Consider the following 114,125-nt stretch of genomic DNA (forward strand, 5'->3'; position numbering starts at 1 on the left):
GGGCGAACTGGAATTGTGGCTGGCCGGTGCCGTGGACGTAGATGATCAAGGCATCCCCACGGGGAACATCACCGTCAAAGCCCGAAATTGGCACCAGATGATCGAGGTCGCTCGCGCGTCCGGCGCGCTTGCCCCCAGCCTTGTGTCCACCGTCACAGGCGCGTTGCAGTTCGTGGCAGGGCTTTCGGGGGACGAAGAAACCTTGGATGTCCCCCTGCGTCTGTCAGGCGGAACGATGTTTCTTGGCCCCATCCCCATTGGTACAGCGCCCGTCATTGTCATCCGCTAACGCCGCGCCTCTGGCTTGCACCCGTTTCTTCTGGCCTTAAATATCCCGGGGGGAATGCGCGAAGCGCAGGGGGGCAGCGCCCCGATCAACGGCAGTACGCCCCACTACGATAACGGGCTGTGTCCAGATGCAGATGATCCTTGTGATATCTGTCGGCATTGGGCCCAAGCACCGTGCCAAACGGCCCGCATGCCGCCTTGTGCATTTTTTTAAGCACCTTGCCCTGCACCGGATCACGCCAGCCTTTCAAAACCGAGATATCGGCCCCACTTTTCAACCGAATGGCTGCGATATCAATTGCGCGTCCCCGACCATGTTCGCTGATCTTCGCACCCGCCTTGCCGTTGCGGGTGCGGCACGCGTAATGGGCGACCACACGCAACGACGAGGGGCCTCCGCCAAGACGCCCTACTGCCGGAACAACGCCCTGGCGCACCCATGTATTCAGCGCCTTCGCCGTGGTGCAGTCCATCAACGCGGGTTGGCTGAGTTTGACACCTGACACCTCGGTAACGCGCACCGGATCGGACACGCCGCAGCCGCGTATCCGGCCCACAATTGCGGAGATGTTCTGGCCCTTGATTTCGTTCACCCCGCAGATCCGGCCTCGACGTCCCGAGGACGCGGGTGTCGGCGTTGCTGCGGCGATCTTTTGCGTAAACCCGCGGGGGCGATCTTTGGGGCGAAGTGACTGACGCACAGCAAGAGCGGTTGGCAGGATTTTCACAACTGATGTCGGAACGGTTTCTGGCACTGCCCTTTGTACCATCGGGCGCGGTTCAGGTCGAAACGACGTATCCGGCGGCGCAGCAACAGCCGCAAGGCCCAGTCCACTTCCCAGCAGACAGCCAATCAGGCCCTTGACGAAACCACCACTCTTGTCAAAAACCCTTGCCATTGCGGCCCCTTCTCTTTTGCACCTGCCCTGCGGCGGATCAATCAATCGTGCTTGCCGGACCGCCCGAAATCCGGCGCGTCCGTATCCTGCCCAGCTTCGATAATACCACGGCGGATCGCGCGGGTTCGAGTAAAATAATCATGAAGCACCTCGCCATCCCCGGTTCGGATGGCGCGTTGCAGGGCGAAAAGCTCTTCGGTGAAGCGGCCAAGAATCTCTAGCGTTGCATCCTTATTGGCTAGGAAAACATCACGCCACATGGTCGGGTCGGATGCCGCAATTCGCGTGAAATCGCGAAACCCAGCTGCGGAATACTTGATGACCTCACTGTCGGTCACACGCGACAAATCATCCGCGACCCCCACCATCGTATAGGCGATCAGGTGCGGCGTGTGGCTGGTCACGGACAAAACCAAGTCGTGATGGTCTGCATCCATGATGTCCACATTTGCCCCCAACCCCTGCCAAAACGCGGAAAGCCGGTCGGTGGCAGCGTGCGCAGCGCCATTGGGGACAAGTATGCACCAGCGATTGTCAAAAAGCTCGGCAAAACCGGCACGGGGGCCGCTGTGTTCGGTGCCTGCAAGCGGGTGTCCGGGAATGAAATGCGTGTGGTCGGGAAGATGCGGAGCGACCGCGTCGATCACCGCCCGTTTGACCGACCCGACATCGGTGACAGTCGCGTCGCGCTGAAGGCAAGGCCCGATTTCGGCGCCGACGGCTTCCATTGCGCCGACGGGCACGGCAAGAACGACAAGGTCAGCACCTTGAACTGCCTCGGCAGCCGTATCGACGACGCGATCACAGAAGCCGATTTCACGCGCGGTGTCTCGGGTGGCAGCCGACCGGGCGGTGCCGACAATCTCACCCGCCAGCCCTGCACGACGCATCGCATGTGCCATGGAAGACGCGATCAGCCCAAGCCCAATCAGCGCAACGCGATTATAAATCACGCTCATTACACGTCCCCTTCTTCACGCCGGTCCTCATCCAGCAGCATCAGCTTGGACCCCGGCGCACCGCCTTTGAAACGCCCGATCATATGCGCCACGCGGCGGCAGGACGCCTCGTCCCCAACCGTGATGCGAAGGCAGTGCGGCAGATCGTATCCCGCAACCATTCGCACGATGATCCCCTGTTCCTGCAGGAACGTATCGCACGCGGCGGCTTCGTCGGAATTGGCGAAGCGGGCCAGAATGAAGTTCGCGCACGAAGTGTCGGACGGCACGCCAAGCTCGGCCAATGCCTCGGCCAGCCATGCGCGCAACCGGGTATTCTCAGACAGACAGCGCGCCACGTGATCACGGTCACGCAGGGCGGCCTCGGCCGCAGCCTGCTGTGCCATCGACAGATTGAAGGGGCCACGGACGCGGTTCAACACGTCAATCACCGCGGCCGCGCCATAGCCCCAACCGATCCGAAGCCCACCCAGTCCATACATCTTAGAAAACGTGCGGGTCATGAACACATTGTCGTATTTTTCGACCAGCCGCGCGCCTCCGTCAAACCCGCCAACATATTCGGCATATGCCCCATCGAGTACCAGCAACACATGGTCCGGCAAAGCGCGCGCCAGCCGCGCCAGCTCAGCCTGGCTGACCATTGTGCCGGTGGGATTGCCCGGGTTGGCAATAAACACAAGGCTGGTTTGGTCGGTGACGGCGCCAAGCACTTCATCCACGTCGACCATCCGTTCACGTTCTGGAACGACGACGGGCGTCGCGCCCGCTGCCAACGCCGAAATCCTGTACATGGAAAATCCGTGCTGGGTATAAATCACCTCGGTCCCCGGACCAGCATAGCACTGACAGAGAAACGTTATGACCTCATCCGAGCCAACACCGCAGATGATACGATCAGGATCAAGCCCATGCAGATCACCGATCGCGGCGCGCAAGCTTGCGTGATCGGTGTTCGGATACCGATGTAAGTCATGTGCCGCCCGTTGAAACGCAACAATGGCATCGGGGCTTGGTCCGAACGGGTTTTCATTCGAGCTAAGTTTGATCACATTCGCCACGCCATTGACGCTGGACGCACCGCCCACATAGGGCTTGATCTGCATGATCCCGGGTTGTGGTTCGATCTTGGTCATAACATAGCCCCCCTCACAGGCTGATTTACAGAGGTCGCCGCCCCCAAGAAAGAGCGAATGCGTCCCGCGTTGAATTGCATCCGATGTTGCGGCTTCGCTGCACCTGCGCCGCCAGGGGGCGCAAAAAAGAAACCCGCCCAAGCTGACCTGGGCGGGTTTGCAAAACTCTGCGATGTCGTAAGACGGGCTTAGTTCTTCGCGTAGAATTCGACGACCAGGTTCGGTTCCATCATCACCGGATACGGCACGTCAGACAGGCTGGGCGTGCGGGTGAAGGTGGCGGTCATTTTCGAATGGTCAACCTCGATATAATCCGGCACATCGCGTTCGGGCAGCTGCACAGCCTCAAGCACAACGGCCAGCTGCTTCGAGCGGTCGCGGACTTCGATGACGTCGCCTTCCTGCACACGGTAGGAGGGGATGTTCACCTTCTTGCCGTTCACCTTGACGTGGCCGTGGTTCACAAACTGGCGGGCGGCAAAGACTGTCGGCACGAACTTGGCGCGATAAACGATGGCGTCCAGACGGCGTTCCAGCAGGCCAATCAGGTTTTCACCGGTGTCGCCTTTGACACGCTCGGCTTCACCATAGACGCGGCGGAATTGTTTCTCGGTCAGGTCGCCATAGTAGCCTTTCAGCTTCTGTTTGGCGCGCAGCTGCAGGCCGAAATCCGACAGTTTACCCTTGCGGCGCTGGCCATGCTGGCCGGGGCCGTATTCGCGGCGGTTGACGGGGGATTTGGGGCGACCCCAAATGTTTTCGCCCATGCGGCGGTCAATTTTGTACTTGGCAGCGGTGCGTTTGGTCACGGCTGTTCTCCTTCAGCAAAGTATCGAAGGGCGTTGTCCTTTGGCCGAAGCCCGACAGGCATCCCCTTGCGGGGGCCACCAACACCAATGAAAACCGGCCCCTTACGGGACCGGATTTGCGGCTTATAGCGCCGTGAGTGATGGTGTCAACGTCTGTCTTGCTTTGCACGCGCCGTTTTCAGCGCATCGCAGCGGTCTGCACACTCGAATGCCCGCGCCGCACCCGTTTGGCATAAACCAGACGCGCAAAGTTCAGTTGCGGAAACATGCGGAATAGTCGGCTGCGCTGTGCGGGATCAACCATCGCCAAGTCGGCATTGGCCGGGTGAAAACTTTCGGTCTGCACGCCGTTGGCCCACACAATCTCATGATTTTCCAGAAGCACGTGGTAGTAGACAGCTTCAGGCAGGGTATAGTCGACCACGACCCGGCGTTCATCTACCAGATCACGGGCCGAGATCAGAACCTCGTCTTCATTGAACATCTCACGTGCCCGCTTGCCGTTCAGCAAGATTTGATGCCGCCCCGAAACAATCAGGTCTGAATCCGGCTGCCCCGACCGGACAGCCCCCGCCCGCAGCCGGATTGGCCGTTTGTCCGGCGCTGCAAAAAGCTGCGTACCTGTGATTCTCTGACACCCAATCCACAACACCTTTTGGGTGCCACTATCACGGGTCAGAATGGTCTCACCTTCGCGCAAATTTTCGACACGGACATCTCCGCTTTGACCGCGTAGGCGCGTGCCGGGGGTCAAACAGACAACCCCTGCGGGTTGTTCGACCAGCATATTCTTGGCGCTTGGCGTCATGCAGGCGCGCACCACCTGAAGGTCTGTATCAGCCGGAGGCACCTCGCCGACAAACATCAAGAGTGTTTGATCCCCGACGCCCTCTATCAAGGTGACGACATAGCCGGCATGACCATCCGTTACCTCGAACCCCATGTTCAATGCCTGACCGTCAACCGAATGGGACCCCAGAGGTTGCGTGGGATTGACCGCCGCCCTGACCATTTGGTGCACACAAAACGCCATCCGCCGGCGTTCGTCCTGTTCCTCGCTTGCTTTCTCAAGCTCGCGCAACTCGCGCGGTCCGTCGACGCGTAACGGGGACCCCGTCCAGCGCCAAATCGAACCAACACCAAGGGACTCCACCGATGCCTTCGGCAATCCGTCCACTTCTGTCTGCGACCAAGAGATGACAAACGTGCCTTCAAAGCCCGTTTCCATGCTCGATAACCTGCCATTTTTCTTTTTTATTACCCAAACGCTAGCATGGGTGATTCGGATTGTTAAGAAAATTGTCACGTTACCGCCCCCCTGCCCGACCTGTGCGCGATCAAAACGCAACACACGGCTTGGCTGCGCACAATTGCAAAGGCGCGCGGCAAGACGTATGGGGTTTATAATACCCCCAACGGAGCGCACGCCATGCCCGTCATCACCGAGATTGAAGACCTGCGCCGCATCTATAAACGGCGGGTTCCAAAGATGTTCTATGACTATGTCGAAAGCGGCAGTTGGTCCCAGCAAACCTTCCGCGAAAACAGCTCGGATTTCGACAAGCTGTATTTTCGTCAACGGGTCGCGGTGGACATGGACAACCGGTCGACAAACACGACCATGATCGGCCAAGATGTGGCAATGCCGGTGGCACTGGCGCCGGTCGGCTTGACCGGGATGCAATGCGCAGATGGCGAGATCAAGGCCGCTCGTGCCGCCGAGAAATTTGGCGTGCCCTTTACCCTATCCACAATGTCGATCTGCTCAATAGAAGATGTGGCCGAGCATACCAGCGCACCCTTTTGGTTTCAGGTTTACACGCTGAAAGACAAGACTTTTATGCAGCGGCTGTTTGACCGCGCGCGCGCTGCTAATTGTTCAGCCATTGTGATCACGGTCGATCTGCAGGTGCTGGGCCAGCGTCATAAGGATATTAAAAACGGCCTGTCCGCCCCGCCCAAGTTGACGGCCAAATCCGTCGCCAACATGATGACCAAGGTGCGATGGGGTATGGAAATGCTGGGCACCAAGCGCCGGTTTTTCGGCAATATCGTTGGACATGCGGAAGGCGTCGATGATCCATCGTCCCTCAGCGAATGGACCGCGCAGGCGTTCGACCCTTCTTTGGATTGGGACCGCATCCGCGAATTCAAAAAAATGTGGGGCGGCCCGATGATCATCAAGGGCATTGTCGAACCGGAAGACGCAATCAAAGCCGCAAACGCTGGCGCCGACGCGATCATCGTATCCAACCACGGGGGGCGCCAATTGGATGGAGCGCTAAGCTCGATCCGCGCGTTGCCGGCGATCATAGACGCCGTCGGCGACCGGGTCGAGGTCCACCTCGACAGCGGTATCCGTTCAGGTCAAGACGCCCTGAAGGCGATCGCAATGGGGGCCAAGGGCACCTATATCGGGCGGGCATTTACCTATGGGCTGGGCGCCATGGGCGAAGACGGCGTGACCAAGTCGCTTGAGATCATCCACAAAGAAATGGATGTATCCATGGCGCTGTGTGGACATACCGACATCAACACTGTCGACCGCTCCATTCTTCATATTCCGACAGGGTTTTCAGGCAACTGGGAAGAGTGACCGCACCAGTCAGAAATAACTCCGCACCAAGGCGCCGGAAATCAACGTCCAGCCATCGGCGACCACAAAAAACGCCAGCTTGAATGGCAGCGAGACGATCGCGGGAGGAACCATCATCATCCCCATCGACATCAGGATCGCCGCAACGACCAAGTCGATGACCAGAAATGGCAGGAAAACCAAGAAACCGATCTGAAAGGCGCGCTCGACCTCGGACAGCAAAAACGAAGGGACAAGCAACGACAACGGAGCCTCGTTGCTTATTATCGTGTCCGTCGTCTGTTCCCGCAACGCCGCCAGATGGCTGAAGGTTTCAGGGTCAACACGAGCCGCCATGAACACACGAAACGGATCAATCGCCGCCATGAACGCAGGTTCTAGGTCCAAGGTGCCCGTAGAGAACGGTTTGCCACCCTGCATCCATGCCTCGACAAAAACCGGTTCCATGATGAAGTAAGTCAAGAACAATGCAAGGCTGATGATCAGCATATTGGGCGGTGACTGCTGCAACCCGATGGCCTGGCGCAAAATCGACAATACGGTCACGATAAACGGAAAACACGTGATCATTATGGCCAGTCCCGGCGCAAGGCTTAGCACCGTAAGAAGTACGAAAACCTGTATCGTGCGGGTGGCAAGCCCACCCTGCTCATCGCCCAGCGACAACGTGATATCCTGCGCGCTGGCCACGCCAGCCGTAGCAATGACAATCATCACGACCAGCGCAAAAGCGACCGCCAAGCTGATCGGTTTCATCTGCACGCCGTGCCTCACAATCCGGTTTTAAGATCGGCAATCTCGGTCAAGCGGACGGCCAAACGACCTTGCGCATCGCCCTCCATCTCTTCCAACTCGCCACGCCCGATTAGTTTGTCGCCAATGTAAAGCTCGACCGGATCTTCTATACGCTTGTCCAGCGGCAAGATCGTATCCTGCGAAAGATCGAGCAGTTCCTGAACCGTAGGCCGTGCGCGTCCAACCGAGATCGTAATCTCGATCGGGACCTGCACGAATGGGTTGTTCGCTTTGGGTGTGTCATGCTCAGTTGGTAGGTCAACCATGGTCGAATGCCTTCTCATTGATGTCATAAAGGGCCGAAACTGCATCCTTGATGCGCGCCAGCGCCGACGTCAGGTCGACGCATCGTTCAGATGTCGCCGAACGCAGGAAAACCTGTCCGTCGGGCAATGTGTCGTCCTCAAAGATCTGAAGCGGCGTGGCGTTCACGCGTGCCATGAGGTGGTTAAGGGCCGGTCGACTGCCCTTCGACACGCGCACCTCAATCGGTGTATCGGCGGCTTGTGCGGCTAGTGGCATAATCTCGTCGTTGATCACATGGCCCAGCGCCTCTTGTATGACCTCCGGCAGCAGCGTGTCGACGATGGCGCGCAGCAGTGGCTCAAGCGAGCCAAGAACATGGCTTCGCGCTTCGTGGAAAGTGAAGCCCAAGTCTTCCAAATTGCGGGCGAATTCGGCTTCGATCCGTTCCTTATCCTCGCCTGCTTCTTTTACGGCGTCATCCCAACCGGCACTATATCCCGCCTCGTACGACGCCAGCCGTATCGCCTCCAGTTCGTCATCGGCGAGCTGGTGCACACCGGACTGCGGTGACGAGGCGTTGACTCGATCAAAATCCTCTAATGCCACGAGTTTGTTCATCGAGTCGCCTCTTCGTCGTCTTCCATCCAACCGCGCAGAATTTCGACAGTATCTGATTGCCGTTCCGCAATCAGATTACGCAACCGTTCGACAGGATCAGGACCGGTGATATCGGTTTGGTCGGGTGATATGACCTCCGCATTTGGTGCGGCGCCCAGCAAGACCGGAAAATCTGTCGGTGCATTCTGGCCAGGCTTCGGCAACCCGGCGGTATCGGTATTCGCGGCAACATCTTCAGAGGGTCCGGGCAGTGCCCCCGCCGCCGCCTCACTTTCGGTAACTCGCGGTGCCGCAAAAATAGGACGCAGCACGAAAAGACCAAGCACAAGGGTGACGATCGCCAAAACCGCCATTTGGACAAGCGACATAACGTCAATCGCCATACCGGAGAGAATCCCGCTTGCGGGGCTGGAACCCAATGCGGGAACGGGTTCAAATTGCAACGATTTGATGGTGATCTGGTCGCCCCGTGCCTCGTTATACCCAACCGCCCCGGCAACCAGCTCGCGCAGGTTTGTCAATTCGTCCTCAGCTCGGGGTGTCCACACCTCGTTGCCCGCGCCGTCTGTCGTTCTAATGCCGTCGATCAAAACAGCGACAGTCAGACGCTTGACAGCGCCCGGGGTCGTCACCACCTCGCGTGTCGTCTCTGACACTTCATAGTTGATACGCTCGCGCGTCTCGGAGGTGTTGGACGACGAATTTCCAGCGCCCCCCGCATCCCCATCCGGAAGATTGGAGGCGACGGTCACACCTGCACTTTCGCTATCTTTTGCAGAATTCGACGTCTCAAGCGTGTCTGTGGAAACAGCCACCCGGGCTTCCGGATCAAATCGGCGTTCGCGAATTGACTCCTGCTCGGTGGCGGTTTCAAGGTTCAGCTCGACCACCGCATTCCCAAAGCCAACGCGCGCCTCCAGCAACCGTTCGACATTCTGTTTCAGCATCATGGCGCGGTCCGACGAAAGGTTATTCAGGTCAGCCTTTTCATCCCCGCTGGCGATCAGCCCGCCCCGGCTGTCAATAATCGATACGCGATCAGGCGACAGGCCGGGGACCGCAGAGGCCACTAGAAATTTCAACGCCGTCGCCTGGGATGACGGCAGGGTGCCGCTGGCCGTCGTGACCGTAACCGAAGCCGCAGGCTGATTGCGAACACGAAATTGCTGGGACGGTGTATTGGCAATGTGCACACGCGCATTTTGGATCAACGGACTTGCGACGATCGTGCGCGCCAATTCGCCTTCTTTCGCACGCCAGTAGGCCGCATCAAACATCTGAGATGTGGTCCCAAATCCGCTGAGACCGTCCAGCAGTTCATATCCTTTCGCGCCATTGGCTGGCAGGCCTTCGCTGGCCAAGGTCATGCGCAGGCTGTCGCGCTGGGCCGTATCAACAAAAATCGACCCGCCGCGTATCTCATATTGCACACCCCGTGCCTCAAGCGCGTTGACGACATCCCCCGCCGCCCCGCTTTCCAAGCCGGCATACAGCAAAATCATTTGCGGCGACGACGCCATGCGGGACAATCCGATTACCGCCACGAACATGGCGATGGTGGATGCCACCACAATCAGACGTTTCCGCATATCCAAACTGGCCCATACCGAGGCGATTTGCTGCACGACGCAACTCCTTTAACCGAGCGGGCTTCTGCCCCCGTCACAAACCGACTCTTCACTGAACGGGCTTAATAATTGGTTAGTGCCCGGCGGTTTATAACGAATCGAACAAATAATTTTGGGGGGCCCATGACTGGGACCGTAGAAAATATGGAAACCGATGCGGATACGCCGAAAAAGAAATCCAAGAAGGGTCTTCTGATTGGTGTGCTTCTTGCGCTTGTCCTTGGTGGGGGTGGTTTTTTCGCCACTTATTCCGGGTTTGTTGGCGCTACTGCCTCGCCCACTGACATCGCAAAACAGGAGGCGCCCGTCGCAGATCTGCCCACCCTCGCCTTCATCGAGCTTGAGCCGTTGGTTATATCGTTGGGATCCACGACCGGCAGCCGTCACCTGCGGTTTCGCGGCTCGCTGGAGATTGTGCCAAGTTACGAGGCCGACGTGACTTACGTACTTCCGCGGGTCATAGACGTGCTTAATTCATATCTTAGGGCGGTTGATCTGACCGTGTTGGAAGATCCGGCGGCCCTAATCAAACTGCGCGCGCAAATGTTGCGGCGCATTCAGCTGGTCACCGGTGAAGGCCGCGTGCGCGACCTGCTGATTCTCGAATTCGTCCTCAATTAATAAGGAGGGATAAGTATGGAAATTCTCGCTGATATCATGTTGGGTTTTGGTGCAATTGGTGCCGCGATCTATTGTTTTGTTCTGTCTAAGCGTCTGCGGCGGTTCAACAATCTTCAAAATGGCATGGGGGGGGCTGTTGCCGTCTTGTCGGCGCAGGTTGATGACATGACCACCACATTGAACAGTGCGCAAGACGCGGCGGCGCAAAGTGCGGACATTCTGACAGATCTGACACGGCGGGCCGAAGCCGCGACCCAGAAACTTGAGCTGATGATGGCCAGTTTACACGATCTGCCAGAACATAACCAAACAACAGTGCCCGAAACGTCAGAGCCGGAGCCAGCACCCACCTACCCCAATAACCAGCGCAACAACAGCGATGAGTCCCCGGTTTTCTTCAGCCATCGTGTATTGGAAGCTGCGGAATGACGCGCCCCAGAAAGAAAAATAAGCTGACAAGCCGTCGCGCAGCCAACAGGCGCGCTCTTCTTGTCCTTGCTTTACTGTTGGGTGCGTCGGGACTGATTAGACTGGGAGGATTGGGTGCTGCGGTCGCCGATGATGTGGACGCGTTGCTTCGCGGCACCTCCGCCAACCAGGAAGAGCTGCCAATCTGCACAACCGAAGCCGATATTGAAGCTGTTTTGACCGCTCTTCGACAACGTGAAGCGTCGGTGGTCAAAAGAGAAGCCGCATTAGAAGCGCGCATGAAAGCTCTTGCAGATGCCGATCAGCAGTTGACTAACAAGATGCAAGCTTTGGTGGCCGCCGAAGATAAGCTTTCCGCTACGATGGCCATCGCAGAGACAGCCGCATCCAATGATCTGGAGCGCCTGACGGTGCTTTACGAAAACATGAAACCGAAGCAGGCAGCTCCACTATTCGAAACAATGGACCCAGAATTTGCCGCCGGGTTCTTGTCGCGCATGAAACCGGCGGCGGCGGCCCAAATCATGGCTGGGCTAGACCCGCAAGTTGCCTACGCCATCAGCGTGATTTTTGCGGGCCGCAATACAGATGTGCCCACAAAATAAGAAAATGGTCGGATTTTATTAACTTGGACCTGCCATTCTAACCGAACCGCAATTGAACATCACAAAGGGGGCCAAAATGATCGGAATCGTCGGCATAGCAATCATCTTTGTGATGGTGTTTGGCGGCTACCTTGCCGCCGGCGGCAAGATGGGGATCATTCTCAAATCCTTACCTTTTGAATTTACCATGATCGGCGGGGCCGCAGCAGGTGCCTTCATTATTTCGAATGATATGACAGCGATCAAGCACACGTTGAAGGATTTGGGTAAGGTTTTTAAGGGGCCGAAATGGCAACCGGACGATTATCGCGATCTTCTATGTCTGCTCTTTTCGTTGATCCGCCAGGCACGACTGAACGCCGTCGCACTGGAGGAACATATCGAGAACCCGGAAGACAGCCTGATATTCGCCCGCTATCCGAAAATTCTGGCCGACAAAGAAGCTGTCGCGCTGATTTGCGACACGCTCCGATCGGCGTCGATGAACTACGATGACCCCCATCAGGTTGAAGAGGTGTTGGAAAAGCGGATGGATGCCAACCTGCACCACGCCCTGCATTCAAGCCATGCGCTTCAGACCGTCGCGGACGGCCTGCCGGCATTGGGAATTGTCGCTGCTGTCCTTGGTGTAATCAAGACGATGGGGTCCATTGATCAGCCACCCGAGATTCTGGGAAAAATGATCGGTGGCGCTTTGGTCGGAACGTTTCTAGGCGTTTTCTTGGCCTATGGATTGGTTGGTCCGTTCTCGGCCAAAGTAAAAACAGTGGTCGAAGACGACGCCCATTTCTATCAACTTATCCGCGAAGTTCTGGTCGCAAACCTATATAACCACTCGGTCAATATCTGTATTGAGGTGGGGCGCCAAAACACGCCGGGTCATCACCGGCCCAGCTTCTCTGATCTTGAGGTTGCTCTAAAAGAAGTCAAGCAGGTCGCCTGATGCGTGTTATTTCTCTACTTCCTTGTTTGTTATTTTTCTGGCCTATGACGCTGGCGGCAGATGACATCAGAATAAGGTCAGGCGAGCATGCTAATTTCTCCCGACTGGTCGTTTATGTCGATCCAGCCAATACGCCTCATTTAACCCGTACGCCTAACGGTTACAGGCTGACCTTGCCCAACACTGCCAACAGTTTTGACACGTCCACGGTGTTCAAATTCATCCCCCGCACCAGGATTAGCGCGCTGACCTCACCAGCCAGCGGCATTTTGGACATTTTCGTACCTTGCAATTGCGGCGCCAAGACGGAACTGCTGTCCGGCGGGCGGTTCGTGATCGACATAACGGATACACCACCGTCCGACGACAAGGCCGAAACAGAAAATCCCCCTACGGCCGCTGGGACCGACCAGACGATCAGTGCGCGCGTCGCCCGACGCGGTTTGCCCATCGCGATAAAAACACCGAATGACAAAGCACGTCCTGTGGTTCTCGAGACCGGAGACAGCCACGAAGCCAAGACCACTACTTCAGCCTTAAAAACACATCCGCTGAAAGAAGGCGACCTGCTGCAAGAACTCGCACGGGCAGCCTCCCAGGGACTGTTAACAGCGCCGTCCATTCCGGCTTCATCCGAACGAAATCCTGGGCCGGAGAAATTGTTGACTGATGATGAAGACTTGCCGCGAGGACCAGATCCAACTGTATCGGCGGATGCGCATATACGCGTCCAAACGGCGATTGATCGCGACACTGGTCGTTCGCCTGATCAACCTGCGATCACAAAGACCGGAGAAAGCTGCCTATCCGGCGAATCTTTCGCAGTCGCGAACTGGGGAACTGAGGGTACGAAGACATTGGACTTCGCGGCCTATCAGGCAAACCTGATCGGTGAGTTTGATAAACTACAGCCCCAAGCCCTCACGGATCTTGTGCGTCATCTGATTTATTTGACCTTTGGGGCCGAGGCCAGATCCTATCTCAAACTACATGGCAAAGGGTTGAACGATTTCGAAAACATGATGTTAATGGCAGAGATTCTTGAGACAGGATCATCTATAAATTCCCACCGGATGACTGCGCAACTGACATGCGATGGACCGGTGGCGCTCTGGGCCGTGCTTGCCCATCCCCGCCTGCCCAGAGGCATCCCTATCAACACCAGCAGTGTAATTTCAGAGTTTTCTTTGTTGCCACGTCACTTAAGGCAGCATCTTGGACCCTTAGTTATGCGAAAGCTCTTGACCATCGGGGATACGGAAACCGCAATCGAAATCAATGAGATCACACAACGAGGCGTGAAAATTACCGACACCGATCATACGTTGTCCGAAGCAAAGCTTTCAATCGCGACCGGCGAAACAGAAATGGGTCACCGAGCACTAACAGATATAGTGGATGCGGACGATGAAAACGCTGTCGAGGCGATGTTAACATTAATCGATAATCTGATCGAAACCGAGGCGGGCATTCCTCAGCGAACAATTGAACTCCTAGCCTCACTCGCGCACGAATACCAAATGTCGCCGGAAGGTCGCAAGCTGGCCATTGCCGAAACAAGATCCCTGATCTATGCAGCCCGCTTCAAAGACGCACAAAAAAAGCTCGACCAATTATTAGGCTTCCCGAATGCCGCTGACAAAAGCCACCTTACGATTCTGAATGAATTGGGCGAGCAGTTGACCGAAGCGGCATCTGATGGCGTTTTTCTGCGGCACATCATCGGTCAAGACCGGTGGAACATTGCCAGCGAGGAAACCAGAACCACCGTTGCTAACCGGCTGCTGGAACTGGGCTTTTCGAGCGCAGCGAAAGATCTTCTTGTTCAGAACAGCGCCCCACCGGGCAGACGGGCGCGCATCCTGATCGCCAAAGGGGCGCTTGCCGACGGTGATGCCAAAGTCGCACTTGGATATCTTGCCGGGCAGACCAGCCCGGAAGCGCGGGACCTCCGCGATGCAGCAATGATCGCAACAGGACAACTTGCACCAGAAATCGAGACATCCGTTAATGCGGTGCCTGACGAAGACGTAACCTCCGGGTCGGTGACACCGCTTGCGAGCTATCATGCGCTGATCGAACAGAGCCGCGCCACCCGATCGCAAGTTGATCAAGCATTGCAAGCTGTTCCGGCGAGGTAGATCACCATCAAAGTTACGGATTATTAAGCATGCATACGTAAATTGGCAGGAACATAGATGCAAGAATTGCGACTCAATGCACAGTTTACAGAAGCACCAAGATCTCGGACTGACCACCCACGTCCAAATGCGACTTGGATCATGGCTGATACCGCCATTCTCTAGAACGATAGCTGCGGCATCATGGCTTTTGATTTCAGCGAGGATCAGAGCAGCACTTTCTCGACCAACGCAAGAACAGCTTTGTGACCATGTGGCCGAAGTTGCATCGGCCCAAACCGACGTACCTCTGTCGGTCGTGAAAGCTATCTCACTAATCGAAACCGCCCGCAAAGAACAAGGTCAACTGCGCGCGTGGCCATGGACGGTGAGTATGCAGGGCGAGAGTGTTTGGTTTACCTCACCACAAGACGCAAAAACCTATGCCCATCGTCATTTCAAAGTCGGTGTGCGCAGTTTCGATGTTGGCTGCTTCGAATTCAGTTACAAATGGCATCATCAACACTTTTCTTCTATCGACGAAATGTTGGCCCCCAAACAGAACGCGCTATACGCTGCGCGTTTCTTATCAAAGCTGTTTCGGGAATTCGGCGACTGGATGTTGGCCGCGGGCGTATTCCATTCGCAAACGCCAGCGTTGGCCAAGGAATACAAACAACATTTTTTCAGAAATGACGCCCGCGTATTGGCGCAAGGCCCCGCGTCGGCGAACGATCCGTCCCCGACAAGCAGTCAATCACCGACAGCTGGGTTAAGATACCAACCGCCAACCCCAGCGCGCGGAAATACCTACCAATTACTTCGGGATAGCGACGCGGGCACGCCACTTGGATCACTTGTGCCGCAGAACGCAAACGCCGCATGGCGCGGCATCATTTTCGTGTCGCGGAAGAGGTTTTGGTAATGCCCTCCATCAAAGACATCTTCCAGCCGACCATCCTGCTGGCGCTTGCACTGATGGCGATCATCGTCATGATGATTTTACCTATGCCCGCTTGGGTCTTGGATGTTGGACTGGCCGCCTCATTTGCGCTGGCGATCCTAATGTTCACCGTGACATTATTCATCGAACGCCCGTTGGATTTTTCAGCTTTTCCGACAGTCTTGCTGGCATCTCTCATGTTGCGTTTGTCGTTGAATGTATCATCAACGAAACTGATCATCGGGCAAGGACACACCGGCACATCCGCCGCTGGCAGCGTGATCGAAGGGTTCGCCAGCTTTGTTATGGGCGGTAGCATCCTGCTGGGCTTGGTCGTTTTCTGTGTTCTTTTGATCGTGAACTTCATCGTGATTACGAAAGGCGCCGCTCGGATGGCAGAAGTCGGCGCGAGGTTTGCGTTGGACGGCATGCCCGGCAAACAACTTGCTATCGACAGCGATATGTCTGCCGGGGCGATTGACCATACCGAAGCCAAAGCCCGCCGCGAGAAGGAGCAAGCTGAGACAACATTCTTCGGCTCCCTCGATGGCGCCTCCAAATTTGTAAAGGGCGATGCGATCGCCGGGCTTTTGATCACTTTTCTGAACCTGGTCATGGGGTTGGTGATCGGCGTGGTAATCCATGACATGGAAATTTCGCGCGCCTTCCAAACCTACGCAATCTTAACCGTCGGTGATGGCTTGGTGACGCAGATTCCCGCGGTTGTAATCTCTATTGCTTCCGCGCTTTTGCTTGCGCGCGGCGGCACGTCGGGTTCGACCGATCTCGCGCTGTTTTCACAGTTGGGCAAATATCCCTCAGCGCTGGCGACAGTGGCTGTATTGATGGCGTTGTTCGGGCTTGTGCCGGGTCTGCCTTTCGTACCCTTTATGGTGGGGGCGCTTGCATTGGCGGCTGCAGCTTGGAAAGGCCAAAAGATCCAGAAAACAAAGGCGAAGGATGAAGCCGTCGACCTGGTTGACACAGATTTCGCGCCGCAGAAAGAAAGCCTTGGAGACATTTTGGATCTGGACGATATTCATGTCGAGTTTGCGCCTGATCTTGTTTCGATGGTGCTGGACCCTGCTACAGGCCTGGACGCCCGGATTTCAAGCATTCGCAACCACATCGCCGGGTCGTTTGGGTTGATTCTTCCCGAAATCCGACTAACCGACAACAGCACCCTGCCGCCCGGCACGTATGCCATCAAGATTCAAGGCGTCGAACAGGCGCGCAACGTTTTGCATCCCGATCATGCGTTGGTCATCCTGTCTGGTGACGATGGCGACGTACCTGCGGGCGAAGATGTGAAAGAGCCCGTGTACGGTGCTCCAGCCCGCTGGATCAGCGACGATACTCACGAAGCGGCCGCGTTGTCAGGCTGCGCGGTCGTCGCCCCGACCGAGGTACTTGCGACACATCTGCTTGAGGTGATGAAACGCAACTTTTCACGGCTTTTGGGGTTCAAAGCGCTGCGACGTCTGCTGGATGAATTCGTCAACCTGTCTGACACGCCGCGCGCCGAAGCAAATCATCGTTTGTTAGACGAACTCATCCCCGAGAAAGTACCGCTGGACCTGCTGCATGCCGTATTGCGTCTGCTTTTGGAGGAGCGTGTCTCGATCCGCAATCTACCTCTGATCATCGAAAGCATTGCTGAAGCCCGACCGACGTTTTCCTCGCCCGACGCGATTTGTGAGTATGTGCGCCAACGGCTCGGCTTCCAACTGGTCGCAGAATTGAAGCGCGAAGACGGGACCGTTCCATTGGTTCAACTTGCACCGGAGTGGGAAGCGATGTTCCAGTCGCACCAACTGGAAGGCGACCGTGGCAGCGATATTGCCTTGCCGCCAGAGGACTTCAACAAACTGGCAAATGCGGTCGCCGACCGTGTCGCGCGCGCCGGCGAGAACGGTATATATCCGGCTGTCGTGACCTCTTCTCGGCGGCGACGCTTTCTTAAAACAGTTTTGTCGGCGAAGGGCATCGCCAACCCTGTTCTATCTTTCGAGGAAATCGGGACCGAGGCCAAACCATCCTTGGTCGGCATGATCCCCGCATGACCGACGAACTGGCGCAAATTTTGAGCTTCGCCCAGCAATTGCTGCAGTACGGCGCCATCATCTTTCTGCGCGTGGGCGCCGCAATGGCTGTTCTGCCCGCTTTTGGGGAAAAGTCTGTTCCCGCGCGGGTCCGCCTGTTTCTGGGGTTGGCTTTTACTGTCATCGTTGCGCCAAGCGTCACGCCCGATATTGCAATCGGTACGATGTTGCCAGATCTGGGCCTGCTTTATATCTCGGAGCCTTTGATTGGTTTGGGCTTCGGAATCGCCATCCGTCTTATGATCATGGCGCTGCAAGTCGCGGGAAGCATTGCTGCCCAGTCGACATCGCTGGCACAGTTGATGGGTGGCGCGAACGCCGATCCGCAACCCGCGATCGGGCATGTTCTGGTTGTGGCGGGGCTGGCGTTGGCGGCTATGATGGGCTTGCACGTCAAACTGGCCGAAGCGTTGATTCTGACCTATCGCGTGTTTCCCATTGGCGCATTTCCTGAAACACAGGCGTTTTCCGATTGGGGCATCCGGCAGATTGCGGAAGCGTTTTCGCTGGCTTTCACGCTGGCTGCACCCTTCGTCATCGTGTCGCTTCTTTATAACGTTGCCCTTGGCGTTATCAACCGAGCGATGCCTCAACTGATGGTCGCTTTTGTCGGCGCCCCTGCAATTACTGCGGGTGGCTTGATCCTGTTACTTCTGACGGCCCCGCTTCTTCTGCCGGTCTGGCAAGCCGCACTTGAGGCGGTGTTGGCCAATCCGTTCGGAGGCTGGTGATGTCCGACTCCGAAGACGATGACAGCAAACAACACGAACCGACCCAGAAGAAACTGGATGACGCTCGAAAACGGGGCGAGGTGCCACGCTCGGCCGATCTGAACACGGCAATGTCATATATGACCTTCCTGCTGATCGCCGCGTCGTTGGGGGCGGCAAGCTTGAAGGGCATAGGTGCGTTTCTTGCGGGGATCCTTGCCCGATCAGACCAGATTGCCGAGGCTGTCTTTCAGGGCGGCGCCCCATTTTCGGGCACACTTCTAATGGGTATCGGCACGCACATGGCACCGTGGCTTCTGACACCCGCTGTGGCTGTTTTAATCCTGACCATCGCGACCCGTAGCTTCGTCGTCGCGCCCGAAAAATTGCAGCCGAAACTCAGCCGACTGTCGTTGATTTCAAACGCAAAAAACAAGTTTGGCCGCTCTGGCTTGTTCGAGTTTCTGAAAAGCTTTGTTAAACTGACGATCTATGCGCTTGTGCTTGGTCTGTTCATCTGGGTCAACCTGCCCGAGATGCTGGCAACGCTGTCGCTGAGCGCGGGCATGACGACCGTGGTCCTTCTTGAATTGTGCCTCAAGTTCCTCACGCTGGTCTTGTTGGTCGCGCTAATCATCGGCGGCATAGATTATTTCTGGCAATATAACGAGCATCTGCGAAAGAACCGCATGTCACACAAAGACCTCATGGACGAAATGAAGCAGAACGAGGGCGACCCTCATATGAAGTCTATGCGCCGACAGAAAGGGTATGATATTGCGATGAACCAAATGCTGGCCGATGTACCCGATGCGGATGTGATCGTAGTAAACCCCACGCATTATGCAATCGCATTGAAATGGTCGCGCCTGCCGGGCGAAGCGCCCGTCTGCATCGGCAAGGGGGTAGACGAAATCGCCACGCGCATCCGCGAAGTCGCCAGCGAGAACGGCGTGCCGATCCACAGTGATCCACCGACAGCACGCGCGCTTCATGCAACGGTCGAGATCGGCCAAGAAATCCCGCCCGATCAGTATCAGGCCGTTGCGGCCGCAATCCGCTTCGCCGAAAAAATGCGCAGTCGCGCGCACGGTGCGTTTGGAGGTGCGGGATGAGCAATCAACTCTCGGATTTAAGTGATTTGGCGAAGATGCGACACGACGTGGCCATGAGTGATCTTGCGCGCCACAACCGCGATATTCAAGAACTTGAAAGCCGCATCGCAGACCTGCGCGCGCGGCTTTACACCATCCCCGATACGGGATTCGACGATGGTTTGGCGCTGTCGCTGATCAGCGGACATTACGACACATGGCAACGTTGGGCCGAACAGAAGCTGGCAAAGCTGAACATCCAGCTTGCCCGTGCCCGCGCGGAAAAAGAGGCCATCACCACCGAAGCCCGCCTTGCCTTCGGACGAAAATCCGCAACAGACGCGCTGCTTGACAGGGAAAAGTTGGCGAAGCACCGGGCGGCGATCAAGCGGTCTGAGCTTGCGTTGTCAAACAACGATCCACGCAAGAAATCTCTTTTCATTTGACGGCACCCGGTCTATAGCCACGGCTTCAACCGCGGGACTTACACCCTTGGAGGAATCCCGCTTCAACAAACTGGAGAATTTCCATGGCAAAACAGATTCCTGATCTTGAAGCCACGGTACGGACGGGGACAGGCAAGGGGGCCGCTCGTCAAGCTCGCCGCGAAGGCTTGGTACCGGGTATCGTATATGGCGGCGGTGTAGAGTCGCTGCCAATCAACATTCCCTTCAACGAACTGCTGAAAAAGCTGAAAGCCGGTCGTTTCCTGTCGACCCTTTGGAACCTGAAGGTCGATGGCGAAGATGACGTGCGCGTCATCTGCCGTAACGTCCAACGTGACGTCGTCAAGGATCTTCCGACCCACCTTGACCTGATGCGCCTGCACCGCAACACCCGGATCAGCCTTTTCATCAATGTCGACTTCACCAACGAAGAAGAAGCGCCCGGCCTGAAAGGCGGCGGTGTTCTGACCGTTGTGCGCCCAGAAGTCGAACTGAACGTGACGGCCGGCGACATCCCCGAAGAGATCGTCGTTGACCTGACAGGTCGCGAGATTGGTGATGTGATCCACATTTCGGACGTTGATCTTCCGAAAGGCGCGAAAACCACTGTTGACCGTGATTTCGTGATTGCAAACATCTCGGCACCCAGCTCGCTGCGCTCAGCTGATGACGAAGAGGGCGGCGAAGGCGAAGAAGTCGCACCAGATGAAGTCGAAGCAACTGAAATGAAGTCTGAAGAATAAGTCGGCTCATCCCGACGAAGACAAAGCGGGCCCTGCGGGGCCCGCTTTTTTATGTCTGGGTGTCCGGGTCATCAGGCAACCGTTGAAACACCACCAGATTGCCGCGCGACCCCCAAGGCATATAGGCAAAGTCAGCCGCCGACATTCCGTCGAAAATATCCCGGATCGCGGACGGTGGATAGATTTGAGGATGAATTTCCATGATCACCATCTTCACCATGTCGGGCCAATTCTGTCTGGCCAGGTCTTTCTCGGCACCCTCAACATCCATGATGACCAGATCGGGCTGAAAAGCATCCAATACGTCCCGCAGTTTATGTGCAGGCACCGACGTCCTGCGCGCGGCACCCTTTCTTTCCCCATCCGCCAAGGCAGATGACCAAAAGGCCGGCTTGATATCGAACTCCACACTATCGCCAACGAAATCATCCGGTACCACAGCGCCATGCAGCAAGCGAACCTCTTCCGCACCATTCAAGGCGAGGTTCGTGCCAATGGTCTGCACCATTTCAGCATTGGCCTCTATCGTGGCGACATTGCCCGGCGTCACAATGCGCGCGGCCTGAAGCGCGATATAACCCGCGCCGCCACCCAGTTCGAGCACGCGATCCCCTACCTTAAGATGCCGCTTCAGCCCGTTGACCTCTTTCCATTCATAAACTTCATCGCGAAGCTGTTGGTCCAGCTTGTCGGTCAGGCAGTGACCAGGGATTTGAAGCTTGATTCCATCTATCGAATATCGCGGCAATGGGATCTCCGGTCATGATGCGCAGGGTGATTGCAACCTGTGTGGACGATCAGTAATTTGGTCTTGCCGCAGCATGTCCGGGGCAGGGGCAACATGTCCAGCACGAAAGGTCAGGGAATGAAAATGTTTGTGGGGTTGGGAAATCCCGGTCCGAAATACGCGGGCAACCGCCACAATATCGGGTTCATGGCGCTGGACCGTATTATGGATGAGCACGGATTCGCTCCGTGGCGCGGCAAGTTTCAGGGCGCCATATGCGAGGGACGTCTGGGCGGCGACAAGGTTATCTTGCTAAAGCCCGAGACCTTCATGAACCTCTCCGGCCAATCCGTCGGCGAGGCGATGCGGTTCTACAAACTGACGCCTGACGACATCATCGTTTTTCACGACGAATTGGACCTCGCGCCCGGAAAGGTGCGGGTGAAAAAAGGCGGCGGCCACGCGGGCCATAACGGATTGCGTTCGCTTCACGCCCATATCGGACCGGACTATACCCGCGTGCGAATGGGGATCGGGCATCCCGGCCACAAGGACGCCGTTGCGCCCTATGTGTTGCGCGATTTTGCCAAAGCCGATCAGGATTGGCTGGACGATGTGTTGCGTGGCTGCGCCGACGGCGCCATCGATCTGGCCGAAGGCGACAACGGCAAGTTCATGAACGCCATAGGGCGCCGCGTGAACCCGCCAAGGTCGTCGAACAGCACGCCGAAAGCTGACATACCGGATCAGACCACCGCTGCCCCAAAAAACAAGACGACCACCCAAGACACCCGCAGCCCCCTGCAGAAACTCATGGATAAGTTTTCATAGGTTCCTGCCCAACTCGGTTGACGCATGGTCGCGTGAATTTTCATGGACGACGGATGATTTGACCGGCAACTTAGAGAAAAAAAGGGGGGGGATATGCGGAAATTCATGAAACGTGTGGCGCAAGTGATCGTGGTGCTTGCTGTTGTGGGCACCATTATCGCGGTTTGGAACCGTGAAAAGATCGGTCGGCTGCTTGCAGTGAACTCTTTGTTCACTGAAGAAAAGATTGTGGACAATTTCTCGCACATGGATCGCGCTTTCCTCATTAAGCCAATGACACGAAAAACGGGCGAAGTGTCGCCGCTTGCCGAGGGGCCATCCATTGCATTGCCGCCTGGGGCCGAGGATTGGATCAAGGACCGTTCGGTTACTGCACTTGTCGTTCTGAAGGATGGCCAACTGCGGCACGAAAGCTATCACCGTGGCACAGAGCCAGAAGACCGGCGCATCAGTTGGTCGGTTGCCAAAAGCTTCTTGTCGGCGCTCATGGGAATTGCGCTTGACCAAGGCGCGATTGCGTCGCTGAACGATCCGGTGGAAGAATATGCGCCCAGCCTGAAAGGCAGCGCATACGAGGGCGCGACGATCCGCAATGTGTTGAACATGTCGTCTGGCGTTGTCTTCAGCGAGGATTATCTGGACTTCAATTCAGACATCAACCGGATGGGCCGCGTGCTGGCGTTGGGGCAGTCGATGGATGATTTCGCCTCTGGGCTGACCGCGACCTTCGCCCCACCGGGCGAGACTTGGCAGTATGTCTCGATAGACACGCATGTGATTGGGATGGTCATCAGAGGCGCGACCGGACAATCCATCCCGGACCTGATGGAAGAACACATCGTGCAACCAATGGGTTTCGAGGCCGATCCCTATTACCTGACCGACGGTTATGGCGTCGCTTTTGTGCTTGGCGGGCTGAACCTGCGCACGCGCGACTACGCGCGGTTTGGGCAGATGTTCTTGCAAGATGGGCGCTGGAACGGGAAGCAGATCGTGCCGGCGGATTGGGTGGCCGCATCAACCACGCCTTCAGCCCCGACAGCAAGCGGCGCCCAGCAATATGGGTATCAATGGTGGATCGCCCCGGACGCGCCCAAAGGCGAATACTTCGCGCGCGGTATTTATGGGCAGTATATCTTCATCGACACGGCGCGTGACGTAGTGATCGCAATGAACGGCGCTGATCGCGGGTTTCGGACCGAGGGCGTCAATGACACCAACATCAAAATGTTTCGCGCGATTGCCGCGTCGATGGACTGACCCCCGATCAGTTGGCGTCGCGACCTTCGGTGTCGGACATGTCAAAGCCCAGATACTTGGCGACGGTATAGATATCTTTGTCGCCGCGCCCGCACATGTTCATGCAGATGATGTGATCTTCCGGCAGCTTGGGCGCGATTTTCATCACATGCGCCAAAGCATGGCAAGGTTCCAACGCAGGGATTATCCCCTCGGTCTGACAGCAAAGTTGGAATGCATCCAGCGCCTCTTTGTCGGTGATCGCCACATATTCGGCACGACCTATATCGTGCAGCCAACTGTGTTCCGGTCCGATGCCCGGATAATCCAAACCTGCGGAAATTGAATAGCCATCAAGAATCTGCCCGTCATCGTCTTGCAACAGGAAGGTGCGGTTACCATGCAAAACACCCGGCCGCCCGCCGCTCAGAGATGCGCAGTGCTCCACGGCGTCATTCACGCCCTTTCCGCCGGCCTCAACCCCGATGATCTGCACGCTTTTGTCGTCAAGGAACGGGTGGAATAAGCCGATGGCGTTCGAACCACCGCCGATGGCCGCAATAATCGTATCAGGCAAGCGACCTTCGGCAGCCTGCATCTGTTCCTTGGTTTCCTTGCCGATGATCGACTGAAAGTCACGCACCATGGCAGGGTAAGGGTGCGGACCCGCAGCCGTACCAATGCAATAGAATGTGTCCGAGACATTCGTCACCCAGTCGCGCAGCGCATCGTTCATCGCGTCCTTCAACGTGCCGCGACCTGAACTGACGGGGATCACCTCGGCCCCCAGCAGCCGCATCCGAAATACGTTCGGCGCTTGTCGCTGCACGTCATGCGCACCCATATAAACGATGCATTTCAGGCCAAACTTGGCGCAGACTGTGGCAGTGGCTACGCCGTGCTGCCCTGCCCCGGTTTCCGCAATAATACGGGTCTTGCCCATACGGCGCGCCAGAAGGATCTGGCCCAGCACGTTGTTGATCTTGTGCGCCCCGGTATGGTTCAACTCGTCCCGTTTCATATAGATCTTGGCGCCGCCCAGATGCTTGGTCAGCCCCTCAGCAAAATAAAGCGGGCTGGGGCGGCCGACGTAATGGGTCCAGAGATGCTGCATTTCGGCCCAAAAACTGTCGTCCGTCTTGGCTTTTTCGTACTCTGCCTCAAGATCAAGGATCAGGGGCATCAGGGTCTCGGACACGAAGCGCCCGCCGAAATCGCCAAATCGGCCCTTTTCATCGGGGCCATTCATGAAACTGTTGAATAGATCGTTCGGCATGGGTCCACTCCGGTTCTTGCGGGGCTTCACACAGCGACCCCAGCGGCGGCACAGAACGCCGCAATCAGCTTGTCATCCTTGATCCCCGGCGCAGTTTCAACCCCTGACGAAACATCGACCTGTCGCGCGCCGGTCAAGCCAACAGCCTGGACAACGTTTTCGGGGGTTAGTCCACCGGCCAACATCCACGGGCACGGCCAATATTTGCGCTGCAGAAGCCGCCAATCGAAGGCCACGCCATTGCCGCCGGGCAGATTGGCATCTTTCGGGGCCTTGGCGTCGATCAGAAGCTGATCCACCACGGGCGCGTAGCGGTCTATTTGCGCAACATCCTCGGCGGTCGCGATACCAATGGCTTTCATCACCGGCAGACCAAACCGCGCCTTTACCTCGGCAACGCGTTCGGGGCTTTCCGACCCATGTAGCTGAAGCATATCCACGGTCGTGCCGTTGACAATCTGTTCCAGCGTCGCATCGTCCGCATTCACGGTCAGCGCCACCTTGGCCACCCCAACCGGCACGTTCAACATCAAAGACGCCGCATCGGCAACAGTCACGTTGCGTGGGCTTTTTGGAAAGAAAACAAAGCCAAGATACCGCGCACCAGAACGTGCCGCAGCGTCGACATGCTGCGACTGTTTCAAGCCACAGATTTTAACAGTAGCACCCATTTTTTTAGCCAGCGTCGTCGATCAGCGCCAGAACGTCGTCACCCGTGCGCGATTTCGGTTCGCGCAAAGTCTTGACCTCACGCGCCAGCTTGTCGCGCTCTTTCCGGGCGCGCGCGGCTTCTGCGCGGATCTTGTGTTCCCGGAACCATTCCCAGACGAATCCAAGCAGAACGCCCGCAATAACCCCGCCGAAAATCACCACAAACAGGGGCAACGTCAGCGACCAACTCCACCCAAGAAACCCGGACAGCTCTTGTGGCAGAAGATTGACTGTGACCATCGCCCGATTGGCGAGCGCAACCGTGATCAGAACAATCGCCAAGATTGCCAGAAATGCGTAACGAAAGTAGCGCATGGATACCTCTTATTTGCCGTTCAACCGGTCCCTGAGCAGCTTGCCAGTTTTGAAGAACGGGACATGTTTTTCTTCGACTTCGACCGATTCCCCCGTCCGGGGATTACGCCCGATACGAGCATCCCTTTTCTTGACGGAAAATGCGCCAAAGCCGCGCAGCTCAACCCGGTCACCGCGCGCCATCGCCTCGATGATTTCTTCAAATATCGTGTTCACGATGCGCTCGACGTCGCGCTGATAAAGGTGCGGGTTTTCATCCGCGATCTTCTGGATCAGTTCCGACCGGATCATTTGGTCCCCCCAAATTGGCTATGTAATGGATTTTGCATCCTTATTCCGTCCGACTATAGGACCAAACCCCCGGACGAGATACAAGCATTGCCGCATCAAGGTCGTAAATTTGGCGTGAATCGTACCATTTTCTTGGGATTTCCTGCCCGATGCCGCACTGGCGAATGGTGTGATGTCGGGTTGCTGGGGATTATTGCAACGCAGCGACCTTTATTGATTCGATACAAAAACGGCCCCGCACAACGCACGGGGCCGCCTGATTTTCAAAGAGGCAGGACTTAGTCGTCTTGCTTCAGCGCGGCGCCAAGAATGTCACCCAGCGATGCACCGGAATCCGAGGAACCGTATTGCGCGACGGCCTCTTTTTCTTCGGCGATTTCGCGGGCTTTAATCGACAGACCCAGACGGCGCGATTTCGAGTCCACGTTGGTCACGCGAACGTCCAGCTTGTCGCCAACCTGGAAACGTTCGGGGCGCTGTTCGGCACGGTCACGCGACAGGTCCGAGCGGCGGATGAAGGATTTCATGCCTTCATATTCCACTTCAATGCCGCCATCTTCGATTGATGTCACTTCGACAGTGATGATCGAACCACGCTTCACGCCGCCAACGGCTTCTGCGAAGGGATCACCGTCCAAGGCTTTAATCGACAGCGAGATACGCTCTTTGTCTGTGTCCACTTCCGAAACAACGGCTTTGACGACGTCGCCTTTCTTGAACTCTTGAATAGCTTCTTCGCCACGCTGGTCCCAAGAAATGTCGGAAAGGTGAACCATGCCGTCGATCTCGCCTTCCAAGCCGATGAACAAACCGAATTCGGTGATGTTCTTGACTTCGCCTTCGACCTCGGTGCCCTCGGGGTGGGTTTCTGCAAACACCTCCCACGGGTTGCGCATGGTTTGTTTCAGGCCAAGCGACACACGGCGTTTTGCCTGATCGATTTCCAGCACCATGACTTCAACCTCTTGCGAGGTCGACACGATTTTGCCGGGATGGACGTTCTTCTTGGTCCACGACATTTCAGACACGTGCACCAGACCTTCAACGCCCGGCTCAAGCTCAACAAACGCACCGTAGTCGGTGATGTTCGTCACGCGGCCCGTGTGGGTTGTTTCCAGCGGGTATTTACCAGCAACCAAATCCCACGGATCGTCCTGCAACTGCTTCATACCAAGCGAGATGCGGTGCGTTTCCTTGTTGATCTTGATGACCTGAACCTTGATGGTCTCGCCGATCGACAGGATTTCCGACGGGTGGTTCACACGGCGCCATGCCATGTCGGTGACATGCAGCAGGCCGTCAACACCGCCAAGGTCAACAAATGCACCATATTCGGTGATGTTCTTGACGACGCCGTCAACCGCTTGGCCTTCGGTCAAGTTGCCGATGACTTCAGCACGCTGTTCGGCACGCGATTCTTCCAGAATTGCACGACGCGACACAACGATGTTGCCACGACGACGGTCCATTTTCAGGATCTGGAACGGTTGCTTCAGACCCATCAGGGGGCCTGCGTCGCGCACGGGGCGCACATCGACTTGGCTGCCGGGCAGGAACGCCACAGCGCCGCCCAGATCGACCGTGAAGCCGCCTTTGACGCGACCGAAGATTGCACCTTCAACGCGGGCGTCGTCGGCATAGGCTTTTTCCAAGCGGTCCCATGCTTCTTCGCGGCGGGCCATCTCACGCGAGATGACGGCTTCGCCACGCGCGTTTTCGGCAGAGCGCAGGTAGACTTCCACCTCGTCACCAACTGCGATTTCAGGGGCTTCGCCGGGGTTTGCGAATTCTTTAACGTCGACGCGGCCTTCCATCTTATAGCCTACGTCGATGATGGCTTGGCCCGCTTCGATGGCGATGACCTTGCCTTTGACAACCGAACCCTCTTCGGGGGTGTCCATTTCGAAGCTTTCATTCAGGAGGGCTTCGAATTCCTCCATAGTTGCTTTAGCGCACATATGCGTTTTGTTCCTTTACAAGTGCTATTCGGGCCGTGCGGTTGGCTCCGCAGGTCTTGGGTTTTCCAATTTGGTCAACAGGTTATCCGCAAAACAAAGAGGGCCGGTATCTCCGACCCTGCTCGTATCCCTGTCATCGCGGCGTTTTCACCTTGTCGACAGGGGCGGGGAATACGTGGATTCTGCCAATAAAGCAAGAGGCGTTGACGATCAGCGCCGCGCGTCAATCGCGGACACGGCGCGCGCAACTGCGTCGCCGATGGACAGATCAGACGTGTCGATGATCACCGCGTCGTCTGCGGGTTTCAAGGGGGCTTCGGCCCGTTCACTGTCGCGTTTGTCGCGCGCCTTCACGTCGGCCAACACATCTGCGCGGGTTACGTCCATGCTGTTCTCGGTCAGTTCAAGATATCTGCGTTCGGCGCGCACTTCGGCGCTGGCGGTGACGTACAGTTTCACTTGCGCGTCCGGGCAAATCACCGTGCCGATGTCGCGCCCGTCCAGAACCGCCCCGCCATCACGGGCGGCAAATTCGCGCTGAAACTCGAAAAGGGCCGCGCGCACATAGGGCAGAACGGCCACGCGGCTGGCGGCCTCTGCGACCTCTTGCGTGCGCAGATTTCCTTGCAGGTCCTGTTCCGTCAGCGACTTGGCCGAGGCCACCGGATCGCCCCCCGCAAGCACCTTGGCGCCGACCGCGCGATACAGCAGCCCGGTGTCCAGATGGGCAAAGCCGAAATGCGCGGCAACCGCCTTCGAGATCGTGCCCTTGCCCGCAGCCGCCGGGCCATCTATGGCGACCGTAAACCGTGTCATGTGTTTGTCCTTACCAGTTGTGCACCCAGACCTGCCATAAGCGGTTCGAACGCGGGGAAACTGGTGGCGATGGGGTTGCCATCGTCCAGATGGATGGGCCTGTGCGACGCCATTCCAAGGCAAGCAAAGCTCATCGCGATCCGGTGATCCAGCACGGTGGCAACCGTTGCACCACCCGGCACGCCCTCTGGTCCAAGCCCGTCAACCGCCCACCAGTCTTCGCCTTCATCCACCGTCACGCCAGCAGCGCGCAAGCCCTTGGCCATCGCGTCGATGCGGTCGCTTTCCTTCACGCGCAGTTCATGCACGCCGGGCATGTTGGTGGTGCCGGTGGCAAAAGCGGCAATGACCGACAGGATCGGGTATTCGTCGATCATGCTGGCCGCGCGTTCGGGGGGCACCACGATGCCTTTCATATTGGGCGAAAAGCGCGCGCGCAGGTCGGCGACAGGTTCGCCGCCCTCTGTGCGCTCATTCTCGAAGCTCAGATCGGCACCCATGTCTTGCAGCGTTTGGAACAGGCCAGCGCGGGTTGGGTTCAGCCCGATATTCGGTACCAAGACGTCCGAGCCGGGCACAATCAGCGCCGCGCAAACCGGGAACGCTGCCGAACTGGGGTCACGCGGCACGGCGATGGATTGCGGCTGCAACTCCGGCTGGCCGGTCAGGGTGATCACGTGACCTTCGTCGGTGTCCTCAACGGTGATCTGAGCGCCGAAACCCGCCAGCATCCGTTCGGTATGGTCGCGGGTGGCCTCTTTCTCGATCACCACGGTCTTGCCGGGGGCGTTCAAGCCTGCGAGTAGCACGGCGGATTTGACCTGCGCCGAGGCCATGGGAGTCGCATAGCGCACCGCCACGGGTTCACGCGCGCCGACGATGGTCATCGGAAGCCGACCCCCGTCTCGCCCATAGCTTTGCGCCCCGAAAAGCGCGAGCGGATCGGTGACGCGCCCCATCGGGCGCGACCGAAGCGAGGCATCGCCGGTGAAGGTTGCCGTAATCGGTTGGGTGGCCATCGCCCCCATGATCAGGCGCACACCGGTGCCCGCGTTGCCGCAGTCAATGACCTGCTCGGGTTCTGCAAAGCCGCCGACACCCACGCCGTTCACGCGCCATTCGCCGTCGCCCACATGTTCGACATCGGCGCCAAACGCTCGCATCGCATCGGCCGTGCCCAGCACGTCTTCGCCTTCCAAAAGGCCCGTGATGTGGGTTTCGCCCACAGCCATCGCTCCAAGGATCAGGGATCGGTGGCTGATCGACTTGTCGCCGGGCACGCGCGCCTCGCCCGTCAAAGGGCCGCATTTGCGCGAGGTCATGGGGATGGCGGGGCCGTGTCCGGACATGTGTCTTCTCCTGTAGTCTGCGAATTCTGATAGCGCAGACATTTGGGTGAAGCCAGAGCGAAAGGGGCTTCGCCCCTCGGCCTGCGGCCTCACCCCAGGATATTTTGGGCCAGAAGAAACGGCGGGGGTGGTCAGAGGCGGCGGAAGGTCAGGTAGTGGGGGGTGCGGGTTTCGCGCAGGGCTTTTTGTTCGTAGCGGGTCGAGATCCAGTCGTCCCAAGAATCGCGCCAGTCGGCGGGTCGTTCGCCCAGCCATTCAAAGCCTGCGCGCGGGACCTCTTCCAGCGTTTGGCGCACGTAATCGGGGATGTCGGTGGCGACGCGGAACTCGGCCCCCGGTTTTAGCACGCGGTGGAAGGGTTCGAGGTATTCGGGCGTCACGAAGCGGCGGCGGTGGTGTCTTTTCTTGGGCCATGGGTCCGGGTACAGCAGGAAGGCCTTTTCAATGCTGTGCTCTGGCAGCACGTCGAACAGGTCGCGCACATCGCCCGGATGGACGGCAATGTTTTCGCACCCTGCCTTGCGGATCTTGCCCAAGAGCATGGCGACGCCGTTGATGTAAGGCTCGCAGCCGATGATCCCCACATCCGGGTTGGTGGCGGCTTGATGCACCATGTGCTCACCGCCGCCAAAGCCTGTTTCCAGCCAGACCGGCTTGCCACCGAAAAGGGCGTTCAGGTCAAGCGGGAGGCGGTCGGGATTTTCGTTCCAATCAACCGCGCCGGGGCTGAGTGCGGCGAGATCCTTGTCCAGATATTCCCGCTGACTGTCGCGCAGCCCTTTGCCCTTCAGGCGGCCATAGAAATTGCGCCACGGCGCGCCCGAGCGGTGCTTGTGCTGTGTGGGGTCATCTTGTGTCATGGCCGCGCCTATGCCGTGCAAAGAGCGGCCGCGTCAAGTGACGGGCCGCCCTTTGGTGTTCATTTGCAATGGCAATCTGGGTCAGACGGCCTTTTGCAGGGCCTCGACCAGATCAGTTTTTTCCCAGCTGAACCCGCCATCCGCATCCGGTTCGCGACCGAAATGCCCATAGGCGGCGGTACGTTCATAGATCGGCTTGTTCAAGCCAAGGTGTTCACGAATGCCGCGTGGGGTCAGGTTCATAACCTGACCGATCGCTTTTTCGATCTCAGTTTCGTCAACCTCGCCGGTGCGGTGGGTGTCGACGAGAATGGACAGGGGATGCGCCACACCGATGGCATAGGACAGTTGCAGCGTGCAGCGTTTCGCCATGCCTGCCGCCACGATGTTCTTCGCCAGATACCGCGCGGCATAGGCGGCCGAGCGGTCCACCTTGGTGGGATCTTTGCCGGAAAACGCGCCGCCGCCGTGCGGAGCAGCGCCGCCATAGGTGTCCACGATAATCTTGCGCCCGGTCAGCCCTGCATCCCCGTCGGGGCCGCCGATGACAAATTTGCCGGTCGGGTTGACGTGCCATTGGGTATTGTCGGTTAACCAGCCATCAGGCAGCACTTCGCGAATATAAGGTGTCACGCGTTCGCGCACATCGTCGGGGGTCATGCTGGCGTCCAGGTGCTGGGTGGACAGGACGAGCGATGCGACTTCAACCGGCAGGTCGTTTTCATAACGCACGGACAATTGCGACTTGGCGTCGGGGCCCATCCAAGGTTCGGTGCCGTCCTTGCGGACTTCGGCCAGGCGGCGCAGGATGGCGTGGCTGTATTGCAGGGGCGCGGGCATAAGCGCATCGGTTTCGACGCTGGCATAGCCGAACATGATCCCCTGATCGCCGGCCCCCTCGTCCTTGTCTTGCGCGGCATCGACCCCTTGGGCGATATCGGCGGATTGGGCGTGCAGATAGCTGTCGATATTCAGGTTGGCCCAGTGGAACCCTTCCTGTTCATAGCCGATATCCTTTACGCATTGCCGCGCGATGTCTTCGACACGCTGGATGACAGTGGCCGGGCCGCGCACCTCGCCGCCGATGACCACACGGTCGGTGGTGGCGAAGGTTTCGCAGGCCACGCGGGCTTGTGGATCTTCGGCCAGAAAAGCGTCAAGGATAGCGTCCGAGATGCGGTCACACACCTTGTCGGGATGCCCTTCGGAAACGGATTCCGAGGTAAATACGTGGGTCTTGCGTGTCATTCGTGTCATGAAAGTGCTCCGATGTTGAAACCCATACCACGTCAGGAAGCCGTTGTGGCGGGTAGTGCACCCGCGTCGCACGACTATTCAGGGTTGTCAACGCGCTTCTGGGTCGCAGTGCGCGAGCGCGTAGCCTGAAGCGTGAACAATGCAACAGTCAGCACAATCGCCAGCGGCAGATCGCCATAGCGGGAAAATAACGTGGGCTTGCCTGCGCCCGGTAATCTGGCGTCCAGATACCCCGCTTGCCCCAGCGGGATCGAAGCGCGCAGTTCGCCGCGCGCGTCAATGATCGCAGAGATGCCCGTATTGGCCACCCGGATCACCGGCAGGCCGAACTCGATCGCGCGAAACCGGGCCTGGGCCAGGTGTTGGTAGGGCATCGAGAATTCACCGAACCAAGCGTCATTCGTGGCATGCAATATCCAGTCGGCCCGTTTTTGGGCGGCCCGAATGTCACGCGGGAACACCGCTTCGTAACAGATCAGCGGCAGGGCCGATCCGGCAACGCCCGTATCCATTACCTCCGCGCCCGGCCCTGCGGAGTAGCCGTTACCGGCGCGGGCGGCGAAGGCGCTTATGCCGAACTGCTCGAGCCAATTGCCCAATGGGATGTATTCCCCGAACGGAACCAGATGATGTTTGTCATAGATTGCCTGCACCTGCCCGGTGCCATCCAGCAAGGCAAGGCTGTTGTAGTACATCAACCCGTCGCCCCGTTGCACTCCGAACAGGACCGGCGCGCCCTGCGCGGCATCGGCGATGGTCAGGCGAATGTCATCGGCCCATTCCAGCAGGGTCGGCACCGCGGTTTCGGGCCAGATCACAAGGTCGGGGCGGGGTTGGCCGGGCGCCGGGTCGGCGGCAGTGAAGGCCACCTGCCGGGTCACGAAATCATAGGCGTGACGCGGGTCCCATTTCAGGTGCTGGGGGGCGTTGGGCTGAACCAGCCGCAGGATCGCATCGCGGTCAGGCGGTGCGGGGATTTGGCCGCGGTTCAGGCTGACGCCCAAGGCGCTTGCGACAACTCCGACAAGTATGGCGGCGTGCATGATCCGACCGCGCACGCGCAGATCAGAAGCCGCAATACACGCCAGCAAAGCGGCCGTCAGGAAGGTCAGCGCGCCCAACCCACTTGCCCCGATATAGGCTGCAAGTGGCGCAAATGTGGTCTCGATCCATATATGCCCCGGATTGGCCCACGGAAAGCCGGTGAACAGCCGCGCCCGGACCAGTTCAGCCCCGGTCAGCGCAACCGCAAGCGCAAGCCACCGCAACACCGGTATCGTCACGCGGTGCGCAATTGCACCTGCCACGCCCCACAACAGCGCAAGCCCTGCAGCCATGAAAAATATCGCGAAAGGCGCCATCCAACCGTGGCGTGCAGCGTCGACAAGAAAAGGGTTGATCAGCCATGACAGCGCGACGGCGAAATAGCCCACGCCCAGCCCCCAGCTTCGCCAAGCCGATTGCCACGGGCTGTTGGCGCGCGCAATCAGATGGAACGCCGCAGCAAAACCCAGCATCGTGCAGATCGGCCAATTAAACGGTGCCTGACCCAATGCGGCAAAACTGCCCAGCGCGGCGGTCGCAAGGACGACGCCACCACTTGCCGCACGGGGCCGTCTAATCATGCCGCCTAGTCCTGAAGCTTCGACGGTAGACGCACGCGCAAGCGCTTGATGCGACGCGGGTCGGCATCGACCACCTCAATCTCGGGTCCTGCGGGGTGGGTGATGACTTCGCCGCGGGCCGGCACATGACCGGACAGCACGAAGACCAGACCACCAAGCGTGTCTATTTCCTCGTCATCAACTTCGTCGCCGCTCAACTCGACGCCGATCTCGGCCTCAAATTCGTCCAGGGGTGCCTTGGCCTCGGCCAGATAGCACCCCGGCTTTTCCTCGATCCACAGCGCGCCTTCTTCAAGGTCGTGTTCATCCTCGATCTCGCCAATTACCTGTTCGATCAGATCCTCGATCGTGACCAAACCATCGACCCCGCCATATTCGTCAATGACAAGGGCCATGTGGATGCGCTCGGTCTGCATTTTCTGAAGCAGCACGCCAATCGGCATTGAGGGCGGCGCATAGAGCAACGGACGCAACAGCTTGCGCAGCGCATAAGGTGGCAACTTGGCAGCGGACGCCCCGTTGAACCCGTGGTTCAGCGCCAGGTCTTTCAGGTGAACAAGGCCGATGGGCGTATCCAGCGTGCCGTCAAACACCGGCAGACGCGTCAGCCCATTTTCGCGAAACAGCGCGACCAGATCATCTTTGCCAGTATCGACCGAAACCGACACGATTTCGGCCTTAGGAATCATCACATCCTCGACCCGCATACGGCGCAAGTTCATCATGCCCGGCGGGACAGCTGATGATGCCCCATTGGGCACGGCGGGTGCATGGCGTGGTGGCTCGTCCGTCGCATCCGAGTGGCTGAGCGCCCAGATGATACGACCAAAAAAGCCGCTACTGTTGTCTTCGGTTTCCGTCTGCGCGCTTTGCGCTGCGTCAGAAGATCCGTCTTCGGTGTCGCCCATCTTTCCTTTTCCACAATCGCGCATTAATGCGCAGGTTATCCTGTATATGGGTTGCAAATGCCCATCTTGCCAAGGATTTCAACCTCCAGCCCCTCCATCAAGGCTGCATCTTTGTCGTCTATGTGATCATAACCCAACAGATGCAACATTCCATGAACCAATAAATGGGTCACATGGGCGGGGAATTGCTTGCCCTGCGCGGCGGCTTCACGTGTGCAGGTGTCAAATGCGATGGCGATATCGCCCAGTTCCGGGTCTGTTGGCGTGTGCGGATCACCGCCCGGCTGATCGGACGCGCGATCCTCGGACGGCCAGGACAGCACGTTCGTTGGCGTAGGCTTGTCGCGAAAATCCGCGTTCAACGCCGCGATGCGTTTGTCATCGCAGGCAAGCAGGCTGACCTCGAACCCGTCACCAAAGGGCGGCGTCAGGCCAAGGTGGGCCAAGGTTGCTTGCGCCGCGTGGTCGGCCAGCACCTCAAGCCCCGCAGCGTTCCAGCGATCATCTTCGAACACCACATCAACGATCATGTCAGCTGTCGCGCTGGTTGCGCCGGGCCTTGTTGATCATCGCCGTCTGCGCCGCGTCGTCATAGGCTTCGATGATCCGGGCCACCAGCGGATGCCGCACCACGTCTTTCGACGTGAAATAGTTGAACGCGATCTGGTCAATGCCCTTCAGCAGACCTTCTGCGTCCCGCAAGCCGCTGTCCACCCCGCGCGGCAGGTCGATTTGCGTCCGGTCGCCCGTCACCACCATGCGCGAGCCTTCGCCCAGCCGGGTCAGAAACATCTTCATCTGCATGGTTGTGGCGTTCTGCGCTTCGTCCAGCACCACGAAGGCGTTTGACAGGGTGCGCCCGCGCATGAAGGCCAACGGTGCAATCTCGATCCGCTTTTCCTCGATCAGTTTGGCGACCTGCTTGGCGGGCAGAAAATCGTTCAGCGCGTCGTAAAGCGGCTGCATATAAGGATCGACCTTATCCTTCATGTCACCTGGCAGATAGCCCAGCTTCTCGCCCGCCTCGACCGCCGGACGGCTAAGGATCAGGCGATCCACATGGCCGCCCAGAAACATGTTCACGCCCACCGCGACGGCCAGATAGGTCTTGCCGGTGCCCGCAGGCCCGATCCCAAACGCCAGTTCGTTCTGGAACAGGTTTAGGACATAGGCTTTCTGCGCCTCGGTGCGTGGCTCAATCGTCTTCTTGCGGGTCTTGATTTCGACCGCGCCGCCCCGAAACATTTCCATCTGGTCGCCGTCACGGGTGCCGGTGTCGTCATCGGCGCCACCCATGCGAATCTCGGCGTCGATATCGCCGGGCTCGATCCCCTTGCCGCTTTCCAGGCGCTGATAAAGGGCCTGCAAAACCTCGACCGCCTTCACGCGGGCGCTGGCTTCGCCGAACACGGCTAACTGGTTGCCGCGCCGCACGATCTGCACGCCCAGATGGCTTTCGATATGAGTCAGGTTTTTATCAAACTCACCGCACAGGTCGATCAGCAGGCGGTTGTCGGGAAATTCAAGCAGCGCTTCTTCGGCGGTCGATGCGTCAGGCGCGGTTGTCAGGTTGTCAAAGCCCAATAGGGGTCTCCTGGTCATATCCTATATGGTGATGGTGCCAAGTGCCGATGCCGGACGCAAGCCCCATTGAAAAAACTTCAAGTTTTCGAGACAAAGCGCCACGGCCCTGCCCTAGGCGACCAACTCGCCTGCAAGCGAGTTCGTGCTGCTGTCAACGATCCTTACCCGCGCCAAATCGCCGGGCTTGCCATTGGGGGCCGCGACATGGACCGCGTGCAAGTGGTCAGATTTCCCCACCATCTGACCTTCCAGACGACCTTGTTTTTCAAACAGCACGCCGACCTCTTTGCCGACCATGCCATGCTGGATAGCGCGTTGTTGTTCCGTCAACAGGGCTTGCAGCCGATGCAAACGATCCGTCGCTATCGCGTCATCCACCAACGCTCGTTCCGCCGCAGGTGTACCCGGACGGGTCGAATATTTGAAACTGTAAGCCTGCCCGTAATTCACTTCGCGGATTAGCGACATCGTATCTTCAAAATCTTGATCGTCCTCTTCAGGGAAACCAACAATGAAATCGCCCGATAGCAGGATGTCAGGTCGGGCCGCGCGGATGCGTTCGATCAAGCGCAGATATTTCTCGGCAGTGTGGCTACGGTTCATGCGCTTCAGGATCTTGTCAGACCCCGATTGCACGGGAAGGTGCAGATAAGGCATCAGCTTTTCGCAGGTGCCGTGTGCTTCGATCAGATCATCACTCATGTCGTTGGGGTGCGAGGTGGTGAAGCGGATGCGTTCCAACCCATCGACATCGTTAAGCGCCCAGATCAGACGCGCCAGCGACCAATCGCCCCCCTCGCCCGCACCGTGATAGGCGTTGACGTTTTGCCCCAGCAGGGTGATTTCGCGCACGCCCCGTTCGACCAGATCACGGGCTTCGCGCAGGATGCGGTCTGCCGGGCGGCTGACCTCGGCCCCACGGGTATAGGGCACGACACAGAAAGCGCAGAATTTGTCGCAGCCTTCCTGCACCGTCAAGAACGCAGACGGGTTGCGCTTGGCCTTCTGGGCCCCGTGCCGCACGGGCAGATGTTCGAATTTGTCTTCTTCGGGGAAATCGGTGTCCAGCGCCTTTTCGCCCTTCGCCACCTGCTCCATCATCTGCGGTAGGCGGTGATAGGTCTGCGGGCCGACCACCAGATCGACCAGCGGCTGACGGCGCATGATCTCTTCACCCTCGGCCTGCGCCACGCAACCCGCCACGCCGATTTTCAGGTCTGGCTTGTCAGCTTTCAGACCCTTGAAACGCCCAAGCTCGGAATACACTTTTTCGGCCGCTTTTTCGCGAATGTGACAGGTGTTCAGCAAAATCATGTCCGCGTCATCGGGGGTGTCCGTTTGCACATACCCATCCGCGCCCAGCGCCTCGGACATGCGTTCGCTGTCATAGACGTTCATCTGGCAACCATAGGTGCGAATGAAAAGTTTCTTTTGCTCGGACATGACGCGCATTTCCCGTTGGATAAAGCCTTGGATCAGGCCCCGTTTCCTATAGCAAAGCCCATGCACCCGCAACGCTTGCAAAAGACATTGATTTCATAGCATTTTGGCGCGAATGCCGCAGAATCTGGCGGCAAGCGAAAGGGACCGATGCGGTATCAAGGCTTGACAGACTTCCTGAATACCGGTGCCAAGGTGCTGGCAAAAGGACCGGTGGCGATGATTTTCGTCGAGGATCTGGTCGAGGTCGAAAGCACCATCACCCACCACCAGAACGCAGGCTTTGCCGAACTTTTGGTGTTTTCCCCCGACGCGCTGGAACTGCCCGATGAACTGGAGCGGGTGATCCACCGCATCCCGTACAGCACCACGCGCACGGGTGCGTTGGAACATGCGGTCAACAAGATCATCGAGGTGGCCCCCGGCACATGGCTTTATTACTGCTTCAACGCCGAATACCTGTTTCATCCGTTTTGCGAGGCACGCTCGATCGGGGAACTGGTCGCCTTTCATGCCGAGGAACGGCGCGACGCGGTGCTGACCTATGTGGTCGATCTGTACGCGGATGATCTGGCGCAACATCCCGATGCGGTATCTTTGGAACACGCTTATCTGGACAAATCTGGCTATTACGCGCTGGGGCGGAAGGATGAGCTTGGGGAAATAAAGGACCGACAGTTGGATTTCTTCGGCGGACTAAGGTGGCGATTCGAAGAACACATCCCGCCCGTGCGACGCAAGATCGACCGGATTTCAATTTTTCGCGCCCAAAAAGGGCTAAGGCTGCGCGCCGATCACACGTTCAATGACGAAGAATACAACACGTTCGCCTGCCCGTGGCACAACAACGTCACCGCTACGATCGCTAGTTTTCGCACCGCGAAGGCGTTGAAATCAAACGCTGGATCGACATTCGACATTCCGACCTTCAAATGGCACAACTCGGTCCAATTTGATTGGTCTTCTCAGCAGTTGCTGGACTTGGGCTTGATGGAGCCGGGGCAGTGGTTTTGAGGTGAGTTGAGATTGTTCCCCGGCCTCTCTTTACATCAGAACTGAGTTCTTTAGGGTCACCCCATCACACGAGCACCCGCGCAGAACGCGGCCTCGTCCATCAATCCCCCTTACATTATGAGGTTTTTATGACCGAAGTCACATCCGGCGCGACTGTGCGCATTCATTACACCGGCACTCTTGAAGACGGCACCGTCTTTGACAGCTCCGATGGCCGCGACCCACTGGAATTCACCGTCGGGTCCGGCATGATCATCCCCGGCCTGGACAAAGCCCTGCCCGGCATGTCGGTCGGCGAGCAGAAGAAAGTGACCATTGCCCCGGAAGAGGCTTATGGCCCGCGTCAGGATGAAGCGCTGCTTGAAGTGCCGCGCAGCGACATACCCGCGGACATTCCGCTGGAGGTTGGTTTGCAGCTTCAGATGACCGGGCAGCAGGGGCAGCCGATTCCCGTAACCGTGACCGAGCTGTCCGATGAAAGCGTCACGCTGGACGCCAACCACGCATTGGCTGGTCGGACGCTGATTTTCGATTTTGAAGTCGTCAGTGTCGCCTGAATTGCAATGACGAAGTGCGGGCGCGCGGTTTGCGCGCGTCCTAAGGGGCGTTGCCCCTCGCGGCTGTGCCGCTCACCCCAGGATATATTTGGCCAGAAGAAACGGGCGATTTGCTTGGTGCGCAACTTACTTGCGGCGCAAGCGGATAACCACGTCGACCTTCGCAATCTCGGCCCCTTTCGGGGCAGTTGGAAGGCGCGAGATTTTCAGGTCTTCGTCGGGGGCGTCCATCAATTCTTCGGTGTCTTCCCAGAAGAAATGCGGATGGTTTGACGTATTGGTATCGAAATAGCTGCGCGCCCCGTTGACGGTGATTTCGCGCAAAAGCCCGGCCTCGGAAAAGATGCGCAGGGTATTGTAGACCGTGGCGAGCGAGACCCGTTCGTCACTGTCGCGTGACGCTTCATACAAGCTTTCCGCCGTCACGTGGCGGTGCTGACCGTCACCCATAAGAAGTTGCGCCAAGGCAAGCCGTTGACGCGTCGGGCGCAGGCCCGCACTGGCAAGCCAGTTTGCTTCGTTCTGTCGGTTCAGGTCAGTCATGACGCGCCTGTGTGGTTTGCAAGGTTTCGTATATCATTGTTGAATATAGGGGCTCTGCCACGAAAGTTCCAATTATTTCTATTCCGGCAGAGCGCGGATGTCGCGTTGAAGCGTGTTGCCTGCACTTGCGTCCGACTTGGCGCGGGTGATAGAGGATGAAGGAAGGAATAGACAAGATACGGGGCACGGGGAATGGCGGATTATCCGACAAGTTTTGGCAAGGAAGACCTTTTGAAATGTGCGCGGGGCGAGTTGTTCGGCCCCGGCAACGCACAGCTTCCCGCCCCGCCCATGCTGATGATGGACCGCATCACCGACATTTCCGCCGATGGTGGTGCACATGGCAAGGGCCACGTCATTGCCGAGTTCGACATCACGCCGGACCTTTGGTTTTTCGACTGCCATTTTCCCGGCAATCCCATCATGCCCGGATGCCTTGGGCTTGACGGTCTATGGCAGTTGACCGGCTTCAACCTTGGTTGGCGCGGTTGGCAGGGGCGCGGGTATGCTTTGGGTGTGGGCGAGGTCAAGTTGACCGGAATGGTGCGCCCGGACCGAAAGATGCTGACCTACAAGATTGATTTCACCAAGGCCGTTCAGACCCGTCGTCTGACCATGGGGGTCGCAGACGGGATTGTGGAAGCTGACGGAGACGTTATCTATCAGGTCAAGGATATGAAAGTCGCCCTGTCGGAAAGCTGACAGGACCACAGGATTTCCGGGGTCGGGATCTGCCCGGCACCCACATGCGAAGGAGTGCGCTTATGCGTCGAGTCGTCGTTACCGGTCTGGGCATTGTCTCGGCCATCGGGAACAACAAGGACGAGGTTCTGGCCTCGCTGAAGGCTGGCAAATCCGGCATCACCGCCAATCAGGACATGGTCGATCACGGGTTTCGCAGCCAAGTCGCGGGCGAGCCGAATATCGACATCAAGGCGCATGTGGACAAGCGCGCGTTGCGGTTCATGGGACCGGGAGCGGCCTATGCCTATATCGCGATGAACCAGGCAATCGCGGATGCGGGGCTTGGCGACGATGATGTGGTCAATCCGCGCACCGGTCTGGTGGCGGGGTCTGGCGGGCCGTCGACCAGCGCGATGTTTGCGGCTCATCAGACGGCCTTGAAGACCGGCGCGACCAAGCGGATCGGCCCGTTTGCGGTTCCCAAATGCATGGGCTCGACCATTTCCGCGAACCTTGCGACTGCGTTTCAGATCAAGGGCATCAACTATTCGATCACGTCGGCCTGTTCGACCAGCCTGCATTGTATTGGCAACGCGGCTGAACAGATCATGATGGGCAAGCAGGACATCATGTTTGCCGGTGGTGGCGAAGAACTGGACTGGACCCTGTCCTGCCTGTTCGACGCGATGGGCGCGATGTCGTCGAAATATAACGATACGCCGGAAAAAGCGTCGCGCGCGTTTGACGCGAACCGCGACGGGTTCGTCATTGGCGGTGGCGGGGCCATTCTGGTGTTGGAGGATCTGGACCACGCCAAGGCGCGCGGCGCCAAGATCTATGCCGAAGTCACGGGTTATGCCGCCACATCGGATGGTCACGACATGGTGGCACCTTCGGGTGAGGGCGGCGAACGCGCTATGCAATTGGCGATGCAAATGCTGCCCGATGATCGAAAAGTGGGATATATCAACGCGCACGGGACCTCGACCCCCGTTGGTGATGTCGGAGAAGTGGAAGCCGTCCGGCGCGTCTTTGGCGAAGGTTCCACCCCGCCGATCAGTTCGACCAAATCAATGACGGGTCACAGCCAAGGCGCCACAGGCGCACAAGAAGCCGTGTATTGCCTGTTGATGCTGGAACATGATTTTATCGCGCCCTCGATCAATGTGGATGAGCTGGACCCGGCCATCAAACCCGAAGAGATCGCGACATCGCTGGTTGAAAACGCCGGGCTTGATACCGTGATGACCAACAGCTTCGGATTCGGCGGGACCAATGGCTCGATGCTGCTAAGCAAATACCGCGACTGATCTTTGAAACATATGTGAGGAACTGACATGGCTGGGCTTATGCAGGGAAAACGCGGCCTTATCATGGGGGTTGCCAACAACCGGTCCATCGCATGGGGCATTGCGCAGGCAATGGCGAACGAAGGGGCGGAGCTTGCGTTTTCCTATCAGGGCGAGGCGTTCGGGCAGCGGGTTCAGCCGCTGGCGGCCTCGGTCGGGTCAGATATTCTGGTCGATATGGACGTGACGGACGACGCGGCGCTGGACAAGGGGTTTGACGATCTGTGGACCAAGTGGGACAGCATTGATTTTCTGGTCCATGCGATTGCCTATTCCGATAAGAACGAGCTAACGGGCCGCTTTGTCGATACCAGCCGCGCGAATTTCAAGAACTCGATGGATATCAGTTGTTATTCATTGATCGAGGTTGCGCGCCGCGTCGCGCCCAAGATGACAGATGGCGGCACGATCTTGACGATGACCTATGGCGGGTCGAACCGCGTGACGCCGTTTTATAACGTCATGGGCGTCGCAAAAGCCGCGCTTGAGGCATCTGTACGCTATCTGGCGAACGACCTTGGCCCCGATGGCATCCGCGTCAACGCCATATCCCCCGGCCCGATGAAAACGCTGGCAGGCGCTGCCATCGGTGGCGCGCGCAAGACGTTCCGGCATACCGAGGCGAACGCCCCCATGCGTCAGAACGCGACGTTGGAAAGCATCGGCGGGACCGCTGTTTATCTGGCGTCCGACTATGGCGCCTGCACAACCGGCGAGATCATTGCTGTTGATTGCGGCTTTCATGTTCTGGGGATGCCGCAGTCCGAAAACCTCTGACGGTGATCGACATCAGGGCCGATACGACCAAGCCATCTGCTTGCGTGCCCTTCCCATCCAGTGCTTACTACGAGCAAAGATCGGAAGACGGGGGCAATCATGCAGAATTTTACCGCGCGCGATGGCTTGACGCTGGCGTATCGGGACGAGGGCGAAGGCCTGCCGGTGCTGGCGCTGTCGGGCCTGACGCGCAATTCGGAAGACTTCAATTTCATCGCGCCACACCTGTCACGTGTGCGGCTGATCCGCATGGATTACCGCGGGCGGGGCGCATCTGATTGGGGGCCTTATCAAACCTATACCGTGCCGCAGGAAGCCGACGATGCCTTGATGCTTTTGGATCACCTGGGCCTTGACCAAGTGGCGATCTTGGGAACGTCGCGCGGCGGGTTGATCGCGATGGGGATTGCGATGGCCGCCAAGGAACGGCTGCTGGGTGTCTGTCTGAACGATGTCGGCCCGGTGATCAACCCAAGCGGGTTGGACAACATCATGGGCTTTCTGGGCCGCGCACCCTCTGCCCGTTTCTTCAAAGACGCAGCCGAGGCCCGCGCCAGCGCCATGACAGCGGCGGGCTTTCACAACGTCCCGATGGAACGATGGGATGCCGAGGTCCGCCATCTTTATGCCCAGTCAGAAACTGGGCTGAAAAACCGCTATGACCCCACTTTGCGCGATGCAGTGATCGAGGCGGGCGCGCAGCCCACCCCGGACTTATGGCCGTATTTCGACGCGCTTGAAGGTGTGCCCGTCGCGCTGATCCATGGCGAAAACTCGGATCTTCTGACCGATGATACCGTGGGGGAAATGCGACGGCGCAACCCCGATATGCGCTATGGTCGGGTGGCCGATCGGGGCCACGTTCCGTTTCTGGATGAACCAGAGGCGTTAGAGACCATTCACGACTGGCTGGAGGACATGCGGTGAATATCGACGAAATCCGCGCCGCCGCCGCCCGCCTTGATGGGCACGTGCGCTACACGCCTTTGTTGAATTCACCATTTTTGGACGAGATCGCAGGCAAACGCGTTTTTTTGAAAGCCGAATGTCTGCAACATACGGGAAGCTTCAAATATCGCGGTGCGCGCAATGCCATCGCAAAGCTGGACGACACCCGGCGCAAGCGGGGAATAATTGCCTATTCCTCGGGCAACCATGCGCAAGGAATCGCGCTGGCCGCTCATCAGGCCGGTGCCAGTTCTGTGATCGTGATGCCATCCGACGCACCCCAGCAGAAAATCGACAACACCCGCGCTTTTGGGGCCGACGTCGTGCTTTACGACCGCGAACACGATAACCGCGATCAGATCGGTGACACATTGGCCCAAGAACGCGGGCTAACCTTGATCAAACCCTTCGACAACGCCGATGTGATCGCCGGACAAGGTACTGTCGGCCTGGAAATCGCCGCACAAGCGCGGGCGAACGGAATTAACAGCGCATCGGTGCTGGTTCCGTGTGGCGGCGGTGGCTTGACTTCCGGTGTGGCGCTTGCCCTTGAAGTCGAAGCACCGGGCTTGCGCGTTCACACGGTCGAACCAGAGGGGTTTGACGACACTGCACGTTCACTGGCGTCAGGACGCATCGAACACAACACAAAGCGGTCAGGGTCCGTTTGCGATGCGATTGTCACGCCGTCGCCGGGCAAACTGACTTTCCCGATCATGCGAAACCTATGCGGTCCGGGCCTGGTGGTCAGCGAAGATGATTGCCTGCGCGCGATGGCCGCCGCATTCACCCGGCTGAAGATCGTGATTGAACCGGGTGGGGCGGTGGCGCTGGCCGCAGGCCTGTTTCACGCGACCCAGATTGACGGCGATACAGTGATTGCCATCGCCTCTGGCGGCAACGTCGATACACCCATTTTCATCGACGCGCTTAATCGTTTCACCTGATCGGAGGGCCATATGACCGACTTCACCATCGCTTCTTTCAACGTGAAAAACCTGATCGGGCCGGATCAGGAATATTATGAATTTCAACGCTATACGCCCGAAGAATACGCGTGGAAGCGCGACTGGATGGCCGATCAAATGATGGCGCTGGATGCCGACATCATTGGCTTTCAGGAAATCTTCGAAGAAGACGCTCTGCGCGATGTCATTGGCGAGGCTAACAAACGCGCCGCCATCTTGAACGCGGCCACCATACCGGATGAAAGCAAGGGCTATCACCGCAAGGCGATTTTCCGAAAGCTGGCGATCCGCCCGTGGGATCAAGACCATCTCGCCTTCGCGCCCAACGCCGCCGATGCGGGCCCCGGCCAACGCCGCCCCGGCGTCGCGATCTTGTCGCGGTTTGGCTTTGCCGAGACGCCGCAAGTCATTCAGGACTTGCCCGAGCCGCTGACCATCCCCTTCGCCCCCCTGCGCGGGCTTGAAGGTGAGGCAGGCGAATACACCCTGACGCGCCTGTCCCGACCCATCCTGCGCGCCCGCATCCCCATCGGGGATCAGGTGGTCACGGTATTCAACTGTCACCTGAAATCAAAACTAGGCGAATTCATCCGCCCGCCCGGTGCCGATTTCGCACCCGAAGAGGATCTGACCAACTACGACCCGGTCGGTCGCGCCCTTGGGGCCGCCCGCGCGGCCATGCGCCGGATGACCGAAGCTTGGGTTCTGCGTGGTTTTATCATCAAGGAATTGAAGGCGGGGCATCCCGTCGCGGTGCTTGGTGATTTCAATGATGGCGAACATGCCGTCAGTTCCGAAATCGTTTCGGGCGAGGTGCCATTCAAGAACTATTCGTGGATGTTGCGCCACGACGCGAAATCAGATCACGACCGATACTCCAAAAAAGAGAACATCCAGATCACCCGCGAGGTCGAAGCGGTGCGCCTTCACTCCGCCGAAAAACTGTTCGTGCGCAAATCACTTCGCGACATGGTCTATACCTCGGCCTTTGGCGGGGTTTTTGAAAGCATCGACCAGATCTACCTCAGCCGGCATTTCCACCCGGACAATGACCAGCGCATCGCAGACATGACCTATTTCAGCGTGTTGAATGACCACATCACCGATGGCTCTCACCCCGAGGCGCCGTATAATAAACTCGCGTCGGATCACGGACAGATCATGGCCTATCTGACCATGCGCGAGGATGAGGGCTAGATGATCGTCATTCCGGGTGATGACAGCCCTACCCTGCATGTTGTCGACAGCGGCCTTACAGATGGCCCTGCGGTCGTGTTTGCCCATGCGCTGGGGTCCGACCTGACGATGTGGGATGCGCTGCTGGTGCACATGCCCGACAGCCTGCGCCTGATCCGCATGGATATGCGGGGACACGGTCAAAGCCCCTGCCCTGACGGACCTTATCCGATGGGCGATCTGGTGGGGGATGCCGCGCGAGTTCTGGACCGGCTGCACGTCCGTGACTGCGTGTTCGTCGGCCAGTCTATCGGTGGCATGATTGCGCAGGGGCTTGCGGCCGAACGGCTCGATCTTGTGCGCGGCCTGGTCGTGGCGAACACGGCGGTAAAGATCGCCACGCCCGCCATCTGGGCGGACCGGATCGCAGCCGTGCGCGCCGCTGGCATTGACCCCATGGTCGAACCGACGATGGACCGCTGGTTTGCCCGCGCCACCCGCCGAGATCAACCCGAGCTTGTCGATGCCGCCCGCGCCCGTCTGCGCGCCACAGCCCTGACCGGATACCTGGGCTGTATGGAAGCGATCGCAGGCACCGATCTTTACGAAAGCACCGCGCGCCTGCGCCTGCCCACGCTGGCCATCGCCGGGTCCGAGGACGGATCAACCCCCGCCGACCTTGTGCGCGAAACCGCAGGTCTGATACCCGGCGCGCAGTTCCACCTGCTTCGCGGCACGGGCCATATGGGCCCGGCCGAGAAGCCACAGGACTTTGCGCACATCCTGACCGGGTTTCTTGACGGGCTGGGGCACATCTGATCGCTGGTGCCCTCATCAACTCAAAGTTGCCGTAACGTAAAACGTCGCGTAGGGTCATGATCATGAACAACCAACAGGGGGTCATGATGAGACACACATTCGCAATCCTAACGGGCGTCGCCTTGGCGTTCGCGCCTGCCGCCAGCATGTCGCAAGAGGCGGCGATCTACAGTGGTATGGACCGCATTCATCCCGCTTGGGCGAAAAACGGCATGGTCGTCGCGCAGGAAGAAGTCGCCGCCGAAATCGGGCGCGACATACTGGCGGCCGGGGGCAATGCCGCCGATGCAGGTGTCGCGGTCGCCTTTGCGCTGGCAGTGACCTTGCCACGCGCGGGCAACCTTGGCGGGGGCGGCTTCATGATGATCCATGACGCTGAGACCGGCGAAACCAAGGCTATCGACTATCGCGAGATGGCCCCGCAAAGCGCCGACCGCGATATGTTTCTGGATGAAGAAGGCAACGCCGACAGCCAGAAATCGCGCTTCACCGGCCTTGCCACGGGCGTGCCGGGCACGGTCGCCGGGATGCAGATGGTGCTGGATGAATACGGCACCATGACCATGGCCGAGGTCATCGAACCCGCCATCCGCCTCGCCCGTGATGGCATCACCGTGACCGCGGATCTGGCCGACAGCCTGATAGGGCTTGAGGACCGGTTGAAGGCATGGCCGTCGTCCCAGGCGATCTTCTACAAGGAAGATGGGTCATTCTATGCGCCCGGCGACACTCTGGTTCAGTCCGATCTGGCCGCGACCCTGCAAAGCATCTCCGATCAGGGTCCAGATGGTTTCTACACTGGTGAAACCGCGCAAGCCATTGTGGATGCGGTGCAAGCTGCTGGCGGGCGTATCACGATGGAAGACATGGCCGGATACAAGGCGCTGAGCCGCGAGCCGGTCAGCGGCACCTATCGCGGCTATGAAATCGTGTCGATGCCGCCCCCGTCCTCGGGCGGGATTCACATCATCCAGATCCTGAACACGTTGGAAGAGTATCCCATCGGCTTCCTTGGCCACAATTCGTCCGAAACCATTCACCTGATGGCCGAAGCGATGAAACGTGCCTATGCCGACCGTTCGGAATATCTGGGCGACCCGGATTTCTATGATGTGCCGCAGGCTGAACTGACCTCAAAAGACTATGCGCGCGATATTCGCGATGACATCTCTCTGGCCCGTGCAACTCCGTCCGATCAGATCAAACCGGCCGATCTGACGCCCTATGAAAGCGATCAAACCACACATTATTCGATCGTGGACAAGGACGGCAACGCGGTGTCGAACACCTATACGATCAACTTTTCCTATGGGTCGGGCATGGTTGCCGATGGCACCGGCGTTCTGATGAACAACGAAATGGACGATTTCGCAGCGAAACCCGGCGTCATGAACGCCTATGGATTGATCGGCGGGGACGCAAACGCCGTCGAACCCGGCAAACGCCCGCTGTCGTCGATGAGCCCGACGCTGGTCACGAAAGACGGCAAGGTGTTCATGGTCACCGGCAGCCCCGGCGGGTCGCGCATCATCACCACGGTTCTTCAGATGATCATGAACGTGATCGACCACGGCATGAACGTCGCAGAAGCCACCGTCGCACCGCGCATCCACCACCAATGGCTGCCCGAAGTGCTGCGCGTCGAAGAAGGTCTGAGCCGCGACACAATCGCAGCCCTTGAAGCCAAGGGTCACGTGGTCGAGGTCATGTCGACCATGGGCTCGGCCCAGTCGATTGTCGTGGACGAGGAAGACGGGCTGTTGCTGGGCGGGGCGGACACGCGCCAGACCAGCTCGGCCGCGCGCGGTTATTGACCACTCAGGCAGGCGGGTTTCGACCTGCCTGCCTCACTGCCCGGCGCGTGCCGGACCGCCAGGACTTGCACCCAAAAGGTGCTGGGCGGGATACTGGGCTTTCAGCTGACCAATGGCGACCCCGGAAGGACTCGAACCCTCAACCTGCTGATTAGAAGTCAGCCGCTCTATCCAGTTGAGCTACGGGGCCGCACGACGAAGCCTTACCCCCGGCGCAGCCCCCCTTTCAACCGTAAAACGACGGATCAGCCTCTGATCTGCTTGGCAACCACCCACGACACCGGCAGCGCGACGATAAAGCCTGCGACGGCGGCATAGATGATCGGCTGCGCGGTATCCATGCCGACGGTCAGCGCGGCGATGATGAAAATCCCGGCGAGCGTTGCGCCAAGCAGGATATAGATGACAGCGGCGAGGCGGAACATGGCATTCTCCTTCGATACATTCGCGAATACGCACGTTTTGTGGACCGAGGACCGCCGCGCCTCTTTGATCTGGATCAGTCGCCGATCATTGCTTTTGCGACAAAGTAGCTCACTGGCAACCCGACCACGAAGCCGACGCCCGCTGCGCCCAGCAAGGGCCACAGGCCGGACACGCCGTTGACCAGCGCAACCACGACCAGAACCGAGGCCAGCGTGGACCCGATGATCCCGTAAAATGTCATGACGATCTTAAAAAGCGGTGAGCGCATCAGGGGCCTCCTTGCCGGGCGACATAGCCGACTGGCCCCGCCCTGCCTACTTCTTCTTCACGAACTGCGTCAGAATGACAATGCGCTGCCCTTCCACGCGACCCTCGATATGCTCGGGATTGTCCGCCACAAGGCTGATCCCGCGCACCGCCGTGCCGCGTTTCGCCGTGAACCCCGCGCCCTTCACGGGCAGGTCCTTGATCAACACCACGTTGTCGCCCTGCTCAAGCGTCGCCCCATTGGCATCCTTGTGACTGGACGCGGCGGCGACATTGTCGACCCACGCCTGCGTGTCCTCGTCCAGATACACTTGGTCCAGCAAATCCTGCGCCCACGGGGCATCCAACCGCTTCAACATCCGCACAGACAACACCTGAACCGCCACATCCTCGGACCACATCGAGGACGCAAGCCCCCGCCAATGGTTTTCCTCCGGCGTGCCGTCGATCTGGGCGGCGCAGGTGGCGCAAATGTCAGCCGAGGCGTCCGCGGGTCCGCCGGGGACGGGGAAGGAAGATAGAGGGGCGGCTGAGGCGCAGAGGGGGCAGGTCATGGGGGCTCCTAGGTTGGGTGGTGGAGCTATAGGTGGGAATGGAGTGGAGGGGAAGGGGAGTGGTCGGGGCGGCCTAGAGGCGAAACTTGCCCGCTTTCTTGGCAGGTAAGAAGCTTTATTCATCAAGCGGGTCAGCAACATTTTTGATTTCAGCGACATCAACCAAGATAGCGGCTGCAGCAACACCTGAAAACACTGCATACAGGAAAACAGTAAAGCCAATGAATGATAGCCAACCATTAGGCCATGCGACAACGCAAAAAGAAAGGGTGAGCGCGGCAAATTGAACTAAGAGAAAGTGGAAAAAAGCAGCAACAACCTTAAGAAAGAAGCTTTGGTCACCTCCTTCTTGCATTACAGCAAGGAAGGCGCCTTTTGTTAGTGCGAGAAATATCGCGATCGCACCGAGGGAAAAGGCGGTAAGTCCAGGAAGAACCGAAATTGCAAGCCCTGTCCAGAGAACTGTTGCCTCTGGTTCGGTGGGAATGAGCCACAAGGGATTCAATAGAATCGATAAAAGGACAGCGGCCCATAGATACCCAGAGGAAAGAAGGGAGGCCAATCCCCCGTAAGCTTTCCAATAGGTTACAATTGCGGACAATCTAAATCTCCTGAGCCAAGGTGCGAAGCACGCCAACACTGCTATCTTCCGCAGCCATCGTTTTCTCGATTATAGTTGGACGCTGTGTTGTATCGATTATTTTCTTATGTCCTTCAGTATCTACACCTGTTGCTACAACTTTGCCATTCTCCGCGCCAACTTCGATTTCTGCTCTAAGTTCGTCATCAATTTCAATAGTTTCGACAGATTTTGCCTTGGTGTATTCTGACTTCTGTTTATTAATCCCTTGTCGCTTAAGCCTTTCAATTAGAATTCTTTTTTCCTGTGACAGATCATCACCTGAATTGGGAAGCGAGAAGCCCAACGAAATTTTTTTCACGACGGCTAACTCGAATATCTGTTCGATTGTGTCATGTTCAGGCAGCACTGTTACGCTCAAATCGATGCCTAAATCTGCCGCAGTCGCAACAAGCACCTTCTGCAGCGCCTTGCCAAGCGAAGAGGGTGTAATAAGATCGCCCTCATCATTCTTAAACTCACAGAAAAGTAAATGATCTGCTTCCCTAAAGGTAAAAGAAAACACCTTTGAAGGGAAACCGAACCCCTCAGCATCGTCATTCAACAAACTTGCCAGATCTTGCCGCTCTAGGGATGACGTTTCGATGGCCTTGCCCTTGAGCTCGTGCCAAATTGCAATTCGACCATGGAAGAAACCATCTTGGGATGGCGACGGTTTTCCAACTTTGGCGAACCAGTTGCGGCCATACGGTCGCCCTTCCGCTTCAGCGGCCTTACTAAAAATTTTATGGTAGATACCATCTGGGTGCGGGTTAGCTGCTACATTGAGCACTGTAAACTTCGCAATTCTCGCTCGCATTTTTATACCTCAACAGAAAATTTCTTTCACTTCACCAAAATCCCTATGAGATTTCTACTCATAATTGTATGAGTGGGTGACTTTTTTTGACTGAGACTCCCTGCAAGTCAGGGTACCGCTGGATATGGAGCAAGCACAGCAAAGTAGCCGCACCGGCGTGCGCACGCGATTTGCTTTGCAATTCGCTGCCGCGCACTGCGCGCATAAGTTGGCCGACTTTTAGTCGTCCATCTTAAGCGCGCTAATAAACGCTTCCTGCGGGATGTCCACTTTCCCGAATTGGCGCATTTTCTTCTTACCGGCTTTCTGCTTCTCCAGCAGTTTCTTCTTCCGGGTCGCGTCTCCGCCGTAACATTTCGCGGTCACGTCTTTGCGCAGGGCGGACAGCGTCTCGCGCGCGATGACCTTACCGCCAATCGCCGCTTGGATCGGGATTTTGAACATGTGGCGGGGGATCAGGTCTTTCAGTTTTTCAACCATCGCGCGGCCACGCATTTCGGCGCGGTCGCGGTGCACCATGGTGGACAGCGCATCTACGGGTTCGTCATTCACAAGGATCGACATCTTGACCAGATTATCCTCGCGATAGCCCAGTATTTGATAGTCAAACGATGCGTAACCCTTTGTTACGGATTTCAGGCGATCATAGAAGTCGAACACTACTTCATTCAAGGGGAGGTCATAGACAACCATCGCGCGCGACCCGGCATAGGTCAGGTCCAGCTGGATGCCCCGGCGGTCCTGGCACAGTTTCAGCACGTCGCCCAGATATTCGTCGGGCACAAGGATCGTCGCTTTGATCCGCGGCTCCTCCAAATGATCGACGGTTGAGGGATCAGGCATGTCGGCAGGGTTGTGCAGTTCGAACTGTGTGCCGTCTTTCATAAACACGTGATAGATCACGCTTGGCGCGGTCGTGATCAGCTCGATGTCATATTCACGTTCGATCCGGTCGCGGATCACCTCAAGGTGCAAAAGACCAAGGAAACCACAGCGGAAGCCAAAGCCCAACGCGGCCGAGGTCTCCATCTCATAGCTGAACGACGCATCGTTCAGGGCAAGTTTTTCAATGCTGTCGCGCAGGTCTTCAAATTCTGCTGTGTCCACAGGGAACAGGCCACAGAACACCACCGGCTGCGCCGGCTTGAAGCCCGGCAACGCATTGGTCGTGCCTTTCTTCTCATGCGTGATCGTGTCACCCACCCGCGTGTCGCGCACCTGCTTGATCGAGGCGGTCAAAAAACCGATCTCTCCCGGTCCCAGCTCGTCGACCGGTTTCATAAGCGGGGTAAACACACCTACGCGGTCCACCGGATAGACGGCGTTTGTCGACAACATGCGAATACGCTCGCCCTTTTTCAGCTTGCCGTCGATCACGCGGATCAGGACGATCACACCCAGATAGGCGTCATACCAACTGTCGACCAGCATCGCCTTCAACGGCGCGTTAGGGTCGCCTGTTGGCGCGGGTAGGTGCTGCACGATGGCTTCCAGCGTTTCGCGAATGCCCTGACCGGTTTTGGCCGACACCTGAATGGCACCCGACGCGTCGATGCCGATCACATCCTCGATCTGTTCTGCCACGCGGTCGCAGTCGGACGCGGGCAAGTCGATCTTGTTCAGGATCGGCACGATCTCGTGATCCGCGTCGATGGCCTGATACACATTGGCCAGCGTCTGCGCCTCGACACCTTGGGTCGAATCCACAACCAGCAGCGACCCTTCAACCGCCCGCATTGACCGGCTGACCTCATAGGCGAAATCGACGTGGCCGGGGGTGTCGATCAGGTTCAGAACGTAATCCTGCCCGTCATCGGCGGAATACTCTATCCGCACCGTATTGGCCTTGATGGTAATGCCGCGCTCCCGCTCGATATCCATGCTGTCGAGCATCTGCTCTTTCATGTCCCGCAAAGAAACGGTGTTTGTCTCCTGAATCAAGCGGTCAGCAAGCGTGGATTTCCCATGGTCGATATGCGCGACGATCGAGAAATTGCGGATGTGTTTAAGGTCAGTCATGAGAGAGGGATATGAGGGGGAAATAGGGTTTGGTCAATGGCGTTGATGTGATTGCGCGGCGTTATCGCAAATGCTCGGTATTCCCCCGGCGCGCCTTGCCGCGATCTCACCGGCAATACCTTTCATTTTAACATCGTTCTGAATATAAAACTCGACCGCATCCGCCTGATCCCGGCCACAAGCATTAGGTTTGCTTTCATGAAGCGATCAAACGTGGACAGGTCGGCGACAACGACGCGCAGGACGATGTCGCGGTTGCCGCTCATCAGGTGGCATTCCATGACCTCTTGTATGCGCGATACGTCTCGTTCGAACCGGGTCAGCGCAGGCGCGGATCTGATTTTCACAAAGATAGACTCCGCCCGCGTCTTCGCGGCAAAGATGTCATTTGGTGCAAAAACAGTCGGGCTGGATAAGGTCTATGGCATGGACGCCGGTATTCTCGCTCCATGCGCCATTGGCCGCAGCCTGAAGGCCAACACGATCGCACAATTGCGGGTGAAGGCGGTGACTAAGGGGCAAACAACCGACTTGCAGCCCCGCATGACGCCAATCTTCTGGCGCAAAGCGGAATGCTGGATGCGCCCGACTTCGTGGCCAACGGCGGCGGTATCATCAATGTGGCAACCGAGGTCTTGCAGATCGAAAACCGTCAGGACTGGGTTGGCCGCAAACTTGCTGCGCTGGACGATACGATGGAAGCAATCTTAGCCACGGCGGCAAAAAGAGGGATCAGTCCGGCAAGCATCACTCAGGACATGGTGGCCCGAAACATCAAAGCCCACGCGGCTGTAGCCCCCTTTGCCTTGGCAGCATTGCGGCGGCCCGCGCAACGTCCTAACCTTTGACAAGCCAACAGAACAATAATCGAAAGCCCATGACTGCAGCTGCCGACATTCTGACAATCACGCTGAACCCTGCGCTGGATATCTCGACCGGGGTAGACGCGGTGCGACCGGACGAAAAGCTGCGCTGCGACGCGCCGCTTTTAGATCCCGGCGGCGGCGGCATCAATGTCGCCCGTGCAATCCGACTGTCAGGTGGATCGGCCACTGCGTTTGTCGCGCTGGCGGGGTTTCGCGGTCAGCAACTGGCCGCGCTGCTAAAAGCCGAAGGTGTGCCGATGATCCCCTTCTCGCTGAATGGCGAAACCCGCATGTCACTGGCTGTCAGCGACCGGCAGGATGGCACCCAATTTCGGTTTGTGATGCCCGGCCCGGCTTGGTCCGACACCACCCTTGCTGCGCTTTGCGATCAGCTTTCGCAAGTGATTGCTGCGAATACGCACGTGGTCCTGTCCGGATCGCACCCGCCCGGTGTCCCCGACGATTTCCCGAAAATGCTGGCCGGCATCACACGCGCCAAGGGGGCGGTGCTAACGCTGGACACATCAGGTGCGGCATTATCAGTGCAGACGACACGCGACGGCGCCATGGCAGATATCCTCAGACTCGATAACGCAGAAAGCGAGACTTTGGCCGGCCGCGCACTTTCCAACCTTGCCGATGTCGCGACGTTTGCTCAGTCGATTGTATCAGATGGGCATGCAAGGGCGGTCGTGCTGGCGTTGGGCGCGAAAGGGTCGGTTTTGGCGACGGCCGATCAAATCTTACATGCCGCGACGCCGCCTGTCCCGGTGGTCAGCAAGGTCGGCGCGGGTGACAGTTTCGTAGGCGCATTCACCCTTTCGCGCGCCAAGGGCGACGACTGGTCCGAGGCGCTGCGCCACGGCACCGCCGCTGCCAGCGCCGCAGTGATGAGCCCCGCCACCGATCTGTGCCGCCCCGATGATCTGCGCAGCCTGTTGCCGCAGGTCAAGATCACGAAGCTGTGAACAGCAATGGAAATTGCATCAAACTGTAAAAGAAGGTATCTTGTAACCGGAACGGGCGCCAAAGACCCGTCATAGACCGAGGCAGATTTTTACGAGGACAGCAATGAAACGGGTTCTTCTTTCACTTGCGCTGATCACAGTCATCTTTCCCAGCCAAGCCGCATTCGCAGGCAGCTCGATCGAACGGGCCTGCCTAAGCGCCGACCGCGCCAACGCTTCGCGCGCGCTGTGTGGCTGCATCCAAAACGTGGCCGACGCAATGTTGACCAACCGCGAACGCGCAATGGTAGCCAAATTCTTTAAAGACCCGCATCGAAGCCAGGCAACGCGGCAATCGGACCGTCGCTCGGACGAACGGTTCTGGCAGAAATACAAGCGGTTCGGGCAAGCCGTGACCTCTAACTGTCGCCGCTGATCAACCCGCTAGATCGGCCAACAATCCGCGCGCGGCGGCTTCCACAAGGTCCAGCGTCTGATCAAAATTTCGCGTGAAATACGGGTCGGGCACGTGGTCCATCCCCGTATCGGGCGCGAAATCCGTAAACAGTGCGACGCGCGTGGTCGCTTCCGCGGGGCGCAATTTCTCGATATCGGACAGGTTGCTGTCATCCATGGCGATGATTAGGTCAAACTGCTTGAAATCGGCGGGCGTGAACTGGCGCGCCCTAAGCGTTGACAAATCGTAACCACGGGCGCGCGCGGCGTCTTGCATCGGCCCATAGGGCGGATTGCCCACATGCCAGTCTGATGTCCCTGCGCTGTCAATCTGAACGTGTAGGTCGGGGTGGTCGGTGGCCAAAGTGCGAAACACGCCCTCGGCGGTGGGGGAACGGCAAATATTGCCCAGACAAACGAAAAGGATGCGGTGATTCATGGGGCTGTTCTAGCCTTTGCACCCTTGCGTGTCACGCCTATCGAAGACTCGGCGGGCGTAGCTTCGCCCACCGCCTTTTACCTTCTTGCAAACCTATACCATCGGGGTCAAAACCGCGCCATGTCACGCCTTAAACCTTATGCCATGTCCTGCCCTGTGTCCCTGTCACTTGACCTTCTGGGCAACCGTTGGGCGTTGCTTGTACTGCGCGAACTTCATGCGGGTCCAGCCAGCTTCGCACAGATCAGGGGCGGATTGCCGGGCATTGCCACCAACATGCTGTCGGCACGCCTGACCGAGCTGTGCAACGCGGGGCTGATTTCCAAGACCCGTCGTCTCTATGCGTTGACAGACGCCGGATTATCGACCCGCGCGATCTTGTTTGAACTTGCCCGCTTCGGCCGCAGCTTACCCGCGCCCGACGCACCTTCGGACCCCGACGGCATATCGCATCGCGCCGTCGTTTTTGCCGGGGCCATCGAACGCGCCGCTGGCCCTCTTGACGACATTCGCGCACAAATCACCCTGAACGGCGAACCCTTCGCCCTGACCGTCTCAGGCGGGCGCGTGGCGTTGCAGGCCGGGCCGATGCCCCTTGCCCCGGTAGAGCTCGCGTTTGAATGGTCGGATGTCGAAGCGGTGGCGCGTGGCGACCAACGCGTCGCCCATTTCGTCGCCGAGCGTGAGATCGCCGCCGAAGACCCCCTTCAGGTCGCCGCTCTGTTGGACCTTCTACAAAAGGCCATGGATATCTACGGAGGTTTCAAGTGACGCGGATCGTGATCCTGACCGGTGCTGGTATTTCTGCCGAAAGCGGGCTGGGCACCTTTCGCGACCAAGATGGGCTTTGGACCAAGTACGACCTGGACGAGGTCGCGACCCCCGAAGGCTTCGCCCGCAATCCCGACCTGGTTCACGCATTCTATAACGCCCGGCGCACCAATTGCCGTTCAGCGCAACCAAACACCGCCCACGAGGCGTTGGCGAAGCTGCAATCTGCCCATTCTGACGACGTCACCATTGTCACGCAGAACGTCGATGACCTGCATGAACGCGCGGGCTCGACCGATGTCATTCACATGCATGGCAATCTGAACGGCGCGCTATGTGCCGGGTGCGATCACCGCTGGCCTGCGCCACTGGAAATGTCGTCCGCGGACCTCTGCCCCGCTTGCGGAAATGGGTCAACCCGACCTGATATTGTGTGGTTCGGTGAAATGCCCTATGCCATGGACGAGATTTACCAGCATCTCACCGAGGCCGACCTGTTCGTCGCCATTGGCACCTCTGGAAATGTCTATCCCGCCGCAGGCTTCGCCGCCGAGGCCCGCGCCGCCGGGGTTGAAACATTGGAGCTAAACCTCGAACCATCCGCCACAGCCGGCGTGTTTGACAAAAGTCGCCACGGTCCGGCCACGGCGATCGTACCGCAATGGGTGGCCGAAGTTCTGAGAGCCCAAAAAAAAGCGTGACCGCACCTTAACAGGTGCGGTCAACAAACGACGATTAACTCCTGCTTCGTTACGGCATCAGTTGGTCTGCGTGCTGCCCTGCTTCTTCTGGCCACCACCCATCTTGCCGTGATCCATCTTGCCTTTCTGCATACCGCCACCCATCGGGTTGCGGGTCAGATCAACCGGGATTTCGACTGTCATCTCGCCTGCTTTTTCAAAAACCAGCGTAACGTTGATGGTCGATCCATCCTCAAACGGTTGGTTCAGGCCCATGAACATCACGTGATCGCCGCCGCGCTCAAGTGCATGCATGCTGCCAGCGCCGACCGGAAAGCCGTCTTCGACTTCCATCATCTGCATCACACCTTCGGCGCTTTCCTTGTGGGTGTGCAGCTCGACACGCTTTGCCACATCCGATTTTGCGGCGATCAGGCGGTCATCTTCCTCGCCTTGGTTCATGATCTGGAAGAACGCGGCACCCGCCATCGCGTTCGGGCCAGAGGCGCGGGCATAGGCGTCCTCAATCACAATCTCGCCCTCTGCCATGGCAGGCAGCGCGAACAGGGTGGCCGCAGTCGCGGCAAGAATGGTTTTCATAGGGGACATGGTTGTATTCCTTTGGTCCGTCGTTGAGTTGGTCTGCTAAGCTGGGGTCAAGCCAGCAAAGGCGGACCACGCGCTGACGGCGTCAGTTCCGTGCGACCGCCAAGCGACGCGGCCCGCACCGGGCCGATCCGCGCCAACAGCTGCTGAACAGGCATGTGTATCATGGGCACAAAGAACTCGGCCGCAAACATCTGAGCGCCATCGGGACACAGATGAACCGAATCGACGGGCTCACCATCCGGGCCAATAGTCATTGTTACCATCCCAAGGCCCGTGCAGATCACCATATCGATGGCAGAACCCATATCTGGGCTGCTACCACGCGCATGCGCCAGCGAAAAACTCGCCGCGGTCAGCACCAAAGCCAGAAGATATGCAGTGAAAGCGCGCAACATAGGATAGGGCTAAGCCGCTTTTCCATCCTGCACAAGCGACAAAACGTAACAGATGAAAACAAGCTAAAACCGCCCAAAGCAGCTAAGCTCGGGCGGTTCAAATCCGGTCAAACCGGGGCACGAGGGCTCAGGCAGTTGCCAAAGCCTTCGCGACGTCTTTCTTGATTTTCAGCGCGTTGGCCGACAACTCGACATCTTTGGCCTTCGCCAGAAACGCATCCAGACCGCCACGGTGATCCACCGACCGCAAAGCCGCTGCAGAGATACGCAGCTTGAACCCACGGTCCAGCGCTTCGGACTGCAACGTCACATCGTTCAGGTTCGGCAGAAACCGGCGGCGGGTTCTGTTTTTCGCATGGCTGACATTGTTGCCAGTCATCGGGCCTTTTCCGGTCAGTTCGCAAACGCGCGACATGGCTCTTTCCTTGCTCTATCGGGCTGGATTGGTGAGGTTCTCAGCACGCCCTCGCGCCGCTCACGTCCAGCCGGTCAATACAAACGGGCGCCGCAGTGGCAGCGCCCCAAATTCCGTTCGCGGTGAATAGACGCCTTCCATAGGCGCGTCAAGTGACTCTTGCCCCGTTTCATACAGGAATTTACGCGAACCCACCAGAACCCGTAAAGCCCGTTTCTTCTGGCCCAAAATATCCTGGGGTGAATGCGCGCAGCGCAGAGGGGCAAAGCCCCTGCCACGCCCAGCCCCTATACTTCGGCTAAAAATCCGCCTGATTGCCGCTCCCACAACCCAGCATAAATGCCGCCCTGCGCCAGAAGTTCATCATGACTACCGCTTTCGATGATCTGCCCTTCGTCCAGCACGACGATCCGATCCATCTGCGCAATTGTGGACAGTCTGTGGGCGATGGCAATCACGGTCTTGCCTTCCATCATCCCGTAAAGCGTCTTCTGAATAGCCGCCTCCACTTCACTGTCCAAAGCCGAGGTCGCCTCGTCCAACACAAGGATCGGCGCATCCTTCAACATGACCCGTGCAATGGCAACACGCTGACGTTGCCCCCCAGACAATTTCACCCCGCGTTCCCCCACATGAGCGTCATAGCCCCGACGGCCCTGCGGGTCCTCCAGTGTCTGGATGAAGTCATGCGCCTCGGCGCGGCGAGCGGCGGCGATCATCTGGTCTTCGGTTGCATCGGGACGCCCATAAAGCAGGTTCGCCCGGACCGAGCGATGCAGCAGGCTGCTGTCCTGCGTGACCATACCGATCTGTGCGCGCAAACTGTCTTGCGTCACCTCATTCACGCCCTGACCGTCAATCAGAATGCGCCCGCCCTCGGGGTCGCGAAACCGCATCAGCAGATTCACAAGGCTGGACTTACCTGCCCCGGATCGCCCGACCAGCCCGACCTTTTCGCCCGGATGCACCGTTAAAGAGACATCTTCCAGCCCACCCGTTCCCTTGCCGTAATGATGGGTCAGACCGTCAAAAACAATCTTGCCCTCGGTCATCACCAGATCGCGCGCGCCATCCACATCTGTCAGTTCATGTGGCACTGCGATCGACCGCAACCCTTCGCGGATGACACCCATATGTTCAAACAGGCGGATCGTGACCCACATGATCCAGCCAGACATACCGTTCAGGCGGATCACCAGCGCAGACGCAGCGGCGACTTCGCCTACCGACACCTCGCCGACTGACCAAAGCCAAACAGCTGACCCCAGCACGCCGACGATCAGCACACCGTTCAGCAGGTTCAGCCCGAAGCTCAATTCGGTCATCAGACGCAGAAACCGCTGGAACCGCAGACGTAGACGTTTCAGCGAGGACAGCGCATACCGCTCTTCGCCCGACCCTTGGGAAAACAGTTTCACGCTTTCGATATTGGCGTAAGCATCGACGATCCGGCCCGTGACAAGGGACCGGGCATCCGACCATTTCTCGGACGCGACGGACACGCGTTTTGCGATGTAACGGACATACAGGATGTAGAAAACCAGCCAGATTCCCAAAGGCAGCGCCAGCCGTGCGTCGACCTGCCCCAAGATTACCATCGCACTCAGCACATATGTCGTGGCATAGAAAATAGCCTCGAAAAACATATACGTGCTGTCCTCGACCGCCGGGCCAAGCTGCATCACGCGGTTGGACAGCCGTCCAGCAAAATCATTTTGGAAAAACCCAAGCGACTGGCCCAACATATGCCGGTGCGCCCGCCAGCGGACCTGTTCTTGCATATTGCCCGCAAGCGTCTGTTCCAGAAGGAAACGGTTAAGGGTGATGGCAAGCGGTCGGAAAACGATGATGAACACGGCGGCGAACAGCAGCTCGACCCCATGTGTGCCCCAGAAATTTTCAGGCGTGGACATGTTCATCAGATCGACGACACGTCCCGTATAGAAAATAACGCCTGTTTCGATCAAAGCAACCACGATACCGGTTAGCCCCATCCAGATCATCCATTTTCGAAATGGGCCGAATTGCGATTTGAAAAACGCCCAAAGGGTGGCGGGCGGCGTGCCCGTGCCACCGGACGCAAAGGGATCAACGAGGTTCTCAAAAAAACGAAACATGAGGGCGCTCCGTGCGCGTTGAGGCGTAAGATGTGATGGATGGGGCTTGCGACAGCCCGTCAGGACCGCAGCTTACGATCGGTATTTGGTCCTGAAATGGTGCATCCTGCATCTTTCCTTCATGCTGGTCGCGAAACGCTAGCCGAGATGTTAGCGCCGATCAAGACTACTAACACACGTGCACCCATATTCGCCAATGGTGTATTGTGGAGAGGGTCGAAGGGGCGCTGCCCCTCGCGTCTGCGCCGCTCACCCCGGGATATTTCGGGCCAGAAGAAACGTGGGTGGGTTTAGGCGTTGGGCGGTGGGCGCAGGTGGGTAAGGATGTCTTCCGCTGCGCGTGTGGCCGAAATTTGGCCTGCGGCGACCTGCTTTCCCAGTGTTTCGATCCGGGATTTTATATCCGCTTGATCAAGAGCAGACAGCAGGCCGATGCGCACATCTTCTTCGAACCAATGGCGCGCCTGCTGGGCGCGACGTTTATCCCAGTGCCCATGGTCGCGGCGCCAGTCAATCAGTTCACGCATCGCCTGCCATGCCGCTGGCAGTCCGTCCTTGGTGATCGCGGACACCGTCATTGCCTTGGGAAAGCCCTCGGGGTCATAGACGCGTTTACGCAATAGCCGCAACGCGCCCGAATAGTCCGCGCGGGTGCGCAGGGCGGCTTGTTTCAGGTCGCCGTCGGCCTTGTTGATCAGGATGAGGTCGGCGATCTCCATGATCCCGCGTTTTACACCCTGAAGTTCGTCCCCGCCGGCTGGTGCCAGCAACAGCAGGAACAGGTCCGACATTTCAGCCACCATGGTTTCAGATTGGCCGACGCCTACAGTTTCGATCAACACGATGTCAAAGCCTGCTGCCTCGCACAATGTCACGGCCTCTCGCGTTCGGCGCGCGACACCGCCCAGTTGTGATTGCGAGGGCGAGGGGCGGATAAACGCATTCTTCTCGCGGCTCAGGTGCTCCATACGGGTTTTGTCGCCAAGTATCGAGCCGCCCGAGCGAGCCGAACTGGGATCGACCGCCAGCACGGCAACTTTCATGCCTTGTTCGATCAGGAACATGCCGAAGGTCTCGATGAAGGTGGATTTGCCGACGCCCGGCGTGCCGGACAAGCCGATGCGCAAGGCTTGGCGGTTCGACGATGCCAGTTCCTCTAATAGGTCAACAGACTGCTGGCGATGGTCGGCCCGACCGCTTTCCACCAGCGTGATCGCCTGTGCCAGGGCACGTCGTTCGCCTGCAATGACGCGCGTTGCCAGATCCTGAATGTTCATGGTGCCTCCGGTATTTTGCACTTCATGCCGTGCTGGCTGCAGTCTGTCCAGAGGGCGTGCGGGCAGCCGCTTAGTTCTGGACCACACGACGCGGACGCCCGATAAGGGGGCATGTCCGACACGTTGCCCATTCATGACGCGCTGCCCGATCTTTTGTCTGCTCTGAACACGGCGCGACGGGCTGTGCTGATCGCGCCGCCCGGAGCGGGCAAGACGACAGTTGTGCCGCTTGCAATGCTTGAGGCGGGCGCCTTCGACCGCAAGCTGGTGATGCTGGAGCCGCGCCGCCTGGCCGCCCGCGCCGCCGCCGAACGGATGGCGCAAACATTGGGCGAAGCTGTTGGCGAAACCGTAGGTTATCGCATTCGTGGCGAGGCTAAAACCGGCAAGAATACCCGGATCGAAGTTGTTACCGAGGGCATTCTGACCCGAATACTGCAATCAGACCCGTCGCTGGACGAGATCGGCGCGGTAATCTTTGATGAATTTCACGAACGATCTTTGAATGCCGATCTTGGCCTTGCGCTGACATGGGAGGCCGCGCAAGCCTTGCGCGACGATCTGAAGCTGGTCGTTATGTCCGCCACGCTGGACGCAGAGCCGGTCGCTCAGCTCTTGGATCGCGCGCCCATCGTGCGATCAGACGGGCGGGCTTTTCCGGTCGAGACGCGCCACTTGCCCGCCCCTTTGCCGAAAACCGCGCGCCTGCCGGAAGCGACGGCTGATGTCATCCGGCAAGCGCTTGACGAAACCCAAGGCGGTATTCTGGTCTTTCTGCCCGGCGAAGGCGAAATTCGCCGGACCGAAGCCACACTGCGCCCGCATTTGCCTGCCGATTGCCAATTGCTCCCGCTGTTCGGGGCTATGGATTTCGCGGCTCAGCGTGCTGCAATTGCGCCTGCCGTATCTGGCCGAAAGATCGTGTTGGCAACGTCAATCGCAGAAACGTCGCTGACCATTCAGGACATTCGCGTGGTGGTCGATGCGGGCCAATCGCGCCGCGCCCGGTTCGATCCGGGGTCGGGCATGTCCCGACTGGTAACCGAGCGCGTGTCGAAAGCCGAAGCAGAACAGCGCCGGGGGCGCGCGGGTCGGGTCGCGGCGGGTGTGTGCTATCGGCTGTGGACCAAGGGCGAGGAAGGCGGCCTGCCCCCGTTTCCTCCGGCCGAGATCGAGACCGCCGACCTTGCACCTTTTGCCCTTGAACTTGCGCAGTGGGGGGCATCCGATGGTGCCGGTCTGGCTTTTCTGACCCCGCCAAACCCAGGCGTTCTGTCTGAGGCGCAGGCGCTTTTGCGTGCGCTGGGGGCGCTGGATGCGTCCGGGCGGATCACGGCGCATGGTCAGGCCCTGGCAAGCTTGCCGTTGCACCCGCGCCTTGGGCATATGTTGACGACCGCCGGGCCACATGCCGCCGACCTTGCAGCCCTTTGGGGCGAGCGTGACCCCCTGCCCCGCCATGCGCCGCGCGACTTGTCCTTGCGGCTTGAGGCCATTCGCAACCCCAAGACATTCGAAGCACGGCGCGGTCTTACGCCGAGCCGAGGCGCCATTGAACGGATCCGCGCTGAATCGCAGCGCCTGCGCAAGCGCGTACAACCAGGCTACTCTGCGCTGACCGACGCGCAGATGGCCGCGCTGGCCTATCCTGATCGGATTGGGCTGCGCCGCCCGGGCGACACCCCTCGGTTCATTCTGTCTGGCGGCAAGGGTGCTGTGATTGACGAAAGCGACCCGCTTGCCGGCGCCCGTTTGGTCATCGTCACCGACACCGACGGCAACCCGCGCGAAGCGCGCATCCGACAAGCCATCCAGATCAGCGAAGCTGAGCTGCGCGAGCTGTTTCCCGATCAGATCGCTTGGGTCGATCACTGCGCATGGTCAAAGCGCGATGGGCGTGTGGTGGCCCGCCAGCAGGAAAGGCTGGGCGCGGTGGCTCTGGATGACCGTATGTGGAAAGATGCCCCCACCGAAGCCATAGCCCGCGCAATGCTGGACGGGGTGCGCGATTTAGGTCTGCGCCCGTCAGGCGCCGCGCGCCGGTTCATTGCACGGGTGGAACTTCTGCGCCAAAGTGGCGCGGACCTGCCCGACATGTCCGACGCCGCCTTGCTGGAAACGCTCGAATATTGGCTACTGCCGCATCTGACCGGCGTCAAAACCGCTACCGACTGGAAACGCTTCGACCTGCTCGCCCCCCTGCGTACGCGTTTGGACTGGTCGCAAATGTCGCTGCTTGATCGCAAAGCACCTGCCCATTTCACCACGCCGATGGGCCGAAAAGTCCCCATCGACTATTCGGGCGAGGCCCCCGAAATCAGCCTGCGCCTGCAAGAGATGTTCGGAACAACCCGCCACCCAAAGATCGGCAACACCCCCCTGCGTGTCATCCTTTTATCGCCCGCAGGGCGACCGGTACAGACCACGACGGACATCCCGAATTTCTGGGCGACGAGTTATCAGGACGTGCGCAAGGACATGCGCGGGCGTTACCCGAAACATCCTTGGCCCGACGACCCCACGCAGGCCGACCCCACACTGCGCGCCAAACCGCGAAAAAAGTGAACTTCTCGGCGTGAAACGGTCGGAAATGACCGTTTCTCTGCCGTTTACTTGCAATTTACCGGCAATGTCCCATATTCATATGGTTACAAAATAAATCGAGCGGAAAGCTCGTAGAACGCGCAGGTAGAAAATGACATCATTACTTAAACAGGCCTGGGAAGAGGTCTTTACGCCATTATTTCAACGCCCAAATCGGGTGCAAGTCGCAGCCTTGTGCTATCGCGGCAAGGGCGACGATAAAGAGGTTTTGCTGATCACATCACGCGGCACTGGCCGGTGGATATTACCCAAAGGCTGGCCAATGGACGGGATGGACGCCGCCGAAGCCGCCCGCGAAGAAGCCTGGGAAGAAGCAGGCGTGGCCGAAGGCCAGCTGAACCGCGCGCCCATCGGCGCATTTGCTTCGGAAAAAGAAATGGACCACGGCGGCATCGCCCAATGCACGACCTCGGTTTTTCCTCTGAAGGTCGTGAAGCTTGTCGATGATTTTCCCGAAGCTGGCGAACGCAAACGAACCTGGGTGACAGCCGATCAAGCGGCCGAGATGGTCAGGGAAAAAGAACTTCAGGACCTATTGCGCAAATTCTAAGGCGCTGGCCAAGGGCTTTTCGCCACACCCCGGCCGATCCTTAAAGCAATCCACGTCGAATCTGTTGCATTTGAAGGCTCAAGCGTCTAGCGGAAGCGTGAATTGGGGTGTTTCGTCCCAGTCACATGTTACCGCACGAGCCGGGGGAACCGACGATGGGCCAAGACAAACGTGGCAGCCAGTGGCGGACACTCGACAAGGATCTGAACAAGATCAGTCAAGTTGAATATGCCACGCAATACGTTGCCCGCCCACTGGTCGGCCTTGGTATCGCCCTTGCCTTCATCGTGGTCGCAGCCCTTGGGGCGGCGATTTTCTTCGGTCAAACACCAACATCGCTGGTCGTTGTCATAGCAGCCGCCTTTGGCGCTTATATGGCATTGAACATCGGCGCCAACGATGTCGCCAACAACATGGGGCCTGCAGTGGGCGCCAACGCGCTGACTATGGGCGGCGCGATCATCATTGCAATTATCTGCGAAAGTGCCGGTGCCTTGCTGGCCGGGGGGGATGTTGTCTCGACCATCTCGAAGGGCATCATCGACCCAACAGGATTTGATCAGTCACGCACCTTCGTATGGGCCATGATGGCGGCGCTGATTTCGTCTGCGCTTTGGGTAAACCTCGCCACTTGGATCGGTGCACCCGTTTCGACCACCCACGCCGTCGTCGGCGGCGTGATGGGCGCAGGCATCGCTGCGGCCGGCTTCGCAGCTGTCAGCTGGGGCACGATGGGAAAAATTGCGGCGTCTTGGGTGATTTCACCGGTGCTGGGCGGTGCCATCGCCGCGCTTTTTCTGGCCTTGATCAAACAAAAGATCATCTATCAGGATGATAAAATCGCTGCCGCGAAACGCTGGGTGCCGGTGCTGATCGGCATCATGGCTGCAGCCTTTGGGACCTATCTTTCCATCAAGGGCCTGAAACGGATGGTCGAGATTGACATTGGAACAGCGCTATTGATTGGCGCTGTGATTGGCGCTGCTGCCTATTTCGCTTCCGTCCCTCTTATCGCCCGAAAGGCCGAAGGACTTGAAAACCGCACAAAGTCGCTGAAGGCACTTTTCGCCCTGCCGCTGATTTTCTCGGCGGCACTTCTGTCCTTTGCTCACGGCGCAAATGACGTGGCCAATGCGGTGGGCCCACTTGCTGCCATCGTTCATGTGGAGAGCTTCGGAAACTTTGCCGCCACAGTCTCGATCCCCACTTGGGTTATGGTGATCGGCGCCTTTGGTATCAGCTTTGGGCTAATGCTGTTTGGTCCGAAACTCATTCGCATGGTGGGCAGCCAGATCACCAAACTGAACCCGATGCGCGCCTATTGCGTTGCGCTGTCCGCTGCGATCACAGTTATCGTCGCCAGCTGGCTGGGCCTGCCCGTCAGCTCGACCCATATTGCCGTGGGCGGCGTTTTCGGCGTGGGTTTTTACCGCGAATATCATATGGAGCGTCGCCTGCGAGCCACCTCCGCCGCACGCCCCGAGGTAAAACGCATCGCCCCCGAAGAACGCCGCCGCCGCAAACTGGTGCGCCGGTCGCACTTCATGACGATTGTCGCAGCCTGGGTCATCACGGTCCCTGCCGCTGCTGTGATGTCCGGCGTGATCTTTATTCTGCTCAACGCTTTCATGGCTTGAACGACGATCTGAACGTGTCTTTCTTCTGGCCTTAAATATCCTGGGGTAGGTGCCACGCGCAGCGTGACACCGTAGGGGCAAAGCCCCTACCGGATCTGATGCGTCTTACGCGCCCAAACACCACCGCATAACAGCCTTCTGCGCATGCAGGCGGTTCTCGGCCTCGTCAAAGATCACCGATTGCGGGCCATCCATCACGGCGTTCGTCACCTCTTCTTCCCGATGCGCAGGCAGGCAGTGCATGAACAATGCGTCGGGCTTGGCGTGGGCCATCAATTCATCGTTGATCTGATAGGGGCGCAGAAGATTGTGACGGCGTTCGCGCGCTGATGGCGCGTCATGCATCGACACCCACGTGTCGGCCACGACCAGATCGGCCCCGTCAACGGCCTGCACTGGATCACGCACGACCTCGATTGTGGCACCGTTGGCGCGAGCTTCATCTATAAAGACCTGTTCGGGGTCCAGAACACCGGGACCGGTAAACGTCAGGTCGAACCCGAATTGCCCAGCAGCATGCAGGAACGAGGCGCAGACATTGTTGCCATCCCCTGCCCAGACCACCTTCTTGCCGGCAATCGAGCCCCGATGTTCCTCATAGGTCAGGATGTCGGCCATGATCTGACACGGGTGCGAACGATTGGTCAGCCCATTGATGACCGGCACATCGGCATGTTCGGCCATCTCAAGCAACGTTGCTTCCTCAAACGTGCGGATCATGATCATGTCTACATATCGGCTGAGAACGCGGGCGGTGTCGGCCACGGTCTCGCCGTGTCCCAACTGCATCTCGGAGCCGGACAGAACCATTGTCTGCCCGCCCATCTGCCGCACGCCTACATCGAAGCTGACACGAGTGCGGGTCGAAGGTTTTTCAAAAATCAGTGCAACCATCTGGTCTTTCAACGGCTGTTCATCATCCAATGCACCCTTGGGCTGCCCCGCACGCGCCATTTTGATCCGATGCGCTTCAGATATCATGCTGGTCAGATCGGCTTTGTCGGTCTTGTTGATGTCAAGAAAATGTCTCATGTGCTCCGGCCCTCCACAGCCTTGGCAGCGATTTCAAGCCGGCCCACGGCCTCGGCGATGTCGTCGTCTTCAATGGTCAGGGCGGGTAGGATACGCAGCACGTTTTCGCCCGCAGGCACGCACAACACCTGCGCACCATAGCAGGCGCGCAACACCTCGGTGTTGGGCGCATTGCACACCAGACCAAGCATTAAACCAGAACCCCGCACCGAGGCAAAGACATCGGGATGCGCCGCGACCAGACCTTCCAGTTTCTGACGCAGCAGACCGGATTTGCGGCGCACTTCGTCAAGAAAAGCCCCGTCCGACACGATCTGCATGACTTTGACCCCAATGGCACAGGCCAGCGGGTTACCACCATAGGTCGACCCATGTGTGCCAGCCACCATACCGCTTGCGGCGTCTTCGGTCGCCAAAACGGCCCCCAGCGGGAACCCACCGCCGATGCCCTTGGCGACCATCATGATATCAGGCGTGACCCCCGACCATTCATGCGCAAACAGCTTGCCGGTGCGCCCCATACCGCATTGAACCTCATCAAGGATCAACAGGGTGCCAGAGGCATCACAAGCCGCACGGATAGCCTTTAGCTCGTCATCAGGAACGGGGCGGATGCCGCCCTCGCCTTGCACAGGTTCGATGATTACTGCGGCCACATCGCCTTCAGACAACGCATTGGTCAGCCCGTCCAGATCACCGAACGGCAGATGGGTAAAGCCAGGCAGCAAAGGGCCGAAGCCCGCCGTCAGCTTGTCACCCCCTGCCGCCGCAATTCCGGCAGACGACCGTCCATGAAACGAGCCGTCAAACCCGACAATCCGCGCACGATCGGGTTGCGCCTTGTCGTGCCAGTACTTACGCGCCATCTTCACCGCCAATTCGCACGCCTCAGTGCCGGAATTGGTGAAAAAAACCGTGTCCGCGAAGGTCAGATCGACCAGCATGTCCGCCAGTTTTTGCTGTTCGGGAATGGTATAAAGGTTCGACACATGCCACAACTTCGCGCCTTGCGCTGTCAGCACCTCGACCAATTCCGGGTGCGCGTGACCCAACGCGTTGACCGCGATCCCCGCGCCAAGATCCAGGTAACGCTCTCCGCGCTCCGTAATCAGCCAGCTGCCTTGCCCACGCTCGAACGCGAGGTCAACACGGTTATAGGTCGGAAGAAGCGACGGGATCATGTCGGTATCCTTTATAAAAGAAGCCCTTGGGTGCCGTATGGCTGGCTTCAAGTCAACAATTTCAGAAGAGTTTAGCGCAATCGCGCGGAAACAAACGGTGCGGGACGTCAGACGCGGGTGCGTCGGCGTCGGCTGATGGCGTTATGCTGGCGTTTGTTCATGGGGTGGGCTTTACGCCACGGTCCGTCACCTGTCCAGACTTTTTGCGCACCCAGCCTTGATTGATGCGGCATCTGCGCTTGTATCCGCCGCGCCTATGACTAAAATAGACGCTTGTGAATTCACTGGCTATCCGGGCGATCCCGGGGCCAACCCCAAGAACGGGAAAAAATATGTCCTGGACCGACGAGCGCGTTGAAATCCTGAAAAAGATGTGGGGCGAGGGCCAATCTGCCTCGGTCATCGCAAAAGAGCTGGGCGGCGTGACCCGCAATGCCGTGATCGGTAAGGTGCACCGATTGGGCCTGTCGAACCGCTCGGCCGGTGGCACGAAAGCCCCGGGCAAGGAAAAAGCCGCGCCCAAGGTTGCACCCAAACCAAAGGCACCGCCCAAGAAACCCGCACCGAAGAAAGAGCCTGAAACGGCAAAGCCCGCCGCCGAGGCCAAACCGATCCCGGCGCGCAAGCAGATCATTCCCGCAGGCCAACCCCTGCCCCCGCAACCCTCGGCGAACGAGATCAGCCCCGAGGCGTTGGCCTCGGTGCGTGAAATCGAAAAGGGTGCGAAAAAGCTGCATTTAATGGAGCTGACCGAACGGACCTGCAAATGGCCCATCGGTGACCCGGCGACCGACGATTTCTGGTTTTGCGGTCTGCCGGTGCAGCAAGGCAAACCTTATTGCGAAGCGCATGTGGGCGTGGCGTTCCAGCCGATGTCCTCGCGTCGCGACCGAAAACGGTAAGACAGCCACACGGATCGACCAGCCGCTGCCGAACGTAGGCAAGACAACCGGGCCTACCTCTTGGGAAAAGCTTAGGCGATTTTTAGGGCAGTACTGGCCGCACAGACTATCGCGGCCAGTGCCAATTGCCGCACCAAAGCAGACGCGTCGAAAATTGACTGGAATTTGCTTATCGTAAATGGGTTTCAGGCTAGAGAAACAGAGCAAACCGAGGCTATGATCGTTTCGTGATCATGGGTGCGTCGTCTGCGAACAACACACAGACTGTCGTTACCGGGCCGACATAGCCACCACATACGGCCGCGCTACCGCTTATGGAAATAATGCTTACGGAAGTTCCAACACCTATTTTGGCGGGCAAAGCGTAATATTCACAGGCACGCATGATCAAGACTTGAATGTCCTGATGCTTAGAAAAGGCGAACGCGGTTACAATTCGGCCATTCGCGCCAAGCAGGTCTTGGGTGAGAATTGGGAAGAAGTCGCCGCGAAGGGTATCAACACCTGCACCTAACAGCCTTCTACGTCCTCTCGCGCGGCACGCGAAACAGCACCCAGCCATCCACACGCGCGACCTCGACCCCGCCGGTGTCGGTCGCGAACACGCCCAGCCCTTCGTAATCGACGGGGCAGGCGACAAGGTCGGCGGTGTGGTTAAGGTATTCGATGGCTGCCGCGCTTTCACCAACACGGCGACATTCGTAACCTTGCGCTCGATATCCGTCGCCAAACAGGGGCAGATTAGTCGCGGGCGCGGCAAAATTATTGCCGCGCTGTTTGCATCAGATTTACGCGTCTTGCAACGGCTTGACCTCAATCTCGCGCTCTGATCGGGCCTTCATCGCACGCGCGGCCGCATGACTGGCGGCGAGCGTTGTGAAATACGGGATCTTGTCCATCAGCGCGACGCTGCGCATTTCGCGACTATCATTCACCGACTGCGTGCCTTCGGTCGTGTTCATGACCAATTGAACTTCGCCATCCTTCATGCGGTCAACGATGTTGCGGCCCGGCTCGTACACCTTGGCGACGGTCTCGGTCTCGACACCATTCGCGGACAGGAACGAGGCGGTGCCGCGGGTGGCCAGGATGGTAAACCCTAGCTCTTTCAAAAGCTTGGCGGTCTCGACCAATTGATCCGTTTTGTCGTTTTCCTTGATCGACAAGAACACGTTGCCTTCGGTCGGCAATACGGTGCCTGCCCCAAGCTGGGCCTTCAGGAACGCCATTGCGAAGCTTTTGTCCGCGCCCATGACCTCGCCGGTTGACCTCATTTCCGGGCCAAGGATGGTATCCACGCCGGGGAAACGGGCAAACGGCAAGACCGCCTCTTTCACGGCGTAAGTGTCAATCTCGGGGTTCACCAGATCGAACACATCCAGCTTTTCGCCCGCCATGACGCGCGCCGCGATGGACGCGATGGGCGACAGAACCGCCTTGGCCACGAACGGCACTGTGCGCGAGGCGCGGGGGTTCACCTCGATCAGGTAAATCTCGTCATCCTTCACGGCAAATTGCACGTTCATCAGACCGACCACGTTCAGCGCCAGAGCGAGCGCCTTTGTCTGCTCGCGCAGCCCAAGAATAATCTCGGGGCTGAGGCTGTAGGGCGGCAATGAACAGGCGCTGTCACCGGAATGCACGCCGGCTTCTTCGATATGCTGCATGATGCCCGCGACGTGAACATTCTCGCCGTCACAAAGGGCATCAACGTCCACCTCGACCGCGCCGGACAGATAGCTGTCAAGCAGAACGGGGCTATCGCCCGACACCACCACGGCCTCGGCGATGTAACGTTCCAAATGAGCCATGTCGCGCACGATTTCCATCGCACGACCACCCAGCACATAGGAGGGGCGGATCACCAGCGGAAAGCCGATATCTTCGGCGATTGCCAGCGCTTCGGCGTCGGTCGACGCAATACCGTTCTTCGGTTGCTTCAGATCCAACTGGTTGACCAGCGCCTGGAACCGTTCACGATCTTCGGCCAAGTCGATAGCATCGGGCGTGGTGCCAAGGATCGGAACGCCCTCGGCTTCCAACGCGTTGGCCAGCTTCAGGGGCGTCTGACCGCCGAACTGAACGATCACGCCATGCAGCGTCCCGTTCTCCTGTTCTTTCGTCAGGATCTCCATCACATGTTCGAAGGTCAGCGGCTCGAAATACAGCCGGTCCGAGGTGTCATAGTCGGTCGATACAGTTTCGGGGTTGCAGTTGACCATGATCGTTTCATAACCCGCGTCGGTCAGCGCGAAACAGGCGTGGCAGCAGCAGTAATCAAACTCGATCCCCTGCCCGATCCGGTTCGGACCGCCACCCAGAATAACCACTTTCTTGCGGTCGGACGGGCGCGCCTCGCATTCGACATCGCCCATCATCGGGGCCTCATAGGTCGAATACATGTAAGGCGTCTGGGCCTCAAACTCGGCCGCGCAAGTGTCGATGCGTTTGAACACCGCGTTCACACCAACCTTGCGGCGGGCGTTGCGCACATCGCTTTCCTTGAAGCCAGTCAGTTTGGCCAAGCGCGCATCGGTGAAGCCCATCATCTTGAGTTTGCGCAGACCAGCCTCGTCCGACGGCAGGCCACTTTCCTTGATGGCGGCTTCGGCCTCGATGATTTCGCGGATACGGGCCAGGAACCACGGGTCAAAGGCGGTGCAGGCCTGAATATCCTCGTTCGACATGCCGAAACGCATGGCTTGTGCGATCTTCAGAATGCGGTCGGGGCGTTGTTCGGAAATCGCCTTGATGATCGCGGCCTGATCCGGCGCGCCGGGGATGTCGATTTCGTCGAACCCGGTCAGGCCGGTTTCCATCGAAGCCAGCGCCTTTTGCAAGCTTTCGTGGATGGTGCGACCGATCGACATGACCTCGCCCACCGATTTCATTGCTGTGGTCAGTTCCGGCTTGGCGCCTGGGAATTTCTCGAACGCAAACCGCGGGATCTTGGTGACGACATAGTCGATGGTTGGTTCAAACGATGCGGGCGTAACCTTGGTGATGTCATTGTCCAGCTCATCCAGCGTATAGCCCACGGCCAGTTTCGCGGCGATCTTGGCGATCGGGAAGCCGGTGGCTTTGGACGCCAGCGCGGACGACCGCGACACGCGCGGGTTCATCTCGATCACCACCATGCGGCCGTCTTCGGGGTTCACCGCCCATTGCACGTTCGACCCACCGGTTTCCACGCCAATCTCGCGCAGCACGTTGATCGAGTGCGTGCGCATCAACTGGTATTCCTTGTCGGTCAACGTCAGCGCCGGCGCCACGGTGATCGAGTCGCCAGTGTGCACGCCCATCGGGTCCACGTTTTCGATGGAACAGACGATGATCGCGTTGTCGGCGGTGTCGCGCACCACCTCCATCTCGAACTCTTTCCAGCCCAGCAGGCTTTCGTCGATCAGAATCTGGCTGACGGGCGAAGCGTCCAGACCCGTGCGGCAGTAATGCTCGTATTCTTCGCGGTTATACGCCACGCCACCACCGGTGCCGCCCAAGGTGAAGGCCGGGCGGATGATCGCGGGCAGGCCGACATAATCAATCGCATCCAGACATTCCTGCATCGTGTTGGCGATGGTGGCTTTCGGATTTTCGATACCTAACCGGTCCATCGCTTCACGAAACAGCTTGCGGTCCTCGGCCATTTCGATGGCGTCGCGCTTGGCGCCGATCAGTTCGACATTAAACTTGTCGAGAACGCCCAGATCGTCCAGTTCAAGCGCCGTGTTCAAGCCGGTCTGCCCACCCATTGTCGGCAGAAGCGCGTCGGGGCGTTCTTTCTCGATAATCTTGGTGACGACATCCGCAGTAATCGGCTCGATATAGGTCGCGTCCGCCATATCGGGATCAGTCATGATCGTCGCAGGGTTCGAGTTGACCAAAATCACCCGATACCCTTCTTCGCGCAAAGCCTTGCACGCTTGGGCACCGGAATAGTCGAATTCGCACGCCTGCCCAATAATGATGGGCCCCGCGCCGATGATCATGATTGAGTTGATATCGGTTCTTTTAGGCATAGTGACCCCCATCAGCAGACTGGATCGCGGCCGGGATTCTCGCCCGCGCGCAAATTGTCGTGGGTTATAGAGATGCTTCGCGAAGGTGCAATAGCCACGATGCCTTGAGGGCCAAGAAAGTGATGCTAACCTATGCTTCAAGGATGTTTCTTATTTGCCAAACAATCAGCGGGGCGGTAAACAAAAATGCTCCTGAAGGCCCTGTTATCACGTTAATGAACCAGTTTCTAAAATTCAGTTTGTGCTATTTTGCACTTGCAACCCTGATTGCATTCATTTTTCGCGACAACGCGCCAGAAGCGGTCGGCGAGGTTGTACGCCTGATGGGCGGGGCCGTAATGTTGCTGTTTTTTCTGACATTCACGTTCGTCTGTTTCGGACTGATCGGTAACGCGATCTTTCACACAAAAGCCCCGCGCGACACCATTCTAGATGCGTTCAAAGCGACAATCGCAACGGCATATTTCCAGGCCGCTTTCTTGATCTCGAAGACCGCGATGCCTTACATTGTTCCCTTCTATGCCGACCCGGCCTTTGCCAATGCTGATGTGTTTCTACATTTTGGAACCGCGCCTTGGATCCTGGCCCACGATTGGGGCGCGGTGTTGCCAACAGAGTGGCTGGCTGGCGTTTACCTTTACGGGTGGATGTGGCCGGCGATCATGTTACCGGTTGCGTTGGCGACTTTGGACAGCGACAAAATACGGGTTCATCGTATATTGATCCTATATGTCTCGGCGTGGATCATCGTCGGAAACTTTCTGGCTCTAACGGGCATGTCTGCTGGTCCAATTTTCTTTGACCGCCTGTATGGGGGCGATCAATTCGCGGCCCTGCCCACCGCGTTCCTGCCGATCGGACCGAATATGCAATCCATCCGGACAACTCAGGAAAGTCTGTGGTTTGTATATACGGAACTGGATCAGGCCCAAGGTTCGGGGATATCGGCATTCCCAAGCGTTCATGTGTCCGTCGCCACGCTGACGGCGATCTATATTTATGAACGGTGGCGTTATACCCTTCCCCTCGCGTTGGTCGGGGTGGCGGCGATCCTGTATATGTCCATCTATACCGGCTACCACTATGCGGTCGATGGCTATGTTTCGATCGTCGTCATAATGGGATTGTGGCTTTATTTACGCCGCCGCGACGCGATGGCCACCCAAACCGCGTGAATAGTGCCCACCGCACACTTGACTTTGCGCGCCAAGGCAGGTGTATCGGCGCGATACATATGAACCGCTCTTGGGGGCATCCAATGCACGCTTTTCGCAGCCATACTTGCGCTGAACTGAACAAATCGAATGTTGGCGACACGGTGCGCCTGTCTGGGTGGGTCCACCGGATTCGCGATCATGGAGGCATCTTGTTCATTGATCTGCGCGACCATTATGGCATCACGCAAGTTTTGTGCGACCCCGACAGCCCCGTCTTTACCGAGGTCGAGAAACTCCGCGCCGAATGGTGTATTCGCATCGATGGCACCGTAAAGGCCCGCGATGCAGATTTGGTGAACGACAAAATCCCAACCGGCGAGATTGAGGTTTTCGTGCGCGATCTTGAGGTTCTGGGCGCGTCGGACGAACTGCCGTTGATGGTATTTGGCGATCAGGAATACCCGGAAGAAACGCGGTTGAAATACCGTTTCCTTGATCTGCGCCGCGAGGTGATGCAGAACAACATGACGTTGCGCGCGGACGTTGTTGCATCCATGCGCAAGCGGATGTGGGAACAGGGTTTCCGTGAATATCAGACGCCGATCATCACCGCATCCAGCCCAGAAGGCGCGCGGGATTTCCTTGTGCCGTCGCGTTTGCATCCGGGAAAGTTCTACGCACTGCCGCAAGCCCCCCAGCAGTTCAAGCAGCTGATGATGGTCGCCGGGTTCGACAAGTATTTCCAGATCGCGCCGTGCTTCCGCGACGAAGACCCGCGCGCCGACCGCTCGCCGACTGATTTCTATCAACTTGATATGGAGATGTCGTTTGTCACCCAGCAGGACGTGTTTGACACGATCCAGCCGGTGTTGCGCGGTGTGTTTGAAGAGTTTAGCGGAGGCCGCAGAGTCGACCAGAACTGGCCGCAGATTTCCTATAAGGACGCAGCACTTTGGTATGGCACCGACAAGCCTGACCTGCGCAACCCGATCAAGATGCAGATCGTGTCAGACCATTTTCGCGGTTCGGGCTTTGCGATCTTTGCGAGCCTCTTGGAACAGGACGGCACCGAAATCCGCGCCATTCCCGCCCCAACCGGCGGGTCGCGCAAATTCTGTGATCGGATGAACAAATTTGCGCAACAGGAAGGTCTGCCCGGCATGGGGTATATCTTCTGGCGCGAGAAAACAGCAGACTCGGTCGCGCAGGAACTGGGCATCAAGGTCAAAGAAGCCCAGGCCAAGCTGAAATCGGGCGAAGTCGAAGGTGGCATGGAAGCCGCTGGGCCATTGGCCAAGAACATCGGCCCCGAACGGACCGAGGCGATCCGCCAGCAACTGGGCCTGGGTATTGGCGACGCCGCGTTCTTCCTGGGTGGCAAGCCCAAGGCGTTCGAGGCCGTCGCGGGACGTGCGCGCACCGTCATCGGCGACGAGTTGGGCCTGACCGACAAAGACCGTTTCGCCTTTGCCTGGATCGTGGATTTCCCGATCTTCCAGATGGATGATGAAACCGGCAAGCTGGACTTCGACCACAACCCCTTCTCGATGCCGCAAGGCGGGATGGCGGCGTTGGAAGGCGATCCGTTGGATGTGAAGGGCTTCCAGTATGATCTGGCCTGCAACGGCTATGAACTGGTTTCTGGGGCCATTCGGAACCACAAGCCCGAAATCATGTTCAAGGCCTTTGAACTGGCAGGCTACGGCGAAGACGAGGTGCGTAAGCGGTTCGGCGGTATGGTCAACGCCTTCCAATACGGCGCGCCCCCGCATGGTGGTTGCGCCGCCGGAGTGGACCGGATCGTGATGCTGCTGGCGGATGAGGACAACATCCGCGAGGTGATGATGTTCCCGATGAATCAACGCGCCGAAGATCTGATGATGAACGCGCCCAGCGAACCGCAGAACGAACAGTTGCGCGAATTACATTTGCGCGTGATCCCGCAGGAATAATTGCCCGCACGCGGTGGCGCCGCAGGTTCGGAATAACGAAAGGGTGCGTGTGAACCACACGCACCCTTGTTTCGACGGCAGCTCGTCGAAAAGCACTCTTGTCACGATACTTATTACCGGACGGGTATTAGGCGTATTAACTGCCAGATCGTTTAACCGGCCCTTTCGTCAGGCCACAGTCAAAACCAGTGCAACGACCAACATGGCCGCACCAGAGACTAAAACAGTCCAGTCAATCACAGCATTACCAAACTCATCATCAGCAAAACGTTTAATCAGGTTTTTCATAATACAACCCTCGTCTTAATACTCTTCTCACCCCGTCTGATGTTGTTTTCCCATTGGAATTGGGCGGAATTGAGGTGCCCTGCGGCCAATTTCGTGCAGGGCAGAGGCATTTTCGCGGCAGTGGGTAGGGCGACGCAACGTCAACCGTAAGAGGGCCGGATCGACTTGTCCGGGCGTGCGCCGCGCCTTTCGCCGATTACAAGACCTGTCGCTCGGCCAACCGATCCTGTAACAAGCCCTTGACCCGTTCCAGATCTGCGCTGGTCTTTCGCCCTTCGGCGCGGGATTGCGCCAATCGGGTGGCGGCGACCTCTAGCGGGTTATCGTGGGCGCTGCGCGCGACCCCGCCCAGAAATTGCGCAAGATAGTCCTGCGTCGGTCCATCGGCACCCTTTCGCACCAGTGCGACCGCATGGCTAAGATCATCTTGGAAGGCGATATCATCCGATTCTATCACCTCTTGCGATAACAAACGAAGGGTGCGCGACCCTTCGGGCGGTGGCAGGACAGCCAAGATGCTGCTTTGAAAGACCGCAAGGCTGTCGACAGGCTTTGCCAAGAACCCATCGGCACCCGCATCAATGGCGGCTGCGCGGTTGGCGTCATCCCCGCTCATCCCCAGAAGAACGGGAACGCGGACCGGATCGGCTGCCAGTTCTGCGATCAGATCCGCGCCGAACCCGTCCGGCAGCCCCATATCTACAATGACAATCGACGGGCGATAGACCTGCAAATGTCGGTACGCGGCGCGCAGGCTATCGGCCCGGCGGATGCGTGCGCCTGATCGCAGGCTCAAAAGCCGGATCGCCTCGGACGCAAAGCGGCTGTCTTCGACAACCAGAACCGTCAACCCCTGAAGGGGACGGTCAGGGGTCGGGATGGGCCTCATCATCAGTTGTTCAAGATCATCGCTCATCGGTTCTCTCCTTTCGGCGACCAACTTGAACGAAAACTGCCTAACAATCGGTTAAACCCACACGCGTAGCTGTCGGATTCGTGATTGCGGCGGCGCAGCACTTGCCCGAACGACGCAACCCCGGCATAACCTAGTCAAGATTGAACGGAGATAAATGAAATGATCGGACGCCTGAATCACGTAGCGATAGCCGTGCCGGATCTGGACGCCGCCGTCGTGCAATATCGCGACACATTGGGGGCCGAGGTCGGCGCACCCCAAGACGAACCCGATCACGGCGTCACGGTCGTCTTCATCACCTTGCCCAACACCAAGATCGAACTGCTGCATCCGCTTGGTGAAAGCTCGCCCATCGCCGGGTTTCTTGAAAAAAACCCAGCCGGCGGCATTCATCATATCTGTTACGAGGTCGACGACATCATCGCCGCCCGCGACAAGCTTCAAGACGCAGGCGCGCGCGTTCTGGGGACCGGAGAGCCCAAGATCGGCGCACACGGCAAACCTGTTCTGTTTCTGCATCCCAAGGACTTCAACGGCACGCTGGTCGAACTGGAGCAAGTCTGATGAACATCACCGCCGCCATCGTTCTTTATGTGGTGATCTGGTTCGTGACCATGTTCGTGGTGCTGCCAATCGGCCGACGCACCCAAGGGGACGAAGGCAAGGTGGTGCCCGGCACCCATGCAGGCGCACCGACAAATTTTCGGCTGAAACGCACATTGGTCATCGTCACGATCATCGGCACCGCCATCTGGGCGGTTGTTGCAGGCGTCATCGTGTCCGGCTGGGTCACGATCGAGGATATAGACTGGTTCAACCGACTGGACGCGCTGAAATAGCGTCAACCCCTCAGCCGTGCGCCTGATGTACCGCGACCCGCCCTTCACTGGTCAGCAACCAAGCCTCACGCCCCTCGATCACCACGGCAGACAATGCTTTTCCATGCCCCGCACCGGTGTCGATATTCAGTCGGTTGCCGTAATGCGTCACCTTATCCACCGGTGTATGACCATGAACGATTAGCGCGCCGTGGTCCGCTGTCGATACATGAAACGGCTTGCGAATCCAGCACAGGTCATCCTCGGACTGCGCGTCCAGCGGCACACCGGGGCGGATGCCAGCGTGGACAAAACACAAATCGCCCAACCGGTGCATGGCAGGCAGGTGTTCAAGAAACGCGTGATGGGCGGCTGGCACAGCGGCACGGGCAGTTGGGTGCAACTGATACATACGGATGTCTTCGGGCACCTCGACCCCGTAGCTTTCCATTGTACGGACCCCGCCAATGCGTGGGTGCAGCCAGTTGTGGCCGACCAGTAGATGGGGGTCCACCATTGACGGGTCGCGCAAGAACATCGCCATCATGCGGTCGTGATTGCCCTTCAGCGTCACCCAGTTTTCGCCCCGCGCGCGGCCATCAAGAAGATGGTCAATCACGCCGCGGCTGTCGGGGCCGCGATCCACTAGATCGCCAACATGGACAACGGGCGCCGACGCATCGCCGGTGCGCGCACGGTCCTGCGCGATCAGCCCGTGCGCGGCGCGCAGTCGGTCAAGCTGCCCGTGAATATCTCCAATCGCGTATGCTCGCATGAAAATTCCCCTCTTCGTCGCCAAGTTAGACGGACAGACAAAAAAGGAAAGCCCCGGCATAGGACCGGGGCTTTCGTATGATCTTCATCGCGATCAGATGTTGAATTCAAGCGGCTTTACGGCGTTGAACATCCCGGTATCACACAGCGCGTTCAACACCGTATCGGGCGTCCGGTCATCGACGTAAAGAAGTGCGATGGCATCGCCGCCAGTATCTTTGCGACCCAGCGTAAAGTTCGCGATGTTCACGCCATGCTTGCCCATCGTATTGCCCAATGCGCCAATGATGCCCGGCTCGTCGTTATTGGTGGTGTAAAGCATATGACGACCAATCTCGGCGTCGATATTGATGCCTTTGATCTGGATGAAACGCGGCTTTCCGTCAGAAAACACCGTTCCCGCAACAGATCGTTCGCGGCTTTCCGTCACAACCGTCAGTTTGATATAGCCGTCGAACGCTCCGCCCTTAGCCTGCGTGGTGGTCGAGGTTTTAATTCCCCGATCCGCCGCCACGACGGGCGCGGATACCATGTTCACATCAGGAAGAACCGGTTTCATCAGGCCCGCCAAAACGGCACAGTCCAGGGCCTTCAGGTTCATTTCCGACGCGACACCATCGTAAAGAATGTTCACAGCCGTGATCGGCTCGTCCGTCATCTGCCCGACGAACGCACCCAAATGCTCGGCCAGCTTGATCCACGGTCCCATCACCTTGGCTTCTTCGGCTGTGACCGATGGCATGTTCAGCGCGTTTTGCACAGCGCCCGTCAGCAGGTAATCCGACATCTGCTCGGCCACCTGCAATGCCACGTTTTCCTGCGCCTCGGTCGTCGCAGCGCCCAAATGCGGGGTGCAAACCACGTTGGGCAGACCGAACAGCGGGTTCTCGGTCGCCGGTTCTTCGGCAAACACGTCAAACGCCGCCCCAGCCACGTGACCCGATTTCAGCAAGTCCGCCAAGGCTTCTTCGTCCACCAAACCGCCACGGGCACAGTTGATGATGCGAACGCCCTTCTTGGTTTTCGCGAGGTTTTCACGGCTCAGGATGTTGCGTGTCTGCTCGATCAGCGGGACATGGAGAGTAATGAAGTCGGCGCGTTTCAGAAGGTCATCCAACTCGACCTTTTCAACGCCCATGCTGTTCGCCTTATCTTCGCTCAGGAAGGGGTCATAGGCGATGACCTTCATCTTCAAGCCCAACGCGCGGTCGCATACGATGCCGCCGATGTTGCCCGCGCCGATTACACCCAGCGTCTTGTTGGTCAGTTCGACCCCCATGAATTTTGACTTCTCCCATTTACCCGCGTGGGTCGAGACGGAAGCTTCGGGGATCTGACGCGCGACCGCGAACATCATCGCAATCGCGTGTTCGGCGGTGGTGATCATGTTGCCGAACGGCGTGTTCATCACGATCACGCCTTTCTTGGACGCGGCTGTTTTATCAACATTGTCGGTGCCGATCCCGGCACGACCGACCACTTTCAGGTTCTGCGCCGCTTCAAGGAGTTTGTCCGTCACTTTCGTCGCCGAGCGGATCGCAAGACCGTCATAGTCACCGATCTTGGCAAGCAAAGCGTCCTTGTCCTTGCCCAGCGCGGGTTCGAAGTCGACGTTAATCCCGCGATCACGGAATATCTGGACAGCGGTTTCGGACAGTTTGTCGGATACGAGTACTTTGGGGGCCATGTGTCTGGTCCTTTTCACAAAGATGAATTGGGGAAGCCCCGCGCAGATGGCGCAGGGCGGAAATTTATTGCGCCGAAATCTCGACGTTGAAAGCCCAGTCGAGCCACGGCATCAGGGCTTCAATATCCGACGTTTCGACCGTGCCGCCACACCAGATGCGCAAGCCTGCGGGTGCATCGCGATACGCGCCAATATCCAGCGCCACGCCTTCAGCCTCCAACCGCTTAGCGACAGCTTTGGCAAAGGCCGCGCCGTCCTTGATGCGGTCATCAGTGAACTTCAGACACACGGACGTGTTCGACAGCGTCGCCGGGTCATGGGCCAGAAAGTCGATCCAATCGCGCATCTCGACGAAATCAGCGATGGCTTTGGTGTTGGCATCGGCACGATGGATCAGGCCTTCCAATCCACCAACCGAACGTGCCCAATCCAGCGCGAACAGATAATCCTCGACCGCCAGCATGGAGGGCGTGTTAATGGTTGCGCCGGTAAAGATGCCGTCGATCAGCTTGCCACCCTTGGTCAGGCGGAAAATTTTCGGCAGGGGCCAGGCAGGGGTGTAACTTTCCAACCGCTCAACTGCGCGCGGCGACAGGATCAAGATGCCATGTGCCGCCTCGCCGCCCAGTACTTTCTGCCAGCTGAACGTGGTCACATCCAGCTTATCCCACGGCAGATCCATCGCAAACGCCGCCGAGGTCGCATCGCAAATGGTCAGTCCCTCGCGGTTCGCTGGAATCCAGTCACCATTCGGCACGCGCACGCCGGACGTGGTGCCGTTCCAAGTAAAGACAACGTCATTGGTGAAATCGACCGACGCCAAGTCGGGCAGTTCGCCGTAATCGGCGGTCTTGGTCACGGCATCCAGCTTCAACTGCTTGGTCACATCCGTCACCCAGCCCGCACCGAAGCTTTCCCAAGCCAGAACCTCGACCCCGCGCGCGCCCAAAAGCGACCACATCGCCATTTCGACCGCGCCGGTGTCTGACGCGGGAACGATGCCGATCTTGTAATCCGCCGGAATGCCAAGCACCTCGCGGGTGCCTTCAATCGCGGCTTTCAGCTTGTCTTTGCCAATGGCCGCGCGATGCGAACGGCCAAGAGCAGCGTCCGACAATACATCCAATGTCCATGTGGGGGGTTTGGCGCAGGGGCCAGAAGAAAAACGCGGATTTTCCGGCCGCGTGACCGGTTGAGAAATATCAGTCATGATACCCTTCCAGATATAAGCCCCTCGTTGGGGAGGGGTGTCCCACGGACCGAAGTAAGTGGCAAATGCGTCTGGCACAAGATCAAAAATGTCGCTATAGCCGCGCCTAGCGCCGGTATATGGCGCCAGCAGTTTACGATCGGAAACTTTCGACAGAAAAATATGATGATGGCGGCTTTGCAGCTTAGGGCCGAAAGAAATCATTGTGCGATGGCCAAATAGGAAGCTCCACATGCCAATAGCCAAGGCCCGCCTTTTTCTGGACTTGTTAAGGCGCAGGCGCAGCTACTTTCGACACGACGCGTTCGACCAAGATCTGGTAGACCGCATCATGGCCATGCCCACGCCCGATAATCTTTATACGATCTTCTTCACACCCCGCAGCGGCAGCACCCGAGTCACGCGATTGATCGGAGACGCCAAACTGTCAAACCATCCCGGCGAGTTCTTCAACGAGTATTTCATGGACCAGATCGCGCAACGGCACTCAGCACGCTCGCTGAAAGAATATGTCGATCTTATTCAGCGCCATCGGCAACGAGGCGGGCATTTCGGGTTCGAGAATACCTATAAACAGCTCGCCATTGCCTTTCGGACGGGGGATAGGTTTTTGTCGATCGTAAAACCGGATCACACGGCTTGGCTGATGCGCGAAGACATCATCGCGCAAGCAGTGTCCGGGTCGCGGCTGGTTCAAACACAGGTGCCCCACGCACCCACAGCCGATCAAGCAACGCTGGAACATGCCGAACAGGCGTTTGTGTACGACGCCTCCCAAATAGCATCAATAATCAAACGGGTTATGTGGATGGAGGCGCGCACCGAAGCCCTGATCAAACGTGCTGATTTAGATACGTTTCGTTTTTCATACGAGATGACGAACAAACTTGGTCCGGAACGCACGACGGGGCTTCTGGCGTCAAGAATAGGCCTGCCCGTACCCGGTGGTCAAATCGCAGAACTTCACACCAAACTTCCCGGCACCAAAGGCCGAGAATTTGCGGAACGGTTCCGCGCGGAGCATCCGACACTTATCTCCAAAGTCGGAAAACGGCGCGCGCCGCTTCTTGCGATGATCGAAAAGCAAAAAGAGAAGTATTTGTAACGGATCCAGATTATGTTCACCACAACCCTTCTAACGGCACCCAGCAGCCCACATCTCGACCCCGCACTGGTTGAAAACCTGCGCAACGCGTGGGGCGGCGGCGCGGCGCAGTGGCTGGCCCCGGACGAAGCCGCCGAGTTCACCTTGCCCCGGATGCCCGACAATCGCTGGAATGTCTGGGCCGATCTTCAAACGGTAGGCGTTGATTTGGTCATCCAACCAGACCGGGGTCGGCGCAAGAAGATGCTTTTGGCGGATATGGATTCGACCATGATCCAGCAGGAATGCATCGATGAACTGGCGGATCTGGCCGGAGTGGGCGAACGTGTGAAAGATATTACTGCCCGCGCAATGAATGGCGAACTGGACTTTGAAGGCGCACTGGGCGAACGGGTGGAGTTGCTGACAGACCTGCCCGAAACGGTGATCGCAAAAGTGCTGGACACACGCATCACCCTGATGCCCGGCGGGCAGGCCCTGTTGGCTACCATGAAGGCGAACGGGGCATATGCCGCGCTGGTGTCGGGCGGTTTCACTGCGTTCACGGCCCATGTCGCAGCTACCCTTGGCTTCGACGAAAATCGCGCAAATACACTGCTGGTTGACGGCGGCAAGCTGACCGGCAAGGTCGGCCTGCCCATTCTGGGACGCGAGGCGAAAGTCGGCGCTCTGAAAGACATCACAGCACGGCTGGGCCTGACCTATGATGACGTGATGGCGGTCGGCGACGGCGCCAACGACCTTGGAATGCTGAAACTAGCCGGAGCAGGCGTCGCGCTGCACGCCAAACCTTCGGTTGCTGCGCAATGTGACATTCGCATCAATCACGGGGATCTGACCGCGCTTCTGTACATTCAGGGCTATGCGAAAACCGAGTTCGCCGGTGTTTGAACCATCAACCGAAATCATCCTGTTTCTGCTGGCCGCCGCATTTATCGCAGGCTTCGTCGACAGCATCGCAGGCGGCGGCGGGCTGATCACCGTCCCCGCACTTTTACTGGCGGGTGTGCCCCCCGTAACGGCGCTGGCCACCAACAAGGTGCAAGGGCTGTTCGGTGCGGGGATGGCAGCGATCAACTATGCCCGCGCAGGACATGTAAACCTTCTCAGGCAATTGAAACCCGCCGTCCTGTCCTTCGCTGCGGCCCTCTTCGGTGCCCTGTCTGTCAATGCGCTGCCGACCGATCTGATCCGCTGGGTCCTGCCCGTCCTCTTGGTCGCCATAGCACTTTTTTTCGCACTCAAACCAGGGCTTGACGACACAGATCGCCAGCAACGGCTGCCCCCTGCCGTATTCGCACTGACCTTTGTCCCGCTGATCGGTTTCTATGACGGGTTATTGGGCCCCGGTACAGGCGCGTTCTTTATGCTCGCCTATGTCGCCATGGCGGGCCACGGTATCCTGAAAGCAACCGCCCACACAAAACTTCTGAACTTCGCATCAAATGTCGGAGCACTACTGGGCTTTCTGATCGTCTTGTCGCCCCTCTGGGTCATCGGCCTGGCCATGGGCGCGGCCCAGCTCGCAGGTGCCTATCTTGGCTCGAACCTCGCCTCGCGAATCGGCGCAAAACTCATCAAGCCGCTTCTGGTCTTTGCCTCGACCGCAATGGCCCTGAAATTGATCACAGACCTACTCTGACCGGTTTCTTCTGGCCCCAAATATCCTGGGGTGAATGCGCGCAGCGCAGAGGGGCAAAGCCCCTTACCCCTTCAACAAAACCTCACTCGGCCGAATTTCGCCCGTGTCCAACCCGGCAAAGTTTTTCACAACAGGGTTCATCCGCTTTTTTACCATCGGATCTCCTGCATCCAACACACCAAGCCGCACCAGGATCGTCGCAATCGCACATTCCGACGCTCGTGTTGCCCCATCCGTGACCTTCAGCGCAACGCCAAGCTCCTGTTCAGGCAAGATTGCGACGAAAAACGCCTCGGCCCCGGTTTTCACGGCGATTTTGCCGGGTGCAGCCCGCATCAACTCGGTACAGGCGCGCGTCTCGCCTGCCACCAGTTCAGGGTGCAGCATCATTGCCTCGCGCAAGCGGACGATGGCGGTCTGACGTCTGCTACCTTCTGATTTTGCCCCCGCAAACGTTCCCATGGCCCGCCCCATACCGGCCAGCGTCGAGGCGAAATTTGGCGCCGAACAGCCGTCAACGCCGTAACCGGGACTGTTTTCCCGCGTTATCTCCTCAAACGCGGCCTTGATCGCCTTCTGAACCGGATGATCCAGATCAACATAATTCGCGCCTGCACCCAAATGGCGGCTAAGTGTCAGGAACCCGGCGTGCTTACCAGAACAATTATTGTGTATACGACACGGGCTTTGATCGGTCTTTATCAACCCGTTCTTTGCGTCGCTGTCCGCCGGCATCTGCGGTCCACATAGCAGATCATCGTTGCCAAGATTCATATCCGCCAGCCAGCGGGTCACGCGTTCGGTATGGATCGCAGCGCCTTGGTGGCTGGCACAAGACAGCGCCAGTTGTTCGCTCGACAGCCCCGCCGCATCCGCAGCCCCACTTTCCACCAACGGCAACGCCTGCAACATCTTGGCTGATGACCGCGGCAAGATCACCTGATCGGGATCACCCCACCCTTCAACGATTTCGCCCTTGGCGTTGCAGACAACCGCATGGCCACAATGCTGGCTTTCAAGGATATCGCCCCTCCAAACCTCAACAAGACGTTCTGATTGGCCCATCGGTTGCTCCTTTCCCAACAAACGCGCGAAAATCCGCCGCAGGGGCTTTTAATACACGCGCTTTTCGCGCTAAACTTCGGAAACAGACTTGGAAACGACCCAAGCGCAACAGTCAAGGGCCGCGGCAGACGGTTGGGACACGCAAGGGCTTGAGGCAGAGGCAGCTGGAGGCTGTGTTAGACATGAAACGAATGATTTCAGGCGCAATTTGCGCACTGGGCCTGTCGCTAACGGCAACGGGCGTTTTCGCTCAGGAAAGCTCGAACCGGGTCGCTGCAAACACGGATTGGAGCGTGTTTGTAGAAGACAGCCCCAAAGAATGTTGGAGCGTTTCGAGCCCGAAAGAAACGGTAAACACCAAGAACGGCCGGTCGGTCGCGGTGAAACGGGGCGATATCCTGCTGTTTGTCAGCTACCGCCCAAGCGGAGATGTGAAGGGCGAAGTGTCGTTTACCGGCGGCTATCCCTTCGCCGACGGGTCCACTGTGGAACTGAAGATCGGTGAAACCATCTTCCAACTGTTCACTGATGGTGAATGGGCGTGGTCGGCGTCAAAGGACGATGACGCCAAGATCATCGCAGCCATGAAGCGCGGCGCCAGCGCGATTGCAACTGCACAAAGTGCACGCGGCACAAAAACGCAAGACACGTTCAGCCTTCTGGGCTTTACTGCGGCCGTCGACGAAGCTGGCAAACGCTGCAGCAACTGATCCATCCACGGATCACGACAATCTGACACGCCATGGCGCGATCCATGGCGTGACAAGTCCTGTTTGCTGGACTATAAGCTGTCGCCTTGCATAGATTGGAACGCGCCATGGACCCCACAACCCCGATCACTCAGGATGTTATGACCATCCCCCGCAAGACCGACGAAGGTGGCAAACGCAACCTCGTGGGCCTGACGCGTGACCAATTGCGTGATGCGTTGATTTCTGTGGGCACACCTGAAAAACAGGCGAAGATGCGCACCGGGCAAGTCTGGCAATGGATTTACCAATGGGGCGTGCGTGACTTCGATGTCATGACGAACCTTGCCAAAGCCTATCGCGCGTTGCTGGCCGAACACTTCGTGATCGAGATCCCCGAGGTCGTGACCCGAAAAGTGTCTGAGGACGGAACCCGCAAATACCTTGTCCGCATCGCCGGCGGGCACGAGGTCGAGGTCGTCTATATCCCCGAAGAAGGTCGGGGAACGCTGTGCATCAGCTCTCAGGTCGGATGCACGCTGACCTGTTCATTCTGCCACACGGGCACGCAAAAACTGGTGCGTAATCTGACCTCGGCCGAGATTGTCGGGCAGATCATGGTCGCGCGCGACGATTTGGACGAATGGCCCGAACCCGGCGCCCCCAAGGATGAAACCCGCCTTCTGTCGAACATCGTCCTGATGGGCATGGGCGAGCCGCTTTACAACTTTGAAAACGTGCGCGACGCCATGAACATCGCGATGGACGCCGAAGGTATCCAGTTGTCGCGCCGCCGTATTACCCTGTCCACATCGGGCGTCGTGCCCGAAATCGCCCGCACTGCCGAGGAAATTGGATGTCTTCTGGCGGTTAGCTTCCACGCGACCACGGACGAGGTGCGCGACAAACTGGTGCCGATCAACAAACGCTGGAATATCGAGACATTGCTGAACGCGCTGCGCGAATACCCGCGCCTGTCGAACTCGGAACGTATCACGTTTGAATATGTCATGCTGAACGGCGTGAACGACACGGACGACGACGCCCGCCGCTTGGTTGAACACCTGAAAGGCATTCCCGCGAAGGTCAACCTGATCCCCTTCAACGAATGGCCCGGATCGCCTTATACGCGCAGTTCAAACAACCGTATTCGCGCCTTTGCCGACATCATCTACAAAGCCGGTTATGCCAGCCCCATCCGCACCCCGCGCGGCGAGGATATCATGGCCGCCTGCGGGCAGTTGAAGTCCGAAACTGAACGTGCGCGGAAATCAAAACGCCAGATCGAGGCCGAGGCAGGCTTGGAAGGTTGACCGTCTCCAGCGATGAAAACCTGTCATTCTTCGGCCATTCAAACGGACGCTCGCTTTAAACACGGCGGCAAAAGGGTGCTTTGACATGCCAAACAAACCGCGTCCCATCGTGTCGATCATCATTCGACGGTTCCGACAAGAACTTGAGAACGACATCATGCAATCACTCAGAGACTTGCAGAAAGTCGCGGCCAAGCAGCCCGGATATCTGGGCGATCAAAATCACCTTTCACATGATCAGGGGTACTGCGAGCTGGTTAATGTCTTTGCCTTCGATTCCGACAAGAACCTTAAGCGGTGGGAAGCATCGGACGAGCGTAAGAAACATTTGGAGATTCTGGACGCCTATCCGCACGAAACAACGAACCACATTCAGTTTGACGAGCTTGCCCCCCTGCTTGGCCCCGCGCCAAAGACAAGCAAGTTCGAGATCGTGGTAATCCTGATTTTCTGGATCGTCCTCAACGGGGCTGTCTTGGGTTATCTAGCCGATTTTCTGCTGCCTGCGACGTTTCCCCCCTTCGGGCGCACTGTCTTACTTATTTCGATCAATGTGATGCTGATCAGCTATATTTTTCTACCGTGGTCAAGTACGATGCTCACACGCCTCAAAGTTCGATTTTCTTGAGGGGCGCCGACAAGGCGCGCCCCACATAATAGACCTCTGTAGTGTGCTGATTTAACGCCCCGGAATATCCGACCGCTTGCTTGGCTTGCCCCAACTGTCGATCACTTCGACCGCCTCTTGCGCGGTTTCGACGAAACGGAACAGGTCCAGGTCTTGTGGGCTGATCGTGCCTGCGTCGGCTAATGCCTCCCAATTTACGATGCGGGTCCAGAAATCGCGGCCGAACAGCAGGAACGGCACACGTTTCATGCGCCCGGTCTGGATCAGGGTAAGGCTTTCGAACATCTCGTCCATTGTTCCAAAGCCGCCCGGGAAGATCGCGATCACCTCGGCGCGCATCAGGAAATGCATCTTGCGAGTCGCGAAATAGTGGAAGTTGAAACACAAGTCCGGGGTCACGTATTCGTTTGGCGCCTGTTCGTGCGGTAATACAATATTCAGACCCACCGACACACCGCCTGCATCCGACGCGCCGCGGTTGCCCGCTTCCATCACACCCGGCCCACCGCCGGTGACGATCACATTTTCACGGTGCCCATTGGCGTTGGATCGCAGTGTCATCAGCCGCGCGAATTCGCGCGCTTCGTCGTAAAAGCGCGACAGGTCGGCCAGCGTTTCAGTCCGCGCCGTGTCTTTCTTCGCAGGTTCGGGAATACGCGCGCCGCCAAACAGAACCACGGTGCTTTCCACTCCATATTCCTGCATCAACAGCTCGGGCTTCATCAGCTCCAACTGCCACCGAACGGGGCGCAGTTCGTCGCGGCACAGAAACTCCTGATCGTCATAGGCCAGACGATAAGCCGACGATCGCGTTTGCGGGGTGTCGGGTATCTGGTGCGCGGCTTCACGGTCCTGATGGCTGCGGCGAAAAGGGTGAGAGCGTTCGTCGTTCATACGCAGTGATCCTGTTGTAATGGCGTTTGTGCCAGAGCTATCGTCTTTGACCGCGAAGAACCAGAGCAGCGTTTCATTGCACAAAAACGGGATGCAGCTTAAAGACCTTTTCAACAGATCATCGCCCAACCCCGTTGAAGGAGTGCCTTGCCATGTCGAACGCCCAACTCGAAGCCGCCATCGAAGCCGCCTGGGAGGCGCGCGATACGATCACCCCCGCGACCACCGGCGAGACCCGCGAGGCGATCGAAGATACGTTGAACGCATTGGACGGCGGCGGGCTGCGTGTGGCCCAACGTCAGGAAAACGGCGACTGGCATGTGAACCAGTGGGCCAAGAAGGCGGTTTTGTTAGGCTTTCGCCTGAAGGATATGGAACAGCAAGATGGCGGCCCGCAAGGTGGCGGCTGGTGGGACAAGGTCGATTCGAAATTCAAGGGTTGGGGTGACAATCAATGGAAAGCGGCCGGGTTCCGGGCCGTGCCAAACTGCGTCGTGCGCAAGTCGGCTTTCATCGCCCCGGGCGTCGTCCTGATGCCGAGCTTCGTGAACCTTGGCGCCTATGTGGACGAAGGCACGATGGTTGATACATGGGCCACCGTTGGGTCCTGCGCCCAGATCGGGAAGAACGTCCACCTGTCGGGCGGGGTGGGTATTGGTGGTGTGCTGGAACCGATGCAGGCCGGCCCCACCATCATCGAGGATAACTGCTTCATCGGTGCCCGCTCGGAAGTCGTCGAGGGCTGCATCGTGCGCGAAGGGTCTGTGCTGGGTATGGGCGTCTTCATCGGCCAGTCGACCAAGATCGTCGATCGTGAAACCGGCAAGGTCATGTATGGCGAAGTACCGCCCTATTCGGTTGTCGTCGCAGGGTCGATGCCGTCGAAGAACGGGATCAACCTTTATTGCGCTGTGATCGTGAAGCGGGTGGATGCCAAGACCCGCTCGAAGACCGGAATCAACGAACTGTTGCGCGACTGATACCCGACAGACGGCTGGGAAAAACAACAGGCGCGCCAAGGTACGGCGCGCCTTTTTTGCATTTGTCCGATGAAAAAGTGACGTAAAACCGGGCCTGCCGCGTATCACCTTCAATAACTGGGAGGATCACATGATACGCATAGTTCTGCTTAGCAGCCTGATCGCCATCGGTTTCGCCGCCGAGACCGCACAGAGCCGCACCGCGTCACATCCGACCGTCTGCACGTATTCTGCCTGAACCGGCAAGGCTTGATCCCGGCGCGGATGCGGCCTAAGCCCTTGCGGATGAGCAACGACAAGAAACCGAAAAAGCCGCATCAGGTTTATACCTTGCTAGTGCAGGTCGGGCGCAAAGATGGCGACGGGTTGCCAAACGGGGCCACTGGGGCTGCACTGGTATGTTATGCATCCGGCGTGGACGAGGCCGAAGCGGTGCGCGAGACCGTCGCGATCCTGAAACAGGCCGATCTGGCCCCGCTGGACGTGGACGGATACGGCAGTTTGGATGAACGGCTGGCCGAAGGTCACGATATCCCCGGTGACGAACGCACCCTTATGGGGCGCGCGCTGAAGGAAAACAGCGTGATTGTCGCACAGATGACGCCTTTCTTTGACGAGGATACCTAGATGGGTGCAGTCTTCTGGGATTTGGACGGCACCTTGACCGATCCCAAGCCCGGCATCACCGGAAGCGTGATCAAGACACTTGAACGAATGGGTCTTCCTGCGCCTGCGCCCGACGCTCTTGAATGGGTGATTGGCCCGGCGCTGTTGTGGAGCTTTGCGAAACTTGGTGTACCCGATCCCAAGGCCGCATTGGAACATTACCGGCATTTCTATACTGAAGGTGGCGGCATGTATGATTGCACCGTGTTCGACGGTATCCCCGACGCGTTGACGCGCATTGGCGCAACACATGCGATGCATATTGCCACTGCCAAGCCCCACATCTATGCCCGTCAGATCACGGCCCATTTTGGGCTGGCCAAGCACATGACCCACGAATTCGGTCCTGAACTGGACGGCACCAATAACGACAAGGGCACGCTTCTGGCCCATGCGTTGGATGTGACGGGCGATGACCCTGCAAACTCCGTGATGATCGGGGATCGGCATTATGATCTGGACGCCGCGCGCGCGGTGGGGATGCGGTTCATTGCGGTTGGCTGGGGCTATGGGCGCAATGATGATCTGTCAGATGCCAATGCCCATGTGACAACGCCCGACGAACTGCCGGGCGTTGTCGGGCGTTTTCTGAGCTGAAAGCCCGGTCATTCGGTCCGCACGATGGTCACGAACTCATCCGGCAAACTATCATCGGACTGAAGCATCGCAGTCAGAGGGATTGTGATCTCTGCGGTCTTGCCGTCATTTGAAAGCTGGCCGTTGGTCTCGACGATCTCTTCCCCGGTGATGGTCATGCGAATGCGGTGACCCTTCATCTCTTGTAGCATCATCGCCATCATTGAGGGCTCTATACCAGTGTCCGAGGCGGTCTCTTTCATCTCGACCAGATCGAAAGTCAGCTTGATGAACGGGCCTTCCAGCCGCTCAATCATCACGCCCTGATTGGGGTTGACGCCACTGCTTTCCTCAGCGTCTTGGCCTTCTTCTTCCATCTCGGCGATCAAGCTGTCGATGGTGTCCGTTTCCTCGACCAAGCAGTTGAAAGACCCGTCATCATTCTGTGTGCCGACTCCGTCTTCACAAGGGTCTTCGCCCGTCGCGGCGATCATACCATAAAAGTCCGCCCCCATTTTCATATTTGCGATCATGGTTGCGTTTTCATCGTCATGCACAACGAAATCCAGATCGGCGTCGAAACACGCCGACAAGGGCAAAATAAACAGTAGGAAAAGCAGCTTTCTCATAAGGGTCTCCGGGCTCGATTTTGTAACAGCAGCCGGAAGACTAGGGCGACCACACGTTTCCGTCCAGCCCCGGTAAGCCGTGCCACCAATTGCAGTGCCCCCGCCGACACATTACAGAGGTTGGAAAGGAGCCCTGATCATGTCCCAAAAGCGCACTGCGCCAATCGACCCCGTTGCCCTGACCCAAGATCTTGTCCGCTGCCGGTCCGTGACACCCGACGAAGGCGGCGCGCTGGTGCTTCTTGAGGGACTGTTGTCGGACGCGGGCTTCGCCTGCACCCGGATCGACCGGGGCGGCGTGTCAAACCTGTTTGCCCGGTGGGGGTCACGAAACGCGCGCACACTGGGGTTTAATGGCCATACGGATGTGGTGCCGGTGGGCGATGCGAACGCTTGGACGGTGGACCCGTTCGGGGCCGAGAAACGGGACGGATACCTTTACGGGCGCGGTGCCACAGACATGAAATCAGGCGTTGCGGCATGGGTCGCTGCGGCCATAGACTTCGTGGCAGATGCACCTGAAAACGCATCGCTGGTCATCACCATCACTGGCGATGAAGAAGGCGACGCCACTGATGGCACCACCGCGATTCTGGATTGGATGGCCCAAACAGGTGAAAAGATGGACGCCTGCATCGTCGGCGAACCCACCAGCCCCGAGGAAATGGGCGAGATGATGAAGATCGGGCGGCGCGGTTCAATGACAGCTTACTTCACCGCGCGTGGCGTGCAGGGTCACGCAGCTTATCCGCACCGCGCACTCAACCCCGTACCGGCCCTGGCGCAATTGATTGCAGACCTCGCCGGGCACGAGTTGGACAAAGGCACCGATCATTTCGACGCCTCGACGCTCGCTGTTACAACCTTTGACACTGGCAATCCTGCCACGAATGTCATTCCGGCGGAGTGCAAGGCGACGGTTAATATCCGGTTCAACGACGCCCACCACTCAGACGATCTTATCGACTGGCTTCGATCCAAGGCCACACGCATTGGTGAGGTCACTGGCGTCGATATCGAAATGACGACAACCGTTTCCGGTGAAAGCTTCGTGACGCCTCCCGGTCCGCTATCAGAACTTGTCGCAACATCGGTGGAAGCTGAAATCGGTAGACGACCAGAAGCGTCGACAACGGGCGGCACGTCAGATGCCCGGTTCGTGAAGGACCATTGCCCGGTGGTCGAATTCGGTCTTGTCGGTAAAACTATGCATCAGGTCGACGAACGTGTGGAAGTTGCGCAAATCGGCCAGTTAAAAACCATTTATTCACGCATCATCGGGGATTATTTCGCATGAGCCAGATTCCCAGCAAACAAGAGATTCTTGACTGGATTTCCGAGAACCCGACCCAGACAGGCAAGCGCGACATTGCGCGGGCTTTCGGGATCAAAGGGGCAGCCCGCATCGACCTGAAACGCCTGTTGAAAGAGCTTGAAGCCGACGGCCATCTGGCCAAGCGCGGCAAGACCTATCGCGACGCGGACAAGCTGCCGCCGGTTGCGGTGTTGCGCGTTGATGACCCCGACGCCGATGGCGATCTGTATGCCAGTCCGATGGAATGGGCGGGCGAAGGGGCCGCGCCCCGCGCGCTTTTGGTGATGAAAAGCGCGGACCCTGCGCTGGAACCGGGCGAGCGCATCCTTGCCCGCATGACCGAAGTGCAAGGCGAGCCCTATGGGTACGAGGCACGTCTGATCCGCCGCATCGGCACCAACCCGATCCGTATTCTGGGCATCTATCGCGTGGGGGCCGAAGGCGGGCGGATTGTTCCCATCGACAAGGGCGCGAACAAGGAATGGCGTGTTGATCCGGGCGCTGAAGAAGGCGCCAAGGATGGCGAGTTGGTTGAAGCCCAGCAATCTGGGCCGAAATCCCGCATGGGCCTGCCGCGCGCACGGATCGTCGCGCGCCTTGGCGACCCGACTGCGCCCAAGGCCGTCAGCCTGATCGCCATACATCAGCACGGCATCCCCGACGCCTTCCCCGATGACGTGATCGAAGATGCCGACAGCCAGAAACCTGCGGGGCTGAACGGGCGGGATGACCTGCGCCATCTGCCCCTGTTCACCATCGACCCGTCCGACGCGCGCGACCATGACGATGCCGTCTATGCCCATGCCGATGATAATCCCAAGAACCCCGGCGGGCACGTGATCTGGGTCGCGATTGCAGACGTCGCACATTATGTCACCCCCGGATCAGCACTGGATCACGAGGCGCGGCGGCGCGGCAATTCCACCTATTTCCCCGACCGCGTGGTGCCGATGCTGCCCGACCGCCTATCCGGCGATCTGTGCAGCCTTCACGAAGGCGTCCCGCGCGCCTGTATCGCGGTGCGGATAGTGTTGGACGCCCAAGGTAAGAAGATCAGCCACCGGTTTGTCCGGGGCTTGATGAAATCCCATGCGTCGCTGAATTACGCCGAGGTGCAGGCAGCACAGGACGGGCAGCCGAACGAAAAATGCGTGCCGTTGATGGATGACGTCATCGCGCCACTTTACGCGGCCTATGAGACAACGAAGCTTGCACGGGCGTCGCGGCAGCCGCTGGATCTGGACCTGCCCGAGCGCAAGATCATACTTGATGACGATGGCAAGGTCGCCTCGGTCGCCGTGGCCGAACGGTTCGACGCCCACCGGTTGATCGAAGAATTCATGATCTTGGCGAACGTCGCCGCGGCCGAGGAATTGACGCGCCTCAGACGCCCGCTTTTGTTCCGCGTGCATGAAGAACCCAGCCCGGAAAAGCTTGAGGCCCTGCGCGAGGTCGCACAGGCGTCTGGCTTCACACTGGCGAAAGGGCAGGTCTTGCAGACCCGCCACCTGAACCACCTTCTGGCACAGGCCGAGGACTCCGAGTTTGACGAGTTGATCAACATGTCCACCCTTCGCTCGATGTCGCAGGCCTATTACTTCCCCGAGAACTTCGGCCATTTCGGGCTGGCGCTGCAATCATATGCACATTTCACCTCGCCCATCCGGCGGTATTCGGACCTGATCGTGCATCGGGCGCTGATCTCGGGCCATGGTTGGGGCGACGACGGCCTGAGCCCCGAAGATATCGAACAGCTTGAGGCCACCGCCCAGCATATTTCCGAGACCGAGCGGCGATCCATGGAAGCCGAACGTGACACCACCGACCGTTATCTTGCCGCGTTTCTGGCCGAACGGGTGGGGCACGAGTTTACCGGGCGCGTATCCGGCGTTGCCCGGTTTGGGCTGTTTATCAGGCTGGATGAAACCGGTGCGGACGGGTTGGTGCCGATCAGTTCGCTTGGTGACGAGTATTTCCGCCACGACAAGGACGAACAGGTATTGGTCGGGGAACGGTCGGGGCTAGTAATCAGGCTGGGTCACCGCGTCACTGTCCGGCTGGCTGAGGCAGTGCCGACAACCGGCGGGCTGGCGTTGGAGCTGTTAGAGATTGAAGGGCGCAAAATGCCGAAGCCGCGCGGGCGCAAAACCGGCAGTTCATCGCCACGAAAGCCCACGGCTGCAAAGCGGAAATCCGCAAAGCTGAAAAAAAAGGTGAAACGTTCCCGAAAGTAAGTTGCTAATATCCTTGCGGGGGCATGATGGTGAGTTGGTTTTGAAAGAGTATCATGTTGGAACACAAATTTGATGACTGGCGCGACGCCTTCCTTTCGCGCGCACGTGAAGCAGGGCTGTCAGACGCGACGCTGGCCCTTTGCGCGGACTTTCTGCGCCCGGACCAGCGCATTCTGGAAAAGCAGTCGGCGCAATCCGAATTCACGCTGACAATATCGGACTATCTTGCGCGGGCCGTGACAGATGCGCGCGTGCGCAAGGGGCGCGCGGCACATCGTAAATATCGCGACCTGATGAATAAGATATCCGGGGCTTATCAGGTGGATGCGCAGATCATTCTGGCGATCTGGGGGATCGAGACTGACTATGGCACCGCGTGTGGTGATTGGCCGGTCTTGAGCGCGCTGACAACGCTGGCCTATGCTGGGCATCGGGCCGGCTTCTTCGAAGACGAACTGATCGCAGCACTACAGATCATTGAGGCGCAAGACATCACGCCCGAAGGCATGCTGGGTTCATGGGCGGGGGCAATGGGGCATGGGCAATTCATGCCGACAAGTTTTCAGGTCTTTGCCGTGGACAGCGATGGTGACGGACGGCGCAATATCTGGGGAGGCGACCCCACGGACGGGCTGGCATCTATTGCGAACTATCTGGCCCGGCACGGCTGGCAGATGAGCCGCCCGTGTCGCGCAGAAGTCACGTTACCGGTGGGGTTCGACTTTGCGCTTGCCGGACGCCAAACCAGAAAACCCGTGTCTGATTGGACGGCTCAAGGTGTGGTCGCTGCCGATGGCACTCCGGTGCCGGATTACGGTGAAAGTTCGGTCCTGCTGCCGTCGGGCGCCAGCGGCCCCGCGTTTCTGACCTTTGGGAACTTCGACGCTTTGCGCGCGTATAACCAAGCCGATTCCTATGTTATTGCGGTCGGCTGCTTGGCGGACCGGCTGCAAGGCGGCAAGCCAGTCGCCAAGATCTGCCCCAACGATTTAGAGGTCTTGACCCACGCCCAGATGCGCGAGTTGCAGGAACGATTGACAAAAGCGGGTTATGACACGCTGGGCGCAGACGGATTTTCAGGGCCGAACACAGCCAGCGCGCTGCGATCTTATCAACAAGATCACAGCCTGGTGCCCGATGGGTTCGGGTCCGGCGCCATGCTGAGGCATTTGCGCGCGCGCGCAGATTAGGCGCGCGCCCTATTCGAATTCCATTTCAGTATAGACCTGGCCCGCATTTTTCGTTGCCAGTTCTTCAAACGTGTCGTGGTGGGCGAAGGGCGACTGATCGACGTAATACGCCTCTTCCAGCGTGCCGCCTGCGTCCAGCAGCTTAGCAATCTCGCCGCGGAGGTGTTTCAGGTATCCGATCGTGTGCGCCTCGACCTGCGCCATGTTGGTGGGATAACCGTGACCGGGGATCACATAGGTCGCGCCAAGGGGCGCGAATGCGGTCTCCCAAGTCTCGATCCAGCAGCTTGTGCAGGTATCCTCGAAAATCGGAGGAATGCGGTTGTGGAACGCCATATCGCCCGCAATCATCAGGCCATCTTCTGGCAGCCAGACCTGAATATCGCCGGGGCTGTGGGCGGGCCCAGAATAAAGCACTTCGATATGCTTTCCACCCATGTCGATGATATGCTTGTCTTCAAAAGTTTGCGTAGGGCCCATCGGTTCGGTCCCCTCCGCATGTTCTTTCGCATAGGTTTGCATGCCTTCGAAAATCTGCGCCGAGTATTCTTCAAACTCGTGGGCGGCGTCGACATGGGCAAGGATATCAACGCCCTGTTCGATCCAATAGTTGTTGCCCAGCATCGCGTGCCCCTGCCCGTTTTCATTGATGACAAGCTTGACGGGTTGCTCGGTGATCGCCTTGATTTCGTCGTGCAACGCCTGGGCAAGCTTGTAGTTGGCACCGGCGTTCACGACCACGACCCCATCACCGGTGACGATGAAGCTGAGATTATTGTTATGGCCGGTGTTTTCGTAGGTCGGCGGGGCGGTTGCGCCGATGGCTGACCAGATGCCGGGGATGACTTCAACCGGTTTTTCATAAAGCACTGATCCGGGGTATTGGTCTGCGATATTCTCGTCCGCAAGGGCAGGCATGGCGATCAAGGTCAGGATGGCTGTGATAGTGCGAAACATGGTGTCCTCCGGCAATCTGTTCGGGTCAGATTGTCACATTCGAATGTGATTGGCCAGAGGCGCGGCAGGGGCTCTGCCCCTACGGTCCAATTTGTCAATTGGACCTACCCCGGGATATTTAGAGCCAGAAGAAACAGTCAGGTGCGCGCGGCTTCAGCGGCCGCGCGTATGGCGCGGATGTTGTCGCCATAGACCCGTGGGTTGTCGACCGAGCCACCCTTGAAGACTGCGGAACCCGCGACCAGAACATCGGCGCCAGCTTCTGCGACAAGGGGCGCCGTTTCCGTGGTGACACCACCGTCGATCTGGATGTGGATCGGTCGGTCGCCGATCATCTGGCGCAGGAGCCGGGTCTTAGCGACACCGGAATGGATGAATTTCTGCCCGCCGAAACCGGGGTTCACGGTCATGATCAGCACCATATCGACAAGGTCGAGCACATATTCGATGCTGTCCAATGGCGTGCCGGGGTTTAGGCTGACCCCCGCTTTTACACCTTGCGCTTTGATGGCTTGCAGGGTGCGGTGGATGTGGGGGCCGGCTTCGACATGGGCGGTGATCATATCGGCGCCCGCTTCCGCATAGGCTTCGATATAGGGATCCACAGGCGCGATCATCAGGTGCACGTCCATAAAGGTTTTGACGTGCGGGCGAAAGGCTTTCACCGCGGGGGGACCGAAGGTCAGGTTGGGCACGAAATGGCCGTCCATGACGTCTACATGCACCCAGTCGGCGCCTTGCGCCTCGATCGTCTGAATTTCCTGACCGAAATTGGCGAAATCGGCAGAAAGGATTGAGGGGGCGATCTTGATTGAGCGGTCAAAGGACATAAGCGGGCCTCCGGCTGGTGTTTCTGATGCGGTTATAGCGGGATTTCCGAAGTTGCGAAGGGCGAAAGCGCAGTTGCGCGCGTTAAAGGTGCGGGCGGAACCCGGCCAGCACCTTGGCATAGATGTCGCGCTTGAAGGGGACGATGCTCGCGACAACCTCGTCTGGGTCCATCCACGCCCATCTGCTGAATTCCGGGTGTTCTGTCTGGATGTTCACATCACTGTCCATCCCCAAAAACCGCAGAAGGAACCACCGCTGTTTCTGGCCGCGGAACTGTCCTTTCCAGATGCGCGGCACGATCTCGTGCGGCAGGTCATAGGGCAACCAATCGGGCAGTTCAGCTTCGATCTGCACCAGATCCTGGGTCACGCCGGTTTCTTCCCACAATTCGCGCAGCGCCGCATCGCGCGGGTCTTCGTCTTGGTCCACACCGCCCTGCGGCATTTGCCAAGCGGTTTTTATGCCGAGTTTTGGCGCGTCCAGCCGTTGGCCAACGAACAGTTTGCCATCGCGATTGGCCAACATGATCCCGACACAGGGGCGATAGGGCAGCTTGGCGATGTCGTCTTGTGTCATGTGGGCCTCGTTTCACACAGAGTATGCAGCAGGAATACGAAAGGGCCACCGATTTGGCGGCCCCTTGCCTGTTGTCGCGGGCGCCTATTGTGCCAGCGCAATGGTGGACAGGCCCTTGATCAAATCAACGGCGTAGGACAGCTGGAAGTCTTCGTCGCGCAGTTTGGCGGCTTCTTCGGCGGCCTCGCGTTCTTCTTCGATCTGGCGTTGTTCGTCTTCGCTCAGGCTGTCATTGTTCAACCGTCCGCGCAGGTCGGCTTCGGACCGTTGGCGGTGGTTCTCATCCTCTTCGTTTTCGGCGGTCGGTACGCGGGGGGGTTGTTCAACCACAATGTCCGGCGACACACCCAACGCCTGGATCGAACGACCTGACGGCGTATAATACCGGGCCGTCGTCAGGCGCATCGCCCCTTCCGAGGCAAGCGGCATGACGGTTTGCACCGACCCTTTGCCAAAGCTTTTGGTGCCGACAACGATGGCGCGGTGGTGGTCTTGCAAGGCGCCCGCCACGATTTCCGACGCTGAGGCCGAGCCACCGTTGATCAGAACGACCATCGGTTTGCCGTCCGCCAGATCACCGGCTTCAGCGTTCACTCGGTCGCTTTCGGCCGGGTTGCGACCTCGGGTCGATACGATCTCGCCTGATTCCAGAAACGCGTCGGATACTTCAATCGCTTGGTTCAGAAGGCCGCCGGGGTTGTTGCGCAGATCCAGCACGATGCCTTCGACGTTTTCCATGCCGCCCAACGCTTCGACCTCGCGGGCCAGGCCTTCTGACATGTTGGCAAACGTCTGATCGTTGAACGTCGTCACGCGCAGGACGATGGTTTCGCCCACTGTACGCGCGGTGGCGGCGGTCAGTTTGATCGTGTCCCGGATGATCGATACGTCGAACGGTTCGTCGACGCCTTCACGCACAACGGTGATGATGATCTCGGACCCGACCGGACCGCGTAGCATGTTGACCGCCGCATCCAGCGTCAGGCCCATCAGGGCTTCGCCGTCCACATGCGTGATGTAGTCACCCGCTTCCACTCCCGCCTCGTCTGCCGGAGTGCCGTCCATCGGCGATACGACACGCACGAAGCCTTCTTCCTGTGTCACCTCGATCCCCAGACCACCGAACGATCCACGCGTCTGCACGCGCATATCAGCAGCATCCTTGGGCGACAGATAGCTGGAATGTGGATCAAGCGAGGTCAGCATCCCGTCAATCGCCGCCTCGATCAGGTCTTCTGCACCAACCTCTTCAACATATTGCGCGCGGATACGTTCGAAGATGTCACCGAACAGGTCCAACTGTTCGTAAACGGTTGTATTCTTGGCGGCATCCTGCGCAAGAAGCGGACCTGCCACTTGGGTGGTCAACACCGCGCCTGCCAGAGTGCCACCAAGGGCAGCCATTACAAATTTCTTCATCAATCTCTATCCTTGCCTGCCGCAAACCAGTCGCTGGGGTCCACGGGCGTTCCGTTCTTTCTTAGCTCTATATAAAGCGTTTCTGACGCTTCTGCGCCAGTTCCTTGCTCCGCTGCGATCAAAAACGCTTGATCGTCACTGATTTCCACCCCGCCCATCAGGCCCAGTGGCGCGCCTTGTGGCAGCACTTCACCGACCTCACCGTACAGCTGGCCCAACCCCGCAAGCACCATAAGATAGCCGTCATCCGGTTCAATCACCGCAACATTGCCGTAATCCAGCAGCGGGCCAAGATAGCGGATCGTGGCGGGCCAAGGCGTCGTGACGATGGCCAAGGGTCGGGTTGCCACCACGAAACCCGGGCGGCGCACACCGGCGGCGTCTTCTTCTTCAAAGCGGCGGATGATTTGGCCCAGAACAGGCATTGCCAGCCGCCCCTTGACACTAGCAAACCGTTGAGAGGCCGCCGCCCCGGCTGAGGGCACGGGTTCGGACATCAGCGCATCGGCAAACCCGGCAAGCGTATCCGCACTGTCGATCAGTGTCTGCATCCGCGCCTTGTCCGCCACGAAACGGCGCGGCAATTCGGTGCGGCGTGCGATCGAAAGGCTAAGTTCGAAGCGGGCATCCTGCGCGCCTTCCAACCCGGCTTTCAGGGTCTGAACTGCGTCTTCCTGCACGGTGCGCAGGGCTTGCAGCTCTGCCAACCCGTTGCGCAGCGCAGTGGCCTTGGCTTGCAGGGCGGGCGCCACATCGGACAGGATCATGCCCGACCTAGCGGTGCCCACTGGGCCGGCAGGATGGATCAAAAGCGCAGGTTCGGGCGCACGCTCGATGCTTTGCAACACACCCAGAAGCTGAGATAAACGCCCACTTTCTGCGTCCAGCGCGCCTTGGATCGTTGCTTCGCGCTGGCTCGCGCGGCGCAAGCTGTCGCGCAGGGCTGCCAGGCCTTCTTCGTAGGCTTGAACGGTTTGCGTCAGAGCGGCGATGCGGTCGCGGGATTTCTGCGCCTCGGTCAGGGCTTGTGTGGCGTCGTCAAGAGCCGTAATCGCGGCGCGGGCCGCCTCGGCGGGGGCGTCGGACTGCGCGCGCACCGCTGCCCCCGGCGCCAGCCCCAGGCACAGCCCTGCCGCCAGCAGGGACAAAAGGCGTCCGCCGCGCATCACCGGCGGATCAGGCTTTCGCCGGTCATTTCTGCGGGCTGTTCCATTCCCATCAACTCCAGCAGGGTCGGGGCAAGATCGGCCAGACGACCATGGGCCAGTGTGGCCCCATCGGGGCCGCCGAACATGATCACCGGTACCGGGTTAGTCGTATGCGCGGTGTGGGGGCCGTTGGTGTCTTCGTCCCACATGGTTTCGCAGTTGCCGTGATCGGCGGTCACGATCATCGCGCCACCGACATCTTTCAGCGCGGCAATCACCTGCCCCAAACCTGCATCTACCGCCTCGCAAGCGGCGATTGCGGCGTCCAGATCGCCGGTATGTCCGACCATATCGGGGTTGGCATAATTGGTGACGATCAGATCGAACTGATCACGGATTGCCCCAACGAAATGCTCGGTAACTTCGGGGGCCGACATTTCAGGCTGCAAGTCATAGGTCGCGACCTTGGGGCTGGCGGCCATGTAACGAATTTCACCCTCGACCGGTTCCTCTTTCCCGCCATTCAGGAAGAACGTGACATGGGGGTATTTCTCGGTCTCGGCGGTGTGAAACTGGGTCTTGCCGTGTTTGGCGACCCATTCTGCCAGCGTATTCACGATGTCGCGCTTGGGAAAACAGGTCGTCATATAGGCGTTGTGGGCGTCGGAGTATTCCACCATACCCAGTAAGCCGGCCAAGGCAGGGCGGGGGCCGGTATCGAACGCATCAAACCCCGGCTCGCCGATGGCGCGCAGGATTTCACGGGCGCGGTCGGCGCGGAAGTTGACGAAAAACAAACCGTCACCGTCTTTCATTGCATTGTAGCCTTCGATCACCACCGGCTCTACAAACTCGTCCGTTATGCCTTTGTCATAAGATGTTGCAAGAGCCGCATCGGGCGAGCCTGCCGCAGCCCCCTTCCCCGCGACCATCGCGTCATAGGCACGGCTGACACGATCCCACCGGTTGTCGCGATCCATCGCAAAGTACCGCCCGGAAACCGTGACGATATTTGCCCCGTCCGGCAGGTCTGCCGCAAAGGTGGCAAGTTGTTCGCGACCGGATTGCGGCGGCACATCGCGCCCATCGGTGATGACATGAACCGCAACGTTCAGCCCGGCATCTGTCAGCGCCTTTGCCGCAGCGACCAAATGATCTTGATGACTGTGCACGCCGCCAGGGCTGACAAGCCCTGCGATATGGGCGGTGCCGCCAGTGGCTTTTACCTTGGCGGCAAAGTCCAGCAGCGCCGCGTTCTGAAAAAACGAACCATCCTCGATCGCCAGATCTATCTGGCCCAAACTCATCGCCACCACGCGACCTGCACCAATATTCGTGTGCCCCACTTCCGAATTGCCCATCTGCCCCGTCGGCAGCCCCACATCGGGGCCGTGGGTAATCAGGGTGTTGTGGGGGCAATTGGCCATGAGCCAGTCGAAATTCGGCGTATCTGCCAAGGCGGGCGCGTTATACTCGCGCGTCTCGCGAAGCCCCCAACCATCAAGAATGCACAGGACGACGGGCTTGGGCGTGGTCATTTTCAAGGCTCCTTGGTCTGCTCGATCCCTGTCTATTGCGCGAAATGACCGGACGCAAGACAAGCACCGTCGTGGTCGCGGTCACACGCGGTGATAGGGGCTTCCGGCAAGGATCGAGGCCGCGCGGTAAAGCTGTTCGGCCAGCATCACGCGCACCAACATATGCGGCCACACCATTTTGCCAAAGGACAGGCTGGTATCAGCCTGCGCGCGCAGGGCCGGATCAATCCCGTCCGCACCGCCGATAACAAAGGCCACATCACTACGCCCCTCGTCCCGCCAGCGCGCCATAAGGGTCGCAAAGTCAGGCGAAGACAACATCTTGCCGCGTTCATCCAACGTGCAGATCAGCGCGCCCTTGGGGATGGCGCGGGACAACAGGGGGGCTTCGGCGCTCATGCCGCCACCCTTCTTATCCTCAACCTCGTGAATTTGTGCAGGCCCAAGGGCCAGAGCACGGCCTGTGCGGTCAAACCGGGTCAGATAGTCGTCAATCAACGAACGCTCTGGGCCACCTCGCAAGCGGCCCACTGCGCAAATCTGCACCCTCATTGCGGCGCGACCCTGAAGATCAGCTTGGCACGCCGGCGGTGCCGGGCTCTGCCCACATCTTTTCAAGCTGATAGAACTCGCGCACTTCCGGGCGGAACACATGAACGATCACGTCGCCTGTGTCGATCAGAACCCAATCGCCCTGATCTTTGCCTTCGATCTTAGAAAAGACACCCATTTCCTGCTTGAGCTTCTCGGTCAGCTTTTCCGAGATGGCGGCGACCTGGCGCGTCGAGCGACCAGAACACACCACCATGTGATCGGCCATCTCAGACTTGCCACGCAAGTCAATGATCACCACATCCTCGGCTTTGTCATCTTCAAGTGAACTTAGGACCAGCGACAGAATATCGTCGCTGACGTTTCTCTGAGGGGCCGCTGTCATTGCGGAACTCCCTGCAGTCGCATCATCTGCGACCTCTGATTGCGGAGACAGGACATTGTCCTCCTATCGATACGCGCCAATCCGCCCCGGCGCTGGGCACACCTAAATGCTAGCATCACATGGGACTGATCTCAACATTCGTCAAGCAGTCGGGATGGATTGCGAACGCAAAAGCGTCACTCCGGCGGTTTCTGTCCGGACTCGGCCCCGACCTCGTCCTCCTCAAGCAGCCGCACTTCGCGTTGCGGGAAGGGGTGCGTAATGTTGTTTTCCTTGAACGCATCCCACAACGCCAGATAGACATTGCCTCGGATATTGGTCAGCCCGCCGGTTGGATCGTCGATCCAGAACCGAAGGATATAATCGACCGAGTTATCACCAAAGCCGACAACGTGACAAACCGGCGGGCGGAAGCTTAGAACCCGCGGCACTTGGCTGGCGGCGGCGATCGCGACTTTGCGCACCTTATGCGGGTCATCGCCGTAAGCCGTGCCAAAATAGATATCCAGCCGCACGAAGGCGTTGGTATGCGACCAGTTGACCACTTGCCCGGTGATCAGATCCTCGTTCGGGATCAGGTATTCCCGCCCGTCCCGCGTCACGACCGAGACATAGCGCGCACCCAGTTGTTGTATCCAGCCAAACGTCTCGCCAAGACTGATGACATCGCCGGGTTTGATGGATTTATCCAGCAGAATGATGATGCCCGACACAAGGTTCGACACCACCTTTTGCAGACCGAAACCAAGACCCAAACCAATAGCGCCGGACAAGAAGGCCAGACCAGTCAGATCAACCCCGATGACCTTCAAACCAAGGAAAAACGCCGCGCCATAGGCCAGAAGCTGAATGAACTTGACCGTCAGAACCTGCATCGACGGCGAGATATCGTCGTTGTTGCGCACCCTATCGGACGACGCCTGACTGAATATCCGCGCCACCGCAAACAGGGCCGCCGTGACCGCCACGGCGCTGATCACATCCAAAAGCGAGATACGGAAGTTACCCGCCGAAATGGCGATATTATCCAGAACCTCGGCAATTTCGTCAGTGACACCTAGGTAATAGATCGTGACATAGATCCACAGAGCCCACTTTGTCGCCCGCCGCAACACGCGGTTTTCCACGACAACTGACGCCAGCCCGACCAGCACCCAAGCGGTCGCCAGCGTGCCAATCGCGGCAATCAGATATGATCGCGACGGCCATGTGACCTCGCGCATGAAAGACACGACCAGCCAGGACAGCAGGACAAACAGGATCATCGGGATTCGGCGGCGGGTGTGTACACCGAGCCGCAACCGACGTTTGGACCAGCCTTCGCGGGTGCGCAGCCATTTTTCCATGCGGGCGGCCAGCATCTTACCAACAATCCACGAAACGACAGCCAACGCTGCAATGATCGCAACTTGATACAACCGCCACGTTTGGCCCAAGCTTACGACGAAGTCTGCTGCATCGTTCCAAAGGGGAATCAGTTGATCACGCAAACTACCAAGGGTGTCGCTTGCAATGTCAGGCAAGTTATCGGTCCCAGAACTGGTGTCACTGGGGGGCGAGGCGTCGGGATGCGGTGAAGGCGTTGGCTCCATCTGTTGACTTTTACACGCAGGCCACGCGCCGTCTAGAGGCCCACGCGTACCCTTGCCCCAACCCACGCAAACAGGTATCCACTGCGCATGACTCGGGTTTTCGATATGGATGATCGCGCGCGCCTGCCTTGGCGATTTTTCGGTGCGGCGCGTACTGTGCAGGCCCACCTGTAAGGTGGCGCCCCCAACCTATTGCAACCTGACACCCATCCACGCCCATCCACGGAGAGCGATATGACCGCCCCGAAGACACTTTATGATAAAATCTGGGACGCCCATGTGGCCCACGAAGCCGATGACGGCACCTGCCTTCTGTATATTGACCGCCACCTGGTACACGAAGTGACCAGCCCGCAGGCCTTTGAAGGGCTGCGCATGGCGGACCGTCCGGTTCACGCGCCTGACAAAACCATCGCGGTGCCGGACCACAACGTTCCCACAACGCTGGACCGCGCCAAGGGGATCGAGAACGAAGAAAGCCGCATTCAAGTCGAGGCGCTGGACAAGAACGCCAAGGATTTCGGCATCCACTATTACCCTGTGGATGATGTGCGCCAAGGCATCGTGCATATCGTCGGGCCCGAGCAAGGCTGGACCCTGCCCGGCATGACCGTTGTGTGCGGCGACAGCCACACCGCCACCCACGGCGCGTTCGGTGCATTGGCCCACGGCATCGGCACGTCCGAGGTCGAACACGTTCTGGCAACGCAAACGCTGATCCAGAAGAAATCCAAGAACATGAAGGTCGAGGTCACCGGCAAGTTGAAACCCGGCGTGACCGCGAAGGACATCACGCTGGCCGTGATCGGCAAGACCGGCACCGCAGGCGGCACCGGCTATGTCATCGAGTATTGTGGCGAAGCAATCCGCGATCTGTCGATGGAGGGCCGCATGACCGTTTGCAATATGGCCATCGAAGGCGGCGCCCGCGCCGGTCTGATCGCCCCCGACGAAACCACGTTCGAATATGTAAAAGGCCGCCCCCACGCGCCCAAGGCCGGGCAGTGGGAACAGGCGCTGGAATACTGGAAGACGCTCTACACCGATGAAGGCGCGCATTTCGACAAGGAGATCACCCTGAAGGGCGAAGAGATCGAACCCGTCGTGACCTGGGGCACCTCACCCGAGGATGTGCTGCCGATCTCCGCATCGGTCCCCAGCCCCGAAGATTTCACCGGCGGCAAGGTCGAAGCCGCCCAACGCGCGCTTGACTATATGGGCCTGACCCCCGGCCAGAAGCTGACGGATATCGAGATCGACACCGTCTTTATCGGGTCCTGCACCAACGGACGCATCGAAGACCTCAGGGCCGTGGCCGAAGTGGTTAAAGGCAAGAAGATCAAGGACGGGTTGCGGGCGATGATCGTTCCGGGATCGGGCCTTGTGCGCGCGCAAGCCGAAGAAGAAGGTCTGGCCGACATCTTCAAGGATGCAGGGTTTGACTGGCGCCTGGCAGGCTGCTCCATGTGCCTTGCCATGAACCCCGACCAACTGGCCGAGGAAGAACGCTGCGCATCTACTTCCAACCGGAACTTCGAGGGGCGGCAGGGTTATAAAGGCCGCACCCACCTTGTGTCGCCCGCAATGGCGGCGGCGGCTGCGCTGACTGGCAAGCTGACCGATGTGCGCGACCTGATGTGATTCGTGCGCCCTTCCGGGGCAGGCGAAAAAGCTTAAATCGAAGTAATTGTGCGCAACTAGGAAACAGTTGCGCACTTTTTACGTCATCGCGACGCGGCCACCACCACTTTGGATAGATTTCGTCACAATTTTGACGAATTCTCTTTGGGATGCCCGTTTCACGTTGTTAAATTTCATCTGGGGATTTAATCGTCAGGCGGGAGCTTGGCTTGTTATTTGATAAGAGGTTTTTTAAGGGGGTTATCTATGAAAATTGTATTTGCGGCTGCGATCACCGCAGCAGGTTTCGCAACCACGTCCGATGCGGCTGTTCTGAAATTGGACGGGTTCACGTCGTCGGTGCAATCGGTGTCAGTCACCGCGTCGCCCGACGCCAACACGCCGGGAAGGGTCGGGGCAACCGGGTTCAACCTGACCGACACAACCGGAGATATGGGCAGCTTTGTCGGTTGGTGCTTAGACACTGCACACTATGTAATGGAAAAAGGCGACAGTCAGAACTACACATTGACCGACGCCCCGTTTTCAAACAGCTTCAGCCTTACCAACACCGCCCGTGATCGGGTGCAATCGGTGTTTGACGCGAATTACGCGTTGATTGATGTGTCGAACGGCGATCAAGCAGCGGCCTTCCAAATGGCGCTTTGGGAAGCCGCCTATGAAGACGACAATGCGGCGATGAGCGTTTCATCGGGCCTGTTTCAAGCCAGCAGTACCGGCAGCACGGCCTTGGCCAATCAATACCTGTTTGCCGCAGCCAACTATGCCGATGGCGGACAATGGAACCTGTCGTTCCTAGAAGTTGACGGCGATGCAAACCGCGGGCGCTACAGCGGTCAAAACCTTGTCACGGTGTCGCCGGTTCCAGTGCCTGCCGCCGGCCTGTTGCTGGTCACCGGGCTTTTGGGCATGGGCGCCATCACACGCCGCCGTCGCAAAGCTTAAGACGGCTTGCACAACAAGAACCCGGCTCTTGATGACAAGGGCCGGGTTTTTCGTGCGCGAACGCTTGGATTCGCCCGTAAAACCTGCATAAAGCAGGGGAATGTTTGACGCAGCCACGCCCATTTCCGGTGTGGCCGATGCAGAAGGGTGCAGGCTATGGAAAAGTTTCAGAAACTTCATGGGATCGCGGCGCCGATGCCGCTGGTGAACATCGACACCGACATGATCATCCCCAAGGTCTTTCTGAAGACCATCAAACGGTCGGGTCTTGGTGTGAACCTGTTTGACGAAATGCGCTATGATCGCGACGGCAACGAAATTGCCGATTTCGTTCTGAACAAGCCGCAATATCGCGATGCCGAGATTCTGGTCGCGGGCGAAAATTTCGGCTGCGGATCGTCGCGCGAACACGCGCCTTGGGCAATTGCCGATTTTGGGATCAAATGTGTGATCTCGACCAGTTTTGCCGATATTTTCTTCAGCAACTGCTTCAAAAACGGCATCCTTCCAATCGTCTTGCCACAAGAGAAGGTCGACCTTTTGATGGGCGACGCCGAGAAGGGATCAAACGCGCGGATGACCATTGACCTCGAATCGCAAGAGATCACAACCTCGGACGGAGAGGTGATTCCCTTTGAAGTTGATGCTTTCAAGAAGCATTGTTTGCTGAACGGATTGGACGACATTGGCCTGACAATGGAGAAAAAAGCTTCAATTGAGTCATTTGAGGCCCAAGCCGCCACCCAACGACCTTGGGTTTAAACCTCTGAAAAGCCATGCGTTTCATGGGGTGGCTTGCAAGAGCGGCCCCATTTTCTCCTTAATTTGGTGCAAAGTCGCACCACTTTCCCCTTAAATCGACCACATTTGTCGTTGCATTTTAAGCTCAACTTGAAGTGGGGCGACTAAGCAGCACAGTATGTTGAAAATGAAACAGTGACCCGCTGAACGAGGAAACACTGTTTGGGACAAGGGTGCGGCAGGTATAAGCACCCATCCTGGTGGAAGGAAGAAGGTATTGGCTAACCGCATGATAGGCGCAATTGCGCGCGCGTTCCTGATGGTAATCCTGATTGCGACACCATCTATTCTGGTGCCTGGGGTCAGTCAGGAATCCGGTCAGATCGTGATGATTGTCGCGCTGTTCGCAGCGGCGTTGACACTTTTTGAATATGCCTCGACCTATCCAGGGCTGGTCGAATTTCGTGACGCCCCTCCCTTTAACCGCATCCGGTTCGCAGCCCTCTTTTTCTCCGTGTTCTGCCTCTCTGTCATCGTGCGCGGGCAAACCGACAATTCGACCGCGACGCAGTTCATGACCTCGGTTGGAATGCTGATCGGTCAGGCGATCGACTTCCCCTATAGCCCCGTGCGCTTCGTCGTGTCGATGCTGCCGGATACGGCCAGCTTCAACGATATGGTCCTTCTTCGCGCTGCGGCCGGGATGAGCTATCTGATCTCGCTTCTGTCAATGGCTGCGTTTCTGATGGCGCTACGCTTTATGGAATGGCCATCGAAGGCCTCGGGTGCATTCAATGTGTGGGTCAATCTGCCGACGTTCGACCCCACAGCGGGCGGGGATGTCGTCCGTCGGCTGGTACGCGATGCGCGTTTCAACATTGCGCTTGGCTTCCTGCTGCCCTTTGCCACGCCCATCGTTATCACCGCCGCCGTATCGCTGTTTGGGTCGATCTCGGTGGAAAATCACCAAACCATGATCTGGACAGTTGCCGCATGGGCCTTTCTTCCCGCAAGCCTTTTCATGCGTGGCATCGCAATGTTGCGTGTCGCTTTAATGATCAGCAGCGAACGCAAGCGAAACAAGCGCGCCGCAACTGCAGACGGTTTTGCGCACGCCTGACCCATGCTGCACTGGTGCTGGTCGCATTTTTTGCGCCGCTGACCGCCCTCGCGCTGGACCTTCGCATCGCCACATATAACGTCGAGCTGACGCGCAAAGGTCCTGGCCTTTTGTTGCGCGACATTCTGCAGGACAAGGATGAACAGATCGCCGCAGTGATCAAGGTCATCATCGCCACCACCCCCGACATTCTGGCATTGCAGAACTTCGACCACGATGTTGAAAACCACGCCCTGCGCGCGTTCCAGAACGCTTTGGCCGATCAAGGCCACCCCATGCCCCACGCCTTCGCCGCCCAGCCCAACGCGGGCCTTACCACCGGGTTGGACATGGACGGCAATGGCCGCCTGAACGAGGGGCGCGATGCCCAAGGCTATGGCCGCTTCACCGGGCAAGGCGGCATGGCAGTCCTGTCCCGCTATCCGCTGGGCGACGTGCGTAATTTCACAGATTTTTTGTGGAAAGATCTGCCGGGCGCGATCCCTCCGACGTTGAACGGGGCGCCATTCCCATCTGCGCAGGTGTTCAACATCCAACGGCTCAGCAGCGTAGCGCATTGGGATGTACCCGTGCATTTGCCCGACGATAGAGTATTGCATGTGCTGACCTTCCACGCCACCACCCCGGTTTTTGACGGTGACGAAGATCGCAATGGTCGCCGCAACCATGATGAAATCGCATTCTGGCAGAGGTATCTGCGCGGCGACTTGCCGGCCGCTCCGCCAAATGGGCCAGTGGTGATCGCGGGGGATGCCAATCTTGATCCGGCAGATGGCGATGGCCGCCGCGAAGCAATCCAAGGTCTGCTGCGTGACCCGCGCCTGCAAGATCCCAAGCCCCAGCGAACAGGGGCCGCGCACCCCAACGCACCGCCCCAGACCAGCGATCCAGCGTTGGACACAGTTGACTGGCCCGACCCCGAGCCGGGCGATTTGCGAGTCAGCTATGTGCTTCCCGACCGCGCCCTTAATGTGACCGGTACGGGCGTGTTCTGGCCTGACCCGGACGACCCGATGCACGGCCCCGTCACGACCGCATCGCGCCATCGCCTTGTCTGGGTCGATCTGGGCTTCTGACGCCTGATTTCTTGACGCAGCACCCCCGACAGGCTAGGCCAAACGGCGACGCATTTCACAGCAAGGACAGCCCCATGACCAACCCCTCTCTTCTTATCCTGCCCGGTGACGGCATTGGACCCGAAGTCATGGCCGAAGTGCGCAAGATCATCGACTGGATCGGCACCAACCACGGCGTGAATTTCGAGGTGAGCGAAGACCTTGTCGGCGGCGCGGCCTATGACAAGCACGGTGTCCCGCTGGCCGACGAAACGATGGCCAAAGCGCAAGATGTGGACGCGGTGTTGCTGGGTGCCGTGGGTGGGCCGAAATATGACGATCTGGATTTTTCGGTGAAACCCGAGCGTGGCCTGCTGCGTCTGCGCAAGGAAATGGACCTTTATTCTAACCTGCGCCCGGCACAATGTTTCGACGCGCTGGCCGACTTCTCGTCGTTGAAGAAAGACATCGTCTCCGGTCTTGATATCATGATCGTGCGCGAACTGACCTCGGGCGTTTATTTCGGCGAACCGCGCGGCATCTTTGAAGAGGGCGGCGAACGAGTTGGCATCAACACCCAACGCTATACCGAAACCGAGATCGAACGCGGCGCACGGTCGGCCTTTGAGTTGGCGATGAAACGCAACAAACGTCTGTGCTCGATGGAGAAGGCCAATGTGATGGAATCGGGCATCCTGTGGCGCGAGGTCGTGACCCGCGTTGCCAAGGACTATCCCGAGGTCGAACTATCCCACATGTATGCCGATAACGGCGCCATGCAGCTGGTACGAGCGCCCAAACAGTTTGACGTGATTTATACGGATAACCTGTTCGGCGACATCTTGTCCGACTGCGCCGCCATGTTGACGGGATCGCTGGGAATGCTGCCGTCAGCATCGCTGGGTGCCCCGATGGAAAACGGGCGTCCCAAGGCTCTTTACGAACCCGTCCACGGTTCCGCCCCCGACATCGCGGGTGAGGGCAAAGCCAACCCATGCGCCTGCATCCTGAGCTTCGCCATGGCGCTGCGCTATAGCTTCGACATGGGCGCCGAGGCCGACCGCGTAGAAGCCGCCGTTGAAAAAGTTCTGGCCGATGGCATACGCACGGGCGACTTACTGAATGAAGATGGCGTCAAACCCGCTTCGACCTCGGAAATGGGCGATGCGGTGATCGCCGCGCTGAACGCGAGCCTCTGAACCAAATATCAAATCAATAAACCGGTCGGCGCCCATGCGTCGGCTGGTTTTCTTTGTCGCGATCACACCTGTGATCGACTATGGGTTTTGATGCCGCCTTAATTGCATTCACGAACGACAAAACCGAAAACAGCCCAGCCGCTTTGCCCCTTGCCCGATTTGGGCACTAAAACGAAGATGGTTCTGACCTTATAAAGCACTATTTTGGGCTTGCCTCTTGCCGCACTTGGCGCTATCCCGCCCGACACGGTCGGGCTGTAGCGCAGCCTGGTAGCGCACCTGCTTCGGGAGCAGGGGGTCGGAGGTTCGAATCCTCTCAGCCCGACCAGTTTTCAAGACACGTCAAATGAAACGCCGCCCGACACGAATGTCGTTCATCTGAAAGCTTGTGACAATCACGCAAATGTTGGATAACTGACAGCCCATTCCAGCGTATTCGGTAGAATACGCAGATATTTGTTTGCTTTGTCGCAACAGTGCAGCGCGTCAATTCCGATACTTCACGCTCGTCTATCGGTCATCATTGACAA

At 58.4% G+C, this 114,125-nt stretch carries 113 protein-coding genes, 2 tRNA genes and 1 riboswitch (1 of these 116 cut by a window edge); of the genes, 57 read left to right on the forward strand and 58 right to left on the reverse strand.

All coding sequences use genetic code 11. From position 1 onward, the window contains the following. Window positions 1-289: the 3' end of a DUF2125 domain-containing protein gene (locus MN186_RS12570; RefSeq protein WP_242114711.1), read on the forward strand. Its footprint begins 713 nt before the window's first position; the window shows 289 of its 1,002 coding nt (coding positions 714-1,002); the start codon falls outside the window, past its left edge; the stop codon is at window positions 287-289. Between the two features lie 85 nt (window positions 290-374). Here MN186_RS12570 and MN186_RS12575 read toward each other — a convergent pair whose 3' ends face one another. The 5 genes from MN186_RS12575 to MN186_RS12595 all read right to left on the reverse strand — a co-directional run bounded on the left by MN186_RS12575 (window position 375) and on the right by MN186_RS12595 (window position 5,319). Further along, window positions 375-1,187 (reverse strand): extensin-like domain-containing protein, encoded by an 813-nt coding sequence (locus MN186_RS12575; RefSeq protein ID WP_242114712.1) that lies wholly within the window; start codon window positions 1,185-1,187, stop codon window positions 375-377. A gap of 41 nt (window positions 1,188-1,228) precedes the next feature. Further along, window positions 1,229-2,146 (reverse strand): prephenate/arogenate dehydrogenase family protein, encoded by a 918-nt coding sequence (locus MN186_RS12580; protein ID WP_242114713.1) that lies wholly within the window; start codon window positions 2,144-2,146, stop codon window positions 1,229-1,231. After that, window positions 2,146-3,282: a histidinol-phosphate transaminase gene (gene hisC, locus MN186_RS12585; protein WP_242114714.1), complete on the reverse strand. Its 1,137-nt coding sequence runs from the start codon at window positions 3,280-3,282 to the stop codon at window positions 2,146-2,148. Before hisC ends, MN186_RS12580 begins: the two co-directional genes overlap by 1 nt. Window positions 3,283-3,470: 188 nt before the next feature. Next, the gene (gene rpsD / locus MN186_RS12590; protein WP_242114715.1) at window positions 3,471-4,091 is read right to left on the reverse strand and encodes a 30S ribosomal protein S4; all 621 of its coding nucleotides are present in this window, start codon (window positions 4,089-4,091) and stop codon (window positions 3,471-3,473) included. A 178-nt stretch (window positions 4,092-4,269) separates the two neighbouring features. Beyond that, window positions 4,270-5,319 (reverse strand): Hint domain-containing protein, encoded by a 1,050-nt coding sequence (locus tag MN186_RS12595; protein WP_242114716.1) that lies wholly within the window; start codon window positions 5,317-5,319, stop codon window positions 4,270-4,272. Between the two features lie 201 nt (window positions 5,320-5,520). On the opposite strand from MN186_RS12595, the gene MN186_RS12600 reads away from it, so the two are divergent. Then, window positions 5,521-6,687, forward strand: coding sequence for an alpha-hydroxy acid oxidase (locus tag MN186_RS12600; protein ID WP_242114717.1), 1,167 nt, complete (start codon window positions 5,521-5,523; stop codon window positions 6,685-6,687). Between the two features lie 9 nt (window positions 6,688-6,696). Here MN186_RS12600 and fliP read toward each other — a convergent pair whose 3' ends face one another. Genes fliP through fliF form a run of 4 tightly spaced genes read right to left on the reverse strand, consistent with a single transcriptional unit; the run spans window position 6,697 to window position 9,971 of the window. Beyond that, window positions 6,697-7,443: a flagellar type III secretion system pore protein FliP gene (gene fliP / locus MN186_RS12605; RefSeq protein WP_420838934.1), complete on the reverse strand. Its 747-nt coding sequence runs from the start codon at window positions 7,441-7,443 to the stop codon at window positions 6,697-6,699. Between the two features lie 14 nt (window positions 7,444-7,457). After that, a complete protein-coding gene (locus MN186_RS12610) occupies window positions 7,458-7,748 on the reverse strand; it encodes a FliM/FliN family flagellar motor switch protein (RefSeq protein ID WP_242114718.1) in 291 nt (96 codons plus the stop codon). Further along, on the reverse strand, window positions 7,741-8,346 hold the full coding sequence (locus MN186_RS12615) for a FliH/SctL family protein (protein WP_242114719.1): 606 nt from the start codon (window positions 8,344-8,346) through the stop codon (window positions 7,741-7,743). Before MN186_RS12615 ends, MN186_RS12610 begins: the two co-directional genes overlap by 8 nt. Beyond that, entirely contained in the window at window positions 8,343-9,971 is a 1,629-nt protein-coding gene (gene fliF, locus MN186_RS12620; RefSeq protein WP_242114720.1) for a flagellar basal-body MS-ring/collar protein FliF, read from the reverse strand. The genes MN186_RS12615 and fliF overlap by 4 nt, the downstream gene beginning before the upstream one ends. A 126-nt stretch (window positions 9,972-10,097) precedes the next feature. Here fliF and MN186_RS12625 point away from each other — a divergent pair, with 126 nt between their 5' ends. From MN186_RS12625 to MN186_RS12675, 11 genes are all read left to right on the forward strand, one after another. Next, window positions 10,098-10,595, forward strand: a complete 498-nt coding sequence (locus MN186_RS12625) for a flagellar basal body-associated FliL family protein (RefSeq protein ID WP_242114721.1) — start codon at window positions 10,098-10,100, stop codon at window positions 10,593-10,595. 15 nt (window positions 10,596-10,610) lie between these two features. Then, on the forward strand, window positions 10,611-11,024 hold the full coding sequence (locus tag MN186_RS12630) for a hypothetical protein (protein ID WP_242114722.1): 414 nt from the start codon (window positions 10,611-10,613) through the stop codon (window positions 11,022-11,024). Further along, the gene (locus MN186_RS12635; RefSeq protein WP_242114723.1) at window positions 11,021-11,629 is read left to right on the forward strand and encodes a MotE family protein; all 609 of its coding nucleotides are present in this window, start codon (window positions 11,021-11,023) and stop codon (window positions 11,627-11,629) included. Before MN186_RS12630 ends, MN186_RS12635 begins: the two co-directional genes overlap by 4 nt. Window positions 11,630-11,705: 76 nt before the next feature. Continuing rightward, window positions 11,706-12,572, forward strand: coding sequence for a flagellar motor stator protein MotA (gene motA / locus MN186_RS12640; RefSeq protein ID WP_242114724.1), 867 nt, complete (start codon window positions 11,706-11,708; stop codon window positions 12,570-12,572). 44 nt (window positions 12,573-12,616) lie between these two features. Then, entirely contained in the window at window positions 12,617-14,713 is a 2,097-nt protein-coding gene (locus MN186_RS12645; RefSeq protein WP_242114725.1) for a hypothetical protein, read from the forward strand. Between the two features lie 253 nt (window positions 14,714-14,966). Then, window positions 14,967-15,617 carry a lysozyme family protein gene (locus MN186_RS12650; protein ID WP_242114726.1) on the forward strand — a complete coding sequence of 217 codons (651 nt, stop codon included), beginning with the start codon at window positions 14,967-14,969 and terminating at the stop codon, window positions 15,615-15,617. After that, window positions 15,617-17,698 carry a flagellar biosynthesis protein FlhA gene (gene flhA, locus MN186_RS12655; RefSeq protein WP_242114727.1) on the forward strand — a complete coding sequence of 694 codons (2,082 nt, stop codon included), beginning with the start codon at window positions 15,617-15,619 and terminating at the stop codon, window positions 17,696-17,698. Before MN186_RS12650 ends, flhA begins: the two co-directional genes overlap by 1 nt. Then, the gene (locus tag MN186_RS12660; RefSeq protein ID WP_242114728.1) at window positions 17,695-18,468 is read left to right on the forward strand and encodes a flagellar biosynthetic protein FliR; all 774 of its coding nucleotides are present in this window, start codon (window positions 17,695-17,697) and stop codon (window positions 18,466-18,468) included. The genes flhA and MN186_RS12660 overlap by 4 nt, the downstream gene beginning before the upstream one ends. Next, window positions 18,468-19,562, forward strand: coding sequence for an EscU/YscU/HrcU family type III secretion system export apparatus switch protein (locus MN186_RS12665; RefSeq protein ID WP_242114729.1), 1,095 nt, complete (start codon window positions 18,468-18,470; stop codon window positions 19,560-19,562). Before MN186_RS12660 ends, MN186_RS12665 begins: the two co-directional genes overlap by 1 nt. 53 nt (window positions 19,563-19,615) lie before the next feature. Continuing rightward, a complete protein-coding gene (locus tag MN186_RS12670; protein WP_242114730.1) occupies window positions 19,616-19,987 on the forward strand; it encodes a hypothetical protein in 372 nt (123 codons plus the stop codon). Window positions 19,988-20,070: 83 nt separating this feature from the next. After that, on the forward strand, window positions 20,071-20,730 hold the full coding sequence (locus MN186_RS12675) for a 50S ribosomal protein L25/general stress protein Ctc (RefSeq protein WP_242114731.1): 660 nt from the start codon (window positions 20,071-20,073) through the stop codon (window positions 20,728-20,730). 49 nt (window positions 20,731-20,779) lie between these two features. Here the strand turns inward: MN186_RS12675 and MN186_RS12680 are convergent, their stop codons facing one another. Next, window positions 20,780-21,478, reverse strand: a complete 699-nt coding sequence (locus MN186_RS12680; RefSeq protein ID WP_242114732.1) for an FkbM family methyltransferase — start codon at window positions 21,476-21,478, stop codon at window positions 20,780-20,782. 117 nt (window positions 21,479-21,595) lie between these two features. Between MN186_RS12680 and pth the strand changes: the two genes are divergently transcribed. After that, on the forward strand, window positions 21,596-22,288 hold the full coding sequence (gene pth / locus MN186_RS12685; RefSeq protein WP_242114982.1) for an aminoacyl-tRNA hydrolase: 693 nt from the start codon (window positions 21,596-21,598) through the stop codon (window positions 22,286-22,288). Window positions 22,289-22,381: 93 nt separating this feature from the next. Beyond that, window positions 22,382-23,548, forward strand: coding sequence for a serine hydrolase domain-containing protein (locus tag MN186_RS12690; protein ID WP_242114733.1), 1,167 nt, complete (start codon window positions 22,382-22,384; stop codon window positions 23,546-23,548). Between the two features lie 7 nt (window positions 23,549-23,555). Here the strand turns inward: MN186_RS12690 and trpB are convergent, their stop codons facing one another. The 14 genes from trpB to miaB all read right to left on the reverse strand — a co-directional run bounded on the left by trpB (window position 23,556) and on the right by miaB (window position 37,920). Beyond that, complete coding sequence (trpB, locus tag MN186_RS12695) at window positions 23,556-24,803, reverse strand: tryptophan synthase subunit beta (protein ID WP_242114734.1); 1,248 nt, start codon at window positions 24,801-24,803, stop codon at window positions 23,556-23,558. A 26-nt stretch (window positions 24,804-24,829) separates the two neighbouring features. Then, a complete protein-coding gene (locus MN186_RS12700; protein ID WP_242114735.1) occupies window positions 24,830-25,474 on the reverse strand; it encodes a phosphoribosylanthranilate isomerase in 645 nt (214 codons plus the stop codon). A 4-nt stretch (window positions 25,475-25,478) separates the two neighbouring features. Beyond that, on the reverse strand, window positions 25,479-25,829 hold the full coding sequence (locus MN186_RS12705) for a LapA family protein (protein WP_242114736.1): 351 nt from the start codon (window positions 25,827-25,829) through the stop codon (window positions 25,479-25,481). A gap of 9 nt (window positions 25,830-25,838) precedes the next feature. After that, window positions 25,839-26,120 carry an integration host factor subunit beta gene (gene ihfB, locus MN186_RS12710; RefSeq protein ID WP_142851987.1) on the reverse strand — a complete coding sequence of 94 codons (282 nt, stop codon included), beginning with the start codon at window positions 26,118-26,120 and terminating at the stop codon, window positions 25,839-25,841. A gap of 278 nt (window positions 26,121-26,398) precedes the next feature. Beyond that, window positions 26,399-28,078, reverse strand: coding sequence for a 30S ribosomal protein S1 (rpsA, locus tag MN186_RS12715; RefSeq protein ID WP_255744207.1), 1,680 nt, complete (start codon window positions 28,076-28,078; stop codon window positions 26,399-26,401). Between the two features lie 210 nt (window positions 28,079-28,288). Continuing rightward, window positions 28,289-28,894 carry a (d)CMP kinase gene (cmk, locus tag MN186_RS12720; RefSeq protein ID WP_242114737.1) on the reverse strand — a complete coding sequence of 202 codons (606 nt, stop codon included), beginning with the start codon at window positions 28,892-28,894 and terminating at the stop codon, window positions 28,289-28,291. Then, window positions 28,891-30,243, reverse strand: coding sequence for a 3-phosphoshikimate 1-carboxyvinyltransferase (aroA, locus tag MN186_RS12725; RefSeq protein WP_242114738.1), 1,353 nt, complete (start codon window positions 30,241-30,243; stop codon window positions 28,891-28,893). Before aroA ends, cmk begins: the two co-directional genes overlap by 4 nt. A 131-nt stretch (window positions 30,244-30,374) precedes the next feature. Continuing rightward, window positions 30,375-31,103, reverse strand: coding sequence for a tRNA (guanine(46)-N(7))-methyltransferase TrmB (gene trmB / locus MN186_RS12730; protein WP_242114739.1), 729 nt, complete (start codon window positions 31,101-31,103; stop codon window positions 30,375-30,377). Between the two features lie 81 nt (window positions 31,104-31,184). After that, window positions 31,185-32,351 (reverse strand): methionine adenosyltransferase, encoded by a 1,167-nt coding sequence (gene metK / locus MN186_RS12735; protein ID WP_242114984.1) that lies wholly within the window; start codon window positions 32,349-32,351, stop codon window positions 31,185-31,187. Window positions 32,352-32,365: 14 nt separating this feature from the next. Continuing rightward, window positions 32,366-32,415: riboswitch (SAM-SAH riboswitch) on the reverse strand. 19 nt (window positions 32,416-32,434) lie between these two features. Continuing rightward, complete coding sequence (gene lnt, locus MN186_RS12740; RefSeq protein ID WP_242114740.1) at window positions 32,435-33,985, reverse strand: apolipoprotein N-acyltransferase; 1,551 nt, start codon at window positions 33,983-33,985, stop codon at window positions 32,435-32,437. A 5-nt stretch (window positions 33,986-33,990) separates the two neighbouring features. After that, window positions 33,991-34,893 carry a hemolysin family protein gene (locus MN186_RS12745; RefSeq protein WP_242114741.1) on the reverse strand — a complete coding sequence of 301 codons (903 nt, stop codon included), beginning with the start codon at window positions 34,891-34,893 and terminating at the stop codon, window positions 33,991-33,993. Window positions 34,894-34,928: 35 nt separating this feature from the next. Continuing rightward, window positions 34,929-35,423: an rRNA maturation RNase YbeY gene (gene ybeY, locus MN186_RS12750; RefSeq protein WP_242114742.1), complete on the reverse strand. Its 495-nt coding sequence runs from the start codon at window positions 35,421-35,423 to the stop codon at window positions 34,929-34,931. 1 nt (window position 35,424) lies between these two features. Then, entirely contained in the window at window positions 35,425-36,495 is a 1,071-nt protein-coding gene (locus MN186_RS12755; RefSeq protein WP_242114743.1) for a PhoH family protein, read from the reverse strand. Window positions 36,496-36,588: 93 nt separating this feature from the next. Continuing rightward, window positions 36,589-37,920 carry a tRNA (N6-isopentenyl adenosine(37)-C2)-methylthiotransferase MiaB gene (gene miaB / locus MN186_RS12760; protein WP_242114744.1) on the reverse strand — a complete coding sequence of 444 codons (1,332 nt, stop codon included), beginning with the start codon at window positions 37,918-37,920 and terminating at the stop codon, window positions 36,589-36,591. Window positions 37,921-38,067: 147 nt separating this feature from the next. Here miaB and MN186_RS12765 point away from each other — a divergent pair, with 147 nt between their 5' ends. Both MN186_RS12765 and MN186_RS12770 read left to right on the forward strand, forming a co-directional pair. Further along, window positions 38,068-38,931, forward strand: coding sequence for a hypothetical protein (locus MN186_RS12765; RefSeq protein ID WP_242114745.1), 864 nt, complete (start codon window positions 38,068-38,070; stop codon window positions 38,929-38,931). Window positions 38,932-39,059: 128 nt separating this feature from the next. Further along, complete coding sequence (locus MN186_RS12770; RefSeq protein ID WP_242114746.1) at window positions 39,060-39,488, forward strand: FKBP-type peptidyl-prolyl cis-trans isomerase; 429 nt, start codon at window positions 39,060-39,062, stop codon at window positions 39,486-39,488. A 126-nt stretch (window positions 39,489-39,614) separates the two neighbouring features. Here the strand turns inward: MN186_RS12770 and irrA are convergent, their stop codons facing one another. Next, entirely contained in the window at window positions 39,615-40,031 is a 417-nt protein-coding gene (gene irrA / locus MN186_RS12775) for an iron response transcriptional regulator IrrA (RefSeq protein WP_242114747.1), read from the reverse strand. Window positions 40,032-40,223: 192 nt separating this feature from the next. Here irrA and fabA point away from each other — a divergent pair, with 192 nt between their 5' ends. The 8 genes from fabA (at window position 40,224) to ggt (ending at window position 48,566) form a co-directional block, all read left to right on the forward strand. Continuing rightward, entirely contained in the window at window positions 40,224-40,733 is a 510-nt protein-coding gene (fabA, locus tag MN186_RS12780; protein ID WP_242114748.1) for a bifunctional 3-hydroxydecanoyl-ACP dehydratase/trans-2-decenoyl-ACP isomerase, read from the forward strand. A gap of 62 nt (window positions 40,734-40,795) precedes the next feature. Continuing rightward, complete coding sequence (gene fabB, locus MN186_RS12785; protein ID WP_242114749.1) at window positions 40,796-42,025, forward strand: beta-ketoacyl-ACP synthase I; 1,230 nt, start codon at window positions 40,796-40,798, stop codon at window positions 42,023-42,025. A gap of 27 nt (window positions 42,026-42,052) precedes the next feature. Beyond that, window positions 42,053-42,841: an enoyl-ACP reductase FabI gene (locus MN186_RS12790; RefSeq protein WP_242114750.1), complete on the forward strand. Its 789-nt coding sequence runs from the start codon at window positions 42,053-42,055 to the stop codon at window positions 42,839-42,841. 99 nt (window positions 42,842-42,940) lie between these two features. Next, window positions 42,941-43,768: an alpha/beta fold hydrolase gene (locus tag MN186_RS12795; RefSeq protein ID WP_242114751.1), complete on the forward strand. Its 828-nt coding sequence runs from the start codon at window positions 42,941-42,943 to the stop codon at window positions 43,766-43,768. Beyond that, on the forward strand, window positions 43,765-44,736 hold the full coding sequence (locus MN186_RS12800) for a threonine ammonia-lyase (RefSeq protein WP_242114752.1): 972 nt from the start codon (window positions 43,765-43,767) through the stop codon (window positions 44,734-44,736). Before MN186_RS12795 ends, MN186_RS12800 begins: the two co-directional genes overlap by 4 nt. Window positions 44,737-44,748: 12 nt before the next feature. Continuing rightward, a complete protein-coding gene (locus tag MN186_RS12805) occupies window positions 44,749-45,954 on the forward strand; it encodes an endonuclease/exonuclease/phosphatase family protein (RefSeq protein ID WP_242114753.1) in 1,206 nt (401 codons plus the stop codon). Beyond that, on the forward strand, window positions 45,955-46,752 hold the full coding sequence (gene pcaD, locus MN186_RS12810) for a 3-oxoadipate enol-lactonase (RefSeq protein WP_242114754.1): 798 nt from the start codon (window positions 45,955-45,957) through the stop codon (window positions 46,750-46,752). 86 nt (window positions 46,753-46,838) lie between these two features. Further along, a complete protein-coding gene (gene ggt / locus MN186_RS12815) occupies window positions 46,839-48,566 on the forward strand; it encodes a gamma-glutamyltransferase (RefSeq protein ID WP_242114755.1) in 1,728 nt (575 codons plus the stop codon). A 113-nt stretch (window positions 48,567-48,679) separates the two neighbouring features. Here ggt and MN186_RS12820 read toward each other — a convergent pair. From MN186_RS12820 to MN186_RS12855, 8 genes are all read right to left on the reverse strand, one after another. Next, window positions 48,680-48,756, reverse strand: a tRNA-Arg gene (locus tag MN186_RS12820). Between the two features lie 55 nt (window positions 48,757-48,811). Continuing rightward, window positions 48,812-48,991, reverse strand: coding sequence for a CTP synthetase (locus MN186_RS12825; RefSeq protein WP_242114756.1), 180 nt, complete (start codon window positions 48,989-48,991; stop codon window positions 48,812-48,814). Window positions 48,992-49,065: 74 nt separating this feature from the next. Continuing rightward, entirely contained in the window at window positions 49,066-49,260 is a 195-nt protein-coding gene (locus tag MN186_RS12830; RefSeq protein WP_242114757.1) for a CTP synthetase, read from the reverse strand. Between the two features lie 46 nt (window positions 49,261-49,306). Beyond that, complete coding sequence (locus MN186_RS12835; protein WP_242114758.1) at window positions 49,307-49,813, reverse strand: PhnA domain-containing protein; 507 nt, start codon at window positions 49,811-49,813, stop codon at window positions 49,307-49,309. A 115-nt stretch (window positions 49,814-49,928) separates the two neighbouring features. Beyond that, window positions 49,929-50,414: a hypothetical protein gene (locus MN186_RS12840; RefSeq protein ID WP_242114759.1), complete on the reverse strand. Its 486-nt coding sequence runs from the start codon at window positions 50,412-50,414 to the stop codon at window positions 49,929-49,931. Between the two features lies 1 nt (window position 50,415). Continuing rightward, window positions 50,416-51,252: a DUF4747 family protein gene (locus tag MN186_RS12845; RefSeq protein WP_242114760.1), complete on the reverse strand. Its 837-nt coding sequence runs from the start codon at window positions 51,250-51,252 to the stop codon at window positions 50,416-50,418. Between the two features lie 219 nt (window positions 51,253-51,471). Then, on the reverse strand, window positions 51,472-53,271 hold the full coding sequence (gene lepA / locus MN186_RS12850) for a translation elongation factor 4 (protein ID WP_242114761.1): 1,800 nt from the start codon (window positions 53,269-53,271) through the stop codon (window positions 51,472-51,474). A gap of 122 nt (window positions 53,272-53,393) precedes the next feature. Then, window positions 53,394-53,618 (reverse strand): Lrp/AsnC ligand binding domain-containing protein, encoded by a 225-nt coding sequence (locus MN186_RS12855; RefSeq protein ID WP_242114762.1) that lies wholly within the window; start codon window positions 53,616-53,618, stop codon window positions 53,394-53,396. Between the two features lie 225 nt (window positions 53,619-53,843). Here MN186_RS12855 and MN186_RS12860 point away from each other — a divergent pair, with 225 nt between their 5' ends. From MN186_RS12860 to MN186_RS12870, 3 genes are all read left to right on the forward strand, one after another. Then, complete coding sequence (locus MN186_RS12860) at window positions 53,844-54,119, forward strand: Rossmann-fold NAD(P)-binding domain-containing protein (protein ID WP_242114763.1); 276 nt, start codon at window positions 53,844-53,846, stop codon at window positions 54,117-54,119. A 29-nt stretch (window positions 54,120-54,148) separates the two neighbouring features. After that, the gene (locus MN186_RS12865; protein WP_242114764.1) at window positions 54,149-55,105 is read left to right on the forward strand and encodes a 1-phosphofructokinase family hexose kinase; all 957 of its coding nucleotides are present in this window, start codon (window positions 54,149-54,151) and stop codon (window positions 55,103-55,105) included. Window positions 55,106-55,208: 103 nt separating this feature from the next. Next, complete coding sequence (locus MN186_RS12870) at window positions 55,209-55,520, forward strand: hypothetical protein (RefSeq protein ID WP_242114765.1); 312 nt, start codon at window positions 55,209-55,211, stop codon at window positions 55,518-55,520. Here the strand turns inward: MN186_RS12870 and MN186_RS12875 are convergent, their stop codons facing one another. Beyond that, complete coding sequence (locus MN186_RS12875) at window positions 55,521-55,979, reverse strand: low molecular weight protein-tyrosine-phosphatase (RefSeq protein ID WP_242114766.1); 459 nt, start codon at window positions 55,977-55,979, stop codon at window positions 55,521-55,523. A gap of 120 nt (window positions 55,980-56,099) precedes the next feature. Between MN186_RS12875 and MN186_RS12880 the strand changes: the two genes are divergently transcribed. Next, window positions 56,100-56,750 (forward strand): winged helix-turn-helix transcriptional regulator, encoded by a 651-nt coding sequence (locus MN186_RS12880; protein ID WP_242114767.1) that lies wholly within the window; start codon window positions 56,100-56,102, stop codon window positions 56,748-56,750. Next, the gene (locus MN186_RS12885) at window positions 56,747-57,451 is read left to right on the forward strand and encodes an NAD-dependent deacylase (protein WP_242114768.1); all 705 of its coding nucleotides are present in this window, start codon (window positions 56,747-56,749) and stop codon (window positions 57,449-57,451) included. Before MN186_RS12880 ends, MN186_RS12885 begins: the two co-directional genes overlap by 4 nt. Before the next feature lie 57 nt (window positions 57,452-57,508). Here the strand turns inward: MN186_RS12885 and MN186_RS12890 are convergent, their stop codons facing one another. The 5 genes from MN186_RS12890 to meaB all read right to left on the reverse strand — a co-directional run bounded on the left by MN186_RS12890 (window position 57,509) and on the right by meaB (window position 62,243). After that, window positions 57,509-58,039, reverse strand: a complete 531-nt coding sequence (locus MN186_RS12890; RefSeq protein ID WP_242114769.1) for a copper chaperone PCu(A)C — start codon at window positions 58,037-58,039, stop codon at window positions 57,509-57,511. Window positions 58,040-58,086: 47 nt separating this feature from the next. After that, entirely contained in the window at window positions 58,087-58,434 is a 348-nt protein-coding gene (locus MN186_RS12895) for a hypothetical protein (protein ID WP_242114770.1), read from the reverse strand. 127 nt (window positions 58,435-58,561) lie between these two features. After that, on the reverse strand, window positions 58,562-58,849 hold the full coding sequence (gene rpmB / locus MN186_RS12900) for a 50S ribosomal protein L28 (protein ID WP_242114771.1): 288 nt from the start codon (window positions 58,847-58,849) through the stop codon (window positions 58,562-58,564). Between the two features lie 287 nt (window positions 58,850-59,136). Beyond that, window positions 59,137-60,966: an ABC transporter ATP-binding protein gene (locus MN186_RS12905; protein WP_242114772.1), complete on the reverse strand. Its 1,830-nt coding sequence runs from the start codon at window positions 60,964-60,966 to the stop codon at window positions 59,137-59,139. Between the two features lie 290 nt (window positions 60,967-61,256). After that, window positions 61,257-62,243: a methylmalonyl Co-A mutase-associated GTPase MeaB gene (gene meaB, locus MN186_RS12910; protein ID WP_242114773.1), complete on the reverse strand. Its 987-nt coding sequence runs from the start codon at window positions 62,241-62,243 to the stop codon at window positions 61,257-61,259. A 111-nt stretch (window positions 62,244-62,354) separates the two neighbouring features. On the opposite strand from meaB, the gene hrpB reads away from it, so the two are divergent. The 3 genes from hrpB to MN186_RS12925 all read left to right on the forward strand — a co-directional run bounded on the left by hrpB (window position 62,355) and on the right by MN186_RS12925 (window position 67,034). Then, window positions 62,355-64,808: an ATP-dependent helicase HrpB gene (hrpB, locus tag MN186_RS12915; protein ID WP_242114774.1), complete on the forward strand. Its 2,454-nt coding sequence runs from the start codon at window positions 62,355-62,357 to the stop codon at window positions 64,806-64,808. A gap of 130 nt (window positions 64,809-64,938) precedes the next feature. Beyond that, window positions 64,939-65,397, forward strand: a complete 459-nt coding sequence (locus tag MN186_RS12920) for an NUDIX hydrolase (RefSeq protein ID WP_242114775.1) — start codon at window positions 64,939-64,941, stop codon at window positions 65,395-65,397. Between the two features lie 155 nt (window positions 65,398-65,552). Continuing rightward, window positions 65,553-67,034 (forward strand): inorganic phosphate transporter, encoded by a 1,482-nt coding sequence (locus MN186_RS12925; protein WP_242114776.1) that lies wholly within the window; start codon window positions 65,553-65,555, stop codon window positions 67,032-67,034. A 105-nt stretch (window positions 67,035-67,139) separates the two neighbouring features. Here the strand turns inward: MN186_RS12925 and argF are convergent, their stop codons facing one another. Beyond that, window positions 67,140-68,066, reverse strand: a complete 927-nt coding sequence (gene argF, locus MN186_RS12930; protein ID WP_242114777.1) for an ornithine carbamoyltransferase — start codon at window positions 68,064-68,066, stop codon at window positions 67,140-67,142. Continuing rightward, window positions 68,063-69,247 carry an aspartate aminotransferase family protein gene (locus tag MN186_RS12935; RefSeq protein ID WP_242114778.1) on the reverse strand — a complete coding sequence of 395 codons (1,185 nt, stop codon included), beginning with the start codon at window positions 69,245-69,247 and terminating at the stop codon, window positions 68,063-68,065. Before MN186_RS12935 ends, argF begins: the two co-directional genes overlap by 4 nt. Before the next feature lie 332 nt (window positions 69,248-69,579). On the opposite strand from MN186_RS12935, the gene MN186_RS12940 reads away from it, so the two are divergent. Continuing rightward, window positions 69,580-70,149 (forward strand): GcrA family cell cycle regulator, encoded by a 570-nt coding sequence (locus MN186_RS12940; RefSeq protein WP_242114779.1) that lies wholly within the window; start codon window positions 69,580-69,582, stop codon window positions 70,147-70,149. A 788-nt stretch (window positions 70,150-70,937) separates the two neighbouring features. On the opposite strand, the gene carB is transcribed toward MN186_RS12940, so the two are convergent. Next, a complete protein-coding gene (gene carB / locus MN186_RS12945; RefSeq protein WP_242114780.1) occupies window positions 70,938-74,168 on the reverse strand; it encodes a carbamoyl-phosphate synthase large subunit in 3,231 nt (1,076 codons plus the stop codon). Window positions 74,169-74,227: 59 nt separating this feature from the next. On the opposite strand from carB, the gene MN186_RS16570 reads away from it, so the two are divergent. Continuing rightward, a complete protein-coding gene (locus MN186_RS16570; RefSeq protein WP_242114781.1) occupies window positions 74,228-75,343 on the forward strand; it encodes a phosphatase PAP2 family protein in 1,116 nt (371 codons plus the stop codon). Window positions 75,344-75,426: 83 nt separating this feature from the next. Next, on the forward strand, window positions 75,427-77,277 hold the full coding sequence (aspS, locus tag MN186_RS12955; RefSeq protein WP_242114782.1) for an aspartate--tRNA ligase: 1,851 nt from the start codon (window positions 75,427-75,429) through the stop codon (window positions 77,275-77,277). Window positions 77,278-77,761: 484 nt separating this feature from the next. Here aspS and MN186_RS12960 read toward each other — a convergent pair whose 3' ends face one another. After that, the gene (locus tag MN186_RS12960) at window positions 77,762-78,481 is read right to left on the reverse strand and encodes a response regulator (RefSeq protein ID WP_242114783.1); all 720 of its coding nucleotides are present in this window, start codon (window positions 78,479-78,481) and stop codon (window positions 77,762-77,764) included. A 159-nt stretch (window positions 78,482-78,640) separates the two neighbouring features. On the opposite strand from MN186_RS12960, the gene mce reads away from it, so the two are divergent. Together mce and MN186_RS12970 are read left to right on the forward strand one after the other, a co-directional pair. After that, window positions 78,641-79,045 carry a methylmalonyl-CoA epimerase gene (gene mce / locus MN186_RS12965; protein WP_242114784.1) on the forward strand — a complete coding sequence of 135 codons (405 nt, stop codon included), beginning with the start codon at window positions 78,641-78,643 and terminating at the stop codon, window positions 79,043-79,045. After that, window positions 79,045-79,320: a DUF1467 family protein gene (locus MN186_RS12970; protein WP_242114785.1), complete on the forward strand. Its 276-nt coding sequence runs from the start codon at window positions 79,045-79,047 to the stop codon at window positions 79,318-79,320. Before mce ends, MN186_RS12970 begins: the two co-directional genes overlap by 1 nt. 10 nt (window positions 79,321-79,330) lie before the next feature. On the opposite strand, the gene MN186_RS12975 is transcribed toward MN186_RS12970, so the two are convergent. The 3 genes from MN186_RS12975 to MN186_RS12985 all read right to left on the reverse strand — a co-directional run bounded on the left by MN186_RS12975 (window position 79,331) and on the right by MN186_RS12985 (window position 82,970). After that, window positions 79,331-80,074, reverse strand: a complete 744-nt coding sequence (locus tag MN186_RS12975) for a metallophosphoesterase (RefSeq protein WP_242114786.1) — start codon at window positions 80,072-80,074, stop codon at window positions 79,331-79,333. 93 nt (window positions 80,075-80,167) lie between these two features. Further along, on the reverse strand, window positions 80,168-81,760 hold the full coding sequence (serA, locus tag MN186_RS12980; protein WP_242114787.1) for a phosphoglycerate dehydrogenase: 1,593 nt from the start codon (window positions 81,758-81,760) through the stop codon (window positions 80,168-80,170). A gap of 64 nt (window positions 81,761-81,824) precedes the next feature. Continuing rightward, complete coding sequence (locus MN186_RS12985) at window positions 81,825-82,970, reverse strand: phosphoserine transaminase (RefSeq protein WP_242114788.1); 1,146 nt, start codon at window positions 82,968-82,970, stop codon at window positions 81,825-81,827. Between the two features lie 463 nt (window positions 82,971-83,433). On the opposite strand from MN186_RS12985, the gene MN186_RS12990 reads away from it, so the two are divergent. From MN186_RS12990 to MN186_RS13000, 3 genes are read left to right on the forward strand one after another with little or no spacing between them, the layout of a single operon-like run. Continuing rightward, the gene (locus MN186_RS12990) at window positions 83,434-84,075 is read left to right on the forward strand and encodes a Stf0 family sulfotransferase (protein ID WP_242114789.1); all 642 of its coding nucleotides are present in this window, start codon (window positions 83,434-83,436) and stop codon (window positions 84,073-84,075) included. Between the two features lie 12 nt (window positions 84,076-84,087). Beyond that, window positions 84,088-84,966, forward strand: coding sequence for a phosphoserine phosphatase SerB (serB, locus tag MN186_RS12995; RefSeq protein WP_242114790.1), 879 nt, complete (start codon window positions 84,088-84,090; stop codon window positions 84,964-84,966). After that, window positions 84,959-85,717 carry a TSUP family transporter gene (locus MN186_RS13000; RefSeq protein ID WP_242114791.1) on the forward strand — a complete coding sequence of 253 codons (759 nt, stop codon included), beginning with the start codon at window positions 84,959-84,961 and terminating at the stop codon, window positions 85,715-85,717. Before serB ends, MN186_RS13000 begins: the two co-directional genes overlap by 8 nt. Before the next feature lie 63 nt (window positions 85,718-85,780). Here MN186_RS13000 and MN186_RS13005 read toward each other — a convergent pair whose 3' ends face one another. Further along, the gene (locus MN186_RS13005; RefSeq protein WP_242114792.1) at window positions 85,781-86,782 is read right to left on the reverse strand and encodes an asparaginase; all 1,002 of its coding nucleotides are present in this window, start codon (window positions 86,780-86,782) and stop codon (window positions 85,781-85,783) included. Between the two features lie 182 nt (window positions 86,783-86,964). Here MN186_RS13005 and MN186_RS13010 point away from each other — a divergent pair, with 182 nt between their 5' ends. The 3 genes from MN186_RS13010 to MN186_RS13020 all read left to right on the forward strand — a co-directional run bounded on the left by MN186_RS13010 (window position 86,965) and on the right by MN186_RS13020 (window position 89,412). Further along, a complete protein-coding gene (locus tag MN186_RS13010; protein WP_242114793.1) occupies window positions 86,965-87,492 on the forward strand; it encodes an invasion associated locus B family protein in 528 nt (175 codons plus the stop codon). Window positions 87,493-87,599: 107 nt separating this feature from the next. After that, window positions 87,600-88,784, forward strand: a complete 1,185-nt coding sequence (gene rlmN, locus MN186_RS13015; protein WP_242114794.1) for a dual-specificity RNA methyltransferase RlmN — start codon at window positions 87,600-87,602, stop codon at window positions 88,782-88,784. Between the two features lie 85 nt (window positions 88,785-88,869). Then, on the forward strand, window positions 88,870-89,412 hold the full coding sequence (locus tag MN186_RS13020) for a putative antibiotic biosynthesis monooxygenase (RefSeq protein ID WP_242114795.1): 543 nt from the start codon (window positions 88,870-88,872) through the stop codon (window positions 89,410-89,412). A 51-nt stretch (window positions 89,413-89,463) separates the two neighbouring features. Here the strand turns inward: MN186_RS13020 and MN186_RS13025 are convergent, their stop codons facing one another. Next, a complete protein-coding gene (locus MN186_RS13025; RefSeq protein WP_242114796.1) occupies window positions 89,464-90,306 on the reverse strand; it encodes an LOG family protein in 843 nt (280 codons plus the stop codon). 152 nt (window positions 90,307-90,458) lie between these two features. Between MN186_RS13025 and dapD the strand changes: the two genes are divergently transcribed. From dapD to MN186_RS13040, 3 genes are all read left to right on the forward strand, one after another. Then, complete coding sequence (dapD, locus tag MN186_RS13030; RefSeq protein ID WP_242114797.1) at window positions 90,459-91,286, forward strand: 2,3,4,5-tetrahydropyridine-2,6-dicarboxylate N-succinyltransferase; 828 nt, start codon at window positions 90,459-90,461, stop codon at window positions 91,284-91,286. Window positions 91,287-91,571: 285 nt separating this feature from the next. After that, entirely contained in the window at window positions 91,572-91,913 is a 342-nt protein-coding gene (locus tag MN186_RS13035) for a hypothetical protein (RefSeq protein WP_242114798.1), read from the forward strand. Then, the gene (locus tag MN186_RS13040) at window positions 91,914-92,549 is read left to right on the forward strand and encodes an HAD hydrolase-like protein (RefSeq protein WP_242114799.1); all 636 of its coding nucleotides are present in this window, start codon (window positions 91,914-91,916) and stop codon (window positions 92,547-92,549) included. It abuts the gene before it with no gap. An 8-nt stretch (window positions 92,550-92,557) separates the two neighbouring features. On the opposite strand, the gene MN186_RS13045 is transcribed toward MN186_RS13040, so the two are convergent. After that, entirely contained in the window at window positions 92,558-93,157 is a 600-nt protein-coding gene (locus MN186_RS13045) for a hypothetical protein (protein WP_242114800.1), read from the reverse strand. A gap of 139 nt (window positions 93,158-93,296) precedes the next feature. Between MN186_RS13045 and dapE the strand changes: the two genes are divergently transcribed. Genes dapE through MN186_RS13060 form a run of 3 tightly spaced genes read left to right on the forward strand, consistent with a single transcriptional unit; the run spans window position 93,297 to window position 97,896 of the window. Beyond that, on the forward strand, window positions 93,297-94,454 hold the full coding sequence (gene dapE, locus MN186_RS13050; protein ID WP_242114801.1) for a succinyl-diaminopimelate desuccinylase: 1,158 nt from the start codon (window positions 93,297-93,299) through the stop codon (window positions 94,452-94,454). After that, the gene (gene rnr, locus MN186_RS13055; protein WP_242114802.1) at window positions 94,451-96,706 is read left to right on the forward strand and encodes a ribonuclease R; all 2,256 of its coding nucleotides are present in this window, start codon (window positions 94,451-94,453) and stop codon (window positions 96,704-96,706) included. The genes dapE and rnr overlap by 4 nt, the downstream gene beginning before the upstream one ends. A gap of 53 nt (window positions 96,707-96,759) precedes the next feature. Further along, window positions 96,760-97,896, forward strand: coding sequence for a lytic murein transglycosylase (locus tag MN186_RS13060; RefSeq protein ID WP_242114803.1), 1,137 nt, complete (start codon window positions 96,760-96,762; stop codon window positions 97,894-97,896). 9 nt (window positions 97,897-97,905) lie between these two features. Here MN186_RS13060 and MN186_RS13065 read toward each other — a convergent pair whose 3' ends face one another. The 9 genes from MN186_RS13065 to MN186_RS13105 form a co-directional block, all read right to left on the reverse strand. Beyond that, window positions 97,906-98,853 (reverse strand): MBL fold metallo-hydrolase, encoded by a 948-nt coding sequence (locus MN186_RS13065; RefSeq protein ID WP_242114804.1) that lies wholly within the window; start codon window positions 98,851-98,853, stop codon window positions 97,906-97,908. A gap of 137 nt (window positions 98,854-98,990) precedes the next feature. Continuing rightward, the gene (gene rpe / locus MN186_RS13070) at window positions 98,991-99,683 is read right to left on the reverse strand and encodes a ribulose-phosphate 3-epimerase (protein ID WP_242114805.1); all 693 of its coding nucleotides are present in this window, start codon (window positions 99,681-99,683) and stop codon (window positions 98,991-98,993) included. 82 nt (window positions 99,684-99,765) lie between these two features. Then, window positions 99,766-100,260: an RNA pyrophosphohydrolase gene (locus tag MN186_RS13075; protein ID WP_242114806.1), complete on the reverse strand. Its 495-nt coding sequence runs from the start codon at window positions 100,258-100,260 to the stop codon at window positions 99,766-99,768. Between the two features lie 84 nt (window positions 100,261-100,344). Next, window positions 100,345-101,679 carry a S41 family peptidase gene (locus tag MN186_RS13080; RefSeq protein ID WP_242114807.1) on the reverse strand — a complete coding sequence of 445 codons (1,335 nt, stop codon included), beginning with the start codon at window positions 101,677-101,679 and terminating at the stop codon, window positions 100,345-100,347. Next, window positions 101,679-102,845 (reverse strand): murein hydrolase activator EnvC family protein, encoded by a 1,167-nt coding sequence (locus tag MN186_RS13085; RefSeq protein ID WP_242114808.1) that lies wholly within the window; start codon window positions 102,843-102,845, stop codon window positions 101,679-101,681. Before MN186_RS13085 ends, MN186_RS13080 begins: the two co-directional genes overlap by 1 nt. Further along, on the reverse strand, window positions 102,845-104,365 hold the full coding sequence (gene gpmI / locus MN186_RS13090; protein WP_242114809.1) for a 2,3-bisphosphoglycerate-independent phosphoglycerate mutase: 1,521 nt from the start codon (window positions 104,363-104,365) through the stop codon (window positions 102,845-102,847). The genes MN186_RS13085 and gpmI overlap by 1 nt, the downstream gene beginning before the upstream one ends. An 81-nt stretch (window positions 104,366-104,446) precedes the next feature. Next, window positions 104,447-104,917 (reverse strand): 23S rRNA (pseudouridine(1915)-N(3))-methyltransferase RlmH, encoded by a 471-nt coding sequence (rlmH, locus tag MN186_RS13095; RefSeq protein WP_242114810.1) that lies wholly within the window; start codon window positions 104,915-104,917, stop codon window positions 104,447-104,449. Between the two features lie 19 nt (window positions 104,918-104,936). Beyond that, complete coding sequence (rsfS, locus tag MN186_RS13100; RefSeq protein ID WP_242114811.1) at window positions 104,937-105,302, reverse strand: ribosome silencing factor; 366 nt, start codon at window positions 105,300-105,302, stop codon at window positions 104,937-104,939. Window positions 105,303-105,478: 176 nt separating this feature from the next. Next, window positions 105,479-106,894 (reverse strand): mechanosensitive ion channel family protein, encoded by a 1,416-nt coding sequence (locus MN186_RS13105; RefSeq protein WP_420838935.1) that lies wholly within the window; start codon window positions 106,892-106,894, stop codon window positions 105,479-105,481. Between the two features lie 234 nt (window positions 106,895-107,128). Between MN186_RS13105 and leuC the strand changes: the two genes are divergently transcribed. The 7 genes from leuC (at window position 107,129) to MN186_RS13140 (ending at window position 113,923) form a co-directional block, all read left to right on the forward strand. Next, a complete protein-coding gene (gene leuC / locus MN186_RS13110; RefSeq protein ID WP_242114813.1) occupies window positions 107,129-108,535 on the forward strand; it encodes a 3-isopropylmalate dehydratase large subunit in 1,407 nt (468 codons plus the stop codon). 246 nt (window positions 108,536-108,781) lie between these two features. Then, a complete protein-coding gene (locus MN186_RS13115) occupies window positions 108,782-109,480 on the forward strand; it encodes a VPLPA-CTERM sorting domain-containing protein (RefSeq protein WP_242114814.1) in 699 nt (232 codons plus the stop codon). Between the two features lie 156 nt (window positions 109,481-109,636). Next, a complete protein-coding gene (leuD, locus tag MN186_RS13120) occupies window positions 109,637-110,242 on the forward strand; it encodes a 3-isopropylmalate dehydratase small subunit (RefSeq protein WP_242114815.1) in 606 nt (201 codons plus the stop codon). A 256-nt stretch (window positions 110,243-110,498) separates the two neighbouring features. Beyond that, the gene (locus MN186_RS13125) at window positions 110,499-111,341 is read left to right on the forward strand and encodes a hypothetical protein (RefSeq protein WP_242114816.1); all 843 of its coding nucleotides are present in this window, start codon (window positions 110,499-110,501) and stop codon (window positions 111,339-111,341) included. A gap of 14 nt (window positions 111,342-111,355) precedes the next feature. Then, window positions 111,356-112,417 (forward strand): endonuclease/exonuclease/phosphatase family protein, encoded by a 1,062-nt coding sequence (locus MN186_RS13130; protein ID WP_338024994.1) that lies wholly within the window; start codon window positions 111,356-111,358, stop codon window positions 112,415-112,417. 74 nt (window positions 112,418-112,491) lie between these two features. Further along, window positions 112,492-113,595, forward strand: coding sequence for a 3-isopropylmalate dehydrogenase (gene leuB, locus MN186_RS13135; protein WP_242114817.1), 1,104 nt, complete (start codon window positions 112,492-112,494; stop codon window positions 113,593-113,595). 251 nt (window positions 113,596-113,846) lie between these two features. Further along, window positions 113,847-113,923 (forward strand) — tRNA-Pro (locus MN186_RS13140). Window positions 113,924-114,125: the final 202 nt, after the last annotated feature.

This window comes from Aliiroseovarius sediminis (genome assembly GCF_022678485.1).
Taxonomy (GTDB): domain Bacteria; phylum Pseudomonadota; class Alphaproteobacteria; order Rhodobacterales; family Rhodobacteraceae; genus Aliiroseovarius; species Aliiroseovarius sediminis.

Bases quoted from the DNA above. Each gene is read 5' to 3' on its own strand.
- MN186_RS12575 (WP_242114712.1), bottom strand. From the start codon at position 1,187: ATGGCAAGGGTTTTTGACAAGAGTGGTGGTTTCGTCAAGGGCCTGATT.
- MN186_RS12580 (WP_242114713.1), bottom strand. From the start codon at position 2,146: ATGAGCGTGATTTATAATCGCGTTGCGCTGATTGGGCTTGGGCTGATC.
- hisC (WP_242114714.1), bottom strand. From the start codon at position 3,282: ATGACCAAGATCGAACCACAACCCGGGATCATGCAGATCAAGCCCTAT.
- MN186_RS12595 (WP_242114716.1), bottom strand. From the start codon at position 5,319: ATGGAAACGGGCTTTGAAGGCACGTTTGTCATCTCTTGGTCGCAGACA.
- MN186_RS12600 (WP_242114717.1), top strand. From the start codon at position 5,521: ATGCCCGTCATCACCGAGATTGAAGACCTGCGCCGCATCTATAAACGG.
- fliP (WP_420838934.1), bottom strand. From the start codon at position 7,443: ATGAAACCGATCAGCTTGGCGGTCGCTTTTGCGCTGGTCGTGATGATT.
- MN186_RS12610 (WP_242114718.1), bottom strand. From the start codon at position 7,748: ATGGTTGACCTACCAACTGAGCATGACACACCCAAAGCGAACAACCCA.
- MN186_RS12615 (WP_242114719.1), bottom strand. From the start codon at position 8,346: ATGAACAAACTCGTGGCATTAGAGGATTTTGATCGAGTCAACGCCTCG.
- MN186_RS12625 (WP_242114721.1), top strand. From the start codon at position 10,098: ATGACTGGGACCGTAGAAAATATGGAAACCGATGCGGATACGCCGAAA.
- MN186_RS12630 (WP_242114722.1), top strand. From the start codon at position 10,611: ATGGAAATTCTCGCTGATATCATGTTGGGTTTTGGTGCAATTGGTGCC.
- MN186_RS12635 (WP_242114723.1), top strand. From the start codon at position 11,021: ATGACGCGCCCCAGAAAGAAAAATAAGCTGACAAGCCGTCGCGCAGCC.
- motA (WP_242114724.1), top strand. From the start codon at position 11,706: ATGATCGGAATCGTCGGCATAGCAATCATCTTTGTGATGGTGTTTGGC.
- MN186_RS12645 (WP_242114725.1), top strand. From the start codon at position 12,617: ATGACGCTGGCGGCAGATGACATCAGAATAAGGTCAGGCGAGCATGCT.
- flhA (WP_242114727.1), top strand. From the start codon at position 15,617: ATGCCCTCCATCAAAGACATCTTCCAGCCGACCATCCTGCTGGCGCTT.
- MN186_RS12660 (WP_242114728.1), top strand. From the start codon at position 17,695: ATGACCGACGAACTGGCGCAAATTTTGAGCTTCGCCCAGCAATTGCTG.
- MN186_RS12665 (WP_242114729.1), top strand. From the start codon at position 18,468: ATGTCCGACTCCGAAGACGATGACAGCAAACAACACGAACCGACCCAG.
- MN186_RS12670 (WP_242114730.1), top strand. From the start codon at position 19,616: ATGAGTGATCTTGCGCGCCACAACCGCGATATTCAAGAACTTGAAAGC.
- MN186_RS12675 (WP_242114731.1), top strand. From the start codon at position 20,071: ATGGCAAAACAGATTCCTGATCTTGAAGCCACGGTACGGACGGGGACA.
- pth (WP_242114982.1), top strand. From the start codon at position 21,596: ATGAAAATGTTTGTGGGGTTGGGAAATCCCGGTCCGAAATACGCGGGC.
- MN186_RS12690 (WP_242114733.1), top strand. From the start codon at position 22,382: ATGCGGAAATTCATGAAACGTGTGGCGCAAGTGATCGTGGTGCTTGCT.
- trpB (WP_242114734.1), bottom strand. From the start codon at position 24,803: ATGCCGAACGATCTATTCAACAGTTTCATGAATGGCCCCGATGAAAAG.
- MN186_RS12700 (WP_242114735.1), bottom strand. From the start codon at position 25,474: ATGGGTGCTACTGTTAAAATCTGTGGCTTGAAACAGTCGCAGCATGTC.
- MN186_RS12705 (WP_242114736.1), bottom strand. From the start codon at position 25,829: ATGCGCTACTTTCGTTACGCATTTCTGGCAATCTTGGCGATTGTTCTG.
- ihfB (WP_142851987.1), bottom strand. From the start codon at position 26,120: ATGATCCGGTCGGAACTGATCCAGAAGATCGCGGATGAAAACCCGCAC.
- rpsA (WP_255744207.1), bottom strand. From the start codon at position 28,078: ATGTGCGCTAAAGCAACTATGGAGGAATTCGAAGCCCTCCTGAATGAA.
- cmk (WP_242114737.1), bottom strand. From the start codon at position 28,894: ATGACACGGTTTACGGTCGCCATAGATGGCCCGGCGGCTGCGGGCAAG.
- aroA (WP_242114738.1), bottom strand. From the start codon at position 30,243: ATGTCCGGACACGGCCCCGCCATCCCCATGACCTCGCGCAAATGCGGC.
- trmB (WP_242114739.1), bottom strand. From the start codon at position 31,103: ATGACACAAGATGACCCCACACAGCACAAGCACCGCTCGGGCGCGCCG.
- metK (WP_242114984.1), bottom strand. From the start codon at position 32,351: ATGACACGCAAGACCCACGTATTTACCTCGGAATCCGTTTCCGAAGGG.
- lnt (WP_242114740.1), bottom strand. From the start codon at position 33,985: ATGATTAGACGGCCCCGTGCGGCAAGTGGTGGCGTCGTCCTTGCGACC.
- MN186_RS12745 (WP_242114741.1), bottom strand. From the start codon at position 34,893: ATGGGCGACACCGAAGACGGATCTTCTGACGCAGCGCAAAGCGCGCAG.
- ybeY (WP_242114742.1), bottom strand. From the start codon at position 35,423: ATGATCGTTGATGTGGTGTTCGAAGATGATCGCTGGAACGCTGCGGGG.
- MN186_RS12755 (WP_242114743.1), bottom strand. From the start codon at position 36,495: ATGACCAGGAGACCCCTATTGGGCTTTGACAACCTGACAACCGCGCCT.
- miaB (WP_242114744.1), bottom strand. From the start codon at position 37,920: ATGTCCGAGCAAAAGAAACTTTTCATTCGCACCTATGGTTGCCAGATG.
- MN186_RS12765 (WP_242114745.1), top strand. From the start codon at position 38,068: ATGCGGTATCAAGGCTTGACAGACTTCCTGAATACCGGTGCCAAGGTG.
- MN186_RS12770 (WP_242114746.1), top strand. From the start codon at position 39,060: ATGACCGAAGTCACATCCGGCGCGACTGTGCGCATTCATTACACCGGC.
- irrA (WP_242114747.1), bottom strand. From the start codon at position 40,031: ATGACTGACCTGAACCGACAGAACGAAGCAAACTGGCTTGCCAGTGCG.
- fabA (WP_242114748.1), top strand. From the start codon at position 40,224: ATGGCGGATTATCCGACAAGTTTTGGCAAGGAAGACCTTTTGAAATGT.
- fabB (WP_242114749.1), top strand. From the start codon at position 40,796: ATGCGTCGAGTCGTCGTTACCGGTCTGGGCATTGTCTCGGCCATCGGG.
- MN186_RS12790 (WP_242114750.1), top strand. From the start codon at position 42,053: ATGGCTGGGCTTATGCAGGGAAAACGCGGCCTTATCATGGGGGTTGCC.
- MN186_RS12795 (WP_242114751.1), top strand. From the start codon at position 42,941: ATGCAGAATTTTACCGCGCGCGATGGCTTGACGCTGGCGTATCGGGAC.
- MN186_RS12805 (WP_242114753.1), top strand. From the start codon at position 44,749: ATGACCGACTTCACCATCGCTTCTTTCAACGTGAAAAACCTGATCGGG.
- pcaD (WP_242114754.1), top strand. From the start codon at position 45,955: ATGATCGTCATTCCGGGTGATGACAGCCCTACCCTGCATGTTGTCGAC.
- ggt (WP_242114755.1), top strand. From the start codon at position 46,839: ATGAGACACACATTCGCAATCCTAACGGGCGTCGCCTTGGCGTTCGCG.
- MN186_RS12825 (WP_242114756.1), bottom strand. From the start codon at position 48,991: ATGTTCCGCCTCGCCGCTGTCATCTATATCCTGCTTGGCGCAACGCTC.
- MN186_RS12830 (WP_242114757.1), bottom strand. From the start codon at position 49,260: ATGCGCTCACCGCTTTTTAAGATCGTCATGACATTTTACGGGATCATC.
- MN186_RS12835 (WP_242114758.1), bottom strand. From the start codon at position 49,813: ATGACCTGCCCCCTCTGCGCCTCAGCCGCCCCTCTATCTTCCTTCCCC.
- MN186_RS12845 (WP_242114760.1), bottom strand. From the start codon at position 51,252: ATGCGAGCGAGAATTGCGAAGTTTACAGTGCTCAATGTAGCAGCTAAC.
- lepA (WP_242114761.1), bottom strand. From the start codon at position 53,271: ATGACTGACCTTAAACACATCCGCAATTTCTCGATCGTCGCGCATATC.
- MN186_RS12860 (WP_242114763.1), top strand. From the start codon at position 53,844: ATGCTGGATGCGCCCGACTTCGTGGCCAACGGCGGCGGTATCATCAAT.
- MN186_RS12865 (WP_242114764.1), top strand. From the start codon at position 54,149: ATGACTGCAGCTGCCGACATTCTGACAATCACGCTGAACCCTGCGCTG.
- MN186_RS12870 (WP_242114765.1), top strand. From the start codon at position 55,209: ATGAAACGGGTTCTTCTTTCACTTGCGCTGATCACAGTCATCTTTCCC.
- MN186_RS12875 (WP_242114766.1), bottom strand. From the start codon at position 55,979: ATGAATCACCGCATCCTTTTCGTTTGTCTGGGCAATATTTGCCGTTCC.
- MN186_RS12880 (WP_242114767.1), top strand. From the start codon at position 56,100: ATGTCACGCCTTAAACCTTATGCCATGTCCTGCCCTGTGTCCCTGTCA.
- MN186_RS12890 (WP_242114769.1), bottom strand. From the start codon at position 58,039: ATGTCCCCTATGAAAACCATTCTTGCCGCGACTGCGGCCACCCTGTTC.
- MN186_RS12895 (WP_242114770.1), bottom strand. From the start codon at position 58,434: ATGTTGCGCGCTTTCACTGCATATCTTCTGGCTTTGGTGCTGACCGCG.
- rpmB (WP_242114771.1), bottom strand. From the start codon at position 58,849: ATGTCGCGCGTTTGCGAACTGACCGGAAAAGGCCCGATGACTGGCAAC.
- MN186_RS12905 (WP_242114772.1), bottom strand. From the start codon at position 60,966: ATGTTTCGTTTTTTTGAGAACCTCGTTGATCCCTTTGCGTCCGGTGGC.
- meaB (WP_242114773.1), bottom strand. From the start codon at position 62,243: ATGAACATTCAGGATCTGGCAACGCGCGTCATTGCAGGCGAACGACGT.
- hrpB (WP_242114774.1), top strand. From the start codon at position 62,355: ATGTCCGACACGTTGCCCATTCATGACGCGCTGCCCGATCTTTTGTCT.
- MN186_RS12920 (WP_242114775.1), top strand. From the start codon at position 64,939: ATGACATCATTACTTAAACAGGCCTGGGAAGAGGTCTTTACGCCATTA.
- MN186_RS12925 (WP_242114776.1), top strand. From the start codon at position 65,553: ATGGGCCAAGACAAACGTGGCAGCCAGTGGCGGACACTCGACAAGGAT.
- argF (WP_242114777.1), bottom strand. From the start codon at position 68,066: ATGAGACATTTTCTTGACATCAACAAGACCGACAAAGCCGATCTGACC.
- MN186_RS12935 (WP_242114778.1), bottom strand. From the start codon at position 69,247: ATGATCCCGTCGCTTCTTCCGACCTATAACCGTGTTGACCTCGCGTTC.
- MN186_RS12940 (WP_242114779.1), top strand. From the start codon at position 69,580: ATGTCCTGGACCGACGAGCGCGTTGAAATCCTGAAAAAGATGTGGGGC.
- carB (WP_242114780.1), bottom strand. From the start codon at position 74,168: ATGCCTAAAAGAACCGATATCAACTCAATCATGATCATCGGCGCGGGG.
- aspS (WP_242114782.1), top strand. From the start codon at position 75,427: ATGCACGCTTTTCGCAGCCATACTTGCGCTGAACTGAACAAATCGAAT.
- MN186_RS12960 (WP_242114783.1), bottom strand. From the start codon at position 78,481: ATGAGCGATGATCTTGAACAACTGATGATGAGGCCCATCCCGACCCCT.
- mce (WP_242114784.1), top strand. From the start codon at position 78,641: ATGATCGGACGCCTGAATCACGTAGCGATAGCCGTGCCGGATCTGGAC.
- MN186_RS12970 (WP_242114785.1), top strand. From the start codon at position 79,045: ATGAACATCACCGCCGCCATCGTTCTTTATGTGGTGATCTGGTTCGTG.
- MN186_RS12975 (WP_242114786.1), bottom strand. From the start codon at position 80,074: ATGCGAGCATACGCGATTGGAGATATTCACGGGCAGCTTGACCGACTG.
- serA (WP_242114787.1), bottom strand. From the start codon at position 81,760: ATGGCCCCCAAAGTACTCGTATCCGACAAACTGTCCGAAACCGCTGTC.
- MN186_RS12985 (WP_242114788.1), bottom strand. From the start codon at position 82,970: ATGACTGATATTTCTCAACCGGTCACGCGGCCGGAAAATCCGCGTTTT.
- MN186_RS12990 (WP_242114789.1), top strand. From the start codon at position 83,434: ATGGACCAGATCGCGCAACGGCACTCAGCACGCTCGCTGAAAGAATAT.
- serB (WP_242114790.1), top strand. From the start codon at position 84,088: ATGTTCACCACAACCCTTCTAACGGCACCCAGCAGCCCACATCTCGAC.
- MN186_RS13005 (WP_242114792.1), bottom strand. From the start codon at position 86,782: ATGGGCCAATCAGAACGTCTTGTTGAGGTTTGGAGGGGCGATATCCTT.
- MN186_RS13010 (WP_242114793.1), top strand. From the start codon at position 86,965: ATGAAACGAATGATTTCAGGCGCAATTTGCGCACTGGGCCTGTCGCTA.
- rlmN (WP_242114794.1), top strand. From the start codon at position 87,600: ATGGACCCCACAACCCCGATCACTCAGGATGTTATGACCATCCCCCGC.
- MN186_RS13020 (WP_242114795.1), top strand. From the start codon at position 88,870: ATGCCAAACAAACCGCGTCCCATCGTGTCGATCATCATTCGACGGTTC.
- MN186_RS13025 (WP_242114796.1), bottom strand. From the start codon at position 90,306: ATGAACGACGAACGCTCTCACCCTTTTCGCCGCAGCCATCAGGACCGT.
- dapD (WP_242114797.1), top strand. From the start codon at position 90,459: ATGTCGAACGCCCAACTCGAAGCCGCCATCGAAGCCGCCTGGGAGGCG.
- MN186_RS13035 (WP_242114798.1), top strand. From the start codon at position 91,572: ATGAGCAACGACAAGAAACCGAAAAAGCCGCATCAGGTTTATACCTTG.
- MN186_RS13040 (WP_242114799.1), top strand. From the start codon at position 91,914: ATGGGTGCAGTCTTCTGGGATTTGGACGGCACCTTGACCGATCCCAAG.
- MN186_RS13045 (WP_242114800.1), bottom strand. From the start codon at position 93,157: ATGAGAAAGCTGCTTTTCCTACTGTTTATTTTGCCCTTGTCGGCGTGT.
- dapE (WP_242114801.1), top strand. From the start codon at position 93,297: ATGTCCCAAAAGCGCACTGCGCCAATCGACCCCGTTGCCCTGACCCAA.
- rnr (WP_242114802.1), top strand. From the start codon at position 94,451: ATGAGCCAGATTCCCAGCAAACAAGAGATTCTTGACTGGATTTCCGAG.
- MN186_RS13060 (WP_242114803.1), top strand. From the start codon at position 96,760: ATGTTGGAACACAAATTTGATGACTGGCGCGACGCCTTCCTTTCGCGC.
- MN186_RS13065 (WP_242114804.1), bottom strand. From the start codon at position 98,853: ATGTTTCGCACTATCACAGCCATCCTGACCTTGATCGCCATGCCTGCC.
- rpe (WP_242114805.1), bottom strand. From the start codon at position 99,683: ATGTCCTTTGACCGCTCAATCAAGATCGCCCCCTCAATCCTTTCTGCC.
- MN186_RS13075 (WP_242114806.1), bottom strand. From the start codon at position 100,260: ATGACACAAGACGACATCGCCAAGCTGCCCTATCGCCCCTGTGTCGGG.
- MN186_RS13080 (WP_242114807.1), bottom strand. From the start codon at position 101,679: ATGAAGAAATTTGTAATGGCTGCCCTTGGTGGCACTCTGGCAGGCGCG.
- MN186_RS13085 (WP_242114808.1), bottom strand. From the start codon at position 102,845: ATGCGCGGCGGACGCCTTTTGTCCCTGCTGGCGGCAGGGCTGTGCCTG.
- gpmI (WP_242114809.1), bottom strand. From the start codon at position 104,365: ATGACCACGCCCAAGCCCGTCGTCCTGTGCATTCTTGATGGTTGGGGG.
- rlmH (WP_242114810.1), bottom strand. From the start codon at position 104,917: ATGAGGGTGCAGATTTGCGCAGTGGGCCGCTTGCGAGGTGGCCCAGAG.
- rsfS (WP_242114811.1), bottom strand. From the start codon at position 105,302: ATGACAGCGGCCCCTCAGAGAAACGTCAGCGACGATATTCTGTCGCTG.
- MN186_RS13105 (WP_420838935.1), bottom strand. From the start codon at position 106,894: ATGGAGCCAACGCCTTCACCGCATCCCGACGCCTCGCCCCCCAGTGAC.
- leuC (WP_242114813.1), top strand. From the start codon at position 107,129: ATGACCGCCCCGAAGACACTTTATGATAAAATCTGGGACGCCCATGTG.
- MN186_RS13115 (WP_242114814.1), top strand. From the start codon at position 108,782: ATGAAAATTGTATTTGCGGCTGCGATCACCGCAGCAGGTTTCGCAACC.
- leuD (WP_242114815.1), top strand. From the start codon at position 109,637: ATGGAAAAGTTTCAGAAACTTCATGGGATCGCGGCGCCGATGCCGCTG.
- leuB (WP_242114817.1), top strand. From the start codon at position 112,492: ATGACCAACCCCTCTCTTCTTATCCTGCCCGGTGACGGCATTGGACCC.